The sequence below is a fragment of the Streptomyces sp. NPDC028711 genome, from assembly GCF_055565415.1.
Genome location: NZ_JBVHUJ010000001.1, coordinates 281562 through 396904, shown reverse-complemented (window position 1 = coordinate 396904; position 115343 = coordinate 281562). Strand labels below are relative to the sequence as shown.

Here is a 115343-nt window from a genome sequence, read left to right as displayed (position 1 = left end):
CGATCAGGCGGGCCGAGGCCGCCGGAACGACCACCCCGTGGATCAGCGCGGGGGAGACCGGAGCGGGTGCGGGGGAGACCGGGGTGACCCAGTGGGGGGCCATCCGAGCACCGTCGCCGCGCAGCTGCGCGAGGCTCAGCTCGGACTCGTGTCGCTCACGCGGAGCGGGGTACGTGGTCATGGGCGCACCGTATGCACCGCACCGCTCCGGAGAAAAGGCCTACTCTGGGGTAGTTTCCGCTGTTCGGCAGGGCGCGCCCCACCCGGTAGCGTGAACTGTCGCTCACCCGTAGCACCACGACCCTTCGTTCGAGCGCCTCGCGCGCCCCTATCGAATCCCGCAGGAGCACCCCGCCGTGCGTATCGCAGTCACCGGCTCCATCGCCACCGACCACCTCATGACCTTCCCCGGCCGGTTCGCCGACCAGCTCGTGGCCGACCAGCTCCACACGGTGTCCCTCTCCTTCCTCGTCGACAACCTCGACGTGCGTCGCGGCGGCGTCGGACCCAACATCTGCTTCGGCATGGGGCAGCTCGGCGGCCGCCCGGTCCTCGTGGGCGCGGCGGGCTACGACTTCGACGAGTACCGCGGCTGGCTCGACCGGCACGGCGTCGACACCGGCTCGGTGCGGATCTCCGAGGTCCTGCACACCGCCCGCTTCGTCTGCACGACCGACAAGGACCACAACCAGATCGGCTCCTTCTACACGGGTGCGATGAGCGAGGCCCGGCTGATCGAGCTCAAGGCCGTCGCCGACCGGGTGGGCGGGCTCGACCTGGTCCTCATCGGCGCCGACGACCCCGAGGCGATGCTCCGCCACACGGAGGAGTGCAAGACGCGGGGGATCCCCTTCGCCGCCGACTTCTCGCAGCAGATCGCCCGCATGGACGGCGAGGAGATCCGCACGCTCCTCGACGGGGCGACCTACCTCTTCTCCAACGAGTACGAGAAGGGCCTCATCGAGTCCAAGACGGGCTGGACCGACGCCGAGATCCTCTCCCGCGTCGGCCACCGCGTCACCACGCTCGGCTCGCGCGGGGTGCGCATCGAGCGCGTCGGCGAGACGCCGATCGAGGTCGGCTGCCCCGAGGAGAACGCCAAGGTCGACCCGACCGGCGTCGGCGACGCGTTCCGCGCGGGCTTCCTCACCGGGCTGACCTGGGGTGTCGGGCTCGAGCGGGCGGCGCAGGTCGGCTGCATGCTCGCGACGCTGGTCATCGAGACGCTGGGCACGCAGGAGTACACGCTGCGGCGCGCGAACTTCATGGAGCGCTTCACCAAGGCCTACGGCGAGCCCGCCGCGACAGAAGTCCACACCCACCTGTCCTGACACCCCCCTCAGCCGCCCCGCCGCCCGCTGCGGACACCCGCTCCACAGGGACGGCGCCCACCCTCACCGTGCCGCCGCCCCTCGTTGCGGGCACCCGCTCCACAGGGGCGGCGCCCCCCTCGTTGTGGACCTCCGCCGGCTGGGGCGCTGCCCCGCCCACCCGTTGTGGGCATCAGTTCCGCCGGGGCGCCGCCCACCCCCGTTGTGGGCATTCGTTCCGCTGGGGCGGAACGGGTGGGCACAACGGACGGCGCCCCTTGCCGGGCCCAGGCTTCCGGGCCTGTACCCGCACCCCGTTGTGCGGCGCGACTGGTGGTGCGGGTCCAGGCACAGGGGGCGGAGGCGCCCGCCAAGGGGCGCCGTCCCGTGTGCCCACCCGTCCCGCCCTGCGGGACGATTGCCCACACGGAGGGGGGCGAGGCGGTCGGCCCCTGGCGGGCGCGCACCGCCCCTGCGGGGGTGGGCGAGGCGCCGCCCGGCCGGGTGGGTACCGCCTCGGCAGGGCGATTGCCACACGGCGGTGGGCAGTGGTGGGCGCCGCCCACCGCGGGGCGCCGGCCGTGGGACGGGCCCGAGACGCGTCACGTCACGCGGCGCACCACGTACGCCGTCCCGCCCCCCACCGACTCCTCCTCCCCCACATACTCCTGCCCCCGCATCTCGCACCACGCCGGAATGTCCAGCCGCGCCGCCTCGTCGTCCGACAGGACCGTCACCGTCGCGCCCACCGGAACCTCTCCGAACACCTTCGCCAGTTCGATCACCGGGATCGGGCAGCGCTTGCCCAGCGCGTCCACGACGAGCGACCCGGCCGCGTCCACCGGGGCCGCCGACGCCGCCGGCGCGCCGAGCCGTTCCCGTACCGCCGCGACCACCCCCGGCAGGACGTCGAGGAAGCGGTCCACGTCCTCAGCCGCGGTGGCGGCCGGCAGGGACACCCGGACGTTCCCCTCGGTCAGCACCCCCATCGCGCGCAGCACATGGCTGGGCGTCAGCGTCGAACTCGTACACGACGAACCGGACGAAACGGAGAAACCTTCCCGGTCCAGCTCATGGAGGAGCGTCTCCCCGTCGACGTACAGACAGGAGAAGGTGACCAGGTGGGGGAGCCGGCGCACCGGATCGCCCACCACCTCCACGTCCGGCACGAGCTCCGGCACCCGCGCCCGGATCCGGTCCACCAGGCCCCGCAGTCGCGCCCCCTCGGCCACCGCCTCCGCCCGGACGGCCCGCAGCGAGGCCGCCGCCGCCACGATCGCCGGCAGGTTCTCGAAGCCGGGCGCCCGGCCCGACTCCCGCTCGTCCGAGGGCCCTTGCGGCGCGAACCGGACCCCCTTCCGTACGGCGAGCAGCCCCACCCCCGCCGGTCCGCCCCACTTGTGCGCGCTCGCCGCGAGGAGCGACCAGGCGCCGTCCACCGGCCCCCAGCCCAGCGACTGGGCGGCGTCCACGAGCAGCGGCACGCCCGCCGCCCGGCACGCCTCGGCGACCTCCGCCACCGGCTGCTCGGTCCCCACCTCGTGGTTGGCCGACTGGAGACACGCCAGGGCGGTCCCCGGGTCGAGGGCCGCCGCGAAGGCTGCCGCGTCGACCGCCCCGGACCGCCCCACCGGGACCTCGGTCACGGTGCCGCCCGCCGCCGCGTGCGTCTCGGCCGCGTGCAGGACGGAGGAGTGTTCGACCGCGGAGACCACGAGCCGGTCTCCGACACGCCGACGCGCCGCGAGGGCTCCGGAGATTCCCGCGTGAACCGCGCGCGTCCCCGAAGGAGTGAACACCAGCTCGTCGGGGCGGCAGCCCACGGCCTCCGCCGCGGCCTCCCGCGCCGCGTCGAGGAGCAGCCGTGCCCGCCTGCCCTCCCGGTACAGCCGGGCGGGATCGGCCCAACCCTCGTCCAGGGAGGCGAGCAGCGCCTGACGGGCGACGGGGTGCAGGGGGGCGGCGGACGCGGCGTCGAAGTACGGCATCCATCCACGGTAGGCCCTGCCCCCGACCCGCCCCTGCACCCTCACCACCCCGCCCCGCCCCACCCGCCCGGGGGCGTCTCCGCCGCAGCCGCCCCGGTCATCCCCGCCACCGCCCCGGGGGCGTCTCCACCGCGGCCGCCCCCGGGCATCCCCACCACCCGCCCCGCCCCCCGTGAACCCCCGTCAGAACCACCCCGCCGCACCCCGGCAGACCGCCGAACGGACCTGCCCGACCCCCCTGCGGAACCCCGGAGTCCACCCCTTCGTGAACTCGGACGGCGCGTTGGGCACCCTCCCCGCGCGACCCCAAATAGCGTCCAGTAGGGTTTGGTCCGCATAAACATCCAAACCCCTGCCCGCGGCACGGGGCGGCGACCGACCAGCGAGACGGACGGCCGTGGCCGACCAAGCGCGGGCCGAGACTCTCGGGAAGGCGCTACGTGAGTCCCAACGGCTCCGACCGCTCGTCGCGGCGCCCGATGCGGCGGAAGCTGCCGCAGGTGCTGACTGCGGGCCTGATCCTGGCGACAGCCACGGGCTGCTCGTACAACTGGGAAGACTTCCCCCGCCTTGGAATGCCCACCCCCGTCACGGAAGAGGCGCCTCGGATCCTCTCCCTGTGGCAGGGTTCGTGGGCGGCCGCTCTGATCACCGGAATCCTGGTGTGGGGCCTGATCCTCTGGGCCGTCATCTTCCACCGGCGCAGCCGGACCAAGGTCGAGGTACCTCCGCAGACCCGTTACAACATGCCCATCGAGGCGCTGTACACGGTCACCCCCCTCATCATCGTCTCGGTGCTCTTCTACTTCACCGCGCGCGACGAGTCGAAGCTCCTCGAGCTCACCCCGAAGCCGGCCCACACCATCAACGTGGTCGGCTATCAGTGGAGCTGGGCCTTCAACTACGTCGAGAACGTGCCCGGTGTGACGGGTGACGCCAAGACGGACAAGAACCTCTCCTCGATCCCGGACAAGTTCCTGGACGCGTTCCCGGAGAACGCCGGCGGCGTGTACGACGCCGGCATCCCCGGCGACCGCAACCCGCAGACCGGCAACCCGGGCCCGACCCTGTGGCTGCCGAAGGGCGAGAAGGTCCGGTTCGTCCTGACCTCGCGTGACGTCATCCACTCCTTCTGGGTGGTCCCCTTCCTCATGAAGCAGGACGTCATCCCGGGTCACACGAACTCCTTCGAGGTGACCCCGACGCAGGAAGGCACCTTCCTCGGCAAGTGCGCCGAGCTGTGCGGTGTCGACCACTCCCGGATGCTCTTCAACGTCAAGGTGGTCTCCCCGGAGCGCTACCAGCAGCACCTGAAGGAGCTGGCCGAGAAGGGGCAGACCGGCTACATCCCGTCTGGCATCGAGCAGACGGACCCGGCCAGGAATGCGGAGAAGAACCAACTGTGAGCATCCACAACGAAACCCAGGGTGCCGCCGCAGCTGAGGACTCGTACGAGAACGAGCTGCCCGTACGGCGCAAGCAGCCCGGCAATGTCGTGATCAAGTGGCTGACCACCACCGACCACAAGACGATCGGCACGCTCTACCTGGTCACGTCGTTCGTCTTCTTCTGCATCGGCGGACTCATGGCGCTCTTCATGCGCGCCGAGCTGGCCCGTCCGGGTACGCAGATCATGTCGAACGAGCAGTTCAACCAGGCGTTCACGATGCACGGCACGATTATGCTGCTGATGTTCGCGACGCCGCTGTTCGCCGGATTCGCGAACTGGATCATGCCGCTGCAGATCGGCGCGCCCGACGTGGCGTTCCCGCGGCTGAACATGTTCGCCTACTGGCTGTACCTGTTCGGCTCGATCATCGCGGTGGCCGGCTTCCTCACCCCGCAGGGTGCGGCCGACTTCGGCTGGTTCGCCTACTCCCCGCTGTCGGACGCCGTCCGCTCGCCGGGCGTCGGCGCCGACATGTGGATCATGGGTCTGGCCTTCTCCGGCTTCGGCACGATCCTCGGTTCGGTCAACTTCATCACCACGATCATCTGCATGCGCGCTCCGGGCATGACGATGTTCCGTATGCCGATCTTCACCTGGAACGTGCTGCTGACCGGTGTCCTGGTCCTGCTCGCCTTCCCGGTCCTGGCGGCCGCGCTGTTCGCCCTGGAGGCGGACCGCAAGTTCGGTGCGCACATCTTCGACTCGGCCAACGGTGGAGCGCTGCTCTGGCAGCACCTCTTCTGGTTCTTCGGCCATCCGGAGGTGTACATCATCGCGCTGCCGTTCTTCGGCATCGTCTCCGAGGTCATCCCGGTCTTCAGCCGCAAGCCGATGTTCGGCTACATCGGTCTGGTGGCCGCGACCATCGCGATCGCCGGTCTCTCCGTGACGGTGTGGGCGCACCACATGTACGTCACGGGCGGCGTGCTCCTACCGTTCTTCTCCTTCATGACGTTCCTCATCGCCGTACCGACAGGCGTGAAGTTCTTCAACTGGATCGGAACGATGTGGAAGGGCTCGTTGTCCTTCGAGACACCGATGCTCTGGACGATCGGCTTCCTGATCACCTTCACCTTCGGTGGCCTGACGGGCGTCATCCTGGCCTCGCCGCCGATGGACTTCCACGTCTCCGACTCGTACTTCGTCGTGGCGCACTTCCACTACGTCGTCTTCGGCACCGTGGTCTTCGCGATGTTCGCCGGCTTCCACTTCTGGTGGCCGAAGTTCACCGGCAAGATGCTCGACGAGCGCCTCGGCAAGATCACGTTCTGGACGCTGTTCATCGGCTTCCACGGCACCTTCCTGGTGCAGCACTGGCTCGGTGCCGAGGGCATGCCGCGTCGTTACGCGGACTACCTCGACGCCGACGGCTTCACCGCGCTGAACACGATCTCGACGATCTCCTCCTTCCTGCTCGGTCTGTCGATCCTGCCGTTCATGTACAACGTCTGGAAGACCGCCAAGTACGGCAAGAAGATCGAGGTCGACGACCCGTGGGGCTACGGCCGTTCGCTCGAGTGGGCGACGTCCTGCCCGCCGCCGCGGCACAACTTCCTCACCCTGCCGCGGATCCGTTCCGAATCCCCGGCGTTCGACCTGCACCACCCTGAGATCGCCGCTCTCGACCAGCTCGAGAACAAGCCGCACGAGGCCGAGGCCCTCACGGGCGCGAAGGAGGCCGGCAAGTGAAGATCCAGGGCAAGATGTTCATCTGGCTGAGCGTCTTCATCCTCGCCATGGCCGTCCTGTACGGCGTGTGGTCGAAGGAGCCGGTCGGTACGACGGCGCTGTTCCTCGCGTTCGGCCTGGCCATCATGATCGGCTACTACCTGGCCTTCACGGCCAAGCGTGTCGACGCCATGGCGCAGGACGACAAGGAGGCCGACGTAGCGGACGAGGCCGGTGAAGTGGGCTTCTTCGCCCCGCACAGCTGGCAGCCGCTCTCGCTCGGCATCGGCGGTGCGCTCGCCTTCCTGTCCATCGCGATGGGCTGGTGGATCCTGTACTTCTCCGCCCCGCTGATCCTGGTCGGCCTCTTCGGCTGGGTCTTCGAGTTCTACCGCGGCGAGAACCAGAACCAGTAGCGGTACCCCGCTCCGCACCGGAGCACACCGAGGGGCCCGGACACTTCGTCACCGAAGCGTCCGGGCCCCTCTTTTGCAGCACTCGGCGCGCTGCCGCACGAGATTCTTCTTACGGTGAGTCCATGAACGACACGCCGCGCATTCGGACTGTTCTGAGCTGCACTCTTCTGGCTGTCACCGTCACCGCGGCCGCGACGGCCTGTACCGGCACCGACGGCCACCCCCTGTCGGCGAGGGCGTACGACGCGGCGGACCAGCTCGCGGTCAGCGCCCCCGCCGACGGAGCCAAGGCGGATCCCGAGAAGCCCCTGGAGGTCACCGCCAAGGGCGAGGACGGCCGGATCACCGACGTCACGGCCACGGACGCCGCGGGGCGCCACCTGGCGGGCGAGCTCACCGCGGACGGCCGGCGCTGGCGCTCCACGGCCGCCCTGGCGGCCGGCACCCGCTACACGGTCCGGGTGGCCACGGAGGACGAGGACGGCGCCCCAGGGGCCCGTACGTACACGTTCGAGACGGCCCCCGCGAAACGGGCCCTCACGGCCACCTTCGGCCCGGAGGCGGGCACGTACGGCGTCGGACAGCCCATCACGGCCGATCTCAGCCTCCCCGTCAAGGACCGGAAGGCGCGCGCGGTCGTCGAACGGGCCCTCAAGGTCCGCTCCACCCCCTCCGTCGAGGGCTCCTGGTACTGGGTGGACGACAAGAAGCTGCACTTCCGCCCCAAGGAGTACTGGCCCGCGGGCGCGCTCGTGACGGTCACCGGCAACCTGGACGGCCTCAAGGTCGGCGACAAGCTCTACGGCGGCGCGTCCAAGCCGCTGAAGCTCACCATCGGCGACCGGATCGAGGCGATCGCGGACGCCGGGTCGCACTACATGACCGTGAAGCGCAACGGAGAAGTGATCAACACCATTCCGGTGACCACCGGCAAACCGGGCTTCTCCACCCGCAACGGCATCAAGGTGATCCTGGGCAAGGAGTACTACGTCCGGATGCGGGGCACCAGCGTCGGCATCGCCGAGGGCAGCTCCGAGTCGTACGACCTGCCCGTCTACTACGCGACCCGGGTCACCTGGAGCGGCGAGTACGTCCACGCCGCGCCCTGGTCCGTCGGCTCGCAGGGCGTGGCGAACGTCAGCCACGGCTGTGTCGGCATGTCGACGGGGAACGCGGCCTGGTTCTACGAGACCGTCCGCCCCGGCGACATCGTCAAGACCGTCAACAGCTACGGCGACACGATGGACCCCTTCGGCAACGGCTTCGGCGACTGGAACCTGCCCTGGACCAAGTGGCGCCAGGGCAGCGCCCTGGTGGAAGCCGCCGAGAACCCGGTGGCCCCCACCGAGAAGGCCCGCCTGCGACCCTCGATCTGATCAGCTCACGCGTCGATCGAGAGGCGCGAGCGGAGCAGGGCCGCCAGGGACGCCGCGAACTCGACCGGTTCCACCGGAAGGGTGACCGCGGCGTCCGCGCGGCTCCAGGTGGCCAGCCAGGCGTCCTGCGGGCGGCCGATGAGCAGCAGCACCGGCGGGCACCGGAAGACCTCGTCCTTGATCTGCCGGCAGACGCCCATGCCGCCCGCGGGCACCGCCTCGCCGTCCAGGACGCACACGTCCACGCCGCCCTCGTCCAGGCGCTTCAGCACCGCCGGAAGCGTCGCGCACTCCACGAACTCGACCGGGGGAACGTCGGACGCGGGCCTGCGCCCGGCCGCCAGCCGTACCTGCTCGCGGGTGTTCGCGTCGTCGCTGTAGACCAGGACCGTGGCACTCGACTGCATCGTTCCTCCGGCTGGGAAGGCGGGTGGGTCGTCGTCGACCGATGCGCGGATGCTACTCCGCTCCACACTCCGTCAACACCCGTTCAACACCTGTTCGAAGGGTGCCGGGAACCCCTCGCACTGGGCCGTTCGGCCCTGACACACCCCTCTGACACTCCGAACGGCACCCCCCGGAGTGAGGGCGGGATAAGCGACCGACATAATGTCGGTCGTGGCGACAGTAACGACAGTAGAAACAGGGCACGCGCACCCGTCGGTCAATCGACCGAACCTCACCAGCGTCGGAACCATCATCTGGTTGAGCTCCGAGCTGATGTTCTTCGCGGCCCTCTTCGCGATGTACTTCACCCTGCGATCGGTGACAGGTGCCGACTATTGGAAGGCCCAGGCGGAACACCTGGCCTTCCCGTTCTCGGCGACCAACACCACGATCCTGGTGCTCTCCTCCCTCACCTGCCAGCTCGGCGTATTCGCCGCCGAGCGGGGCGACGTGAAGAAGCTCAGGACGTGGTTCATCGTCACGTTCGTGATGGGTTCGATCTTCATCGGCGGCCAGGTCTTCGAGTACACCGAGCTGGTCAAGGACGCGGGCATGTCGCTCTCGTCCGGGCCCTACGGCTCCGTGTTCTACCTGACCACCGGCTTCCACGGCCTGCACGTGACGGGCGGACTCATCGCCTTCCTGCTGGTCCTGGGCCGGACGTACGCCGCCAAGAGGTTCACTCATGAGCAGGCAACCGCCGCCATCGTCGTGTCCTACTACTGGCACTTCGTCGATGTCGTCTGGATCGGCCTCTTCGCCACGATCTACATGATCAAGTAATCGGTCCCGCCGTCACGGCGGACCGAGACATCCAGCAAGCATCGACGCAGAAGATCCTGACACCGGGGTAATCCGTGAAAAAGCTCTCCGCACGACGACGCCATCCGCTGGCGGCGGTCGTCGTCCTACTTCTCGCGCTGGCGGCCACTGGGGGGCTGTACGCCGCGTTCGCGCCCGCGGGCACGGCGAAGGCCGATGAGACCGCCCAGTCCCTCGCCATCGAGGAGGGGAAGAAGCTCTACTCCGTCGGCTGCGCCAGCTGCCACGGAACCGGCGGTCAGGGCACCACTGACGGCCCCTCCCTCGTCGGCGTCGGCTCGGCCGCGGTCGACTTCCAGGTCGGCACGGGCCGTATGCCGGCCCAGCAGCCGGGCGCCCAGGTCCCGAAGAAGAAGGTCGTCTACTCGCAGGCTGAGATCGATCAGCTCGCGGCGTACGTCGCCTCTCTCGGTTCCGGCCCGATCACGCCGGCCGAGGGGCAGTACGACACCGCCGGCGCCAACATCGGCCGCGGTGGCGAACTGTTCCGCAACAACTGTGCCCAGTGCCACAACTTCACCGGTGAGGGTGGCGCGCTGACCTACGGCAAGTACGCCCCGAGCCTCGAAGGCGTGAGCCCGAAGCACCTCTACGAGGCCATGCAGACCGGCCCGCAGAACATGCCCTCCTTCCCGGACACGACCATGCCGGAGAAGGAGAAGAAGGACATCATCGCGTACGTCCAGGCCGTCAACAGCGACAAGGCCGACAACCCGGGCGGTCTCAAGCTCGGTGGTCTCGGTCCCGTCAGCGAGGGCCTGTTCGCCTGGATCTTCGGACTGGGCGCGCTGATCGCAGTTGCCATCTGGGTCGCGGCCCACACCGCTAAGGCCAAGAAGTCATGAGTAGCCAAGAGATTCCAGAAGAGACCCTGCCGGCAGGGCAGGACACCGCGCACGGCGCGGTGAAGGTCGCCGACGACCCGTTCGCCGACCCGGGCCTTCCGCCCCACAAGCCCCGCATCCAGGACATCGACGAGCGGGCCGCCCGTCGGTCCGAGCGCGCGGTCGCCTTCATGTTCACGCTGTCGATGCTGGCCACCGTCGGCTTCATCGCCTCGTACGTGATCTTCCCGGTCGACAAGATCGTGTACATCTGGCCCTTCGGCCGGGTGTCCGCGCTCAACTTCGCGCTCGGCTGGACCCTCGGCCTCGCCCTCTTCTTCATCGGCGCGGGCGCGGTCCACTGGGCCCGCACCCTGATGTCCGACGTGGAGGTCGCCGACGAGCGTCACCCGATCGAGGCGTCGCCGGAGACCAAGGCCAAGGTCATGTCGGACTTCGCGGCCGGTGCCGCCGAGTCGGGCATGGGCCGCCGCAAGCTCATCCGCAACACGATGTTCGGCGCGCTGTCGCTCGTACCGCTCTCCGGCCTCGTGCTGCTGCGTGACATGGGCCCGCTGCCCGAGAAGAAGCTCCGGACCACCATGTGGGCCAAGGGTCTTCAGCTCATCAACATGAACACGCACGAGCCGCTGCGCCCCGAGGACGTCGCCGTCGGTTCGCTGACCTTCGCGATGCCCGAGGGCCTCTCGGAGCACGACCACCACTTCCAGACCGAGATCGCCAAGGCCGCCCTGATGATCGTCCGGATCCAGCCGGAGGACATCAAGGACAAGCGCGAGCTCGAGTGGTCGCACGAGGGCATCGTCGCCTTCTCGAAGATCTGCACCCACGTGGGCTGCCCGATCTCCCTGTACGAGCAGCAGACGCACCACGTCCTCTGCCCGTGCCACCAGTCCACCTTCGACCTCTCCGACGGCGCCCGCGTCATCTTCGGCCCGGCCGGTCACGCCCTCCCGCAGCTGCGGATCGGCGTGAACGACAAGGGCTTCCTGGAGGCGCTCGGCGACTTCGACGAGCCCGTCGGTCCTGCCTTCTGGGAGCGCGGATGAGCACCGTGACCGATACATCGAAGAAGGCGCCCGCAGGTGAGCGGGTCGCCGACTGGGCCGACGGACGCCTGGGGATCTACTCGCTGGCCAAGGCCAACATGCGGAAGATCTTCCCGGACCACTGGTCCTTCATGCTGGGCGAGATCTGCCTCTACAGCTTCCTCATCATCATCCTGACGGGCGTCTATCTGACGATGTTCTTCCACCCGTCGATGAACGAGGTGGAGTACATGGGACCGTACGTCCCGCTCCAGGGACAGCTGATGTCCGAGGCGTTCAACTCGACCATGCACATCTCGTTCGAGGTGCGCGGTGGTCTGCTGATCCGGCAGATCCACCACTGGGCGGCGCTGATCTTCCTCGCCGGCATGTTCGTGCACATGATGCGCGTCTTCTTCACGGGCGCGTTCCGCAAGCCGCGTGAGATCAACTGGCTGTTCGGATTCCTGCTGTTCTTCCTGGGCATGTTCACCGGCTTCACCGGTTACTCGCTCCCGGACGACCTGCTCTCCGGCACCGGTGTCCGCTTCATGCAGGGCGCGATCCTGTCCGTGCCGGTCATCGGCACGTACCTGTCGATGTTCCTGTTCGGCGGCGAGTTCCCCGGCGGCGACTTCGTGGCCCGGTTCTACTCGGCCCACGTGCTGCTGCTGCCCGGCATCATGCTCGGTCTCGTGGTGGCCCACCTCATCCTGGTGTTCTTCCACAAGCACACGCAGTTCGCCGGCCCCGGCCGTACGAACAACAACGTCGTGGGCATGCCGCTGCTGCCGGTCTACATGGCCAAGGCCGGAGGCTTCTTCTTCCTGGTCTTCGGTGTCATCGCGGTCATCTCCGCGATCGCCTCGATCAACCCGATCTGGGCGCTCGGCCCGTACCGCCCGGACCAGGTGTCCACCGGCGCCCAGCCCGACTGGTACATGGGCTTCGCCGAGGGTCTGATCCGTGTCATGCCGGGCTGGGAGATCAACCTCTGGGGCCACACGCTGGTCCTCGGCGTGATGATCCCACTGGCGATCTTCCCGGCGGTCCTCGCGGCGATCGCGGTCTACCCGTTCATCGAGTCGTGGATCACCGGCGACAAGCGCGAGCACCACATCGCGCAGCGCCCGCGCAACGCTCCGACGCGCACCGCCTTCGGTGTCGCCTGGATCACCGCGTACATGATCATGCTCGTGGGTGGTGGAAACGACCTCTGGGCGACCCACTTCCACCTGTCGCTCAACTCGATCACCTGGTTCGTGCGGATCTTCTTCTTCGTCGGCCCGGTCATCGCGTTCATCGTGACCAAGCGGATCTGCCTCGGCCTCCAGCGCCGCGACAGGGACAAGGTGCTGCACGGCCGCGAGTCGGGCATCATCAAGCGCCTGCCGCACGGTGAGTTCGTCGAGGTCCACGAGCCGCTCAGCCAGGGCGAGATGCACCGCCTCACGGCGCACGAGCAGTACGCGGCCGCGGAGCTTCCGCCGGCCGTCGACGAGAACGGCGTGGAGCGCAAGATCGGGCGCATGGAGAAGCTCCGGATCAAGCTCAACAAGGGCTACTACGGCGACGACAGCCAGGTCGCCAAGCCCACGGTCGAGGAGTACAAGGAGATCCAGAGCGGCCACGGCCACCACTGATCACCTGAACTCCTGACGTTTCGAAGTTCGCCACGGCGAGGGCCCCGTCCATTCGATGGACGGGGCTCTTTGCCGTTCCCGGGGGTCGATAGGGTGGGTCCGTATCCGTCACGTGACGACCAGGAGCTGCCATGAGCGCTGTGACCCCCGCTGGAGGACCTACGTCGGCGGGCCGCTCCTGGCCCGTCGTCCTGGAAGGCCTGCTGACCGGCCGCGACCAGAGCGCCGAGGACACCGCCTGGGCGATGGACCGGATCCTGCGCGGCGAGGCCACCGACGCCCAGATCGCCGGCTTCGCGGTCGCCCTGCGTGCCAAGGGCGAGACCGTCGAGGAGATCTCCGGGCTCGTCCGCACCATGTACGAGCACGCCAACACGATCGAGGTGCCCGGCCCGTCCGTCGACATCGTCGGCACCGGCGGCGACGGCGCCAAGACCGTCAACATCTCCACTATGTCGGCGATCGTCGTGGCGGGCACCGGCGCCAAGGTCGTCAAGCACGGCAACCGGGCCGCCTCCTCCGCGTCCGGCGCCTCCGACGTCCTGGAGAAGCTCGGCGTCAATCTGGAGCTGACCCCGCGGCGGGTCGCCGAGGTCGCCGAGGAGGCCGGGATCACCTTCTGCTTCGCGGTGAAGTTCCACCCGGCGCTGCGTCATGTCGCCGCCGCCCGCAAGGAACTCGGCATCCGGACCACCTTCAACTTCCTCGGTCCGCTCACCAACCCGGCCCGGGTCAGGGCACAGGCCACCGGCGTCGCCGACGCCCGGATGGCTCCGATCATGGCCGGGGTGCTCGCCGAGCGGGGTTCCTCCGCGCTCGTCTTCCGCGGCGACGACGGGCTCGACGAGCTGACCACCACCGCCACCTCGCGGGTCTGGGTGGTCCGTGACGGCTCGGTGCGGGAGGAGGCCTTCGACCCCCGGGACGTCGGCATCGACCTCGTACCGGTGGAGGCGCTGCGCGGTGCGGACGCCTCGTACAACGCGGACGTCGCCCGCCGGCTCCTCGCCGGGGAGACCGGTCCGGTACGGGACGCGGTGCTGCTCAACTCGGCCGCGGCGCTGGTCGCGCTCGCGCCGGGGGAGGGCGGCCTCGTGGAGCAGATCCGCGCCGGCATCGAGAAGGCGGCGGAGGCGATCGACTCGGGTGAGGCCCGCCGGGCCCTCGAGCGCTGGATCACGGTCAGCAACGCGTAGCGCGTCCCCGTCGTACGACGACCCCGGTCCAGCATGCGGACCGGGGTCTCGCACATGCGCGATCATGTGGCAGGATGTTCGGCAGGTCATGAGTGACAGCTACGAAGCCCCGGCTTGCTGTCCGGCAACCCTCCGTCCGTGGCGGGGTGCCCCGGGTGAAGACCAGGCCGTGGACAGCAAGGTCCACGGCAAGCGCGGACCCCTCGATCACCAGGGGTCCTGGTCTCTCGAGGAGCGTTTTTCCGTGAGCAAGCGAATGCGTTAGGGCCTGCGGCCCCGTTTTCCCATCCTCCGCACGACCACCGTGTGTCGAGGCAACACCCGTGTGAGGCGCCCCACTTCGCGCTGCCCCGCGGGCCCTTCGCTGCCCATTCCTGCCGGGAGATACCGCCATGTCCGCGTACCCGAACGCCGCCGCCACCGCTGCCACCGCCGTCGACTCCGAGTCCGCCGAACCCCGCTGCGCCGCCCCGCTGCCCGTCCTCGGCCGGGACGTCACCGTCCCGCTCGTCACCGGCGGCGAGGTGACCTACGCGGCGCTCGACTACGCGGCCAGCGCGCCGGCCCTCCAGCGGGTCTGGGACGACGTCGCCGCGTACGCCCCCTACTACGGCAGCGTCCACCGCGGCGCCGGATACCTCTCCCAGCTCTCCACCGACCTCTTCGAGAACAGCCGCGCCACCGTCGCCGAGTTCCTCGACTGCCGCCCCGGCGACCAGGTCGTCTTCACCCGCTCCACCACCGACTCCCTCAACCTGCTTGCCGCCGCCGTCCCCGCCGACTGCGAGGTCTTCGTCTTCGAGACCGAGCACCACGCCTCGCTGCTGCCCTGGAAGGACGCCCGGGTCACCTACCTCAACGCGCCGCGCACCCCGGAGCAGGCCGTCGCGACCCTGGAGCGCGCCCTCGCCGACCGCGAGCCGTACGGCCCCTCGCTGGTCTGCGTCACCGGTGCCTCCAACGTCACCGGCGAGCTGTGGCCGGTGAAGGAGCTCGCCGCCGCCGCGCACGCGCACGGCGCCCGGATCGTGCTCGACGCCGCGCAGCTCGCGCCCCACCACCCCGTCTCCGTCCAGGACCTCGACGTCGACTGGATCGCCTTCTCCGGACACAAGCTGTACGCGCCCTTCGGCTCGGGCGTCCTCGCGGGCCGCGCCGACTGGCTCCAGGACGCCGAGCCCTACCTCGCCGGCGGCGGCGCCTCCCGCAAGGTGGCGCGTCGGGCCGACGGGGGCGTGGACGTCGAGTGGCACACCACCGCGGCCCGGCACGAGGCCGGTTCCCCGAACGTCATCGGCGTGTACTCCATCGCCTCCGCCTGCAAGGCGCTCACCGAGGCCGGCTTCGACTCCCTGGTCGCCCGCGAGCAGCACCTGATCTCCACGGTCCGTGAGGGCCTGGCCGAGGTGCCCGAGGTGCGCGTCCTCTCGCTCTTCGGCGACGATGCCCCCCGCGTCGGCGTCATCTCCTTCGTCGTCGACGGCTGGAACAGCTCCCACTTCGCCGCCGCGCTCTCCGCCGAGTACGGCATCGGCGTCCGCGACGGTCTCTTCTGCGCCCACCCGCTGGTCCGCACGCTGCTCGGCAGCGACCCCCAGACCCAGGGCGAGTGCGGCGCCCCCGAGGCCGCGCCCGGGGAGAGGTCCCTCAACGCCATCCGCGTGAGCTTCGGAGCCGGTACGCCCGACGAGCACGTGGAGCGGTTCGTCGGCGCCGTGAAGGAGCTCGTCCGGGACGGGGCGCAGTGGAAGTACCGCACCGAGGACGGCCGCTGCGTCCCCGACCGCGGCTGATCACTCACTCGTACGGGTGAAGGGGGCCTCCCGGTCGGGATGCCCCCTTCAGTCGTGCGGCGTCTTGGCCGTCCTGGGTGTCAGGACTCCAGACCGATGGCGAAGGCCGCCTCAAGATCGTGCTGGGAGTAGGTGCGGAAGGCGACGTGGGTGTCCGTGGCCTCGACCCCCGGGATCTTGCTGATGCTGCCGGGGATCACATCCGCCAGGTCGTCGTGGCGCGGCACCCGGACCATGGCGATCAGGTCGTACGTACCGGTCACCGAGAAGACCTCGCTGACGCTGTCGAGCGCGGCGATCGACTCGGCGATCTCGGGGATGCGGTCCACGCTGGTCTTGATGAGCACGATCGCGGTGATCACGGCTGGCTTTCTCCCTCGGTCGCCGCGGCTTGGGCTTTCACTCTATCCCCACCCCGGTAGCGCCCCCAGGCGAAGAGGAAGCCGACGGAGAAGCCCACCACATGGGCCAGGTAGGCGACGCCGGGACCGGCGCCCGCCGCCCGCGCGGCCAGCCACTGCAGCACGAACCAGAAGATCAGCACGATCCAGGCGGGGAAGCGCAGCGGCAGGAAGAAGAGGAAGGGGAAGAGGCTGGTGACCCGGGAGCGCGGGAAGAGGAAGAGGAAGGCCCCGAGCACCCCGGAGATCGCGCCGGACGCCCCGACGAGCGTCTGCTCGCTGCTCGCGTGCGCCGCCGCGTACCCGAGGAGCGCGAGGTAGCCGGTGCCCAGGTAGAAGAGGGCGAACCCGGCCCGGCCCATGCGTTCCTCGGCCATCGCCCCGAAGACGTAGAGGAAGAGCATGTTCCCCAGGAGGTGGAGCCAGCTGCCGTGGACGAAGAGCGCGGTCAGCGGGGTGAGCAGGGCGCGCGGCTCGCCGCTCATCAGCTCGTCGGGAACGACGCCCCAGCGGCGGAAGTAGACGCCCTGAGCCGCGAGGAGCCGGTCGCCCGTGCCGTACACCGGGTTCAGTCCCGAGACCGGACTGATCGCGAAGAGGAGGACGCACGCCGCGATCAGTCCGTACGTCACCGTGGGGCCGCTGCGGGCGCCGCGCCATGCCCCCCGGGCAGCGCGGACAGCGCGGACCGCTCCTCGCCGATCGATCATGGACAGATCATGGCGTACCGGGGCCGAAGTGGACAGAGTGCCTCGCCGTGCCCCCGCCGACCCGCGAGGCCGTAGGGTTACGGGCAGTACTACCCGCAGTTCGACGGCGCACCGCGGCTCCCGTACCTGGTACCTCGCAACAGGAAGAAGGACGGCACGATGACGACGGTTCCCCTGCCGACCGCCGAGACCCGCTGGCGCTGCACGCTCTGCGGCAATCTGACCCGCTTCGACGTGACCCGCTCCTCCAAGGTCGTCGAGTACGTCCATCTGGACCTCGCGGGGGATCCGACGGTCGAGGAGCGGCAGGTGGTCAGTGAGACCATCGAGTCGGTCCGCTGCCGCTGGTGCAACGCGGTGGACCAGATCGAACTGGTGGACAGGCCGGGCGCCGCTTCCTGAGGGACGGCGCGGACGACATAGGGGTGACGGATCGTGGAGCAGCCCGCGCACGGTGGAGAGCCGGCCGGCGCGGCAGGTGACGCTGCCGAGACGCTCGACCACCCACTGCCGGAAGGCGTACGGCGGCGGGTCGTCGCGCTGGTCGCCGACGCCTTCGGCGGGCTGACCGTCGCGGAGCTGCCCGCGCCCCTGAGGCAGTACGCCCGGTTCACCGCGAGCCGGCGGGCCAAGTTCGCCGGCAACGCGATGGCGGCGGCCCTGGAGAGCGATCCGCTGTTCCGGCAGCGGATCGGCGAGCGGTTCAAGCAGGGCCAGCCCGAACTTGCCGGAGCCGTCGAGACCGGCACCCCGCCCGCCGCCGCCGACCCCGTCGACGTGGCGGCGGCCGCCTATGTGCTGCGCCCGCCCGGCTGGGTCAAGCTGGTGGCCGCCGCGGGCGAGGAGGCCCTGCGCGTCGACGCCGAGCGGGCCGACGAAGCCGGGCGGCGCGAACTGGAGCGGCTGCGCGAGGAGCTCGCCGCCGCGCGGGACCGCTCCCGGGACGAGACCGAGCAGCTGCGGCGCGACCTGGAGACGGCCCGGAAGGAAGCGGAATCGCTCCACCGGAAGCTGCGCAGCGCCCAGAGCGACGTGAAGCGCGGCGAGGCCGCGCTGCGCCGTGTCCAGGGCGAGATCGACACCGCGCGGGCGGAGGCGGCGGCCCAGGTGTCCTCGGCCGAGAGCGAGAGCCGTCGGCTCAAGGCCCGGCTCGCCGAGGTCGAGGCGGCCCTCGAGGCGAGCCGCAGGTCCGCCCGCGAGGGACGCTCGGTGGAGGACATGCGGCTGCGGCTGCTGCTCGACACCGTCCTGGACGCGGCCCAGGGGCTCCGCCGCGAGCTGGCCCTTCCGCCCGTCTCGACGCACCCGGCGGACACCGTGGACGCGGTGGAGCCGGGGCGGATGTCCCCGAAGGACATCGCGGCGCGGGCGCTCTCCGAGACCGATCCGGCGCTGCTCGACCAGCTCCTCGCGTTGCCGCAGGCCCATCTGGTCGTCGACGGCTACAACGTCACCAAGACCGGTTATCCGACGATGCCGTTGGAGAAGCAGCGGCTGCGGCTGCTCGGCAGTCTCTCGGCCCTCGCCGCCCGCTCGGGCGCCGAGGTCACCTGTGTCTTCGACGGGGCGGAGCTGGCGGCCCCGGTGCTGCTCGCGCCGCCGCGCGGGGTGCGGGTGCTGTTCTCCAAGCCCGGTGTCACGGCGGACGAGCTGATCCGCCAGCTGGTCCGGGCGGAGCCGCCCGGCCGGCCGGTGGTGGTGGTCTCCACGGACCGCGAGGTGGCCGACGGGGTCGCGAAGGCGGGTGCGCGCCCGGTGGCGTCCGCCTTGTTGCTGAAGCGGCTTTCGCGGCTCTCGTAACGCATGGCAACTCCTGGGCGTTATGCCCGGATTCTGGATGGCGGACCGTCAAGTGGCCATCACTGCCCGTGCGATGCGTGTAAATAAAGTGGTGCCTGAGCGATATTTTTGCCAGTGGGATTTGAACTGATCACAACTTGGTCACTAGGGTCAGCCTTCGAACCTTCGCGCGGTTGATCACCCATCCGGGGTGACGGCGGAGGAACCGCCTGCCCTGACCGGTTGGGCGGCTCGAGGAAGAAGGAGCTCGCCTTCGTGGCGTCCCACCGTCGACCCAAGCAGCCGAGCCGTGCCCGCGTGACCGTACTCACCGCGGCCGCGGCAGCAGCCGTCGCCCTCTCCGCTCAGTCCGGAGCCCAGGCGGCCCCTGCCAAGCCCAAGATCGACGAGGTCAAGTCCAAGGTCGACAAGCTGAACCACGAGGCCGAAGAGGCCACGGAGCAGTACAACCTCGCGGACGAGCGCAAGGGCAAGCTGCAGAAGGAGATCGGTCAGCTCCAGGACCAGGTGGCCCGCGGTCAGGAGGAGCTCAACACCCTCCGCGACCAGATCGGTTCGGTCGCCACCGCCCAGTACCGCTCCGGCGGCATCGACCCGGCGCTCCAGCTCTTCCTCTCCGCCGACCCGGACACCTACCTCGACAGGGCGTCCGCGATCGACCAGTTGAGCGCCCAGCAGGCCGACGTGCTCACCTCGATCCAGGCCAAGCAGCGCACGCTCGCCCAGCAGCGGGCCGAGGCCACCACGAAGCTGGCCGACCTCGAGGACGTCCGCAAGACGCTCGGCGAGAAGAAGAAGAAGTTCCAGGGCAAGCTGGCCGAGGCCCGCAAGCTCCTCAACACCCTCACCGAGGCCGAGAAGGCCAGGCTGCAGGAGAAGGAGCAGCGCGCGAGCCGCGCCGCCGGCGAGCGGGTCGACCTCGGCAACGAGGCCCCCGCGAACGGCTACGGCGCGGCGGCGCTCGCCGCCGCCGCCACCCAGATCGGCAAGCCGTACGCCTCCGGCCAGGAGGGCCCCGGTTCGTACGACTGCTCCGGTCTGACCCAGTGGGCCTACGGCCAGGCCAACGTTCAGCTCACCCGCACCACCTACACCCAGCAGAACGACGGCGTGAAGATCGGCCGCAGCCAGCTCAAGCCGGGCGACCTGGTCTTCTTCAACGGCCTTTCGCACGTGGGTCTGTACGCGGGCAACAACACCGTTCTGCACGCCCCCTACTCGGGCGCCTACGTCCGCTACGAGTCCATGAACACCCTGGGCTCGTTCCAGTTCGGGGTCCGCGTCGGCGGCTGACGCCCCGCGACCCGCTGCGGTATGCCGCCCGAACGGGTGGTTCGCCGCGACGCGTACTGACCTGACGCCCCGCCGGTGACCTGTGTTCTCCGGCGGGGCGTCACTTTCTGTGCCCATCGGCTTCGTTGGACGCGGACTGATCAGCGGCTACTGTCTGCCGCGCCAGTCAGCGTCGAGCCGAACGGAGCGCGATTCGTGGCGTCCCACCGCCGACCCGCCAGGGTCACCGTCCTCACCGCAGCCGCCGCGGCCACCGCGGCGGCGTCCCTCGGGGCCGTCCCCGCGAGCGCCGACCCCGGGGCCGGAACCGAGGCCACCCGCGCCACGGTCGACCGCCTCTTCGAGGAGGCCGAGAAGGCCACCGAGGGCTACAACCGGGCGGACGAGAAGGCGGACGCACTGCGCCGGACGGTCTCCCAGGCCCAGGACGGCCTGGCCCGCGGCCAGGAGCGCATCAACCGCATGCGGGGCGCACTCGGCGCGGTCGCCGGGGCCCAGTACCGCTCCGGCGGCATCGACCCCGCCCTCGCCCTGCTGCTCTCCTCCGACCCGGACAGCTACCTCGACCGGGCCACCGCCCTCGACCGGGCCACCGCACGCCAGAGCGCCGCCCTCGGCGAGCTCCAGCGGGAGCAGCGCCGGCTGAACCAGAAGCGCTCAGAGGCCCGCTCGGCGCTGGCCGAGCTCGAGGAGAGCCGGGCCGAGGTCGCCCGCCACAAGCGCACCATCGAGCGCAAGCTCGCCGAGGCCCGCCGGGTGCTCGCGAGCCTCACCGCCGAGGAGCGCGCCGACTTCGACCGCGCCTCCAGGACCGGCGGACGCGACGCGGCGCCCGCCGAGGAGCCGCCGCCCATGGCCGACCCCGGTCCGGTCTCCTCACGGGCCTCCGCCGCGGTGACCGCGGCCCGCAGCGCCATCGGCAAGCCGTACGTGTGGGGCGCGACCGGCCCCTCGGCCTTCGACTGCTCGGGCCTGATGGTCTGGTCCTACCGGCAGGCCGGGATCAGCCTCCCGCGCACCTCCTCGGCGCAGCGGTACGCGGGGCGTCAGGTGCCGCTCGGCGAGGCGCAGCCCGGGGACCTCGTCACGTACCGCGGCGACGCCAGCCACGTCGGGATCTACGCGGGCAACGGGCAGGTCATCCACGCCCCCTACCCGGGCGCGCGGGTCCGCTACGACCCGGTGAACATGATGTCGCACGTGACGGTGACCCGGGTCTGAGCCCGTTCCCCGGGCCGCTCCCCTCCGGCGCCCCGTACGATCGGGGGCGTGGCAGGTCAGCGGAGGGGAGCGGCGCGCGGCGCGGCGGCATTCCTCCTCGCGGCCCTGCTTGCCCTCGGCGGCTGTGCGGCCCCCGAACCGGCCGGCCCGGCGGCCGGGGAGATCCAGGGCCTGCTCGACCGGCACGCCCGGGCGCTGCTCGACCGGGACGAGGCCGGCTACCTCGCCGCCCTCGACCCCGCGCTCGCGCCGGCCGCGCGCACCGAGTTCGACCGGCTCGCGAAGATCCCGCTGGGCGGTCTGACGTACCGGGTCACCGATCTCGACAGGACCGGCGAGGGCCGGGTCACCGTCGAGGCCGAGCTGGGGTACCGGATCAAGGGGTACGACTCGGGGCCCGCCACCACCGAGCGGATCCTCGACCTCGTCGAGCGGGACGGACGCTGGTACGTCACCGGCGACCGCGCCGCGGAGGGCGCCCCGCAGCAGCTGTGGCAGCAGGGCGACGTCGAGGCGGTGACCGGGCGGCGCAGCCTCGTCCTCGGCGTGGGGCAGAGCCGCGAGCGGCTGAGGGAGATCGCGGCGGCCGCGGACCGGGCGGTGCCGGCGGTCGGGGACGCCTGGCACGGGAACTGGGCGGGCCGGATCGTGGTCCTCGTGCCCGCGTCGGTCGAGGCGATGGGACGGCTCCTCGGCGGGCCGGCCGCCTCCTACCGGGGCATCGCCGCCGTCACGACCGGCGAGGTCGGCGGCGGGCCCCTGGCGCCCGCCGACCGGGTGATCGTGAACCCTGAGGCGTACGCGGTGCTCGGCGCGTTCGGCCGGCAGCTGGTCCTCACCCACGAGGCCACCCATGTGGCGACCCGGGCCCAGACCACGAGGGCCACCCCGGTCTGGCTCTCGGAGGGCTTCGCCGACTGGGTCGCCTACCGGGGCACCGGCCGCACCGCCGCCCAGGCCGCTCCCGAACTGCGCCGCGCGGTCCACGCGGGCGAGCTGCCCGCCCGGCTCCCGGAGGACGCCGACTTCACCTTCGGCGGCGACGCGGAGGCCATGGGGCGCGCCTACGAGGGCGGCTGGCTGGCCTGCGAGCTGATCGCGGACCGCTGGGGCGAGGAGAGGCTGGCGGCCTTCTACCGGGCGGTGGGCGCGCATCCGGGCCGCGAGGGCGCGGTGGAGAAGGCGCTCCAGGAGGTACTGGCCACCACCCCGGAGGAGTTCACGGCGGACTGGCGGGCGTATCTGGGGGAGCGGCTCGGCACCGCGGCACCGTAGGGGGTGTCTTGCCGATCAGGCCGGGCTCACGGCGTGATCGACAAGACACCCCCTAGAGCGCGGATCGGCCGCCGGGACAAGCCGAGGAATCGCCCGCATCGGCGTCATCCGTGGACAGCGACCTACCGTGACGTCTTCGCGCTGTCGATCCGGCTGAAGAGGGAGATCCCGTCCCGCGTCTCGACCCTGTGATAACCGGGAACATCCGGCGTGGCCGCTTCCATCGCCTTTCCGGCCGCGCACTCCGGATCGGTCATGTCGGTGGCGTCGTAGATCAGCCACTGGGGTGGCTCGCTCGGCGGGAAGGAGCGAGGGAAGAGACAGATCTCGCTGACGGTGGCCCGGTCCGCGAGTTGGGCGGCCAGGCGATTCGACGCGGCCACCGTCGCACCGTCGGGGATCTTCCCGAGCAGCTCGTCCGCTGTTCTGACATGGGCGGACTCGCTCCATGTGCGCGGGAGTACGAGCTCATGCAGGGGATGGGTGAAGAAAGTGACGCTCGTGGTCACCGCTCCGACGACACAGGCGGGCAGGATTCCTCGGCCGGGGACACGGCCCATGGCGACGGCGTGAATCGCGGCGGCGAAGGCGATGGGCATGAGGACCGCGCTGTAGTGGAAGTCCGTCCCCCAGTGGAAGGGGTTCGGCGAGGTGAAGCGCCAGGCGAGCGTCGGCAGTGCGACGAGCAGGATCGGGGAGCGAACGGCGAGGAATCCGGTGGGGGCCAGGATCATGAGGACCGTGAGCCACTTGACCGGCGGCCAGAACGCCTCGGCTGCCTGCATCAGCAGGCCCGTCTCCTCGGGGGTCGGGGCCGGCCAATAGGCGAACTTCCCGAGGGGATTGAAGTACGGAAGGATCACCAGCATCTCGAGCGCCGTCGCGGCGGCCCCGAAGACGAGGGTGGCGAGTCCCGCCGTCCGCGGCCCCTTCCAGGCCGCGTAGGCGCCGATCGCGGCGACCGTGAGACCGAGGTCCTCCTTGACCAGGACCAGGGGAAGCGACCACAGGAGGGCCGCGCGCCAGTTCTTTCGCCCGGCCGCGCAGAGGGAGAGCGACAGGAGCGGCACGGCGAAGGCGACTTCATGGAAGTCGAAGGAGATCAGTTTGGCGAGCCCCCAGGAGGCTCCGTACGAAATCCCGACCCAGTAGGCGAACTTCCGGCCCCTGACCTCGTAGGCCCACTTCATCAGCGGAGTTATGGAGAACGCGATGAGGATTGCCTGGCAGACGAGCAGCGTATAGCTGTACGGAAACGCCTTGTAGGCGGGCGCGAGCAGCGCGAGGATCGGATGGAAGTGATCCCCGAGCGTGTTGTAGTCGGGCCCCTTGAGGGGTGAATACGGCGCCGAGAGCTCGGAGTACGACCTCACGATCTGCGTGAAGATCCCCAGGTCGTATCCGGTCGAGAGATTGGCCGCATGACGCCGCGCCGACAGAAGCAGATACACCACGAAGAAGGCGCCGGCGACCAGATAGGGGGACTTCGAGAATGCTCCTGACGCGGTCCCCCGTGATTCCCCTGCGGTGCTTTCGGTACCTTCGGCAGCCGTGCGCCGCTGAAGCGTGTCGACCGTGAGGTTCTGAGTACTCATATCAGCAGGAAAACCTAACAGGGAGTCAAAGGTCCATCAGGGGAAGCAGGTGCTTGTCGCTGGAATCGGGACTAACCGGTCGGCACCTTCTCCCGCTCCGGCTGATCCGCCGGGGCGGGGATCCGCACCACGCCGGCCTCCGTCACCGTGTGCCGCCACAGGCTGCGACAGGCGGAGAAGGTGGCGGCCACGAGGAGCCCGTTGCGCAGGAACAGCACCGCGAGGCCCAGGGGATCGCTCTCCGTCACGTGGGAGAACCAGACGGGGAACTCGAACTGCGTCACCGCCGTCGCCCACAGCACCAGGTGGGCGGGGCGCCGCATGCTTGTCGACCGGTAGGCGACGCAGACCGCGGCGAGCCCGAACAGCCAGATCATGTACTGCGGCGAGATCACCCGACTCGTCACGGTGAAGAGCAGGACCGCCACGAACGCCGCGTCCGCCACCGTCGACGACGCGAAGCGCCGCGCCTTGAACCGCCACAGCGCCAGCCAGGCCAGGGCGGCGACCGTCAGACCCATCGAGCCGGCCGACACCCAGGAGACGTACGGGCCGATGAATTCCATCGAGCCGTAGTTCATCCGGGCCACTCCGTCCCAGCCGAAGTGCCGGGCCAGATGGAACACCGTCGCGCCCAGCGACTCGACTTCCGTGCCCCGCTCGCTCTGGTAGGAGAGGAAGGCCAGACCCCCCGGCATCCAGGCCGAGCACAGCAGCAGGACCGCGCCCGCCGAGCCCGCGGCCACCGGCCAGGAGCGCCAGGTCATCGACCCCCTGAGGGTGCCCGCGAGCAGCAGGGCCGGCCATACCTTGAGCACCGCGCCGAAACCGGCGAGCGCCCCGAGCGTCTTGGGACTGCGGGCGGCGGCAAGCAGGGCCGCCACGGCCACGGCCGTCACCATGATGTCGTAGCGGGCGTACGCGGTCGGGCCGAGCAGCGGCACCGCCGCGAGCCACAGCCAGGCGCCCCGCATCGACCGGCCCGGGCGGCGGCCCGTGCGCACGAGGAGTCCGAGGACGACGGCGTCGCAGAGGAACGCCAGGACGAAGAAGGCGGCCGAGTAGCCGAGGAACGGCAGCAGTCCGGGCGCGAGGATCGGGAGGGCGGCGGCCGGAGGGTACTGCCAGGTCACGTCGTTCTTGGGATACGTTCCGGCGCTCAGTACCTCGAACCAGCCCCGGTAGATCTCCTCCACCTCGAACGTCACGTCCGGGCCGGGGACCACCACGATCTTGAAGGCGCACAGCAGCAGGATGATCCGGGTGAGGCCCCAGAGCGTGAGCGGAAGCCGCAGATCCATGGAGAGGCTGTTCTTTCCCACCGCGCCCGTCATGACCGTCCTGGTTCCTGTCCTGTCGGCTCGCTCACGCGGAGGAGTGGTGGGTGCTGGGCGGTGGGTGCGCGCGCGGTACTGTCGGCCACGATGCACAAGACCCTGATCGTAACCAACGACTTCCCGCCGCGTCCCGGCGGAATCCAGGCCTTCCTGCACAACATGGCACTCCGTCTGGATCCCGACCGGATCGTCGTCTACGCCTCCACGTGGAAGCGCAGCCGCGAAGGGATCGACGCGACGGCCGCGTTCGACGCCGAACAGCCTTTCACGGTCGTCCGGGATCGCACCACCATGCTGCTCCCGACCCCTCGGGTCACCGCCCGGGCCACCGCGCTCCTCCGTGAGCACGGCTGCGAGTCCGTGTGGTTCGGCGCCGCGGCCCCCCTCGGCCTGATGGCCCCCGCGCTGCGCCGCGCGGGCGCCCGGCGGCTCGTCGCCACCACCCACGGCCATGAGGCGGGCTGGGCCCAACTGCCCGCCTCCCGGCAGCTGTTGCGGCGGATCGGCGAGGGTACGGACACGATCACCTACCTCGGCGAGTACACCCGCTCCCGGATCGCGGCGGCCCTCACGCCCGCCGCCGCCGGCCGGATGACGCAGCTCCCGCCCGGCGTCGACGAGAAGACCTTCCACCCCGGCTCGGGCGGCGCCGAGGTCCGCGCCCGCCTCGGGCTCAGCGACCGCCCCGTCGTGGTCTGCGTCTCCCGCCTCGTTCCGCGCAAGGGCCAGGACACCCTGATCCGCGCCCTGCCGCGGATCCTCCGCCGGGTCCCGGACGCGGTCCTCCTGATCGTCGGCGGCGGTCCGTACGAGAAGGACCTGCGCCGCCTCGCCGCCGAGACCGGCGTGGCCGGATCCGTACGCTTCACCGGCGCCGTCCCCTGGTCCGAGCTCCCCGCCCACTACGGGGCGGGCGACGTCTTCGCCATGCCCTGCCGCACCCGGCGCGGCGGCCTCGACGTCGAAGGCCTCGGCATCGTCTACCTGGAGGCCTCCGCCACCGGCCTCCCGGTCGTCGCCGGCGACTCCGGCGGCGCCCCCGACGCCGTCCTCGACGGCGAGACCGGCTGGGTCGTCCGCGGCGAGTCCCCCGAGGACACCGCCGACCGCGTCACCACCCTCCTCCTCGACCCCGAGCTCCGCGCCCGCATGGGCGAGCGGGGCCGCGCCTGGGTCGAGGAGAAATGGCGCTGGGACCTCCTCGCGGAGCGGCTGCGCGAGCTCCTCTGAAGGACGGTGTACGAAGGGGCCCGAGGCGATCCACTCGCCTCGGGCCCCTTCGTACACCGCTCACGGCTCACGCCGTGTAGATCGCCTCGATCTCGTCCGCGAAGTCCTTCGCCACCACGTTCCGCTTCAGCTTCAGGGACGGGGTGATGTGCCCCGCCTCCTCCGTGAACTGGGCGGGAAGAATCCGGAACTTGCGGACCGACTCGGCCTTGGAGACCGCGGCGTTGCCGTCGTCGATCGCCCGCTGGACCTCCGCCACGAGCTCCGCGTCGTCCCGCAGGGAGGCCGCCGTCGAACCCGCCGGCTTGCCGTGCTCGGCGGCCCAGCGGCCGAGGAACTCCTCGTCGATCGTGACCAGCGCGCCCACGAACGGACGCCCGTCGCCGACCACCATGCACTCCGCGACCAGGGCGTGCGCCCGGATCCGGTCCTCGATGACCGCCGGGGCGACGTTCTTGCCGCCCGCCGTCACCAGGATCTCCTTCTTCCGGCCGGTGATCGCGAGGTAGCCGTCCTCGTCGAGGGTGCCGATGTCCCCCGTGTGGAACCAGCCGTCCGCGAGCGCCTCGGCCGTCGCCGTCTCGTTGTTCCAGTACCGCGAGAAGATGTGCTCGCCGTGCAGCAGCACCTCGCCGTCGTCGGCGATCCGCACCACCGAACCCGGCAGCGGCTGACCGACCGTGCCGATCTTCTGCCGGTCCCAGGGGTTGAACGCGGTCGCCGCGCACGACTCCGTCAGGCCGTAGCCCTCCAGGACCGTGAAGCCGATGCCCCGGAAGAAGTGGCCGAGGCGCTCGCCCAGGGGCGCACCGCCCGAGATCGCGTACTCGCCGCGACCGCCGAGCACCGCCCGCAGCTTGGAGAAGACCAGCTTGTCGAAGATCTTGTGCTTCAGCCTGAGGCCGAAGGACGGGCCCTGCGGGGTGCCGATGGCCCTGCTGTACGCGATGGCCGTGTGGGCGGCCTTGTCGAAGATCTTACCCTTGCCGTCGGCCTGCGCCTTCGCCCGGGCCGAGTTGTAGACCTTCTCGAAGACCCGCGGCACACCCAGGATCAGCGTCGGCCGGAACGAGGCCAGCTCGTCGGTGAGGTTCTTGATGTCCGGGACGCAGCCCAGCCGGATCGGCGCCATCACGGACGCGACCTCGACGAGCCGCCCGAAGACGTGCGCGGCGGGCAGGAAGAGGAGCACCGAGCACTCGCCCGTACGGAAGAGGGGCTTCAGCCGCTCCACCACGTTGCCGCACTCGGCGAAGAAGGCCCGGTGGGTCAGGACACAGCCCTTGGGGCGGCCCGTCGTGCCCGAGGTGTAGACGATCGTCGCCGGGTCGTCCGCGTTCGCCGCCGACATGCGCTCGTCGAGCAGCTCGTCGGAGACGTCCGCGCCGGTGGCGGTGAGCCGCGCGACCGCGTCGTCCTCGATCTGCCACACGGCCTTCAGCTGCGGAAGGCCCGCCCGCACGGACTCCACCGACTCCTGGTGCGCCGCGCTCTCGACGAGCACCAGGGTGGCGCCCGAGTCGCCGAGGATCCACTGGATCTGCTCCGGCGAGCTCGTCTCGTACACGGGGACGGTCACGCCGCCCGCGCTCCAGATCGCGAAGTCGAGGAGCACCCACTCGTAGCGGGTGCGCGACAGCAGCGCGACCCGGTCGCCCGGCTCGACGCCGGCGGCGATCAGACCCTTGGCGACCCCGCGTACCTCGGCCAGGAACTCTCTGGCGGTCACGTCGGTCCACGTCCCGCCGGCCTTGCGGCCCATCACGGCGACGTCTGGGTGCTGGGAGGCGTTGCGGCGGATGAGATCCGTCAGGTTGCCGTCCGCGGGGACCTCGTACAGGGCCGGAAGGCTGAACTCGCGCAAGACTGCTGCTCCTCATCGGGCGCCGGCGCCACGGCTCTGTGTGATGCACCGGTGAAGTCCAAGAACTGGCGGGTGCTCAGTGGGGGTGAGCACGACTGGACTGCCCGGACGTTACCCATCAGTACATGGTTCCCGATAGGGGGTCCCGGCCAGATGTTCGGTGCGTCACACATGTATGGCGGTGCTCTGCGCACAGTAATCCACAGGTTTGCCGACTCGGAAGTAACCGCAGGTCGCACCCCCTAAGGTAGGCCCATGCGAGTCCATGTGGTCAGTGACGTGCACGGAAACGCCCGAGACCTCGCCAGGGCGGGGGAGGGCGCCGACGCCCTCGTGTGCCTGGGCGACCTCGTCCTCTTCCTCGACTACGCCGACCACAGCCGGGGGATCTTCCCCGACCTCTTCGGCGCCGAGAACGCCACCCGGCTCGTGGAGCTGCGCACCGCCCGCCGCTTCGACGAGGCCCGTGACCTGGGCCGCCGCCTCTGGGCCGAGCTCGACGTCGACCGGGAGACCGCGATCGAGGAGGCGGTCCGCCGCCAGTACGCCGAACTCTTCGCCGCCTTCCCCACCCCCACGTACGCCACCTACGGCAACGTCGACATCCCCCGGTTCTGGCCCGACTTCGCCGGCCCCGGGACGACCGTCCTCGACGGCGAGCGGGTCGAGCTCGGCGGTCTCGTGTTCGGCTTCGTCGGCGGTGGGCTTCGCACGGCCATGCGCACGCCGTACGAGATCTCCGACGAGGAGTACGCGGCGAAGGTCGAGGCCCTCGGCGACGTGGACGTCCTCTGCTCCCACATCCCGCCCGAGGTGCCGGAGCTGACGTACGACACCGTCGCCCGCCGCTTCGAGCGCGGCAGCCGGGCCCTGCTCGACGCGATCCGGCGGACCCGGCCCCGGTACGCGTTCTTCGGCCACGTCCACCAGCCGCTGGCCCGGCGGATGAGGGTCGCCTCCACCGAGTGCGTGAACGTCGGCCACTTCGCCTCCACGGGCAGGCCCTTCGCTCTGGAGTGGTGACGGGCGCCCAGTCGCGGCGCGATAGCCTGCCGTCGGCACGTCTGTGCCCCTTTGACTTCCGCCGGACGCACAGTGGAGGAGCCACCACGATGGCCGAACACACCAGCTCGAGCATCACGATCGAGGCGGCACCGGCCGACGTCATGGGCGTGATCGCCGACTTCGCCCGCTACCCCGAGTGGACGGGCGAGGTGAAGGAGGCCGAGGTCCTGGAGACCGACGCCTCCGGCCGCGCGGAGAAGGTCCGGCTCCTCCTCGACGCCGGTGCGATCAAGGACGACCACACCCTCGCGTACACCTGGACCGGCGCCGACGAGGTCAGCTGGACCCTGGTCAAGTCCCAGATGCTCCGCTCCCTCGACGGCTCGTACCGGCTCACCCCGCTGGGCGGGGACCGCACGGAGGTCACGTACCAGCTGACCGTGGACGTCAAGATCCCGATGCTCGGCATGATCAAGCGCAAGGCGGAGAAGGTCATCATCGACCGCGCCCTCGCCGGCCTGAAGAAGCGCGTCGAGTCGGGCCGGTAGCCCCTCCTGGCTGGTGGGCGGCCCGGGGCCGGTAACGTTCCGCGGCATGCGGATCATCCTTGTCACCGGGCTCGGCGGCGCCGGTCGTACCACCGTCGCCGCCGCCACCGCCCTCGCCGAGGCGCGGGCCGGACGGAGGGTCCTGCTCGTCTCCGAGGACGCCGACCCGCACCTGACCGGCGACGGACTGCGCGTCACCCGTCCCCAGCCGGCCGCCGACTTCCGCCGGGAGTTCCTCGCGCTCCAGGCCCGTTCCGCCACCGCCCTCGACCTCCTCGGCGCCGCCCCCTTCGAGGACGCCGAGCTCACCGAACTCCCCGGCAGCCGCCAGTTCGCCCTGCTCCGTTCCCTGCGCGACGCCGCCGAGGGCGACCACGAGCTCGCGGTCATGGACCTGCCGCCGCTCCCCGAGGCCCTCGCCGTCCTCGCCCTGCCCGAGCAGCTCCGCCGCTACCTGCGCCGCCTCCTGCCCCCGGAACGGCAGGCCGCCCGCGCCCTGCGCCCGATGCTCGCCCAGCTCGCCGGGGTCCCCATGCCCGCGCAGTGGCTGTACGAGACCACCGCGCGCTGGGAGACGGAGCTCGCCGCCGTCCAGGCCGTCGTCGAAGCCCCCACCACCAGCGTCCGGCTCGTCCTGGAGCCCGGTCCCGCCGCGAGCCGCGCCCTGCGCACCGCCCGGCTCGGCCTCGCCCTCCAGCGCCTCGCCCTCGACGCCGTCGTCGCCAACCGGCTGCTGCCCGCCGCCTCCGAGGACCCCTGGTTCGCGGGCCTCGCCACCCAACAGCACCGGCACCTGGCGGAGCTCCGTACCGCCACGGATGTCGACGAGCTGCCCCATCTCGGACGGGACCCGCGCGGGCCCGAGGACCTCGCGCTCCTGGCCCCCGCCCGGCCCGCCGCCGCCCCCGGCCCCGTACCGGAGTGGCCCGTGGAGGACCGCCGCGAGGAGGACGGTGTCCTCGTCTGGCACATCGCCCTCCCCGGGGCCGTCAAGGAGGAGCTGTCCCTCGTCCGCAGGGGTGACGAACTGCTCCTGACCGTCGGCGGCTTCCGCCGCCACCTGCCCCTGCCGGGCGCCCTGCGCCGCTGCACCGTCACCGGAGCCGGACTCGTCGAGGGGGACCTCCGGGTGCGGTTCACACCGGACCCCGGCCTCTGGCCCCGTACCCCCTGAGGGGGCGTGTACCGTCGAAGTACCAGCCACTGAGGAGTACGCCATGAGCGATTCGGACGCCTGGGCCAAGGCGTGCGCCGAGGACCTGGAGGCGGAGAAGGCCCGCCGCCGGGCCCAGCGCGGGGACGGGCCCGGCTCGCCCGCCGAGGAGTTCCGCAAGCTCTTCGAGGCCGTCGCGGACAAGGTCTCCGGCAGCCTCGGGACCCCCCTGCTCGGCGGCCAGGCGGCACAGACCGTGCAGCAGCTCGTCCATCAGGCGAAGGCCGTCGTCGAGCCCGTCATCGAGCGCAACCCGCAGGTCTTCGACCACCTCGCCGCCGCCGGGAACGAGCTGCTCGCCGCCTACCGCTCCGCCGTCGAGGGCCACGAGAGCCGCTGGACCCGCGAAGGCACGGTGACCCCCGACGACCCGCGCGACCCCCGCCGGGACGCGGACAGGCCACGCGACGAGGACCGCGGCGACGACCGCAAGGACGACGAAGGACCGGGAACCGGCCAGCACATCGACCTCGACTGATCGGTACGCCCGTCCCCCTCGGGTACGGTGGGCCCTAGCGGGGCTCGACCGAAAACTGAGGGACACATGGGACTCACCATCGGCGTCGACATCGGCGGCACGAAGATCGCGGCCGGCGTGGTCGACGAGGAGGGCAACATCCTCGACACGCACAAGGTGCCCACCCCGCCGACCCCCGAGGGCATCGTCGACGCGATCAGCGCGGCCGTGTCCGAGGCAGGCAAGGGCCACTCGATCGAGGCCGTCGGCATCGGCGCCGCGGGCTACGTCGACGACAAGCGTGCCACCGTCCTCTTCGCGCCGAACATCGACTGGCGGCACGAGCCGCTCAAGGACAAGGTCGAGCAGCGGGTCGGCCTGCCCGTCGTCGTCGAGAACGACGCCAACGCGGCCGCCTGGGGCGAGTACCGGTTCGGCGCGGGCCAGGGCCACGAGGACGTCATCTGCATCACCCTCGGCACCGGCCTCGGCGGCGGCATCATCATCGGCAACAAGCTGCGCCGCGGACGCTTCGGCGTCGCCGCCGAGTTCGGCCACATCCGGGTCGTCCCCGACGGTCTGCTGTGCGGCTGCGGCAGCCAGGGCTGCTGGGAGCAGTACGCCTCCGGGCGCGCCCTCGTCCGGTACGCCAGGCAGCGCGCCAACGCCACCCCGGAGCGCGCGGAGATCCTGCTCGGCCTCGGCGACGGCACCCCCGAGGGCATCGAGGGCAAGCACGTCAGCCAGGCCGCCCGCGCCGGCGACCCGGTGGCCGTCGACTCCTTCCGGGAGCTGGCCCGCTGGGCGGGTGCGGGTCTCGCCGACCTCGCCTCGCTCTTCGACCCCTCGGCGTTCATCGTCGGCGGCGGCGTCTCGGACGAGGGCGACCTCGTCCTCGACCCGATCCGCAAGTCGTTCAGGCGCTGGCTGATCGGCGGCCAGTGGCGTCCGCACGCCCAGGTCCTCGCGGCCCAGCTCGGCAACAAGGCCGGTCTGGTCGGCGCGGCGGACCTGGCCCGCCAGGGCTGAGCACCTCCTTCGCGCCTGAACCGGCGCCGCTCTCGCGGAGGTGGTTGATCGCCGTCGGGGCTGCTCCATCGATGGTTGCTGCCATCGCCGCTCCATAGTCGTACGGCACACGCCCGTCGCGTCCGCAAGGACGCGGCGGGCGTCTGTCGTACGTTACGTGGCATGGCGATCAGTGAGCTGCCCAACTCCCGGACCGAGGCGGACGGTTCGGCCGTCCTGCGGGTCCTCAGCTACAACGTCCGCTCGATGCGCGACGACGAGGACGCCCTCGCCCGGGTGATCCGCGCCTGCGCCCCCGACCTGGTCTTCGTCCAGGAGGCGCCGCGCTTCTTCCGCTGGCGCAAGCACGCCGCCCGGCTTGCCGCCAAGAGCGAACTCCTCGTCCTCAGCGGCGGCGCGACGGCCGCCGGACCGCTGCTGCTCTGCTCGCTGCGGGCCACCGTGGAACGCACCGAGGACGTGCTGCTGCCACTCACCCCCGGCCTCCACCGGCGCGGCCTCGCGACGGCCGTCGTCCGCTTCGCCGGTGCCAGGGTCGGCCTTGTCAGCTGCCATCTGAGCCTGCGGAAGGACGAGCGGTACGCCCAGGCCGGGATGGTCCTCGACCGGGTCGCCGCCCTGGGGACCCCGTACGCCCTCGTCGCGGGCGATCTCAACGAACGGCCCGACGGGCCGGCCTTCCGACGGCTGACGAAGGAGCTCCAGGACGGCTGGGAGGTCAGCCCCTGGGGCGGTGAGTACACCTCGACCCCCGGCGACCCGCACCAGCGGATCGACGCGATCCTGGCCACGCCGGGCGTCGAGTTCCTCGGCTGCGGGGTGCCCGGGGACCTCGACCCGGCGGATCTGCGGGCCGCCACCGATCACCTGCCGGTGCTCGCGGCGGTCCGCGTCCCCGCGTCGTAGGAGAAGGGCGGTCTACACGACCGCGCCGCGCCCCGGGTCGTCGTAGCCGTCGTCATCGTCGTCGTCGTGCTTCATGCGCCCCACCAGGGTGGCGAAGCCGCCCAGGAAGCCGCCGACGCAGATCGTGGTCAGCCACCACGTCATGTCCCAGCGGAGCAGGACGGCGAGGAGCATCAGTACCGGACCGCCGACCACCGCGAGCCAGGCGAACTTGGTCGTGGCGTCCGCCTCGGGCAGCGGGGGCGGCTCCGGCGGGACGAAGTGGCCCTCGTCCGAGCCGCCGGGGGCGTCCTCGGGGTCGGCGGGCGAGTAGTCCCGGGGGCCGGCGGGCCGCACTCCCGGGGCGAACACGACGGAGCTGCCGAGCGCGGGTCGCTCGGGACCGTCCCCGGACGCCCCGTCCTCCGGCTCCCTGCCTCCCGGCTTCCCGTCCTCCGGCTTCGGGCCCTCGGGCTTCGCGCGCTCCGCGGGCCGGGATCCCTCGGTCCGGAACTTCTCGGTCAGGGACTTCTCCGTCGGGGACGTCCCGGTCGGGGACTTCCGGGTCCCGGAGTCCTCCGCCGAGGCCTTCGGCCCCCCGGGACCGGGCGCGCCGGAGTCGGAGTCGGAGCCGCCGGGGGCGCCCTCGCCGCCGTCGTCCTCCTCGTCCTCCGGCTCCGGCAGCGAAAGGTTCTCGATGGTCCGGAACGGCTTCGCGCCCGGCGGGTCCGCGGGCTCCTCGCCGTACCCGGCGACGATCGCGGCCCAGGCCGCCTCCTCGTCGATGGGCTGCGGCTCCCGCTCGCCGCCGTCCTGCTGCTCAGCCACCGTTCCTGCTCCCCTTTCCGCCGACCAGACCCGGGGCGAGACGCTCGACGAAGGCCAGGCTCTCGTCGAAGATCCGCTCCGCGTCATGGTCCAACGTCGCCACGTGGTAGCTCTGTTCCAGCAGGACCTCCCGGACGTCCGTCGAGGAGATCCGGGAGAGGATCCGGGCCGAGTCGGCCGGCGGCACGACGTGGTCCTGGGGGCTGTGGAGCAGTACCACCGGCTGTGTGACCTGCGGAAGCTCCGCGTCCACGATCCGGAAGAACTGCCGCAGGGAGTGCGCCGCGTGCAGCGGCACCCGGTCGTACCCGATCTCGGTCACGCCCTCCTTGGCGATGTCGCTCGCGATGCCCTTGTTCGAGGGGACCAGGTGACGGACGACCGGGAGCGCGTGCGCCGCGAGGCCGTGCACCTTGTTCGCCGGGTTGACCAGGACGATGCCCTTCACGGTGTCCCCGTGCCGGGCGGCGAGCCGCAGGGTCAGCGCCCCGCCCATGGAGAGGCCGAAGACGAAGACGGTCTCGCACCGCTCCTGGAGCTCGCCCAGCGCCCGGTCCACCTCCGCGTACCAGTCGTGCCAGGTGGTGAGCTGCATGTCCTGCCAGCGCGTGCCGTGGCCGGGCAGCAGGGGCAGCGACACCGTCAGACCGCGCTCGGCGAGATACTCGGCCCACGGGCGCAGTGACTGCGGGGAACCGGTGAATCCGTGACAGAGAAGGACGCCGACCTCTCCGCCCTCGTGGCGGTACGGCTCGGCTCCGGGAAGGACCGGCACCGGGGTCTCCTGTTCGGTTGCGACTTCGGCGTCTTCGGGTGCGCCGGAGCGACGGAAAATGGGGAAGGACCTTCACGGTACGCGACCGGACCGACACCGACCAGGGCCGTAGCGGGGGCCGTACCCCGGTACGGGATAAAGTCGTCGCCACGGCACACGGAAGGCTTGGCGAGTTGATCTACGGCGCAATGAAGTTCTCCCTCGGAGGGTCCCTGAAGCTTGCCTTCCGGCCCTGGGTGGAGGGTCTGGAGAACGTTCCCGCCGAGGGGCCCGCGATCCTGGCGAGCAACCACCTGTCGTTCTCGGACTCCTTCTTCCTGCCCGCCGTCCTGGACCGCAAGGTCACCTTCATCGCCAAGGCGGAGTACTTCACCTCGCCGGGTGTGAAGGGCAAGCTCACGGCGGCCTTCTTCAAGGGCGTCGGACAGCTGCCGGTGGACCGTTCGGGTGCCCGCGGCGCGGGCGAGGCGGCCATCAAGGCCGGCATCGAGGTCATCGAGAAGGGCGGGCTCTTCGGGATCTACCCCGAGGGCACCCGTTCGCCCGACGGGCGGCTCTACCGGGGCAAGCCCGGCGGTCTCGCGCGGGTGGCCCTGGCCACCGGCGCACCCGTGATCCCGGTCGCCATGATCGACACCGAGAAGATCCAGCCGCCCGGCAAGGTCGTCCCGAAGCTGATGCGTCCGGGGATCCGGATCGGCAAGCCGCTGGACTTCACCCGCTACCAGGGCATGGAGGGGGATCGCTTCATCCTGCGTTCGGTGACCGACGAGGTCATGTACGAGATCATGAAGCTGTCCGGCCAGGAGTACGTCGACATCTACGCGACCGCCGCCAAGCGGCAGATCGCGGACGCGGAGAAGGCGGCCAAGGAGGCCGTCAAGGCCGAGATCGCCGCTCGGGAAGAGTCCGGCGCGTAGGCGTTCCGGCGCACAGGACGTCCGGAGCGTAGGCGTTCCGGCGCACAGGACTTCGGAGCGCGGGCGCTCCGGGCGCACAGGCGTTCCCGCGGGGGACGAACGGGGGTGGGGGAGATGGCCAAGCGCGAGCGTGTCGTGCGCATGTCGGTCGAGCAGCCGCTGTGGCGGGCGCTGACCGGCTACCGCGTCCTGACCATGGTCTACGCGGTCCTGATCTTCGCCTTCGGCCGGGAGTCGTACGAGCGGCCCTGGATCGGCGTCGCCTATCTCGCGGTGATGTGCGTCTGGACCCTCGCCACCCTGCCCAAGGTGGCGAACGCGGCCAGCTGCACCAGGCGGTTCCTCGGCGTCGACCTCACCGTCGCCCTCGTCGGCATCCTCCTCACCCCGCTCGCCGACGCCCACGCCCAGACGGTCGACGGCCCCACGCTGCCGTCGATATGGACCGCCGGTTCCGTCCTCGCGTACGCGATCAAGGGCGGCTGGCGCTGGGCCGGCGTCGCCTCCTCCCTCGTCGCCGTCGCCAACATCGTCGAACGCGGCCACCCCAGCAGGGACACCCTCCACAACGTCCTGCTCGTCTGGGTGGCCTCCATCGCCATCGGATACGTCGTCGAGGTCGCCCGAGCCTCCGAGCGCACCCTCGCCCGCGCCCTGGAGATCGAGGCGGCGACCCGGGAGCGTGAGCGGCTCGCCCGGGACATCCACGACAGCGTCCTCCAGGTCCTCGCGATGGTGCAGCGGCGCGGCACGGCCATCGGCGGCGAGGCCGCCGAGCTCGGGCGGATGGCCGGGGAGCAGGAGGTGGCCCTCCGGACCCTCGTCGCGGGCGGTCTGACCCGGCCCAGCCTGGTCTCCGAGGACGAGTCCGAGGGGGCGGTGGTCCGGGTCGTCGACGTGGACGACGAGGGCGACGACGACGCGCCCGTCGACCTGCGCCTCCTGCTCGCCCCGCGCGCCGGGGCCAGGGTGACCCTCTCCGATCCGGGAGCCCCGGTCCTGCTGCCGCCGCCCGCGGCGCGCGAGCTGGCCGCCGCCGTCGGCGCGGCCCTGGACAATGTGCGGGTGCACGCGGGCGAGGGCGCCCAGGCCTGGATCCTCGTCGAGGACTGGCCCGACGAGGTGATCGTCACCGTCAGGGACGACGGCCCCGGCATCCCGGAGGGCCGCCTCGCGCAGGCGGAGGGCGAGGGCCGGATGGGCGTCGCCCTCTCCATCCGGGGGAGACTGCGGGAGCTGGGCGGCACGGCCGAGCTGATCTCGGTCCCCGGCCAGGGCACGGAAGTCGAGTTGAAGGTTCCACGGGGGAAGGCAGGACGAGGAAGATGAGCGAGCAGCAGGCCGAGCGGCCGATCAGGGTGATGGTCGTCGACGACCATCCGATGTGGCGGGACGCGGTCGCCCGCGACCTGGCCGAGGCGGGTCTTGACGTGGTGGCCACCGCCGGGGACGGCGAGCAGGCGGTGCGCCGCGCCCGGGCGGTCACCCCGGACGTCCTCGTCCTCGACCTGAACCTGCCGGTGAAGCCGGGCGTCCAGGTGTGCAAGGAGCTCGTCGGCGGCCGGCCCGAGCTGCGGGTCCTCGTGCTCTCCGCGAGCGGCGAGCACGGCGACGTCCTGGAGGCGGTGAAGTCCGGCGCGACCGGCTACCTGCTGAAGTCGGCCAGTACGGAGGAGCTGATCGACGCCGTGCGGCGGACGGCGGTGGGCGACCCCGTCTTCACCCCCGGTCTCGCGGGGCTCGTCCTCGGCGAGTACCGCCGGCTCGCATCGGAGCCCGCCCCGGCGGCCGGCGGCGACGAGCCGAAGGCCCCGCAGCTGACCGAGCGGGAGACCGAGGTCCTGCGGCTCGTCGCCAAGGGCCTCAGCTACAAGCAGATCGCGGAGCGTCTGGTGATCTCGCACCGCACGGTGCAGAACCACGTACAGAACACCCTCGGCAAGCTCCAGCTGCACAACCGGGTGGAGCTCGTCCGGTACGCCATCGAGCGCGGCCTCGACGACGCCTGAGCCCGGGGGCCGGGCGGGCCGACGGCAGGGGTCGTATATTCGCGAGGAGCGCGGACATACGACCCATCCGCGGATATGCGGCCCATCACCGTCATGAGGGGACATCTCGTGGAAATCCTGGCATTCGGCGTGCAGGCGGACGAGAAGCCCCTGATCGAGAAGGCCTTCGCGGGGCACCACGACGTCCGCTGTCTGAACGTCTTCCTCACCGAGGACACCGCCCCCATCGCGGCCGGCTACGAGATCGTCTCCACCAGCGTCAACGCCGTCCTGGACCACCGGGTCCTCCAGACCCTCGCCGCCGGCGGCACCCAGATGATCGCCCAGCGCTCCACGGGCTTCAACAACATCGACCTGGAGGTCGCCGAGCGCCTCGGCCTCACCGTCGCCCGCGTCTCCTCCTACTCGCCCTACTCCGTGGCCGAGTTCGCCTGGACCCTCGCGATGGCCGTCAACCGCCGGATCGTCCGCGCCTCCAACCGGACCCGCGACTTCGACTTCCGCCTCGACGGACTGATGGGCCGTGACCTGCGGGGCCGTACCGTCGGCGTCCTCGGCACCGGCAGGATCGGCGAGGCCTTCACCCGGATCGCCCACGGCTTCGGCATGAACCTCCTCGGCTGGGACGTCGCCGAGAACCCCGCCTGCCTCGCACTCGGCATGAAGTACGTCGAGAAGGAGCGGCTGTTCGCCGAGGCCGACCTCATCAGCCTGCACGTGCCGCTGCTCCCGTCGACCCACCACCTCGTCGACGCGGCCGCCCTCAAGGCGATGAAGGACGACGCCGTTCTGGTGAACTCCAGCCGGGGCGGCCTCGTCGACACCGAGGCGCTCGTCGCCGAACTCCGGGCCGGCCGCTTCGCCGGCGTCGGCCTCGACGTGTACGAGGCGGAGGCCGGGCTCTTCTTCCTCGACAAGTCCCTGGAGGTCGTCGAGGACGACACCCTGGCCCGCCTGGTGACCTTCCCGAACGTGGTGGTCACCTCCCACCAGGCGTACTACACCGTGGACGCGGTCGGCCAGATCATCGACACCACGGTCCGGAACGTCCTCGACCACACCGCGGGACGGCGCAGCGAGAACGTCCTGGTCCCGAGGGTCTGATCAGACGAGTACGCCCGCGAGCAGGGAGGCGGTCAGCGCGGCCCCCTCCAGCGTCAGGACGGACTCCGGGTGGAACTGGACCCCCGCGAAGCCCGGGCCGCGCAGGGCGTGCACCTCGCCGGTCTCCGCGTCCCGGCTCACCTCGATCCGGTGCAGCGCCAGCTCCGTCGCCGTCCGGTCGTCGCAGCGGGCGGTGAAGCTGTTGTAGAAGCCGACCGTCCGCTCCTGCCCGAACAGGTCGATCCTCAGCTGGGCGCCCTGGAACGGGGTCCGCTTGCGGACGATCTCCAGGCCCAGCTCGGCGGCGATCAGCTCGTGCCCGAGGCAGACGCCGAGCAGCCCGTGCCGGTGGTCCCGGACCAGCTCCGCCGTGAGACCGCGGAGGAAGCGCATCTTCGGATCGGCGGCGTCCGAGGGGTTCCCGGGGCCGGGGCCCAGGACCACCGGCCCCTCGTGGGCGAGCGCGAGCTCCCGCAGCCCCGGCTCGTCGTAGCGGAGCACGGACACGTCGAGGCCCGAGGAACGCAGGACGTGCGCCAGCATCGCCGTGAAGGTGTCCTCGGCGTCGACGACCAGGGCGTGGCCCGACAGTTCGGCGGACCGGACCTGCATCCTCAGCCAGAACGGCGCGAGGTCGTTCCGCCGCGCGTCCAGGGCGGCCCGCACCCGGGGATCGTCGGCGAGGAGCGCGGAGGCCGGTGCGGGACCGGCGGCCGGCCTGCCCTCCCGTACCCCGAGGGCGGTGAGCACCCCGGCCGCCTTCGCGTGGGTCTCTGCGACCTCGCCCGCCGGGTCCGAGTGCCGGACGAGGGTCGCGCCGACGGGCACCCGGAGGTGTCCGTCGGCATCGATGTCCGCGGTACGGATGAGAATGGGCGAGTCGAGCGTCTGGGCGCCGCTCTCGTCGGTGCCGAGGAGGGCGAGCGCCCCCGCGTAGTAGCCGCGTCCCCCCACCTCATGACGCTCGATCACCCGGCAGGCGTTCTGCACCGGCGAGCCGGTCACGGTCGCCGCGAACATCGTCTCCCGCAGCACCTCCCGCACGTCCAGGGACGAGCGGCCCCGCAACTCGTACTCCGTGTGCGCGAGATGGGCCATCTCCTTCAGCCGGGGACCGATCACCACCCCGCCCCTGTCGCCGACCGTGCACATCATCTTGAGCTCCTCGTCGACCACCATGGAGAGCTCCTCGGTCTCCTTGCGGTCGGCGAGGAAGGAGAGGAGGCCCTCGGCCGTCGGGGCGGCCCCGGCCGGGTAGCGGTACGTGCCGCTGATCGGGTTCATCACGACCGTGCCCCCCGACATGCGGACGTGCACCTCGGGGCTGGCCCCGACGAGCGTCCGGTCGCCGGTGTGGACGACGAAGGTCCAGTACGCGCCCCGCTCGCCCGCGAGCAGCCGCCGGAACAGGGCGAGGGCGTCGGCGCGCCCGAAGCCCGGGATCTCGCCCGTGTACGTCCGCCGGATGACGAAGTTCGCGCCCTCGCCCGAACCGATCTCCTCGTCGATGACCCGCCGCACGATCCCGGCGTACTCCTCGTCGGAGACGTCGAACCCGCCGCCCTCGACGGCCACGTCATGCGCGGGAAGCTGCTCCAGGGCCTCCGCGAGCGGCAGCTCGTAGACCTCCTCGGCGACGAGCACGGAGAGCGGGGTGCCGTCGTCCCGCACGTCGAAGCCGCGCTCCCGGATCTGCCGGAAGGGGACGAGCGCGAGGGCCGGCAGCGGACCCACGGGCAGCTCCGCGAGGCGCTCGGCCTCGTGGACCCGGCCGATCAGCACCTCGACGGTGTCGTGGTCACGGCCGGGGGTGCGCCTGCGGAGCAGGGCGAAGGGCGGGCAGGAGGCGTCGAGGAGACGGGAGAGGTCCATGAGGTGCGTCGTTCCTTCCGGTGGAGTACGGAGAGGAACGGCCCGGGTACGAGAAAAGGCCGCCCCTCGGGCGGCCTTCGCGTGTGTCGTGTACGCGCAGTCAGTGGGCCGCCGGATGAGCGGTCCACCACCAGTTCTGGATCTGAGGCGCGAACATGCGAGCACTGTAACCCAGCCGGACACGGAAACGGGGCCCGTTCCGCACCGTGGACGGTACGGAACGGGCCCCGTGGCCGGGGAGCGCGACTCAGACGATGAGGTTGTAGCCGCTCCAGCCGCCGCCGACGCGGACGCGGGTGGCGTACGGGTTCGGGTAGGCGTTCGTGTTCTTGTAGAACCACAGGACGCCGTCGCCGTCCCGGGCGATCAGGTCCGGCTTGCCGTCGCGGTCGAGGTCGCTCGGGCCGACCATGACGTTGTAGACGCCCCAGCCGCCGCCGACCTTGGCACGGGTGGCGTACGGGTTGGGGGAGCCGCCCGTGTTCTTGTACATCCACAGGACGCCGGCGGTGTCGCGGGCCACCAGGTCCGGCTTGCCGTCACCCGTCATGTCGCCGGTGCTGATGAGCTCGTTGTATATGCTCCAGCCGCCGCCGACGCGGACGCGGGTCGCGAACGGGTTCGGGGAGGCGCCCGTGTTGGTGTACAGCCACAGCACGCCCGACGCGTCGCGCGCGATGAGGTCCGGCCGGCCGTCGGCGTTCATGTCCCGCGCGCCGAGGATCTTGTTGTAGATGTTCCAGCCGCTGCCGACCCGGAGGCGGCTCGCGAACGGCGCGGAGGGGTTGCCGCTGCCCTTGTAGTACCAGAGCACGCCCTCCTTGTCCCGGGCGACGGCGTCACCGGTGCCGTCGGCACGGAGCGCGGTCATCGGGGTGATGGCGTTGTAGACCCCCCACCCGGGCCCGACCCGGTAGCGGGTCAGGAACGGCGTGGTCCCGGAGCCGGTGCCCTGGTACTGCCAGAGGACACCGGAGGCGTCACGGGCGATGACGTTGTAGCGGTCGGTGGCGGTGACCGGGGTGGCGCCGGGCGCCTCGGCGATCTCGCTCTGCTTCACCCAGACGATCTTGTGGTGGTAGCGGATCGGCACGAACATCGTGTTGCCGATGACGTTCTTCTGCGCGGAGCCGAACCAGTCGTCGCCCTTCACCGCCGGGCCGGCCTTGGCGTACACCTGGCCGGCCGGGAGGGAGAACTTCGTCAGGTACGCGTTCTCGTTACCCGGAGCGGTCATACCGGCGGCGGTGTAGGCGGCGGTCTCCGGGAAGGAGCGGCCGAAGATCTTGGCCGAGGTCAGCCCCGACGCCACCTTCACGGTCGTGGCACCGGTCACCGGCGCGGTGTACTGACCGCCCGGGTTGTAGAACCAGGCCTTCTCACCGGCGTACCAGATCGCCGTCCAGTCGGTCCGCGCCTCGGCGACGACGTACGAGCCGCCGGCACGGACCTTGTTCCCGTAGTTGGAACCCTCGGTCCAGAGGGAGGTGAAGTACGGGTCCTTCAGCGTCGTCGCGCTCGTCGACGGCGAGGTGTACAGGTAACCGAAGTTGGACGGACGCGGCGGGACGGCGTTCCCGCCGGTGGTCAGCTTCGGCTGGTTCGCCGTGGTGAACGGCGGCACCACACGGACCACCTGGCCGGCCTTGAGCAGACCGCCCGCTCCCTGGTCGCCCTGCGGGGCGCCCATGAGGGACATGTAGTAGTTCCAGTCCCAGTACGGGCCCGCGTCCCAGTGCAGGTTCGCGACCTTGTCGTCCGTCTGGAGCGCCACCTCGTCGTGACCGATGATGTGCTCACGGTCGATCGGCACGTTGTACGTGTTGGCGAGGTACTTCACCAGCTCGGCGGAGGAACGGTACTGCTGCTCCGTGTACCAGCTGCCCTCCTTGATGGCGTAGCCCTCGTGCTCCACGCCGATGGAGTGCATGTTGTGGGTCCAGTTGCCCGCGTGCCACGCCAGGTTCTTGTTCTCGAGCATCTGGGTGACCAGGCCGTCGGAGGCCTTGATCAGGTAGTGGGCACTGGCCCCGCTCGTCGGGTCCGTGAGCACCCTGAGCGAGCCGTCGTAGCCGCCCTCGGTGTCGTGGATGACGATCTGGCGGATGTCGACGCCCTGGTTGGGGCGGTCACCCTGGGTGTAGTTCTTCTTGCCCGTGCTGGTCGGGACGACCAGCTTGGCGTTGCAGTTCAGGCCGACGGGGCACTCGGGGACCGAGGCGGCCGTCGTGCTCGCGAAGCTCGCCGCGAGCGGCACGTTCGACGGCTTGACCGGCTCGACCGAGGCGTCGGCCGGCAGGGCGACCTGCTCGCCGTCGAGGGTGAGCTCGCGCTCGCCGGTCTTGATCGACTCGAAGACGCGCTTCGCGAAGAGGTCGGCGCCCTTCCGGTCGGAGGACTGGCCGTAGCGCGCCACGGCCGGGTACCAGTCGCCCGGGTCCTCGGACAGCTCGGCGCCCGCCTGCTTCTGGTACTCCGCGAGCAGCGCCGCGCCGGCGCGGATGGAGGCGGCGGTGTCGTTCTGGACGGCCTCGGTGGAGCTGTCGATCAGCTCGGCGGCCTTGTCCAGGGTGTGGAGGCGGGGGTCGTCGGTGTCGACGATCGCCTTCTCCAGGATGCTGCGGACCTTCTCGCGGTCGAAGGTCTTCTCGATCTCCGGGCGGCCGGAGCCGTTGAAGTGATCGATCTGCTCGTCGGTGACTTCCTGCTCCACGTCATCGGCGTCGACCTTCGTCAGGCCCATGACGTTGTACGCGCCGGTCACGCTCGGCTCGCCGTCGTGCGACTCCCACCGCGTCTGGTTGTACGACACGGCCATCAGCACGCTCTGCGGCACATCGAACTCGCGCGCCGCGTTTGCGAACTGCGACTGCAGGGAAGTGTCCCCAGCAGCCTTGCCGTCGCCGGCCGCGCCGAGGAGGCCCGGCGAGGCCACCGCGATGGTGCCGATCGTGGCGGTCGCGACGACGGCGGCCGCCGCTCCGTACAAGAGTCGTTTCTTCTTGCGGTCCCTGCGGTGCCTCTGGGTCACGCCCACCCCTGTGGTTCGACTGTGTACTTGTGAAACGGGCCAGAGGGTAACACCACTCGAAGGCGTGAAGATCGCCGACGGACATTTCGGGCGCGCGTCTCAGCCATTGGGCAGGGGGACAGGACCGGACGAAGAACCCCGTAATGTGGTGCGTGTGACCGTGAACGCTGATTCCCACGCCGTCGCCAAGGCGACCTGGCGAGACCTGCCCGCGGCGCAGCAGCCCGAGTACCCCGATGCCGAGGCTCTGCGCGATGTGATCGCGGACCTCGAGTCGTATCCTCCGCTCGTCTTCGCCGGCGAGTGCGACCAGCTGCGCGCCCGGATGGGAGCCGTCGCCCGTGGCGAGGCGTTCCTGCTCCAGGGCGGCGACTGCGCCGAGGCCTTCGACGCCGTGTCCGCCGACCACATCAGGGCCAAGCTCAAGACGCTGCTCCAGATGAGCGCCGTCCTCACCTACGCGGCCTCCGTGCCCGTGGTGAAGGTCGGCCGCATCGCCGGCCAGTACTCGAAGCCCCGCTCCAAGGGGACCGAGACCCGTGACGGCGTGACCCTGCCGACCTACCGGGGCGACTCGGTCAACGGCTTCGCCTTCGACGAGAAGTCCCGCATCCCGGACCCCGAGCGCCTGAAGCGGATGTACAACGCCTCCGCCTCCACGCTCAACCTGGTGCGCGCCTTCACCACCGGTGGCTACGCCGACCTGCGCCAGGTGCACGCCTGGAACCAGGACTTCGTGAAGGCGTCCCCCTCCGGGCAGCGCTACGAGCAGCTGGCCCGCGAGATCGACAACGCGCTGAACTTCATGAAGGCCTGTGGCACCGACCCGGCCGAGTTCAAGGCCGTCGAGTTCTACGCCTCCCACGAGGCGCTGCTGCTCGACTACGAGGGCGCCCTGACCCGTACGGACTCACGCACCGGCAAGCTGTACGACACCTCCGGCCACATGGTCTGGATCGGTGAGCGCACCCGGCAGCTCGACCACGCGCACATCGAGTTCGCCTCGCGGATCGCCAACCCGATCGGCATCAAGCTCGGCCCGACCACCTCGGTGGACGAGGCGCTGACGTACATCGACCGTCTTGACCCCGACCGGGAGCCCGGCCGGCTGACCTTCATCGTCCGCATGGGCGCCGACAAGGTCCGCGACAAGCTGCCCGAGCTGGTCGAGAAGGTCACCGCCTCCGGCGCGGTCGTCGCCTGGGTCACCGACCCGATGCACGGCAACACCTTCGAGGCCGCCTCCGGCCACAAGACCCGCCGCTTCGACGACGTGCTCGACGAGGTCAAGGGCTTCTTCGAGGTCCACAAGGCGCTCGGCACGCACCCGGGCGGCATCCACGTCGAGCTCACCGGTGACGACGTCACCGAGTGCGTGGGCGGCGGCGACGAGATCTTCGTCGACGACCTGCACCAGCGCTACGAGACGGCCTGCGACCCGCGGCTCAACCGGAGCCAGTCGCTCGACCTGGCGTTCCTGGTGGCGGAGATGTACCGCGATCAGTAAGTAGATACCTACGACGATGGGGCGCGGATCCATGTGATCCGCGCCCCATCGTCGTTGCCGGGGCTTTTACGCTCCCGCCGCGCCGGGTAAGGTTAGGTTAGCCTTATCGATCACGGCGGGAGGTGAACCGCGTTGTACGTCTGCTCATGCTTCGGAGTCACGGAGAAGCAGGTCAAGCAGCATGCCGACGCGGGCGCCTGTACGCCTCGCCAGATCGCGTCGGCCTGCAAGGCCGGCACGGACTGCGGTTCCTGCGTCCGTCGCATCCAGGCCATCCTCGGGCGTGGCAACTGCCCCCGGCGTGAACTCGTGGACCAGGGGATGCCCGCCCTCGCGACGGAGCTCGTGGAGCCCGTCGTGCCCGTCGCGGAGCTCGGGGAAGCCACCCGTCTCAGGGAAGCCGCCTAGCCCGTGCCAGGCCGCTCAGCGCAGGGGGAGCCGCTCAGCTCGGCTGTTCGATGAGCGTCGAGATGTACAGCGCCTCACCCAGGGACTCGATCAGCTCCAGCTGCGTGTCCAGGTAGTCGATGTGGTGCTCCTCGTCCGCGAGGATCTCCTCGAAGAGGTTCGCCGAGGTGATGTCGCCCTTGGCGCGCATGACCTCGATGCCGCGCTTGAGGCGGTCGATCGCCTCCACCTCGACCTGGCGGTCCGCCTGGAACATCTCGGTGATGGTCTGGCCGACGCGCACATGGAAGAGCCGCTGGTAGTTGGGCAGACCGTCGAGCATCAGGATGCGCTCGGTGATCTTGTCCGCGTGCTTCATCTCATCGATGGACTCTTCGCGGGTGTACTTGGCGAGCTTCGTCCACCCCTTGTTGTCCTGGATGCGGTAGTGCAGCCAGTACTGGTTGATGGCCGTCAGCTCGCCGGTCAGCTGCTCGTTGAGGAACTCGAGGACCTCGGGGTCGCCCTGCATCGCAGAGGCTCCTTCCACGTTACGTGTCTACGCCGTCACTGGGCAGGATGGCCGCATCCTCGCACCCCGAATGGGGGTCGTCCAGTAAGTGCAGGCTTAGTCGGAGTTGCCCGAATCCGCTGGTGCGGGGTGGTCTCCTGGTCATGACCACCCCTCGCCGTCTGTCACCATGGATGACATGGGTCAGCCGGAGAGCGGAGTACACCGGGAAGCGGGGCAGCCGGATCGTTCGCCGGACCTTCCGCCGGGCCAGCGGCTCCAGCGCGGCTGGCCGGTCACCCACTACGGGCCCGTCCCCAAGTTCAAGCCGGACCGCTGGGAGTTCCGCGTCTTCGGGGCGACGGCCGACGGTGACAAGCGGTGCTGGAACCACGAGGAGTTCTCGGCCCTCCCGTTCTCCACGGTCGTGGCCGATCTGCACTGCGTCACGAAATTCAGCATGCTCGGGGCCGAATGGGGTGGCGTGCTGGCCCGCACGGTCCTCGACCTCGCCCCGCCCGCGCCCCAGGTCACCCATGTGATGGTCTGGGCCGAGTACGGCTACAGCGCCAACATGCGGCTCGCCGACTTCGCCGCGGACCGGACGATCTTCGCCACCCACAAGGACGGCGAACTGCTCACCGCCGAGCACGGCTTCCCGCTGCGCCTCGTCGTCCCCCACCTGTACGCGTGGAAGGGCCCCAAGTGGGTCCGCGGCGTGGAGTACATGGCCGCCGACCGCCGGGGCTTCTGGGAGGAGCGCGGCTACCACAACCTCGGCGACCCCTGGACGGAGCAGCGCTACTCGTACCAGGAGGAACCGGGAGACGGCCCGGAGCTGTAGCGCTCCGGACCGTCCGACGGCGTGGTGTCCCGGTGGCCGATCAGTGGTGGTACTGGTGGACCACGGCGTGGCCCTTGCCCCGGCCGATCATCCACTTGTTGATCGGCGTGGTGATCACGAACGCGGCGGCGAGCGCGATGGCGAGCACGATCCAGAAGAACGGCTCCGAGAGGTGCGCGTCCATGGCGCCGGGCCAGAGGGCGAGAACGCCGTTGTCGATGGTCTCCATGACCGCGATGGAGAGGGTGTCGGCGGCGAGCGCCACCTTGAACGCCGTCCTGAAGTCGACGCCGGCGGCCAGGATGCCGCGCAGGGTGAGCGCGTAGCCGAAGAAGAAGGCCAGGATGATCGCGAGGATCATCGTCTCCATGTTGCCCCAGCCGAGTGCGGTGCCGATGACCATGCCGAGCACCTCGCCGATGGCGCAGCCGGTGAGGCAGTGCAGCGTGGCCTTGGCGGCCATGGACCAGGAGACCTTGCCGGAGTGATCGCCGTGCCCGGCGTGGCCCGTGTGCTCCGCGTGGCTCGTGTGCTGCGCGTGGGCCGCGTGATTGATGTGCTCCACGTGGCCTGCATGACCTTCGTGGCCCGTGTGGTCGGTGTGTTCCGTGTGGCTACCGTGGTCGTGATGAGCGTGTGCGTCGTGCTGCATCGGGGTGCCCCCAAGGTCAGGTAGCGGTTCCTGCCGTCGCTGGGAACCGTATACCCCCTCAGGGTATTCCTCAACGGGAAATGACGCCCCTGAGCTTCTTCAGCAGCTCTACGTCCGCGACATGCCCCTCCTTGCCGCCCGGCGTCTCGATGACCAGCGGCACGCCCTCCGTCGCGGGGTGCAGGAGAAGGTTCCGGAAGCCGTCCTCACCGATGTGGCCCACGCCGATGTTCGCGTGCCGGTCCTTGCGCGCGCCCACGACGTCCTGGGAGTCGTTGGCGTGGATCAGCTTCAGCCGTCCCTCGCCCACCGTCTCCACCAGCTGGTCGAGGGTCTGCGTCGCCCCGTGCGGGCCGGTCAGATCGTGGCCGGCGGCGAAGATGTGGCAGGTGTCCAGGCAGATGCCGAGCTTCGGGTGGCGGTCGAGCGCGTCGAAGTACGGCCCGAAGTCCTCCGCACGCGAGCAGAGCGAGAAGCCCTGGCCCGCCGTCGACTCCAGAAGCAGATACGGATCGTCCTCGTGCGTCAGCTCGTCGAGCAGCGGCAGCAGCCTCTCCCGTACCTGCGCGAGGGCCACCGCACGCGGACGGCCCCCGGTCGCCGAACCGGTGTGGACCACGACCCCCTTCGCGCCGATCTCCCGGCCCCGCCGCAGCGAGTGCCGCATCGACTCCACCGACTTCTCGGCGGTGGCCTCGGTGTGGGAGCCGAAGTTGATCAGGTACGGGGCGTGGACCCACGCCGAGATCGACTCGGCCTCGCACTCCGCGCGGAACCGCTCGTCCTGGACGGGGTTTCCGGGCGGGGTCGCCCAACCGCGCGGATTGGCGACGAAGACCTGCACGGCCTCGGCGCCGAGCTCACGGGCGTAGCCGAGACCGGTGGTGGCGAGGCCACCGGCCACCGGGACATGTCCTCCGACGGGGTTGCGCATCAGTCTCTACAGTCCCTTGATCGTGATGGTGATGACGGAGCCCTCGGGCGCGGTCTCGCCGCCCTCCACGGACTGGCCGGTGACCTCGTCGCCCAGGTACGGGAAGGACTTCTTGACCTCCACCTCGAAGCCCGCGTCCTCCAGGGCCGTACGGGCGTCGTCGGTCGTCTCGCCGGTGACGTCCGGGACCTCGACCGGCTTCGGGCCCTTGGAGACGGTGAGGGTGACGGTGTCGCCCTCGGCGGCCCGGCTGCCCCCGGCGAGGGACTGCGCGGCGACGGCACCCGCGTCCTCGGGGGAGTGGATCCGCTCCGGGGCGACCCGCACGGTCAGGCCCTCCTCCCGGAGCAGGGCCGTGGCGTCGGCGACGGTCTCACCGGTGACGTCCGGTACGTCGATCGGCGCGCCCTTGCTGACCACCAGGGCGATCGCGGAGTCGGGGGCACGCTCGGTTCCGGGCTCGGGGTCGGAGCTGATCACCGAACCCTGGGCGACGGAGTCGCTGAACGCGGTGGTGGTCACCCCGGGCACCAGGCCCTCCTTCTCCAGGAGGCGCCTGGCCTCGGCGAGCGGCTTGTTCCTGAGGTTGGGCACCTTCACGATCTCCGGGCCCCGGGAGAGGGTCAGGGTGACCGTGGCGTTGCCCCGGAGGCGCTCGCCCGGCGCCGGGTCGACGGCCATGACGGTGCCGCGCTCGTACACGTCGCTGAACGCGCGCTTCGTCGTGCCGACCTCCAGGCCGGCGTCGGTGATCCGCTTCGTCGCCACCTTCTCGGTCTGGCCGAGGACGGCGGGGACACGGGTGAACTGGCCGGAATTGATGTACCAGACGCCGGCGCCGAGCCCGAGGGCGAGCAGGACGCCGAGGACGATCAGCAGGGGGCCGCGCGGGGGCCGTCGGCGGGCCGGGGGCGCGGGCGGCTCCGGCACGGGCAGCCGGTTCGTGTGCAGGACCGGCTGGGGGTCCGCCGCCTCGGCCGCCGCCGGTACGGGCCGGGCGATCACGCTGGTCCGGTCCTCCGTGGTGTCCCGGGCCTCGGACCGCGCCTGCGGGGGCACCGCGTCCAGCTGCTCCTCGCCGAGTCCGGCGCGGGCCTCCCGGAGGAGCGCGAGCAGGGCGACGGCGTCGTGCGGACGGACCTCGGGGTTACGGGCCGTGGCCGCCGCGACCAGCTCGTCAAGCTCCGGGGCGAGGCCCGGAACGGCGGCGGAGGGGGCGGGCACGTCCGTGCTGAGGTGCTGGTAGAGGACGTGGGCGGGAGTGTCGCCGCCGTGGGGCTTGCCGCCGGTCAGCATCTCGTACAGGACGACACCGCAGGCGTACACGTCGGAGCGGGTGTCGGCGGTGCCGTGCTCGATCTGCTCCGGCGCGAGGTACGAGACCGTGCCGAGGACCGAGCCGGTGGTGGCGGTCGCCGAGCCCACGGCCCGTACGAGACCGAAGTCGGCGACCTTGACCCGGCCGTCGTCCCCTATCAGGACGTTCTCCGGCTTCATGTCCCGGTGCACGAACCCGGCCCGGTGCGCGGCGCCGAGCGCGGCGAGGACCGGCTCCAGGATGTCGAGCGCGGCCCGGGGCGCGAGGGCGCCGCGCTCGCGCAGCACGTCACGGAGGGTGCAGCCGGCGACGTACTCCATCGCCAGATAGACGTACGGGCCCTCGGCGCCCTGGTCGAAGACCCCGACGACGTTCGGGTGGGCGAGCCGGGCGACGGACTTCGCCTCGCGGATGAAGCGCTCCACGAAGGCGGCGTCGGTTGCGAGGGCGGGGTGCATCACCTTGAGCGCGAGGACGCGGTCGAGGCGGGTGTCGACGGCCCGGTAGACCGTGGCCATCCCGCCGACGGCGATGCGCGCGTCGACGCGGTAGCGGCCGTCGAGCAGCCGCCCGACGAGGGGGTCCTGAAGGGTCGTGTCCACGGCGTCGAGTCTACGAGCCGGGGGTGGGGCGGAGGGGCGGGCGGGGGCGTACTGCAGCGCAGCTGTGACGAGCACCGCACGACGGCCTGTGCGGGCGGTCGTGCCGTGGGGGCGGTGCCCACCTGCCGGGGGCGGGGTGCCGCCTATCTCTGAGGGCAAGCGCCCGCGCGCCCACCCGGCCGGGGCGGCCGCGTCGCCCACCCCCGTGTGGGCAATCGTCCCGCTGGGGCGGGACGGGTGGGCACACGGGACGGCGCCCTCGGCGGGCGCCTCCGCCCCCTGCGCCTTGACCCGCACCAAGCAGTGCGCCGTACATCGGGTGCGGGTCCAGGCCCGGAAGCCTGGGCCCGGCAAGGGGCGCCGTTCCGTTGTGCCCACCCGTTCCGCCCCAGCGGAACGATTGCCCACAACGGGGTGGGCGGCGTCCCGGTGGAGCAGGTGTCCGCAACGGGGGTGGGCGGTGGTGTGGTGAGGGTGGGTGCCGGCCCAGTAGGAGGGGGCCGTAAGTGGGGGGGTCAGAAGGCTGGGCGTTCTGGGTCCAGGGTGGGGCGGCCTTCTGTTGGGGACGACGGTTCCGCGAAGTGGCGGCGGGGGATGCGGCCCGCTCGGTGCGCCAGGCGGCCCGCCTCCACCGCGTGCCGCATCGCCGAGGCCATCAGGACCGGCTCCTGGGCGCGGGTCACCGCCGACGCCAGCATCACCGCCGCGCACCCCAGCTCCATCGCGAGCGCCGCGTCGGACGCCGTGCCCGCGCCCGCGTCGAGGATGACCGGCACCCCCGCCCGTTCCGTGATCAGCTGGAAGTTGTGCGGGTTGCGGATGCCGAGCCCGGAGCCGATCGGCGAGCCGAGCGGCATGATCGCCGCACAGCCCACGTCCTCCAGCTTCCGCGCGAGGACCGGGTCGTCGTTGGTGTAGGGGAGGACGGTGAAGCCGTCGTCCACGAGCGTCTCGGCCGCCGCGAGGAGTTCCTCCCCGTCCGGCAGCAGGGTGCGCTCGTCCGCCACCACCTCCAGCTTGATCCAGTCCGTGCCGAGCGCCTCCCGGGCGAGCCGGGCCGTGAGGACCGCCTCGCCGGCCGTGAAGCAGCCCGCGGTGTTGGGCAGGACCCGGATGCCGAGCCGGTCCAGGACGGAGAGGACCGAGCCCTGGACGGTCGGGTCCAGGCGCCGCATGGCGACCGTCGTCAGTTCCGTACCGCTGGCGATCAGCGAGCGCTCCAGGACGTCGAGGCTGGGCGCCCCGCCGGTGCCCATGATGAGGCGCGAGGAGAACTCCGTACCGCCGAGGGTGAACACGTCGTCGGACATGGCGCTCAGCCTCCCTGGACCGCGGTGAGGATCTCCACCCGGTCGCCCTCGCCGAGCGGCGTCGCCGCCCATTCGCCGCGCGGCACGACCGTCTCGTTGAGGGCGGCGGCGACCCCGGAGCGGGCCGTGGTCAGGGTCGCGACGAGGGCGTCGAGGGTGAGGGGGCCGGAGAGCTCGCGCGCTTCTCCGTTCACGGACACGTTCATACGGGCTGCTCCTGGCGTACGGGAGGGGCGGGGGCGAAACGGCGGGGGGTGAAGGGACGGGCCTCGTCGGGGAGGCCGCCCGTGGTGAGCACCTCGGCCATGACGTCGCCGGTGACGGGGGTGAGCAGCACCCCGTTGCGGTAGTGGCCGGTGGCGAGGTGGAGGCCGGGCAGGGCGGTGGGGCCGAGCAGCGGCGCGTTGTCGGGGGAGGCGGGGCGGAGCCCGGCGAGGGTCTCGGTGAGCGGCAGCTCGGTGATCCCGGGGACGAGTTCGTGCGCGTCGCGCAGCAGCTCGTACACGCCGCCCGCCGTCACGGTGGTGTCCCAGCCCAGCTCCTCGCTGGTGGCGCCGACGACGAGTTCGCCGTTCTCGCGGGGCACCAGGTAGACGTGGCTGCCCCGGACGACGGCCCGGACGGTCCGGGAGAGGAAGGGGGCGTACGCGGCCGGCACCCGCAGCCGCAGCACCTGGCCCTTCACGGGGCGCACGGGAGGCAGCACCTCGTCCGGCACACCCGCGAGCCGTCCGCTGAGGCTTCCGGCGGCGAGGACGACCTGGTCGGCCGTCAGTTCCGTGCCGTCGGCGAGGACGGCACCGCGCGCCCGGTCCCGTACGACCGTCAGGCGCTGTGCGAGGGCGCGGTGGAAGACCACTCCGGCCCGTTCGCAGGCGACGAGCAGCGCGGCGGCCAGCCGGCGCGGGTCGACCTGGTGGTCGCCGTCCACCCGCAGCCCGCCCCGGACCCCCGGGGCGAGCATCGGTTCGAGGCGGCGGCACTCGCGGCCGCTGAGCCACTCGGAGGCGAGCCCGCAGCGGGTCTGCAGGGCGTGGAGTTCGCGCAGGTGGGCCCGGTCGTCGGCGTCGAGGGCGACGGCGAGGGTGCCGCAGGCGCGGTAGCCGACGTCGAGGCCGGTGGACTCCTCGAGTTCCGCGACGAACGCGGGATAGCGCGCGGCGGAGGCGAGGTTGAGCCCGAGCAGGGTCTCCTCGCCGTAGTGGAGTTCGGTGACGGCCGCCAGCATCCCGGCCGCGACCCGCGCGGCGCCGCCGCCGGGGTCCGGGTCGACGACGGCGGTGCGCAGCCCGCGCCGCGCGGCCCGCCAGGCCGTGACCAGACCGATGACGCCGCCCCCGATCACGAGGACGTCGGAGATGTCGGATGCCTCGGAGACATCGGAAGAACGCATGGGCGTCCAGCCCCTCCCTTCGCCGGCATGACCCGGATCAGGTTCGTACGGTCGGAGGCCGTCCCAGCCTCCCTCTCAGCCCGGTGCGTCCGGGCTCCCGCGAGTGCTTTACGCCCGCCAGACTAACCGCAGCGCCCTTCGGGGCCCAGGCCCCTCCCTCGGGCGCCGCCCCCGCCCTCCCTCTCGCGCCGCCCCCACCCTCCCTTCCTGACGGTTCGTCAGGATCGTAAGGTGGGCGGGTGAGCGAGCAGAAGCAGGCCCAGCAGCATGTCGTGATCGTCGGCGCCGGCATGGCGGGCGTCCAGACCGCCGTCGCCCTGCGCGAGCAGGGCTTCACCGGCCCCGTGACCCTCATCGGGGCCGAGCCCCACCAGCCCTACGACCGGCCCCCGCTCTCCAAGGCCATCCTTCTCGGCAAGGCCGAGGACTCCGCCTTCGACGTCGACTTCGAGGCCCTCGGCGTCGAGCTCCGCCTCGGCCTCGACGTCCTGGGGCTGCGCGCCGCCGACCACGAGATCGACACCGAGGCGGGATCCGTCGGCTACGACGTCCTGGTCCTCGCCACCGGCGCCCAGCCGGTCACCCTGCCCGGCGCCGAGGGCGTCCCGGGCGTCCACCTGCTCCGGACCCTCGACGACGCCGTACGCCTCGGGCCCGTCCTGGAGCGCCGCCACACCGTGGTGGTCGTCGGCGCCGGATGGATCGGCGCCGAGTTCGCCACCGCCGCGCGCGAGGCCGGCTGCGCCGTCACCGTCGTCGAGGCCGCCGACCGCCCCCTCGCGGGTGCCCTGCCCGCCGAGGTCACCGCCCCCATGGCCGAGTGGTACGGGGCCAACGGCGCGGAACTCCTCACCCACGCGCGCGTGGACACCGTCGAGCCCGGCCGGGTCCTCCTCGCCGACGGCCGCGAGCTCCCCGCCGACGCCGTCGTCGTCGGCATCGGCGCCCGGCCGGCCACCGGCTGGCTCGCTGGCTCCGGCATCGCGCTCGACCCGAGCGGCGCCGTCACCGCCGACGAGCGGCTGCGCACCTCCCTGCCCGATGTGTACGCCGTCGGCGACTGCGCCTCCTTCCCCTCCGCCCGCTACGGCGAGCGTCTCCTCGTCCACCACTGGGACAACGCGCTCCAGGGCCCCCGTACGGTCGCCGCGGCGATCACCGGGTCCGCCGACACGCCGTACGACCCCGTCCCGTACTTCTGGTCCGAGCAGTTCGGCCGCTTCGTCCAGTACGCCGGTCACCACGCGGACGCCGACGAGCTGCTGTGGCGCGGCGACCCGGCGGAGGAGGCCTGGTCCGTGCTCTGGCTGCGTGCAGGCGTGCCGGTGGCGCTCCTCGCCGTCGGACGCCCCCGCGACCTCGCCCAGGGCCGCAAGCTGATCGAGACGGCCACCCCCGTCGACCCCGCGCGCGCGTCCGACCCGTCCGTACCCCTGAAGGCGGCGGTCCGGTAGGGCCGTCCCCCTGGAGGAGGCGTCGCACGGGGCCCGACTACCGGGTGTCGGTCCGGGATGGCAGGCTTGTCCTGTGACCGAGATTGACGTAAAGATCGATGCGCTCGTCCCCGCCTGGCTCTACGTGCCCGACATCGCGGAGATGCTCGATGTCGAGGTGACGCGCGTGCGGCAGCTGATCAAGGAAGGCCAGCTCATCGCCGTGCGCCGTGGAGAGAACAACGCCCTGCAGATTCCCGCCGCCTTCATCCAGGGCGACAAGATCGTCAAGGGCCTCGTCGGGCTGCTGACCGTGCTGCGGGACGACGGCTTCACCGACGAGGAGATGCTGGAGTGGCTCTTCACTCCGGACGAGAGCCTGCCGGGCACGCCCGCGCAGGCGCTCAACGAGAACCGCGGCACGGAGGTGAAGCGCCGCGCCCAGGCGCTCGCCCTCTGAGGCCCGCACCTACCGAAGACACCATCAGCGGGTGTCGCGGCGGCCGTCCCCCCACGGGGGCGGCCGCCGCGGCGCCGGCGACACCGACCGGGGGGAACCCATCCATGCCCACGCCTCGTGAGCGGCTCGCCGACGCCCGGCTGTACCTGTGCACCGACGCCCGGAAGCGCCAGGGCGACCTGCCCGCCTTCCTCGACGCCGTGCTCTCCTCCGGCGTGGACGTCGTCCAGCTCCGCGACAAGGGCATGGAGGCCGGTGAGGAGCTGGAGCACCTCGCCGTCCTCGCCGACGCGGCCCGCCGCCACGGCACGCTCCTCGCGGTGAACGACCGGGCCGACGTCGCCCACGCCATCGGCTCCGACGTCCTCCACCTGGGGCAGGGCGACCTGCCCGTGCCCGCCGCCCGCGCGATCCTCGGCGAGGACGTCCTGATCGGCCGCTCCTGCCACGCCGAGACGGAGGCGGCCGCTGCCGCCGTCGAGCCGGGCGTGGACTACTTCTGCACCGGGCCCTGCTGGCCCACCCCCACCAAGCCCGGGCGGTACGCGCCGGGTCTCGGCCTCGTCCGGTACGCGGCGGGCCTGGCCCAGGACCGGCCCTGGTTCGCCATCGGCGGCATCGACGAGACCAACCTCGACGAGGTCCTGGACGCGGGCGCGCGCCGGATCGTCGTCGTCCGGGCGATCACGGAGGCCGACGACCCGGCCGCCGCGACTGCCGCCCTCGCCAAGCGGATCCGGGAGCGCGCGGGGGCGTAGGGGTCAGCCAAGGACCACCCGAGGCGCACCCCTGCCCGCACCTTGCGAGCCCCGAGACACACCCTTCCGGGCACCCCGAGGCACGCCCCGAGCCCCGCCCCGGGGTGTCCGAAAAGGTGTCCAGTACTCGGACGCCATGTACGCGGCTCCCGTACCGCGTCTAACCTGCCGGTATGGCCCTTGGTACCGCTTCCGTCCGCTCGGACCGCGCCCGCACGGTGCGCGAGATCCTCGCCTCCGGCGGCACGTCGTACTCCTTCGAGTTCTACGCGCCCCGGACCGAGAAGGGCGAGCAGAACCTCTGGAACGCCATGCGCCGGGTCGAGGCGGTCGGACCGAGCTTCGTCTCCGTGACGTACGGCGCCGGCGGCTCCACCCGCGGCGGCACCGTGAAGGCCACCCAGAAGATCGCCTCCGACACCACCCTCACCCCGGTCGCCCACCTCACCGCCGTCGACCACTCGGTCGCCGAGCTGCGCAACGTCCTCGGCCAGTACGCCGACGCGGGCATCCGCAACATGCTCGCGCTGCGCGGCGACCCGGCGGGCGACCCGCTGGGGGAGTGGATCGAGCACCCCGAGGGCGTGAGGTACGCCGCCGATCTCGTCCGGCTGATCAAGGAGTCGGGCGACTTCTGCGTGGGCGTCGCCGCGTTCCCGGAGATGCACCCCCGGTCCGCCGACTGGGACACGGACATCCGGCACTTCGTGGACAAGTGCCGCGCCGGCGCCGACTACGCGATCACCCAGATGTTCTTCGACCCGGAGAACTACCTGCGGCTCCGCGACAGCGTCGCGAAGGCGGGCTGCGAGACCCCGATCATCCCCGAGGTCATGCCCGTCGTGAACGTCAAGACGCTCGACCGGCTGCCCCAGCTGAGCAACGCGCACTTCCCCGCGGACGTGAAAGAACGCATCCTCGCCGTCAAGGACGATCCCGCCGCTGTACGCTCCATCGGTATCGAGTTCGCGACGGAGTTCTGCGCGCGGCTGCTCTCCGAGGGTGTCCCCGGACTGCACTTCATCACGCTGAACAGCTCCACCGCGACGCTCGAGATCTACGAGAATCTCGGACTGCACCAGCAGTCGTGACCGGTCGTACCCGCCCCGACCCGCGGCGGTGACCGTGGAGAGGGGCGGCGGGGCATGGGGTGGACGGTCCTCTACATCGCGTTCGGCGTGGTCGCACTGTGGCTGCTGGGGGAGGTGCTCCTCCAGTACAAGGCACGACTGCGCTGGCGGGTGCTCGCCTTCTGCGGCTTCCTCGGTGTGGTCCTCGGCGTACTGCTGCCCTCGGTGGCGGTGATCATCGCCGGGGCGGTCGCCTTCGCCGTCGGCCAGACCTATGTGACGCTCTCCTTCCGCCGCGGCTTCTCCACCGGCTGGGCGATCGGCGGCAGCCCGGGCGCGAGCCGGCGCCGCAGGGCCGCCGCTCCGGCGCAGGCCGGGCCGACCCTGGAGGTCACCGAGCTCTCCTACGACGGGCAGGAGGCCGCGTACGCCGGTCAGGAGGGCGCGTACACCGGCCAGGAGCCCGCGTACGCCGGTCAGGTGAGCGCCGGTGAGCAGAACGCGGCGGAGACCACCGCCGTCTACGAGCCCCTGCCGATGCCCGACGAGACCGGCCAGTACGGGGTCTACGACCGCGACCGGGACGCGGGCCACCACCCCGGCAACGGAACGCCCCAGGGCCCCGGCACCGGCTACGGGACGGGTTACGAGCCGCAGTACGACCCCTACGCGCCCGCGTACGACCAGCAGCAGCCGGCGTACGACTACGGCCAGGCCGCCGGGCAGCAGCAGTACGCCGCCTACTCCGACCCGTACATCGGTCCGGGCACGGACGGTCAGCAGTACGGCTCGTACTACGGCGATCCCTCCGCGCCCTCGTACACGTACGACACGCCGCCGGGCGGAGTCTGGGTCCCGCAGCAGCGCGACACCGACCAGCCCCCGCCCCAGCAGCCGCAGGCCCCGGGGCCGTACGGCTACGAGCAGCACCCGGACGACCAGCAGCAGTACCGGTACTGAGTGAGCGTGGGGCCGTCGGCGAGTCGCCGACGGCCCCACGCGCTCACTGCGAGCCGCGGAAGTCCGCGCCCTCCACGATGAACCCCGCCACCAGCGCGCCCGACATGCCCGCGTGGGCGAGCCCGCCGCCCGGGTGGGACCAGCCGCCCGCGAACCAGAGCCCCGGCAGCGGGGAGCGGTTGCCGGCCGGGAGCAGCAGACCGCGGGCCCCGGCGAGCGCTGGCCCGGGCACCTCCGCGACGCCGGTGTCACGCCGGACGTCCTCCGGGGTGCGGACGTGCTGCCACAGCAGCCGCTCCCGCAGCCCCGGGACCGCGTGCCCGGCCGCCTCGGCCATCCGCCCGGCGAACGGCTCCCACTCCCGCTCCCCGGACGTCCGGACGGTCGCCGTCACGGTCACCGACTCGTGGTCCGCGTCCGGACGCAGCGCCGGATCGTCCGGGCGCAGCACGGTCACCGTCGGCCGCTCGCCCTCGCCGTGCACGACGGTGCGATGGACCGCCCCCGACTCGCGGGGCCCGCACAGCGCCAGACAGACCGTCACCCGGCTCGTACCGGTCTCCTGATGGCGCGGCCACTCGCCGTCGTTCCACTCGACGGCCCGGTCCCGGCGGAGCGCGGGCACCGGCGCCCCGGAGACGACGTGATCGGCCTCGACCGTCTCCCCTCCGGCCAGCCGGACGCCCACCGCCCGGCCGTCCTTCTCCAGGACGGACTCCACGGGCGTGTCGAAGACGAACGCGACACGCCGCTGCAGACACCGCTCGTGGACCGCGTCCGCGAGGGCCCGCAGCCCCCCGCCCACGTACCAGCTGCCGAAGGTCTGCTCCATGTACGGCAGGACGGCGGCCGAGGCCGGGGCGGTCGCCGGGTCGAAGCCGTACGTCCACGCGTACGCGTCGAGCAGGGCGGCGAGCCGGGGATCGCGCAGCTCCCGCGCCCCGATCCCCGCGAGCGTCGTCGTCGGGCGCCGCAACAGGCCCGGCTTCAGGGCGGGGTACGGCTCACGGGCCAGCGGCGCGGGGTCAGCCGGCTGCGGCTCCTCAAGGAGCGGGCGGCGCGTCCGGTCCCAGGCCTCGCGGGCCCGGACGAGGAAGTCGCCCCAGCGCTCGCCCGCACCCGCCCCGAGCGCCGCGTCCAGGGCGGCGACCGTGCCGGCCCGTGAGGCGTTCGGCAGGTCCACACGGGTGCCGTCGGCGAAGACATGACGGCTCGCCGGGTCGACCTGCGTCAGCGTGACGCACTCCTCCAGGGGCTCCTTGCCGGTCTTCACGAACAGGTCCCGGTACACGGCCGGCAGATGCAGCAGCCCCGGGCCCGTATCGAAGGCGAAGCCGTCCCGCTCGAAGCGGCCGACCGCGCCCCCGTACGTCGCGCCCCGCTCGTACACCGTCACCCGGTGGCCCGCCACGGCCAGCCGGGCCGCCGCCGCCATGGCGCCGAGTCCCGCGCCGATCACCACAATCCGTGCCATGCCGGCGACTTTATCCGGCCCCTCCGACAGCACGGGAGGCCCGGTCGGGCGTCCGGGGCGCGTCGGTCAGAAGTGCTCCGACCCGTCGTCGGACGGCGGCCGTGCCCGGCTTCTCGCCGTCGCTCCGGCGAGCCGCTTCTCCTCGCGGCGCTCGGACCTCCGGCGCAGGAAGCGGCGGATCCGTTTCGCCAGGAAGACCAGTATCGCCAGGCCGAGGGCGAGCAGGACGGCCGCGATGACCGCCGCCGCCACCGGATGGAAGACGGCGAAGGTGATGATCGCCGCCACCCCGAGGTCCTCCGCCAGGCTCAGCGCGACATTGGAGAACGGCTCGGGCGACGAGTTGACCGCCATCCTCGTCCCCGCCTTGACGAAGTGGCTGAGCAGGGCCGTCGAACCGCCGACCGCGCCCGCCGCGAGCTCGGGCAGGGAGCCGTTCTGCCCGGCGAGCAGGGCGCCGACCACGGCCCCCGAGACCGGCCGGATCACCGTGTGGACGGAGTCCCATATCGAGTCGACGTACGGGATCTTGTCCGCCACCGCCTCGCACAGGAAGAGCACGCCGGCGACGACGAGGACATCGGTGCGCTGCAAGGACTCGGGCACCTCGTCGGTGAGCCCGGTCGCGCCGAAGACGCCGAACAGCAGGACCACCGCGTACGCGTTGATCCCGCTCGCCCAGCCGCTGGTGAACACCAGGGGGAGTACGGACACGCCCGCGATCGTAACCAGGACTGAGTACCCGTACCTAGAGGGCGAGATGAGTAGGTGTGCGGATGGGCCGGAGAGCGCCTGGAGGAGAGAGTGGTGACCACGGAAGGGGCGCGGCCCCGGGAACCGCCGACACGGGGCGGCGGAACCGGGGCCGCGCGCCTGCCGGCACGGGGGCACGGGGGTGTCACGGGGGTACGTGAAGAAGGCCGGTTCGGCGGGGCTCGGGGGATCGAGCCTCGTCGGACCGGCCTTCTCGTCGTGTGCTGGGCATCGCGCCCGCGTGCGTGGGGCTCGGAGCGGCGCGGAAGGAGGCCGTGCGGGCGTTACGGGGCCTCCACGCGCGCGCGTGGGTCAGCGGCCGCCCACCCGGCCGTGCAGCAGCCGGGAGAGCGCCGCGTGCACGTCGTCGAGCGAACGCTCGCTCTGGAAGGCCTGCCAGTCGAGGGCCGCCACGAGCACCATCCCGACCAGCGCCGCCGCCGTCAGCTGGACGTCGATCTCGTCGCTGAGCTCACCGGCCTGGACCCCCTCGCGCAGCACCCCCTCGACCACCGCGACGGCCTCCTGGCGGACGACGAGGAGCGTCGAGTTCCAGGCCCGGTTGGTGCGCCAGAGCTCCGCCACGTACAGCTGGGTGAAGGCGGGGTAGCGGTCGATGAAGACGAGCCCGGCGCGGATCATCCCGTCGAGCGCGTCGACCCTGCTCCCGCCGCGCTCGGCGGTCTCCTCGGCCGCCGTCCGCAGCGAGGCCGTGAGCAGCGACACGCCGTGGCGCAGCAGCTCCTCGAAGAGCTCGGTCTTGCTCTTGAAGTTGTAGTAGACCGTGCCCTTGGCCACGCCGGCCCGCTCGGCGATCTCGTCGACCGTCGTCGCGGAGAAGCCCTGCTCCGCGATGAGGGTGACGGCCGCCTCGTAGAGCTTCGCGCGCGTGGCCTGGCGTCGGGTGCTGCTGCTGTCCATGGGGTCGATTCTCACAGGTGTCGCGGAGGCAACCGGCCCCGTCTCACAGGGTCAGTTCGGGGTGGAGCCGGTCGAGCGTCCAGACCTGCCGCTTGCGGGCCGAGACGGCGGTCAGTGCCAGGGCGCCCACGGTGAACGCGGTCAGGACCGCGCAGGCCTGCCAGACGGGCCCGATCCCGCCGCCCGTGATCAGCCGGCGCAGCGCCTCGACCACGTAGGTCATCGGCAGGAAGGGGTGGACGGCGTTGAAGAAGCCCGGACTGGTCTGGACGGGGTACGTGCCGCCCGCCGAGGTCAGCTGGAGCATCAGGACCGCGAGGACCAGGATCCGGCCGGCCGCGCCGAAGCGGGCGTTGAGCCACTGGATGATCGCCGCGAAGCAGCAGGTCACCAGGGCGAGGAAGCCGACGGTGCCGGCCGCCCTCGCCATCTGGAGGCCGAGACCCCAGTGCAGGACCGACATGAGGGCCGCGACCTGGAGGATGCCGATCGCCGCGACCGGGAACCAGCCCGCGAGCGCGATCCGCCAGGCGGAGGCGCCGGCGGCGAGGGCGCGCCGGTTCATCGGCTGGATGATCATGTACGCGACCATCGCGCCGACCCAGAGGGAGAGCGGGATGAAGTACGGGGCGAAACCGGTGCCGTAGTTCGGCGCCTTGTGCAGGGCCTTGGAGGCCAGCTGGACGGGGTCCGCCATGACCTCCGTGCGCCGGTCGCGGTCCTGCTTGTCGTAGTCCGGGATCTGCTCGACGCCGTCGTGCAGCCCGCCGGCCAGCTCGCCGGAGCCGTCGGCCAGCTTGAACAGACCGCCGTCGAGGTCGCCCGCGCCCTTCTTGAGCTTGCCTACCCCGGTGTCGAGGCTGACGGAACCGGTCTTCGCCTCCGTGATGCCCGTGTGCAGCTTGTCGGCGCCCGCCGCGACCTTCTTCGCGCCCGCGTTGAGCTCGTTGATCTTCCGGATGGCGTCCTCGACGTCCTCGTCGAGGTGCGGGGCGCGGGCGGCCAGCTCGTCGGCCTCCTTCGTGAGCTTGGCGAGCCGCGCGTCCAGGACCTTCAGGTCGCCGGTGCTGCCCTTGGTCAGCTCGTGCACGTCGTCCGCGATCGTCGCCACGTCGCCGGCGGAGACCGAGGCCTTCTTGAGCCTCTCGCAGATCCGCGCGTCGGTCTCCGGCTTCAGCTCGCACTCCTCCCGGTGGATCGCGGCCAGCTCGTCGTCGGCCGTGTGGGCGGCGGTACGGAGCAGGGGGGCGCGCCTGACCAGGTCGGCGAGGTTGTTGCGGGCGGCGGTGGCGGAGTCGGAGACGAGACGGGCGGTGTCGCGGATCGACGTGCCGTTGTTCGCCAGGTAGGGGCGGACCTTGTCGGCCGTGCCGTTCACCTTGTCGGCGAGCGACTGGGTGCCGTTCGCGACCTCGCGGGAGCCGTTCTCCAGGTCCTTGGCGCCCTTGTCGAGCTTCTTCAGGCCCGCGGCCAGGTCGCCGCTGCCCGTCTTGGCGGTCGTGAGACCGTCCGCCAGGTCCTTGGAGCCCTTCTTCGCCCTGTCCACGCCCTGCTTGAGGTCGTCGGCGCCCTTGGCGGCCTTCGCCGTGGCGTCGTGGATGTCGGAGAAGGAGATGAAGATCTTGTCGAGGAACGACCGCGAGGACGTGGTGGAGGCCGCCGTGCGCACCTCGGAGAAGACCGTCCGGGAGATCTGGCCCACGATGTAGTTGTTGGCGTCGTTCGTCCGCACCCGCAGGGCGCCGGTCTCGGGGGAGTCCCCGGAGCTGGAGGCGATCCGCGAGCTGAAGTCGCCGGGCATGGTCAGGGACAGGTAGTACGTGCCGTCCTCCACGCCCTCGCGTGCCTCGGCGTCGCTCACCCGGTGCCAGGCGAAGGTGTTGCTCTCCAGGAGCCCCTCGGTGATGTCGTCGCCGGCGTTGATCCGCTTGCCGTCGGCGGTGGCACCCCGGTCCTCGTTGACGAGGGCCACGGGGATCTTGTCGAGCCTGCTGTACGGGTCCCAGAACGAGTACAGGTACAGGGCGCCGTACAGCAGCGGCAGCAGCAGGATCGCGACGAGCGCGGCGCGCGGCAGCTTCCCCCTGCCGAAGCGCTTCAGCTCAAGCGCGGCCAGTTTCGGCGAGCGCATCGGCCGCCCCCTCCTCGGTGGTGTGGTCGGCGGTGGTCTCGGTGGTCTCGACGCTGCCGCCGTTCTCGGCGTTCTTGACCGGCTCGGTGTTCTCGTCCGGCTCGGCGTCCGGCTCGGTGGCGTCCGGTTCGGTCTCCGCGGCCTTGGCGGCGGCGGGCTCCGGTTCGGTCTCCCCGGTGGGTGTCTCCGGCTTCGCCGCGTCCGTGAGCGTGGTGATCCGCAGGGCGTCCTCGGGGGCCTCGCTGCAGACGGCGAGGACGGTCGTCCCGGAAGCGGCCACCGCCCGCAGCAGCGCCCAGGCCTCGGCCCGGTCGGCGTCCGAGAGCTTCAGGTCCGTGTCGTCGACGGCGAGCAGCCGGGGGCGGCCGATCAGGGCCAGGGCGATCGTGAGCCGCAGCGCTTCGAGCCGCTCCAGGTCCCGTACGGAGGTCCGCTCGCCCTTCGGCAGGGCGGAGAGGTCGAGACCCGCGGCCGCCAGGGCCTCCTCGATCCGGGCCCGGGTCGCCGCCGCCCGTTCGGCCGGGCGCCGCAGGAGGGCCCGGACGGAGCCGTCGTAACGGCGCTGGAGCAGGGCCCGCTCGCCCAGGTGCTCGGCGACCGTGAAGGCGGGGTCCAGCTCGCTGACGCCGGGCACCTGCCCGAGAGCGCTGATCCGGCGGACCGCGGCCATCTTCCGCGGCAGGGGCAGGCCGCCCACCTCGGCGGTGCCCTCCTTGGCCTTCATCCGGCCGGTGAGCGCGAGCAGCAGACAGGTCCTGCCCGAGCCCGACGGCCCCTCGATCGCCACCAGCGAACCGGGCTCGGCCCGGAAGGAGACCTCCCGGAAGGCCCAGCCGCGCGGTCCCTTCAGTCCGAACCCGTCCGCGACGACGGCGGCGCCGTGCGGCCGCGCATCGGCTTGCGCCTCCATGGACCCACCCCCTGAACCCGTTTTTGCACTGACTGGTCAGTGCAAAAACTACCCGTGTCCAGGATTTCAGGCAAAGGGCCAGGTCAGGGGCGTTGTCAGTGGGGGCGGGCACGATGGACACATACGGCCACAGCGCCGTCACGCGACGACAGGAGGACTCGTCATGGCAAGCCCTTCCGCAGCAGCCGCGCCCCGCCGCCACGCCGGAGGCCGCACGGCCCCCGAGCGGTCCGGACCCGTCCCCGCCCAGTCGGGGCCCGGGCCCCTCGCCCAGCCCGGACCCGCCTCCGCGCCGTCGGGGCCCGCCTCCGCCTCCGCCTCCGTCTTGTCCGGACTCGCCTCCGACATCCACCCCGTCCCGCGCCGTGCCGCCGTCCCGGCCGCCGCCCTCGACCTCCTCGCCAAGGCCCGCACCGGCCTGGCCGAGGCCGCGGCCCTCGACCGCCCCCACGAGCGGTACGCCGTGGCCCACCTCGCCGCCCTCCGGGCCGCCGCCGCCGTGCTCGCTGCCCGTGCCAGGCCCGAGACCGGGCCCCGCCGCCGGCAGCGGATACGGAGCGCGTGGGAACTCCTCGCCGAGCTGGCGCCCGAGCTCACCGAATGGAGCGCCCTCTTCGCCTCGGGCGCCGAGCGCCGGGCCCGCGCCGAAGCGGGCATCACGAGCGCGGCGACCCGGCGCGAGGCCGACGACCTGATCCGGGACGCCTCCGCCTTCCTGCGTCTGGTCGAGCGACTGCTCGCCCTCCAGCCGGTCCCGCCCCGCAGACCGGGAACGGGCGAGGCCAGAGGGTGATCCGAAAGGCGGGACCTAGGCCATAGGGTGGGGAGCGTTCGTACCCGTCACCGAGGAGTCAACAGCCGTGCCGGACCCTTCCCCCGCCTTCGGTCGAGAGGCGTCGTCGCGCCCGTCGCGCGCCTCCCTGCGTACCGCCGTCGTCTGGGACGTCCTCAAAGAGGCCCTCGACCGCCGGGTCGAGGCCACCGGGAAGGACAGCCTCGACGTCCTCGACACGGGCGGCGGCTCGGGCAACTTCGCGGTGCCGGCCGCCCGCCTCGGCCATCGCGTCACCGTCGTGGACCCCAGCCCCAACGCGCTCTTCGCGCTGGAGCGCAGGGCCGCCGAGGCCGGCGTCGCCGACCTGGTGACCGGCGTCCAGGGCGACATCAGCGGCCTCTTCGACGTGGTCGGCCGCGAGGGCTATGACGCCGTGCTCTGCCACGGTGTCCTGGAGTACGTCGACGACCCCGCCGAGGGCGTACGGAACGCGGTCGCCGCGCTCCGGCCCGCCGGCAGCCTCAGCCTGCTCGCCGCCGGACTCGGCGGCGCCGTCCTCGCCCGCGCCCTCGCCGGGCACTTCACCGAGGCCCGGCACGCGCTCACCGACCCGGCGGGCCGCTGGGGCACGGGCGACCCCGTACCCCGGCGTTTCACCGCCGAACAGCTCACCGAGCTCGCGGAGGGCGCCGGACTCTCGGTCGGCGCCGTGCACGGCGTCCGGGTCTTCGCCGACCTCGTTCCCGGTGTCCTCGTCGACACCGAGCCCGGTGCGGCGGAGGCCCTGCTCAAGCTGGAAGCGGCCGCCGCGGAGCTGCCCTCCTTCCACGCGATCGCCACGCAGTTGCACGTGCTGGGCGAGAAGCGGGCCTGAGCGGGACGGCACCCGTTCGGCGGTGCGGGTGGCGGCACTCCATGGAGTACGCCACAGCCGGCCCCGTAATGGGCTCCGCCCCGTATGATCGGGGGACAGCATCCGGCATGACGGACGAGGGGCTGGGGAATCAACGCCTCAGCAACCGATCCGCATGGCGGCCCGGATTGGCTATTCGGCATTGAGGGCGGGTTTCACGGGGGCGATTCCCTGCCTATCCTGAAAGGGCCGCAAACCGGTCGCCCCCGCGACCGACGACTAGGAGGACTCCGTGCCGCTCTCGGAGCACGAGCAGCGAATGCTCGAGCAGATGGAGCGAGCGCTGTACGCCGAAGATCCCAAGTTCGCGACAGCGCTCGAGGGAAGCGGACTGCGTACGTACACCCGGCGACGGGTCTACCAGGCAGTCGCCGGCTTCCTGGTGGGTATCGCGCTCCTCATGGCCGGAATGGTCGCCCAGCAGATCTGGATCAGCGTGGTGGGGTTCCTCGTCATGCTGGGCTGCGCGGTCCTGGCGGTCACCGGATGGCGCAAGGCGCCGAAGCCGGGTGAGCAGCAGGCCACTGGGAGTGGGACGACGGCCGGTGGCCGTCAGACCCGGCAGCGACGCTCCATGATGAACCGGATCGAAGAGCGGTGGCAGCGCCGCCGCGACGAGCAGCAGGGCGGCGGCCACTGACGGCGGCCGAGCGGTAGCCCCGCGCCCCCAAGTGACCGAGCCCCGCAGAAACCTGCGGGGCTCGCTCGTGCGCGCGGCGCTCCGCTGCGACCTCAGCGGCTGAGGCGGCGCCCACCCGCGTTGTGGGCAATCGTTCCGCTGGGGCGGAACGGGTGGGCACAACGGACGGCGCCCCTTGCCGGGCCTAGGCGTCCGCGCCCGAACCCGCACCCGTTGTGCGGTGCACAGTCGGTGCGGGTCAAGGCACAGCGGGCGGAGGCGCCGCCAAGGGGCGCCGTCCCGTGTGCCCACCCGTCCCGCCCTGCGGGACGATTGCCCACACGGCGTGGGCGAGGCGCCGCCCCGGCGGACGAGCGCACACGGTGGTGGGCGAGGCGCCGCCCCGGGCGGGTGGGCACCGCCCCGGCGGGGCGAGTGCACACGGGGGTGGGCGTCGCCCCGCCCCGGGCGCCGTCGCCGGGCGGTGGACCGGCAGCGCGGGGCGGGGCGTCCGGTTTCAGTTGGTGTTCGGGGTCGTGCGGCGGAGGCGGGTCGTCGCTCGGGTCAGGAGCGTGTGGCGACGGAGTGACCAGTTCGTCGACGTCTCCGACCACCGCGCCGACGCCGCCCAGCGGAGGCGCGCCGCCGAGCGGGGGGCCAGGGTCGCCCTGAGCCGGGTGCCGCGGTCGGCCGAGGCGTGGAACCCCGCCTTGACCCGGGCCGCCTCGTCCGCGAGGCCCGTGACCGGCCGCGGGTGAGGCGCGTACAGCACCTCCTCCACCGCCCGCGCCACCCGGTGCACCGCGTCCGCCGCCTCGTCCCGCAGCTCGCCGAGGCGGACGATCCGCGCCGCCGACTTCCTCGGTGACAGCGACTCGTCGGGCTCGACCCCGTAGTCCCAGGCGGTGTCGTTGATCTCCCGCCAGACCGTGAGCGTCCGCGCCGCCGTCTCCTGGGCGCCACGGGCCCCGTCCGAGCCGAGCCGCCGGGCCCGTACCCGGGTCCGCCAGAGGAGCGGCAGGAAGGGCAGGGCGAGTACGACCAGGGCCCCCAGGGTCAGGAGGACCACCGTCAGGGGGTTCGGACCCGAGCCGCCTGACTCCGCGCCGGCCACCGCCGCGTCCGGACCGCAGTCACCGAGCCGCCGCATCTGCGGGGTGCAGCTCTCCGAGGCGCTCGGCGCGGCGGAGGGCTGCGCCGAGGCGCTCTGCTGGGGCTGCGCGGGACCGGTGGCCGTACCGGACGGCGTGTTGTCCCGGGTGTACACGGGGGTGGAGCCCCGCGAGGGGGTCGGCTCGAACCGCGTCCACCCCGCGCCCTCGAAGTACAGCTCAGGCCAGGCGTGGGCGTCCCGGATGCCGACCGAGACCGATCCGTCGGTCTGCGTCGTGCCCGGCATGAAGCCGACGGCGACGCGGGCCGGGATGCCGAGCGAGCGGGCCATCGCCGCCATGGAGAAGGAGAAGTGGACGCAGAAGCCCTGCTTGTCCTTGAGGAACCGGGAGATGGCCTGGACCCCGGTGCCGGACTCGACCTCGACGTCGTAGCGGAAGCCGCCGTCCCGGGCGAACCAGTCCTGGAGCTTCACCGCCTGCTCGTAGTCGCTGCGCGCGCCCTGGGTGATCCGCAGCGCGGTCGCCCTGACGTCGTCCGGGAGCGAGGTGGGGACCTTGGTGTACTCGCGGCGCAGCTTCTCCGGGGCGGGCCCGGACGCGGCCAGCTGCTCCGAGGTGGGCCGTACGTCCAGGCTGCTGACCTGGTAGCGGGCGCCCCGGGTGGTCTGCTTGTCGTCGCCGACGAGCATCCGGCCGGCGGGCTCGTACCGCCAGCGGCCTTCGATGTCGACGCGCCCGGCCGGGTACGGCATGGGCAGCCACTTCTGCTCGTAGCCGTCGGAGGCGACGAAGTTGCTGGTCACCTCGTCGATCTCGACGTCCTGCGAGAGCCCCTGCGGCCAGGGCAGCTGCCGGGGCACGTCCTCGATGGGGCGGACCGAGGACTTCCAGGAGGTGCCGTCGAACTGGTCGAGCGCGACGAGCCGCAGATACAGGCCGGAGGTGTCGCGGGCGTTGGTCCGGTAGCGCAGGACCTCCCGGTCCTCCTGCTGGCGCAGATTGTCCTGGAGGGAGACCAGCGGGTTCACGGCCGAGATGGTGCCGCCCTTGCCGGCGCCCCCGGTGCCCTCGCCGGCGCCGCCGCCGAGCAGCCCGCCGGTGAAGCCGGGCAGCGCGAGCGGAACCACCAGGGCGACGCCCATGGCCACGGCGCCGATCCTGCGGCCCGTGCGGGCCGGGGCGAAGGTGGGGCCGCCGCTTCCGACGGTCGTGCCGGGCCGGCCGGAGCGCTGGGCGCCGCCGAAGACCCGTCCCCACTGGGAGAGCCGGTCGCGGCCCTCCGCGAGGAGCAGCAGCAGATAGCCGGAGGCCGCGAGGAGGAACCAGAGCCAGCCCGCGCCGCCGCCGGAGAGCCCGGCGGCCACGGAGTACAGGGCGAGCAGCGGAAGACCGGCCGGGGCCGCCTTGCGGAAGCCGACCGCGAGGGTGTCCACGATCAGGCCGATCGCGACGACGCCGCCGACCAGCATGAGCCGGATGCCCTCGGTGTCCGGCGCGGGGATCGCGTACCGGCCGACGTCCTCGGCGCCCGCCCGGAACAGGTCGGCGGCGTGCGCGAAGGCCTGCGGGCCGGGGAGGAACCAGAGGATCGCCTGCTCGCGGGCGAAGATCACGGTCAGCGCGAGCAGCGCGACGGCGAACTGCGCGAGCAGGGTCAGCGGCCGGGCGAGGGGTGCCCGCCGGGCCAGCGCGCCCACTCCGCTGACCAGGGCGAGGACGAACGCCGCCGTGAAGATCCAGGTCGCCGGCTTCACGAGGGGGAGCAGTGCTCCGGCCCCCATCAGGGTGGCGCCCCAGGCGGCCAGGGTCAGCCGTGCGCGCCCGCTCATGACCATCCTCCGTAGGTGTCGGCGGCGGCGGACTCCGCGCGCACTCCGGCCGCCTCCTGCCACAGGTCGGCGAGGCGCGCCCCGGGCGGTACGGCAAGCGCCGTCCAGCCCGCCTCGCGCAGCTGCCGCACCCGCTCGTCGACGGCGCCGGCGACCGAGCCGCCGGTCAGCCAGGAGCCGGAGTCCAGGACGAAGGCGACGGCCGCGCCCGCGCGGCCGCGCATCCGGGCGGCGAGCGCCGCCTGTTCCTCGTCGAGGTCGCCGACGAAGGCGATGAGCAGTCCCTCGTCACCGCCGCCGCGCAGCGCGTCGGAGGCGCGGGAGAGTCCGCCGCCCTCGGAGTGGTCGACGACGGCGAGGGTGTCCATCATCAGTCCGGCCGACTCGGCCGAGTCCTGTGCCGAGCCGGCGAAGCCCTCGGCGCCCTCGCCGGGCACCGTGCTCCCGGTGTCGGTGACGAGCCGGACGGCGTAGCCGCGCTCCAGCATGTGCACCAGGGAGGAGGCGGCGCCCGAGACCGCCCACTCGAAGGCGGAGTCCGGGCCCGAGCCCTGGTAGGCGACCCGGCGGGTGTCGAGGAGGACGGTGCAGCGGGCCCGCTGCGGCTGCTCCTCGCGGCGGACCATCAGCTCGCCGTAGCGGGCGGTGGAGCGCCAGTGCACCCGGCGCAGGTCGTCGCCGTGGCGGTAGGCGCGCGGGATGATGTCGTCGTCGCCGGCGAGCGCAAGGGAGCGCTGCCGTCCGTCGCCGTACCCGGAGGCTTCGCCGACGAGCTTGACCGGCGGCAGGGCCTCGGTCCTCGGGACGACGGTGAGGGTGTCGTACGCGCTGAAGGAGCGGGTCAGCTCGCACATCCCGAAGGGGTCGTTGAGCCGCAGCTGGAGCGGGCCGAGCGGGAAGTGGCCGCGCAGGTCGGAGCGGACCCGGTAGGACACCTCGCGCCGCCCGCCCGCCTCGACCCGGTCGAGGACGAAGCGGGGGCGGGGCCCCAGCATGTACGGCACGTGGTCCTGGAGCATGAGCAGCCCGGTCGGCAGCTTGGACACGTTCTCCATCCGCAGCTGGACCCGGGCCTCGGTGCCGGCGGCCACCCGCTGGGGGGTGAGCCGGCGGGAGGCCGCGACCCGGTAGCGGGTCCGGTGCAGCACGAGGACGCAGATCAGCGGCAGCGTGGCGAGCAGGAGCCCGACGCGCAGCAGGTCGGCCTGGCCGAGGACGTACGCGCAGACGGCGGCGGCCACCCCGGCGGCGAGGAAGGAGCGGCCACGGGTGGTGAGACCGCCGAAGGCGGCCCGCAGACCGCCCCGGTCGTCCTCGTCGTCCCGCTGTCCGTCCGGCACGGCAGCGCCTCCCATCACAGCCGCCGGGCGCCGGGCTGCTGGCCGTAGATCGGTCCTGCGGGCGGGGCCGCGGCCGGGACGGGGGTGCGCTGCAGGATGTCCTGGACGACCTGCTCGGCGGTGCGGCGGTTCAGCTGTGCCTGCGCCGTCGGCAGCAGCCGGTGGGCGAGGACGGGCGCGGCGAGGGCCTGGAGGTCGTCGGGCAGCACGTACTCGCGGCCGCTGAGCGCGGCGGAGGCCTTGGCGGCCCGCAGCAGGTGGAGCGTGGCCCGCGGGGAGGCGCCGAGCCGCAGGTCGGCGTGGGTGCGGGTGGCGGAGACGATGTCGACCGCGTACCGGCGTACGGCGTCGGCGACGTGGACCGCGCGCACCGCCTCGATCAGCTTCAGGATGTCGTGGGCGTGCGCGACCGGCTGGAGGTCGTCGAGCGGGGAGACCGAGCCGTGCACGTCGAGCATCTGGAGCTCGGCCTCGGGGCTCGGGTAGCCGATGGAGACCCGGGCCATGAAGCGGTCGCGCTGGGCCTCGGGCAGCGGGTAGGTGCCCTCCATCTCGACCGGGTTCTGCGTGGCGACGACCATGAACGGGCTGGGCAGCTCGTAGGTCTGACCGTCGACGGTGACCTGGCGCTCCTCCATGGACTCGAGGAGCGCGGACTGGGTCTTCGGCGAGGCGCGGTTGATCTCGTCGCCGATCACGATCTGCGCGAAGATCGCGCCGGGCTTGAACTCGAAGTCACGCCGCTGCTGGTCGAAGATCGACACGCCGGTGACGTCCGAGGGCAGCAGGTCGGGCGTGAACTGGATACGGCGCACCGAGCAGTCGATGGACCGGGCCAGCGTCTTGGCCAGCATGGTCTTGCCGACGCCGGGGACATCCTCGATGAGGAGGTGTCCCTCGGCGAGCAGCACGGTCAGCGAAAGCCGTACGACCTCGGGCTTGCCCTCGATCACACTCTCCACCGACCTGCGGACACGCTCCACAGTGGTGGTCAGATCAGCGAGGCTCGCTCGATCGTCATAGGTCGTCACCCGGCCCTCCTCGGCCTTCCGGAACAGGGACACCTGCCCCCGGTGAATTCTTCGGGGGGTGTCACCCGAGCATTCTTGTTCGCGTGGCCGGGTCGTGTCACTCGCCGGTGGACAAGTGCGAGGGAAATGCCGGGGTTTGGGTGTTTACGCCTGGTCGGCGGGACCGGCCGCCGGCCCGTCCGACGGGTCGATCTCGCGCAGCAGACCCGTCGTCACGTCGAACACGAAGCCGCGGACGTCGTCGGTGTGCAGCAGGAAGGGGGAGGTCCGCACCCGCTGCATCGACTGCCGGACGTCCTGGTCCACGTCGCGGAAGGCCTCGACCGCCCAGGCCGGCCGCTGGCCGACCTCGTCCTCCAGCTCGTGCCGGAAGTCCTCGGTCAGCGACTCCAGACCGCACCCCGTGTGGTGCACCAGCATCACGCTGCGGGTGCCGAGGGCGCGCTGGCTGATGGTGAGCGACCGGATCACGTCGTCGGTGACGACACCGCCCGCGTTGCGGATGGTGTGGCAGTCGCCGAGTTCGAGGCCGAGGGCCGCGTGGAGGTCGAGACGGGCGTCCATGCAGGCGACGACGGCGACGCGCAGCACGGGACGCGCGTCCATTCCCGGGTCGGTGAAATCGGCGGCGTAGCGTGCGTTCGCCTCGACGAGACGGTCGGTGACCGTGCTGCTGGCGTGCATGACGTCGGCGGAGGGGTGCGCGGAGGTCGACATGAATCCGACGTTAATGGTCACAGGCCGCTCAGGCCCGCTGTGAGAGGGGACAAAGAACGCCATAGAGTCTTGTTGTGAGCTAACCCACAGGACCCGGCGGCGAGGCCCCGAAGGGATGCGCCGTCCGGAATGTCCGGCCCGCGCCCCGGCGCCGTGCGACGCGCCAGCCGGTTGATTGACCGGCGGGTCCCGTGGACTAAAGTGACGCGAAGTTCACGGAGACAACGAGCGATTTTCCGCGGTTTCTCCCCCGTGTGTGCGGCGGTACCTACGGCTCGGCCTCCTCCCGCTCGCCCGTACCTCCGCGCCGGATCTGAGAGGGCGCATTGAGCAACGACCGACACGTCCCGGTCATGCTCCAGCGGTGCCTGGACATGTTGGCCCCCGCCCTTGAGCGCCCCGGCGCGGTCGTCGTCGACTGCACCCTGGGCCTCGGCGGCCACAGCGAGGCACTCCTGAAGCGGTTCCCCGAGGCGCGGCTCGTCGCCCTCGACCGGGACAAGGAGGCCCTGCGTCTCTCCGGCGAACGGCTCGCCCCGTACGGGGAGCGCGCCATCCTCGTCCATGCCGTGTACGACGAGCTGCCCGAGGTCCTCGACCGGCTCGGCCTCCCCACGGTCGACGGCATCCTCTTCGACCTGGGCGTCTCCTCCATGCAGCTGGACGAGGCCGACCGCGGCTTCGCCTACGCCCAGGACGCCCCGCTCGACATGCGCATGGACCAGACGACCGGCATCAGCGCGGCCGAGGTCCTCAACACCTACCCGCCCGGCGAGCTCGTCCGCATCCTCCGGGCGTACGGCGAGGAGAAGCAGGCCAAGCGGATCGTCTCCGCGATCGTGCGCGAGCGCGAGAAGGAGCCGTTCAGCAACAGCGCCCGGCTCGTCGAGCTCATCCGCGACTCCCTGCCGCAGGCCGCCAAGCGGACCGGCGGCAACCCGGCGAAGCGCACCTTCCAGGCCCTGCGCATCGAGGTCAACGGCGAGCTGACCGTCCTCGAGCGGGCGATCCCGGCGGCCGTGAAGGTCCTCGGCGTCGGCGGCAGGATCGCTGTCCTCTCGTACCACTCGCTGGAGGACCGGCTGGTCAAGCAGGTCTTCGCGGCCGGCGCGGCGACCACCGCCCCGCCAGGACTGCCGGTCGTCCCGGAGAAGTACCAGCCCCGTCTGAAGCTGCTCACCCGGGGCGCCGAGCTGCCCACCGAGGAGGAGGTCGCCGAGAACCGGCGCGCCGCCCCGGCCCGGCTCAGGGGCGCCGAACGGATCCGGGAAGACGTCCAGTGAGTACGGCGAAGGGGCCGCTCAAAGGGCGGGCCGCGCGGCTCGGACGGCTCATGCCGTCGGGGCCGAGCTCGGCCGCCCGTACCCCCTTCGTCCTGCTTGTCGTGGTCCTGCTCGGCGGCGGCCTCATCAGCCTGCTCCTGCTGAACTCGGCCCTCAACCAGGGTTCGTTCCAGCTCAACGAGCTCAAGGACAGGACCACCGAGCTCACCGACGAGGAGCAGGCGCTCCAGCGGGACGTCGACGACTACGCGGCCCCGGACGCGCTCGAACGGCGGGCCCGCGAGCTCGGCATGGTCCCGGGCGGCAGCCCCGCCTTCCTCGGGCCTGACGGCAGGGTGCTCGGCGAGCCCTCGGTCGCGGTGGCGCCGAAGCCGAAGCCGAGCCCGACGCCCAGCGCGGAGCCGACGCCGCCCGCCACCACGGCCTCCCCGACGCCCCCGACGAACACCGGCACCCCCGGGGGTACGGCCACCACGCAGACCGGCACGTCGACGGACGCCCGTACCTCCGGCGCCACGGCGAACCCCGCCGCCGCGTACCCCGCCGACGCCGCCGCCGCGAGCACCGCCGGCGCTCTCCCCGCGAGCACGAGCACAGCTCGGGCCACGAACGCGAGCACAGCTCAGGCCACGAACACCGACGCCGACCCCACGAGCACAGCCCCCACCGGTCCCGGCCTCTCCGACACCGGCCAGGCATGGACAGAGCCCGCAGCCGCACCGACACAACCCTCCGGCAGGTGACCGAGCAGTGCCCCCCAAGGAGCCCCCGCGCCGCCGCGTCCCCGGCCCCGCGCGGCCCGCGCGTCCCCGGCCCGCCGCCGGAGCCCGCCCGTCCCGCCCCGCCCCGCGCCCGGCCGCGAAGCGGACCGCGCCGCGGCCCCCGGCCCGGCGGCCCCGCACCATCCGGCTCGGCAGCCCGCGGCCCCGGCTGCGTCTGGTCTCCCTCGGCCTGACCCTCGTCATGCTGGTCTTCGTGGTGCGGCTGCTCCAGGTCCAGGCCGTCGACGCCAGCGCGTACGCCGCGAAGGCCGACAAGTACCGCTTCCAGGAGTACACGCTCTCCGCCGAGCGGGGCGAGATCACCGACCGCAACGGCATCGCGCTCGCGGCCAGCGTCGACGCGTACGACATCACGGCCGACCCCAAGCTCTTCACCCCCGAGGAGTCGAAGGTCCGCGACGCGCCGGAGCAGGCCGCCGCCCTCCTCGCGCCGCTCCTCGGCAAGGAGCCCGCAGAGCTCGCCAAGAAGCTCCGCACCCCCAAGTCGCGCTACACCCTGCTCGCCCGCAAGCAGACCCCGCAGGTCTGGAACCAGATCAAGGACCTCAGGAAGGTCTACGGGCAGAAGGCCCAGGCCGCCGGCGGCAACGGCGTCAACCTTCTCGGCGGCATCCTCAGCGAGCCCAGCACCAAGCGCGTCTACCCGAACGGCGAACTCGCTGCCGGGATACTGGGATACGTCAACGCCGAGGGTCGCGGCGCCGGCGGCCTGGAGTCCATGCTCGACCCGGAACTCGCCGGAAAGGACGGCAAGATCCGCTTCACCCAGTCGGGCGGCCGTCAGGTGCCGACCGCGGGCTCCCAGGGCAACCCCGCCGTTCCCGGCTCCGACATCGAGCTGACCATCGACCGGGACATCCAGTGGGCCGCCCAGCAGGCCATCACCGAACAGGTGGCGAAGTCCAAGGCCGACCGGGGCTATGTGATCGTGCAGGACACCAGGACCGGCGAGGTCCTCGCCATGGCCAACGCCCCCGGCTTCGACCCCAACGACCTCTCCGCCGCCAACGCCGCCTCCATGGGCAACGCGGCCCTCCAGGACGCCTACGAGCCCGGCTCCACCAGCAAGGTCATGTCCATGGCCGCCGTCCTGGAGGAGGGCAAGGCGACCCCCGACACCCATGTCACCGTCCCCAACCGGCTCCACCGCGGCGACCGGCTCTTCAAGGACGACGTCGACCACGAGACCTGGTACCTGACCCTCAACGGCGTCCTCGCCAAGTCCAGCAACATCGGCACCATCCTCGCCACCGGCCAGCTCGGCGCCACCCAGGCCGAGTCCAACCGGGTCCTCCACACCTATCTGCGCAAGTTCGGCATCGGCAGCCCCACCGGCCTCGGCTACCCCGGCGAGACCGCCGGCATCCTCGCCAAGCCCCAGGACTGGTCCACCTCGCAGCAGTACACGATCCCCTTCGGCCAGGGCCTCTCCATCAACGCCATGCAGGCCGCCTCGGTGTACTCGACCATCGCCAACGGCGGCGTACGGGTCGAGCCGACCCTCGTCCGCGGCACCAAGGGCCCCGACGGGCGCTTCGCCCCCGCCCCCGCGCCCGAGGAGTCGCGGGTCGTCAGCGAGAAGACCGCCAAGACCCTCGCGCAGATGCTGGAGTCCGTCGTCGACGACAGGGGGGAGGGCACCGGCACCAGGGCCGCGATCCCCGGCTACCGCGTCGCCGGCAAGACCGGCACCGCCAACCGCGTCGACCCCGAACTCGGCCGCTACAAGGGCTACACCGCCTCCTTCGCCGGTTTCGCCCCCGCCGACGAGCCGCGGGTCACCGTCTACTGCGCCATCCAGAACCCCACCAAGGGCAGCTACTTCGGCGGCCAGATCTGCGGACCCATCTACAAGAAGGTCATGGAGTTCGCCCTGAAGACCCTCCACATCGCCCCCACGGGCAGCGACCCGGCCCGACTGCCGGTCTTCGCCCCCACCCCGTGACACTCCGGGAGCACCAGTGACAACGATCACCCCCGATTCCGGGAACCGGAAATCGAACTCCGGCGAGGCCCCGGGCCGTTTTGGCCCCTCGCAGGGTGCGCCCGGTACGCTCACCGCCGTGCCACACGCTGATCAGTACCGAACCTCCCCGCCCCGCCCGGAGCAGGGCCGCCCGACACCCCTGGGCGACCTGGCCGCGCGGCTCGGGGTCGACGCCCCGCAGGCCGCCGAGATCTCGGGCATCACCCATGACTCGCGGGCCGTGCGTCCCGGCGACGTGTACGCGGCCCTGCCCGGCGCCCGCGCCCACGGCGCCGACTTCGTCGCCCAGGCCGCCGGACTCGGCGCCGCCGCGATCCTCACCGACCCGGCGGGCGCCGAGCGCGCCGCCGCGACCGGACTGCCGGTCCTGGTCGTGGAGAACCCGCGCGGCCGGATGGGCGAACTCGCCGCCGAGATCTACGGGCGGCCCGGGGACGGCCTCCTCCAGATCGGCATCACCGGCACCTCCGGCAAGACCACCACCGCCTACCTCGTCGAGGGCGGACTGCGCGGCTCCGGACACAGCACCGGGCTCGTCGGCACCGTGGAGATGCGGATCGGCGACGAGCGCATCAAGTCGGAGCGGACCACCCCCGAGGCCACCGACCTCCAGGCGCTCTTCGCCGTCATGCGCGAGCGCGGCGTCGACGCGGTCGCCATGGAGGTCTCCAGCCACGCCCTCGTGCTCGGCCGGGTCGACGGCTGCGTCTTCGACGTCGCCGTCTTCAACAACCTGAGCCCGGAGCACATGGAGTTCCACTCCGACATGGACGACTACTACCGGGCGAAGGCCGGGCTCTTCACGCCCGAGCGCAGCCGCCTGGGCGTGGTCAACCTCGACGACGCGTACGGCCGCAGGCTCGTGACGGAGGCGACCGTCCCGGTCGTCACCTTCTCCGCCGAGGGCCGCGCCGACGCCGACTGGCGCGCCGAGGACCTCGTCCTCGGCTCCCACGACTCGACGTTCACCGCCGTCGGCCCCGGGGGCGAGCGGATCCCCGCCACCGCCCCGCTGCCCGGCCCGTTCAACGTCGCCAACACCCTCGCCGCCATCGCCACCCTCGCCGCCGCGGGCATCGACCCCAAGAGCGCCGCCGAGGGCGTCGCCGCCGTCCCCGGCGTACCGGGCCGTCTGGAGCGGGTCGACGCCGGTCAGCCGTACCTCGCCGTCGTCGACTACGCGCACAAGACGGACGCCGTCGAATCCGTCCTGCGCTCCCTGCGCGAGGTCACCGAGGGTCGGCTGCACGTGGTCATCGGCTGCGGCGGCGACCGGGACACCACCAAACGCGGCCCGATGGGCGCCGCCACGGCCCGGCTCGCCGACACCGCCGTCCTGACCTCCGACAACCCCCGCTCCGAGGACCCGCTCGTGATCCTCACCGCCATGCTCGCGGGCGCCGCCGGCGTACCGGAGGCCGAGCGGGGCGCCGTCCTGGTCGAACCCGACCGGGCGGCGGCCATCGCGGCCGCCGTCGCCCGCGCCCGGCCGGGGGACACCGTCCTGGTCGCCGGCAAGGGCCACGAGCAGGGCCAGGAGATCGCCGGAGTCGTCCGCCCCTTCGACGACCGCGAGGTCCTGCGCGCGGCGATCCTCGAACGAAACGCCCCGGCCGCCCCTCCGGGCGGCCGAGCCGAAGCCAGCCACCAGAACAGTCAGGGATGAAGCAGTGATCGCCCTCTCCCTCGCCGAGATCGCCGAAATCGTCGGCGGGCAGGCGCACGACATACCGGATCCGGCCGCCCGGATCACCGGGCCCGTCGTCATCGACTCCCGCGAGGTGCGGGCCGGCAGCCTCTTCGCGGCCTTCGCCGGTGAGCACGTCGACGGCCACGACTACGCGGAACGCGCCGTCGCCGCGGGCGCGGTGGCGGTGCTCGCCGCCCGCCCCGTCGGCGTCCCCGCCCTCGTCGTCGACGACGTCCAGACCGCGCTCGGGGCCCTCGCCCGCGCGGTCGTCGAACGGCTCGGCACCGATGTCGTCGCCCTCACCGGCTCGGCGGGCAAGACCTCGACCAAGGACCTGATCGCCCAGGTCCTCGACCGGCACGCACCCACCGTGTGGACGCCCGGCTCGCTCAACAACGAGATCGGCCTGCCGCTGACCGCGCTCCGCGCGAGCGACGAGACCCGGCACCTGGTCCTGGAGATGGGCGCCCGCGGCATCGGGCACATCCGCTACCTCACCGGCCTCACCCCGCCGCGCATCGGCCTCGTCCTCAACGTGGGCACCGCCCACATCGGCGAGTTCGGCGGCCGGGAGCAGATCGCCGTGGCCAAGGGCGAGCTCGTCGAGGCGCTGCCGCCGGCCGAGGAGGGCGGGGTGGCGGTCCTCAACGCCGACGACCCGCTCGTCCGCGCGATGGCGAGCCGCACCAAGGCCCGCGTGACCCTGTTCGGCGAAGCGGACGAAGCGGCCGTACGGGCCGAGAACGTCCACCTCACCGCGTCAGGACAGCCTTCTTTCCGGCTTCACACACCCACCGGGTGCAGCGACGTGACCTTGCGCCTGTACGGTGAGCACCACGTGTCGAACGCGCTCGCAGCGGCCGCCGTCGCGCACGAGCTGGGCATGCCTGTCGAAGAGATCGCCACCGCGCTCTCCGAGGCCGGCACCCTGTCGCGCTGGCGCATGGAGGTCACCGAGCGTCCGGACGGCGTGACGATCGTCAACGACGCCTACAACGCGAACCCCGAGTCCATGCGAGCCGCCCTGCGCGCGCTCGCGGCCATGGGCAGGGCCGCACAGGCCCGAGGGGCTCGTACGTGGGCGGTGCTCGGCAAGATGGCCGAGCTCGGTGACGCATCGCTCGTCGAGCACGACGCGGTCGGACGGCTCGCCGTCCGGCTCAACGTCAGCAAGCTCGTCGCGGTCGGGGACAGGGAAGCGTCCTGGCTGCAACTGGGCGCATATAACGAGGGTTCGTGGGGTGAGGAGTCGGTGCACGTGTCCGACGCGCAGGCGGCTGTCGACCTGTTGCGCAGTGAGCTGCGCCCGGGGGACGTCGTCCTTGTGAAGGCTTCCAGGTCGGTCGGCCTCGAACAGGTCGCCCTGGCTCTCCTCGACACCGAGGGCGAGGTCACCGGCCGATGAGGCAGATCCTCTTCGCGGGGGCCATCGGGCTCTTCCTGACCCTGATCGGCACGCCGCTGCTGATCAAGCTGCTCGCCCGCAAGGGATACGGGCAGTTCATCCGCGACGACGGCCCGCGCGGCCACGCCGGGAAGAAGGGCACGCCCACCATGGGCGGCATCTCCTTCATCCTGGCCACGCTCATCGCGTACGCCCTGGCCAAGGTCATCACCGGCGAACCCCTCTCGTACTCCGGGGTGCTCGTCCTCTTCCTGATGGCCGGCATGGGCCTGGTCGGCTTCCTCGACGACTACATCAAGATCGTCAAGCAGCGGTCGCTCGGCCTGCGGGCCAAGGCGAAGATGGCCGGCCAGCTGATCGTGGGCATCGCCTTCGCGGTGCTCGCGCTCCAGTTCCGCGACGCGCGCGGTCTCGCCCCGGCCTCCGAGAAGCTCTCCTTCATCACGGACTTCGGCTGGACCATCGGCCCGGTGCTCTTCGTGGTCTGGGCGCTCTTCATGATCCTGGCCATGTCCAACGGCGTGAACCTGACGGACGGTCTGGACGGCCTGGCCACCGGCGCCTCGGTGATGGTCTTCGGCGCGTACACCTTCATCGGGCTCTGGCAGTTCCAGGAGTCCTGTGCGAACGCCATGACCCTGACCAACCCCAACGCCTGCTTCGAGGTCCGCGACCCGCTCGACCTCGCGGTCGTCGCCTCCGCGCTGATGGGCTCCTGCTTCGGCTTCCTGTGGTGGAACACCTCACCCGCCAAGATCTTCATGGGTGACACCGGCTCGCTCGCCCTCGGCGGCGCCCTCGCCGGTCTCGCCATCTGCTCCCGTACGGAGCTTCTCCTCGCGCTGCTCGGTGGCCTGTTCGTGCTGATCACGATGTCCGTGGTCATCCAGGTCGGCTCCTTCAAGATGACCGGCAAGCGCGTCTTCCGGATGGCACCCCTCCAGCACCACTTCGAACTCAAGGGGTGGTCCGAGGTCCTTGTCGTCGTCCGGTTCTGGATCATCCAGGGCATGTGCGTGATCGTGGGCCTGGGCCTCTTCTACGCGGGATGGGCATCGGCGAAGTGACAGAACAGCTCGACTGGAACGGCAAGCACGTCACCGTCGCGGGGCTCGGGGTGTCCGGCATCCCGGCCGCCCGCGTCCTGCACGGGCTCGGCGCGCGCGTCACCGTCGTCAACGACGGCGACGACGAGCGCTCCCGGGCCCAGGCCGCCGCCCTGGAGGCGGAGGGGATCACGGTCCGCCTCGGCGACGGGGCGACCCTGCCGTCCGGCACCGAGCTGATCGTCACCACCCCCGGCTGGCGCCCCGACAAGCCGCTCTTCACAGCCGCCTCCGAGGCGGGCGTGGAGATCTGGGGCGACGTCGAACTCGCCTGGCGCCTCAGGGGCCCGGGAGCGGCCCCCTGGCTCGCGGTCACCGGCACCAACGGCAAGACCACGACCGTGCGGATGCTCGCCTCGATCCTGGAGGCGGCAGGTCTGCGGACCGCCGCCGTCGGCAACATCGGCGTCTCGCTCCTGGACGCCGTCCTCGGCGACGAGACGTACGACGTGCTCGCCGTCGAGCTGTCCAGCTACCAGCTCCACTGGGCGCCGTCCGTCCGCGCCCACTCGGCCGCCGTCCTCAACCTGGCCCCCGACCACCTCGACTGGCACGGCTCCATGGAGGCGTACGCCGCCGACAAGGGCCGGATCTACGAGGGCAACCAGGTCGCCTGCGTCTACAACGTCGCCGACAAGGCGACCGAGGACCTGGTCCGCGAGGCCGACGTCGAGGAGGGCTGCCGGGCCATCGGCTTCACCCTCGGCACCCCCGGCCCCTCCGAACTGGGTGTCGTCGAGGGCATCCTCGTCGACCGGGCCTTCGTGGAGAACCGGCAGAAGAACGCCCAGGAGCTCGCCGAGGTCGCCGACGTCCAGCCGCCGGCCCCGCACAACATCGCCAACGCGCTCGCCGCCGCCGCCCTCGCCCGCGCCTTCGGCGTCGACGCGAAGGCCGTACGGGACGGACTGAGGGCCTTCCGGCCCGACCCGCACCGCATCGAGCTGGTCGAGGAGGTCCAGGGAGTCACGTACGTCGACGACTCCAAGGCCACCAACACCCACGCCGCGGAAGCCTCGTTGGCCGCCTACGACCCGATCGTCTGGATCGCCGGCGGACTCGCCAAGGGCGCGACCTTCGACGAGCTCGTCCAGAAGTCGGCGAAGCGCCTGCGCGGGGCCGTCCTGATCGGCGCCGACCGTGCCCTGATCCGCGAAGCCCTGGCGCGACACGCCCCGGAGGTACCGGTGGTGGACCTCGACCGGACCGACACTGGGGCGATGTCCGAAGCGGTCCGCGAGGCGGCCCGGCTCGCCCGCCCGGGGGACACGGTGCTCCTCGCCCCGGCCTGCGCCTCGATGGACATGTTCACCAACTACAACAAGCGCGGCGAGGCCTTCGCGGACGCGGTCCGCGCCCTCGCCGCCACCGGGGACGCCTGACCCGCCCAGTGGGTCCGGCGGGACCGGGCACGACCGGAGGGGGCAGCGACCATGCCGAGCAAGATCGCAGGGACACGCCGGCCGTCCGCCGTACGCGGCGGAGGGCGGGCCCCCGCGACCCCGCGGCCCCGTGGCGGAGGAGGCCTACGAGGCCTGCACCAGCGGGCGCTGAAGGCCTGGGACCGGCCGCTGACGGCCTACTACGTGATCATCGGCGCGGGGATGCTCATCACCGCGCTCGGCCTCGTGATGGTCTACTCCGCCTCGATGATCACGGCACTCCGCTACGACCTGGTGCCCTCGTACTTCTTCCGGAAGCAGTTCCTCGCCGCCCTGCTCGGCACCGGACTCCTCCTGGTCGCCTCGCGCATGCCCGTGAAGCTGCACCGGGCCCTCGCCTATCCGATCCTGGTCGGCGCGGTCTTCCTGATGGCCCTCGTGCAGATCCCGGGGATAGGGCACAGCATCGGCGGCAACCAGAACTGGATCTCGCTGGGCGGCCCGTTCATGCTCCAGCCCAGCGAGTTCGGCAAGCTGGCGCTGATCCTGTGGGGGGCCGACCTGCTCGCCCGCAAACAGGACATGAAGCTGCTCACCCAGTGGAAGCACATGCTGGTGCCGCTGGTCCCCGGAGCCTTCATGCTCCTCGGGCTCATCATGCTCGGCGGCGACCTGGGCACCGCGATCATTCTCACGGCGATCCTGTTCGGCCTCCTGTGGACCGCCGGAGCGCCCACCCGGCTCTTCGTCGGGGTGCTCTCGGTGGCCGGCGCGATCGGGGTCCTGCTGATCAAGACGAGCGCGAACCGGATGAAGCGCTTCGACTGCATCGGTGCGACCGACCCCGGCGGCGAGGGCGCCCCCTGCCTCCAGGCCGCGCACGGAATCTATGCTCTGGCCTCGGGCGGATGGTTCGGTTCCGGACTCGGTGCGAGCGTCGAGAAGTGGGGCCAACTCCCCGAAGCGCACACCGACTTCATCTTCGCGGTCACCGGTGAGGAACTGGGTCTCGCGGGGACGCTGTCGGTACTCGCCCTGTTCGCGGCTCTAGGCTATGCGGGTATCCGCGTGGCCGGAGGCACGGAGGACCCCTTCGTGAGGTTCGCCGCGGGAGGTGTGACCACCTGGATCACGGCTCAGGCCGTGATCAACATCGGTGCGGTGCTCGGTCTGCTGCCGATCGCCGGGGTCCCGCTCCCGTTGTTCTCCTACGGTGGGTCGGCCCTGCTGCCGACCATGTTCGCCGTCGGGCTCCTCATCGCCTTCGCGCGACAGGAACCCGCCGCGAAAGCGGCCCTGGCCATGCGCCGCCCCGGTTGGGGCAAGCGGGCCGGGGTGAGATGGAAGTCGATGCGACGGCGCGTCAAGAAGCGCCCGTCCGGAGAGCGGTGAATTTCGGTGCATGTCGTACTCGCCGGCGGGGGGACCGCCGGCCACATCGAGCCGGCGCTGGCCCTCGCGGACGCCCTGCGCAGGCAGGACCCCAGCGTGGGGATCACGGCGCTCGGCACGGAGAAGGGTCTGGAGACCCGGCTCGTGCCCGAGCGGGGCTACGAGCTGGCCCTCATCCCCGCCGTACCGCTGCCCCGCAAGCCCACCCCCGAGCTGATCACCGTCCCCGGGCGGCTGCGCGGCACGATCAAGGCCGCCGAGCAGATCCTCGAACGCACCAAGGCGGACTGCGTGGTGGGCTTCGGCGGCTATGTGGCGCTGCCCGGCTACCTCGCCGCCAAGCGGCTCGGGGTGCCGATCGTGGTCCACGAGGCCAACGCCCGGCCCGGCCTCGCCAACAAGATCGGTTCGCGGTACGCGGCCGGGGTCGCCGTCGCCACCCCCGACAGCAAGCTCCGCAACGCCCGCTACATCGGCATCCCGCTGCGGCACACCATCGCGACCCTCGACCGGGCCCGGGTGCGCCCCGAGGCGCGCGCCGCCTTCGGGCTCGACCCGAACCTGCCGACGCTCCTGGTCTCCGGCGGCTCGCAGGGCGCCCGGCGGCTCAACGAGGTCGTCCAGCAGATCGCCCCGGTGCTCCAGCGCTCGGGCATCCAGATCCTGCACGCGGTCGGCCCCAAGAACGAAATGCCGCGCGTCGACAACATGCCCGGAATGCCGCCCTACGTGCCGGTACCGTACGTGGACCGGATGGATCTCGCGTACGCCGCCGCCGACATGATGCTCTGCCGCGCGGGCGCGATGACCGTCGCCGAGCTGTCCGCCGTCGGGCTGCCCGCCGCGTACGTCCCGCTGCCCATCGGCAACGGAGAACAGCGGCTCAACGCCCAGCCGGTGGTCAAGGCCGGCGGTGGACTGCTCGTCGACGACGCGGAGCTGACGCCGCAGTGGGTGCAGGGCAACGTCCTGCCCGTACTGGCCGATCCGCACCGGTTGTACGAGATGTCCCGCGCCGCCGCCGAGTTCGGCCGCCGGGACGCCGACGACCTGCTCGTCGGCATGGTGTACGAGGCGATCGCCGCCCGCCGACAGGCGTAGCGCGGCGGCTGAGGGCAGGAGACGCCAGGTGGCAGCCGGACCGACGACCGCCGAGAAGAGCGGCGCGAGCACGTCGAAGGGGTCGTCGGACGGTCCGTCCCGCAAGGGCACCCGGAACCGCAGGTTCCGGGTGCCGGGCACCCGGGCGCTCCTGATCGCCTTCGGCGTCCTCGTCCTCGTGGCCGGTGGCGTCTGGGCGCTCTACGGCTCGACCTGGTTCCGTGTGGAACGTGTGAAGACTTCCGGCGCCGGAGTCCTGACGGCGCGTGAGATCGAGGCCGTCGCCGCCGTTCCGATGGGAGCCCCGCTCGTCACCGTCGACACCGACGCCATCGAGGCCCGGCTCCGGCAGAAACTGCCGCGCATCGACACGGTGACCGTCGTACGGTCCTGGCCGCACGGAATCGGGCTGAAAGTGACGGAACGGAAGCCCGTTCTTCTCATCGAAAAGGGCGGAAAGTTCATCGAAGTGGACGCGACCGCTGTGCGGTTCGCCACCGTCGACACCGCCCCCCGCGGCGTCCCGCGGCTCGCCCTCGACAGCGCTTCCTCCCCGAGCCTGCGCCGCTTCGGCGCGGACCGGCTGCTCCGGGAGGCGGTCCGCGTCCGGGGTGAACTCCCGGCGGAAATCGCCCGGGACACTCGTGTCGTGCGCGTCACCTCGTACGACTCCGTCACTCTGGAGCTGACCAGGGGGCGCACCGTCTTCTGGGGCAGCGGCGAGCACGGCCCGGTCAAGGCGCGGGTGCTCACCGCGCTCCTGAAGGCCACTCCCAAAGCGGGGCACTTCGATGTAAGTGCCCCCACGGCGCCCGCCTCGTCCGGAAGTTGACGGGTATCACCCCTGGCCAGCACCCTGGTTGGCCAGCGCTACGGGTGATCACATAGGGTGAAAAGAAAAACGGGAGGTTCGGCGTGTTCGTTGAACGTGCGCCGCTTGTCGACTTAGTGTCTCGTTCGGAAGAGTCCAGCGAACAGAGACACTGGTAACCCTAAACTTCAACGTTAGGGTTTGGGTCGGCGTTTCGGACCGTCCCAATCGGCATCCGTCGGAGCGGCGCGACCAACCGCGCAGCGACGACACGTAACTCGAGGCGAGAGGCCTTCGACGTGGCAGCACCGCAGAACTACCTCGCAGTCATCAAGGTCATCGGTGTCGGCGGCGGTGGTGTCAATGCCATCAACCGAATGATCGAGGTCGGTCTCAAGGGCGTCGAGTTCATCGCGATCAACACCGACGCGCAAGCGCTGTTGATGAGCGACGCCGACGTCAAGCTCGACGTCGGCCGTGAACTCACCCGCGGCCTCGGGGCCGGGGCGAACCCGGCCGTCGGTCGCAAGGCGGCAGAGGACCACCGTGAGGAGATCGAGGAGGTCCTCAAGGGGGCCGACATGGTCTTCGTCACCGCCGGCGAAGGCGGCGGCACCGGCACCGGCGGCGCACCCGTCGTCGCCAACATCGCACGCTCGCTCGGCGCCCTGACGATCGGTGTGGTCACCCGGCCGTTCACCTTCGAAGGACGCCGTCGCGCCAACCAGGCGGAGGACGGCATCGCCGAACTCCGCGAAGAGGTCGACACCCTCATCGTCATCCCCAACGACCGGCTCCTGTCGATCTCGGACCGCCAGGTCTCCGTGCTCGACGCCTTCAAGTCGGCCGACCAGGTGCTGCTGAGCGGTGTCCAGGGCATCACCGACCTGATCACCACCCCGGGTCTGATCAACCTCGACTTCGCCGACGTCAAGTCGGTCATGTCCGAGGCCGGTTCCGCCCTGATGGGCATCGGTTCCGCCCGCGGCGACGACCGCGCGGTGGCGGCCGCGGAGATGGCGATCTCCTCGCCGCTCCTCGAGGCCTCCATCGACGGCGCCCGCGGCGTGCTGCTCTCCATCTCCGGCGGCAGCGACCTCGGTCTCTTCGAGATCAACGAGGCCGCGCAGCTGGTCAGCGAGGCGGCCCACCCCGAGGCCAACATCATCTTCGGCGCCGTCATCGACGACGCCCTCGGTGACGAGGTCCGGGTCACCGTCATCGCGGCCGGCTTCGACGGCGGCCAGCCGCCGGCCCGCCGGGAGAACATCATCGGCTCGGTCTCGGCCAAGCGCGAGGAGCCGGCCCCGGCCCCCCGCCACGTCGAGACCTCCCGCCCGCTGGGCGGACTCGGCACGGTCGCACCCCGCGAGGACCCGGCCCCGGCTCCGGTCGAGCCGGCCCCGGCCGTCAACGAGACCCCGCTGTCGCCCGCCCCGCCGGTCGTCCCGCCGGCCCGTCCGTACGACAGCCAGGCCGAAGAGCTGGACGTCCCGGACTTCCTGAAGTGATAGGACAGCGATTCGACGCGAACGGCGCGCACTTCGCCTTCACCGACAGGTGGGGCGGGGTGAGCGCCGTTCCGTACGAGGAGCTCAACCTGGGCGGCGCGGTGGGGGACGACCCCGAGGCCGTACGCACCAACCGGGCGCTCGCCGCCGGCGCCCTCGGGCTCGATCCGGCCCGTGTCGTCTGGATGAACCAGGTCCACGGCGCGGACGTCGCCGAGGTCGAAGGGCCGTGGGGCACCGACGGGATCCCGTCGGTGGACGCGCTCGTCACCTCCCGGGCGGGACTCGGCCTCGCGGTCCTCACCGCGGACTGCGTCCCGGTCCTGCTGGCGGATCCCGTCGCCCGGGTCGCCGCCGCCGCCCACGCCGGACGCCCCGGAATGGTGGCGGGAGTCGTTCCCGCCGCGGTCGCGTCCATGATCGAACTCGGCGCCGACCCGGCCCGTATCGTCGCCCGCACCGGCCCCGCCGTCTGCGGGCGCTGCTACGAGGTCCCGGAGGCCATGCGGGCCGAGGTCGCCGCGACCGAACCCGCCGCCTGGGCCGAGACGAGCTGGGGCACCCCGGCCGTCGACGTCACCGCCGGAGTGCACGCCCAGCTCGAACGGCTCGGCGTCGGGGACCGGCAGGCCAGTACGGTCTGCACCCGGGAATCCGGTGACCACTACTCGTACCGCCGCGATCGCACCACGGGGCGACTCGCGGGATATGTCTGGTTGGACTGAGAAGAGACATGACGGACCGCACGTCGGAACTCGCCGAGAACCTGGCCCGGGTGGAGGCGCGCATCGCCGCCGCCTGCGCCGCGGCCGGACGTCCGCGGGAAGAGGTGACGCTCATCGTGGTCACCAAGACCTACCCCGCGAGCGATGTGAGAATCCTCCACGGACTCGGCGTACGGCACGTCGCCGAGAACCGGGACCAGGACGCCGCCCCCAAGGCCGCCGCCTGTGCCGACCTTGATCTGACCTGGCACTTCGTGGGCCAGTTGCAGACCAACAAGGTCAGATCCGTGGTGGGTTATGCCGATGTGGTGCAGTCTGTCGACCGCTTGAAGCTCGTTTCCTCCCTCTCGGCCGCAGCGGAGAAGGAGGGCCGCGAACTCGGCTGTCTCCTCCAGGTCGCGCTCGACGCCGAGTCCGGCGAGCGGGGCGACCGCGGTGGTGTCGCGCCGGACGGGATCGAGGAGTTGGCGGCCGCGGTCGACGTCGCCCCCGGGCTGCGGCTCGACGGACTCATGACCGTCGCCCCGCTCGCCGGTCCGTACGCGGGCCGGCAACGCGCCGCCTTCGACCGGCTGATGGATTTGTCGACTGCCCTGCGCGCGACCCGTCCGGCTGCGAACATGGTGTCAGCAGGGATGAGTGCGGACCTCGAGGAGGCCGTCGCTGCCGGGGCGACACACGTACGCGTCGGTACGGCGGTACTCGGCGTCCGCCCGAAGCTCGGGTAACGTCGCGAAGCAAGTCGGACCACAGCAGAAAATATGGTCATTCCGCAGAACGGCGGGACGACCCGTGGATCGCGGGCACTTGGTGACGCTGCGAATTGGCCAGTAGGGCGATCCACCACAGAGCGGAGGACTCAGAGAATGGCCGGCGCGATGCGCAAGATGGCGGTCTACCTCGGCCTCGTGGAGGACGATGGGTACGACGGCCGGGGCTTCGACCCCGACGACGACTTCGAACCCGAGCTGGAGCCGGAGCCCGAGCGCGAACGGCGCCACTCCCCCCCGCGTCAGGTGGAGCGTGAGGAACCGGTACGAGTGGTGCAGCCCCCGGCTCCCCGGGAACCGCTCGCCCATTCTGTCCCGGTACTCGCCGAAAGCGGACGTCCGGCCCGAATTGCCCCCGTGGCATCCATCACACCCGAACGTCCGAGCATGGAGAAGAACGCACCGGTGATCATGCCCAAGGTCGTGTCCGAGCGGGAGCCCTACCGCATCACCACGCTGCACCCCCGGACCTACAACGAGGCCCGTACCATCGGGGAACACTTCCGTGAGGGCACCCCGGTGATCATGAATCTCACGGAGATGGACGACACGGATGCGAAGCGACTTGTCGACTTTGCCGCCGGACTCGTCTTCGGGCTCCATGGCAGCATTGAGCGCGTGACGCAGAAGGTGTTCCTGTTGTCGCCTGCTAACGTCGATGTCACGGCGGAGGACAAGGCCCGGATCGCAGAGGGCGGATTCTTCAACCAGAGCTGAGAACACAAGAACCGGACGGGCCGGTCGCGAAGCGGCCGGACGAGTAAGAGCACGTAAGTCAGGGGAGAGGGAAACGCGGGATGGGCGTCGCACTACAGGTGGTCTACATCGTGCTGATGTGCTTCCTCGTCCTCCTGATCGTCCGACTTGTCATGGACTACGTCTTCCAGTTCGCCCGTTCATGGCAACCCGGTAAGGCGATGGTGGTCGTCCTTGAGGCCACCTACACTGTCACCGATCCACCGCTCAAGCTTCTGCGGCGACTCATCCCGCCGCTGCGTCTCGGGGGCGTGGCACTCGACCTGTCCTTCTTCGTTCTGATGATCATCGTCTACATCCTGATCTCCATCGTGAGCAGCTTCGCGAGGTGAATGTGGACGATACGGTCTTGCCGACTGCCGACGACTACGTAGAGGTGAAGAAGAGATGCCGCTGACCCCCGAGGACGTGCGGAACAAGCAGTTCACGACCGTCCGCCTCCGAGAAGGCTATGACGAGGACGAGGTCGATGCCTTCCTCGACGAGGTCGAGGCCGAGCTGACCCGCCTGCTCCGCGAGAACGAGGACCTGCGCGCCAAGCTGGCCGCCGCGACGCGTGCCGCCGCGCAGAACCAGCAGCAGCAACAGCAGCAGCAGGGGATGCGCAAGCCCCCGGAGCAGCAGGATCGTCCCGTCGGTCCCGGCGCGCCCGTGCCCGCCGCCATATCCGGACCGCCGGTCCAGCAGCAGCCGCCGCAGATGGGCCCGCCGCAGCTGCCGTCCGGTGCCCCCCAGCTTCCCGCGGGTCCCATGCAGGGCGGTCCCATGCAGGGCGGCCCGATGCAGGGCGGCCCGATGGGTCCCGGCCCGATGCAGGGCGGCCCGATGGGTCACCCGCAGCAGCAGCAGATGCAGCAGATGCAGCAGCAGCAGATGCCGCCGCAGATGCAGCAGCAGCCCGCTCAGGGTCCCGGTGGCGACAGCGCCGCGCGTGTCCTCTCGCTGGCCCAGCAGACCGCCGACCAGGCGATCGCCGAGGCCCGCTCCGAGGCCAACAAGATCGTCGGCGAGGCGCGTTCGCGTGCCGAGGGCCTGGAGCGGGACGCCCGCGCCAAGGCGGACGCTCTTGAGCGGGACGCCCAGGAGAAGCACCGCGTCGCCATGGGCTCCCTGGAGTCCGCCCGCGCCACGCTGGAGCGCAAGGTCGAGGACCTGCGCGGCTTCGAGCGGGAGTACCGCACGCGCCTGAAGTCGTACCTGGAGTCGCAGCTGCGTCAGCTGGAGACCCAGGCCGACGACTCGCTGGCCCCGCCGCGGACCCCGGCGACGGCCTCGCTGCCGCCGGCCCCGTCGATGGCCTCGGCCGGTGCGAGCGCGCCGTCCTACGGCAACGGCACGATGGGCGGTGCGCCGTCCATGGGCGGCGCCCCCTCCTACGGCGGTCAGCAGCAGATGTCTCCGGCGATGACCCAGCCGATGGCTCCGGTCCGTCCGCAGGCACCGCAGCCGATGCAGCAGGCGCCGGCGCCGATGCGCGGGTTCCTGATCGACGAGGACGACAACTGACGGCGGGTGGTCGCGCGATGAGCGCGTAGCCGTCGGCAGGCTGAAGGGCCGGGCCCCGGGAAACCGGGGCCCGGCCCTTTGCCGTGGGCCCACGCGCCCGCGCGGGAGTACGGCGAGGGGCCCGGCCCTTCGCCGTGGGCACGGCCGCGTCGGGTGGGCGTCCCCCCGGCGAGGACGGGCGGGTACGCGAAGGGCCCGGCACCACCACGGGTGCCGGGCCCTTCGCCGTATCGCCTACGCCTTGCGGAGGCGGAACGTCAGGGACAGGCCCTCGTCCTCGAACGGGGTGCCGTACGTGTCGTCCGCTTCGCCCTGGGCGTGGTCCGTGGCCAGGACCTCGTCGGCGATGAGGGCCGCGTGGGCCGTGAGGGCCTCGACGGTCTCCGGGGACTCCGACGTCCAGCGCAGGGCGATGCGGTCGGCGACGTCCAGGCCGCTGTTCTTGCGGGCCTCCTGGATCAGCCGGATCGCGTCACGGGCCAGGCCCGCCTTGCGGAGCTCCGGGGTGATCTCCAGGTCGAGGGCGACCGTCGCGCCCGCGTCCGAGGCGACCGACCAGCCCTCGCGGGGGGTCTCCGTGATGATGACCTCCTCGGGAGTGACGGTGATCGTCTCGCCGTTCACCTCGAGGGTCGCCTCGCCCGCGCGCAGGGCCAGCGAGAGCGCCGCCGCGTCCGCCGCGGCCACCGCCTTCGCCACGTCCTGGACGCCCTTGCCGAAGCGCTTGCCCAGGGCGCGGAAGTTCGCCTTCGCCGTCGTGTCGACGAGCGAGCCGCCCACCTCGGACAGGGACGCCAGGGAGCTGACGTTCAGCTCCTCCGTGATCTGCGCCTGGAGTTCGGGGGAGAGGGCCGTGAAGCCCGTCGCCGCGACCAGTGCCCGGGAGAGCGGCTGGCGGGTCTTCACACCCGACTCCGCGCGCGTCGCCCGGCCCAGCTCCACCAGCCGCCGGACCAGGAGCATCTGCTCCGAGAGCGTCTTGTCGATCACGGCGGTGTCCGCCTCCGGCCAGGTGGCCAGGTGGACGGACTCCGGGGCCTCCGGCGTCACCGGCACCACCAGGTCCTGCCAGACCCGCTCGGTGATGAACGGGGTCAGGGGGGCCATCAGGCGCGTGACCGTCTCGATGACGTCGTGGAGGGTGCGGAGGGCCGCCTTGTCGCCCTGCCAGAAGCGGCGGCGCGAGCGGCGGACGTACCAGTTGGAGAGGTCGTCGACGAAGGCCGAGACGAGCTTGCCGGTGCGCTGGGTGTCGTACGACTCCAGCGCCTCGGTCGTCTCGGCGACCAGCGTGTTCAGCTCGGACAGGAGCCACCGGTCGAGGACCGTGCGGTCGGCGGGGGCCGGGTCCGCGGCCGACGGCGCCCAGCCGGAGGTGCGGGCGTACAGCGCCTGGAAGGCGACCGTGTTCCAGTACGTCAGGAGGGTCTTGCGGACGACCTCCTGGATCGTGCCGTGGCCGACGCGGCGCGCCGCCCACGGCGAGCCGCCGGCCGCCATGAACCAGCGGACGGCGTCGGCGCCGTGCTGGTCCATCAGCGGGATCGGCTGGAGGATGTTGCCCAGGTGCTTGGACATCTTGCGGCCGTCCTCGGCGAGGATGTGGCCCAGGCAGACCACGTTCTCGTAGGACGACTTGTCGAAGACCAGGGTGCCGACGGCCATGAGGGTGTAGAACCAGCCACGGGTCTGGTCGATGGCCTCGGAGATGAACTGCGCCGGGTACCGGGACTCGAACAGTTCCTTGTTCTCGTACGGGTAGCCGTACTGCGCGAACGGCATCGAGCCCGAGTCGTACCAGGCGTCGATGACCTCCGGCACGCGCGTCGCGGTCTTCGAGCAGCTCGGGCACGGGAAGGTCACCGCGTCGATGTACGGGCGGTGCGGGTCGAGCTCCGACTGGTCCGTGCCGGTCAGCTCGGTCAGCTCGGCGCGCGAGCCCACGCACGTCAGGTGGTCGTCCTCGCAGCGCCAGATCGGCAGCGGGGTGCCCCAGTAGCGGTTCCGGGAGAGCGCCCAGTCGACGTTGTTGGTGAGCCAGTCGCCGAAGCGGCCGTGCTTGACCGAGTCCGGGAACCAGTTCGTCCGCTCGTTCTCGGCGAGCATCCGGTCCTTGACCGCGGTCGTACGGATGTACCAGGACGGCTGCGCGTAGTACAGCAGGGCCGTGTGGCAGCGCCAGCAGTGCGGGTAGCTGTGCTCGTACGCGATGTGCTTGAAGAGCAGCCCGCGCGCCTCCAGGTCGGCGGTGAGCGCCTCGTCGGCCTTCTTGAAGAAGACGCCGCCGACCAGCGGCACGTCCTCCTCGAAGGTGCCGTCGGCGCGGACCGGGTTCACGACCGGCAGGCCGTACGCCTTACAGACCTTGAGGTCGTCCTCACCGAAGGCGGGGGACTGGTGGACCAGACCCGTGCCGTCCTCGGTCGTCACGTACTCGGCGTTGACGACGAAGTGCGCCGGGGCGTCGAAGGGGACGAGCTCGAAGGGGCGCTGGTAGGTCCAGCGCTCCATCTCGGCGCCCGTGAAGGACTCGCCGGTGGTGACCCAGCCCTCGCCGAGCGCCTTCTCGACCAGCGGCTGCGCGACGACGACCCGCTCGTCGCCGTCGGTGGCGACCACGTACGTGACCTCGGGGTGGGCGGCGACCGCCGTGTTGGACACCAGGGTCCACGGGGTCGTCGTCCAGACGAGGAGCGCCGCCTTCCCGGCCAGCGGGCCGGAGGTCAGCGGGAAGCGGACGTAGACGGACGGGTCGACGACCGTCTCGTAGCCCTGGGCCAGCTCGTGGTCGGAGAGGCCGGTGCCGCAGCGCGGGCACCAGGGGGCGACCCGGTGGTCCTGGACGAGGAGGTCCTTGTCGAAGATCTGCTTCAGGGACCACCACACCGACTCGATGTACGAGGGGTCCATGGTCCGGTACGCGTCGTCGAGGTCGACCCAGTAGCCCATGCGGGTCGTCAGCTCGGCGAAGGCGTCGGTGTGCCGGGTCACCGACTCGCGGCACTTGTCGTTGAACTCGGCGATGCCGTACGCCTCGATGTCCTTCTTGCCGGAGAAGCCGAGCTCCTTCTCGACGGCGAGCTCGACCGGCAGGCCGTGGCAGTCCCAGCCGGCCTTGCGGGCCACGTGGTAGCCGCGCATGGTCCGGAAGCGGGGGAACACGTCCTTGAAGACGCGGGCCTCGATGTGGTGCGCGCCGGGCATGCCGTTGGCGGTCGGCGGGCCCTCGTAGAACACCCACTCGGGGCGTCCCTCGGACTGTTCCAGGGTCTTGGCGAAGACCTTGCTCTCGTGCCAGAAATCGAGCACGTCGTGCTCCATCGCGGGCAGGTCGACCTGGGCGGGCACCTGGCGGTACTGCGGCGGTGTCATCGAGTTCCTCCGGCGGACTGTCGTCGTTCCGTCGGAGGGACGAGAGCGCTGCTCCCGCGGTACCACCCTCCTTGGCCCCGGGCAGGCACGCCCTGAGCCCCCTCATTGGGGTCGCGACGCCGGGTCTAGTCACCGCAGGAACCTGCGGCTTTCTTCCGACGGCTCCGGGGTGATGCTTCACATCGGGCTCGCCCCCGGGCTCTCACCGTCCCCGGGTCGCTCATGGCTGCGTACGACGCTACTCGTCCCCATCCAAGCCTTTCGCTGTGGCCAGTGTACGGGGCCGGGCGCGGGGTGGCAGACCGGTTTTCCCGTGACCCGAATGGCCATACGGGGCGGGCCGGACTTGGGGTGGGGCCATGTGGGGGAGGGCCGGGACGGATTACCCGGCGGGGAGCTGGGCACAACGGAGGCAGGCCCGCCCCGAGGGGCGCGGGGGTGGGTGGGAACGGCGGCGTGGCCCGTTGCCGCGGGCCTTGGGCCGATTTATCGTCCCAGCACGATTCGCGAGCAAGATCACAAAATGTGAAGGGGCCGCGACATGGTGGCGAAGAAGACCGCCGCGAAGAAGACCTCGACCGCCGGTTCCACCGGTCCGGCCGAGGGCGCCAAGGACGTGGCCGGGAAGAAGACGACGGTCGCGGAGCCGCCGACGGTCGCGAAGAAGACGCCCGCCGTGAACAGGACGGCCGTGAGGAAGACGACCGCCGCGAACAAGACGGCCGCGAAGAGGACGGCCGCGAAGAGGACGGTCGGGAAGAGGCCTGCCGGGGAGACGGCAGCCGAGGAGACGGCCGCCGGGGAGTCGGCAGGCACGGAGAGGCCCGCCGGGGAGACGGCAGCCGACGAGGAAGGTGCCGCGCCGTCCGGCGGCGAGGAGACGGCTGCCCCCAGGGCCGCCGCGAAGAGGACGCCCGCCAAGAAGGCCGCGGCGAAGAGGGCGGCCGCCACGAAGGCGCCCGCGAAGAAGCAGACAGGAGTCGGCACGGTGGCAGCGAAGAAGACCGCGGGTGGCGTCACGACCGCCGGGGACGAGACCGCGGTGCCCCCGGCCCGTACCGGCGAGCTCGCGGTGCGGCCGGGCGAGGACCCATGGACGCCGGCCGAGGTCACCGAGGCCCGCACCCTGCTCCAGTCGGAGGTCCTGAGACTGCGCAGCGAGCTCGCGCACTCCCAGGAGGAGCTCACCGGCCTCATGCGGGACTCCGGCGACGGCGCCGGGGACGACCAGGCCGACACCGGCACCAAGAACATCACCCGGGAACACGAGCTGGCTCTCGCCGCCAACGCGCGGGAGATGCTGGAACAGACCGAGCACGCCCTGGAACGGCTCGACGCCGGCACGTACGGCCTCTGCGAGGTGTGCGGGAAGCCGATCGGCAAGGCGCGGATGCAGGCCTTCCCGCGGGCCACGCTCTGCGTCGAGGACAAGCAGCGGCAGGAGCGGCGCGGCTGACGATCTCGGCTGCCGGTGTCGTACGCCTGTGCCGTACCCTCGGTGCACGGTCAGGCATCGAGGTCGAGGGACTCACTCACGTGGCAGAGGCGGAGCGCATCATCGGTACGCCGGATTCAGCAGGGGCCGACGACTCGGCCGCCTCCGACGGGACGGCGGCGGCCGACGGAGCGGCCACGTCCGACGGGTCGGCCGCTCCCGAGGAGCGGCCGAGGGGCAGGCGCAGGATCTTCGCGCTCTTCACGGTGGCCGTCCTCGCCTACCTGCTCGACCTGGGCAGCAAGATGCTGGTGGTCGCCAAGCTGGAGGGCCGTGAGCCGATCCGGGTGATCGGCGACGTGCTGCGCTTCGACGCCATCCGGAACCCGGGTGCCGCCTTCGGCATGGGCGAGGCCTTCACGATCATCTTCACCTGTATCGCCGCCGCCGTGATCGTCGTGATCATCCGGCTCGCGCGGAAGCTCTACAGCCTGCCCTGGGCGATCGCTCTCGGTCTGCTGCTCGGCGGCGCGCTCGGCAACCTCACGGACCGGATCTTCCGCTCTCCCGGCGTCTTCGAGGGCGCGGTCGTCGACTTCATCGCGCCCGCGCACTTCGCCGTCTTCAACCTCGCCGACTCGGCGATCGTCTGCGGCGGCATCCTCATCGTGATCCTGTCGTTCCGCGGTCTGGACCCCGACGGGACCGTCCACAAGGACTGACGCCGGACGGAGCACGTCCGGCACAAGGCATACTCGACGGGTGAGTACGAGTCCCGAGATCCGCACGCTGCCCGTTCCCGATGGCCTTGAGGGCGAGCGCGTCGACGCCGCCATCGCCCGTATGTTCGGGTTCTCCCGTACGAAGGCGGCCGAACTGGCCGCCGCAGGGAAGGTCCAGGTCGACGGCTCCGTCGTCGGCAAGTCCGAGCGGGTCAGCGGTGGTGCGTGGCTCGAGGTCGAGATGCCGGGCGCCGCGGCGCCCGTCCAGATCGTCGCCGAGCCCGTCGAGGGCATGGAGATCATCCATGACGACGACGACATCGTCGTGATCATGAAGCCGGTCGGCGTGGCCGCGCACCCCAGCCCCGGCTGGACCGGCACCACCGTCATCGGCGGCCTTGCCGCCGCCGGATACCGCATCTCCACCTCGGGCGCCGCCGAGCGCCAGGGCATCGTGCACCGCCTCGACGTCGGCACCTCCGGTCTGATGGTGGTCGCCAAGTCGGAGTACGCGTACACCTCGCTCAAGCGCCAGTTCAAGGAGCGCGTGGTCGACAAGCGCTACCACGCCCTGGTGCAGGGACACCCCGACCCGATGAGCGGCACCATCGACGCCCCCATCGGCCGGCACCCGAACCACGACTACAAGTGGGCGGTCACCGCCGAGGGCAAGCCCTCGGTGACGCACTACGACCTCATCGAGGCGTACCGTTCCGCCTCGCTGCTCGACATCAAGCTGGAGACGGGCCGCACCCACCAGATCCGGGTGCACATGTCCGCCCACCGCCACCCCTGCGTCGGCGACCTCACCTACGGCGCCGACCCGACGCTCGCCAAGCGGCTCGGCCTGACCCGGCAGTGGCTGCACGCCGTCCGTCTCGGCTTCGAGCACCCGGGCGACGGCGCCTGGGTCGAGTTCGCCAGCACCTACCCCGAGGACCTGCGGAAGGCCCTCGACCGGATCGCGTCGGAGAGCCAGTGAGCGCCGCGTACGGCGTCCGTGAGGCCCTGGGCGCCGAGGACCGGGAGGCCTGCTTCGCGGTTCGCCGCGAGGTCTTCGTCGAGGAGCAGGGCGTTCCGCAGGAGCTGGAGTACGACACGTACGACGCGACCGCGGTACATGTGCTCGCCGTGCGCGAGGACGGGCTGCCGCTCGGCACCGGGCGGCTGCTGTTCGGGGCGGACGCGGTCGGGAAGACCGGCGGCGACGCCTCGGTGGGCTCGCTCGGCCGTCTCGCGGTCGCCAAGGCGGCCCGCGGCCTCGGGGTCGGCGCGGCGCTCGTACGGGCCGTCGAGGACGCGGCGCGCGAGCGCGGTCTGACCGCCGTCGACCTGCACGCGCAGACGCACGCGCTGGGCTTCTACGGGCGGCTCGGCTACGAGGCGTACGGCCCCGAGTTCCCGGACGCGGGCATGCCGCACCGGGCCATGCGTAAGGTCCTTTAAGCGGGGGCTCTAGGGTCGGTGGCTGGGCGCCGTGGTTCTCTCGCGGGTGTCCAGTTGGGGCGATAAGGGTTGAAACGGGCATACGTGGCAGGGTGGGGCCGTGGATCAATTGGCCCTGCTGTTCCTGCTGCTGCTCGGCGCCCTGCTCACCGTCCCCCTCGGTGAGCGGCTGGGACTGCCCGCGCCCGTCCTGATGACCCTCATCGGGATCGTGCTGGCCTTCCTGCCCTTCGTACCGAACGTCGAGATCCCGCCGGAGCTCATCCTCCCGCTGGTGCTGCCGCCGCTCCTGTACGCCTCCGTGCAGCGCACCTCCTGGCGGCAGTTCGCGGCCAACAGGCGGCCCATCTTCCTGCTCGCGGTCGCCCTCGTCTTCGTCACCACGGCCGCCGTCGGCGCGGTCGCGCACTCGCTCGTGCCCGGCCTTCCGCTGGCCGCCGCGATCGCGCTCGGCGCCCTCGTCGCGCCGCCCGACCCGGTGGCCGCGACCGCCGTGGCCGGCTCGCTCGGGCTTCCGCGCCGCCTCGTGTCGATGCTGGAGGGCGAGGGGCTCTTCAACGACGTCACGGCCATCGTGCTCTACCACGTGGCGATCGCCGCCGTCGTCAGCGGCTCCTTCTCCTGGCCCGAGGCCGCCGGGCAGCTCGTCCTCTCCGCCGTGGTCGCCATGGTCCTCGGCCTGGCGCTCGGCTGGCTCTCCCACAAGCTCATCGGGCTCCTGGGGGACGCCACCCTCCAGACCGGCCTCACCCTCCTCGTGCCCTTCGTGAGCTATGTCCTCGCCGAGGAGCTGCACGGCTCCGGCGTCCTCGCCGTCCTGGTCACCGCGCTCTTCCTCGCCGAGCACGCGGCCGACGCCGACGACGTCATGGGGCGGCTCGCCGGGCAGACCTTCTGGCAGGTCGTGGACACCCTCGTCACCGGCATCGCCTTCGGTCTCATCGGTCTCGAACTCGTGCACGTCTTCGGGGTCGCCGAGGGGCACGGCCGGCAGATGCTCGGCTGGGGCGCCGTCGTGGTCGCGGTGGTCGTCGGCGTCCGGCTCCTCTGGCTGCTGCCCGCCACCTGGCTCGCGAAGCGGCTGCACACGCGCCGGGACGTCGACGAGGAGATCCCGACGAGCTGGCGGGAGACCATCGTCATGTGGTGGGCCGGGATGCGCGGGGTGGCCTCGGTGGCGCTCGCGCTCGCCATCCCGCTCCGTACCGACGACGGCTCGCCGTTCCCCGGCCGCGACGAGATCGTCTTCATCGCCTTCTGCGTGATCATCGCCACCCTCGTCTTCCAGGGGCTCACGCTGCCCTGGCTGGTCAGACGGCTCGGGGTGCGGGCCGACGCGGACGCCGAGCGTGCCCTCGAACGGGATCTCGCCCTCCGGGCGGCGAAGGCCGCCAAGCGGCGGCTCAAGGAGATCGAGGAGGTCGAGGAGCTGCCGGAGGACCTCCAGGAGCGCCTCCTGCGCGGGGCGTACGACATCGGGGCGCGGATCAGCCCCGACATGGTCGACGAGGAGCGGAAGGCCGCCTTCGTCGAGCGGACGAAGCGGTTGAAGGCCGTGCAGCGGATCCAGCGGGAGCTCATGTCGGCCGCGCGGCACGAGGTCCTCGCCGCGCGCAGCGAGCCGGGCGCCGACCCGGAGGTGGTGGACCGGGTGCTGCGGCAGCTGGACGTGCGCAGCCTGCGGTGAGGCCGGTGCCCCGGGGGCCGGATGGCAGGATGGGACGCATGGACATCATGCTCTTCCACTCGGCCTACGGGCTGACCCCTTCCGTCGAGGCCGCTGCCGAGCGGCTCCGCGCCGCCGGGCACCAGGTCTGGACCCCGGACCTCTACGGGGGCCGGACGGTCGGGACCGTGGAGGAGGGCGTGGAGCTCCGGGACGAGATCGGCAAGGACGAGCTGCTGAAGCGGGCGGTCCTCGCCGCCGCCCCCTACTCCGAGCGCGGACTGGTCTACATGGGCCTCTCCCTCGGGGCCTCGATCGCGCAGACCCTGGCGCTCGGGGACGAGAAGGCGCGCGGGCTGCTGCTGTTCCACGGCACCTCGGACCTCGCGGAGTCCGCGTCGGTGGACGAGCTGCCCGTACAGCTGCACGTGGCCGATCCCGACCCCTTCGAGACGCACGACTGGCTGTCCTCCTGGTACCTCCAGATGCGCAAGGCGGGGGCGGACGTGGAGATCTACCGTTACCCGGGCGCCGGTCACGTGTTCACGGACGCGGACCTGCCGGACTGGGACGAGGAGGCGGCCGAGCGGGCCTGGTCGGTGGCGCTGGCCTTCATCGAGGACCTGTAGGACCTGTCGAACGGGCGTGGCCCCCGGGGGAGTTCCCCCGGGGGCCACACCTCTGTCCGGCCGGATCAGGCGCGGTACGCGGTCCAGTACTCGTTCATACGGGTCACCTGGCCCGCGGTGAACTGGTACATGCAGGCGTCGTACGTGTAGTCCATGAAGTTGTGGATCGGGTCCACGCCGGCCTTGGAGGCGCAGGAGTCACGGCCGGTCGGGCACTCGTACGCCGGGCTCTTCTCGGCCGGGGTGTCGGTGACGTAGTCGCCGTTGCCGGTGCAGCCGCCCTGGAAGGTGTGGTAGAGGCCCATCCAGTGGCCGACCTCGTGGGTGGCGGTGTCGCCCTCGTTGTAGTTGGCCGCGGAGCCGCCCGGGAGCGACGTGTCGAGGACGACGACACCGTCCATGGACGGGTTCGACTGGTACGAGGACGGGAAGGTCGCCCAGCCGAGGAGGCCGCCGCTCAGGTTCGCGGTGTAGAAGTTCAGCGCGCCGGCGCCGCCCTGGCGGAGGGTCTGCTTCATCTGCTTCTCGGCGGTGGAGCCGGAGGCCAGGTTGTACCAGGAGGCGTTGTCCGTGTAGGTGGTTCCGGCAAGGGTGAACTGGAAGTTGGAGTTCACGTTGCCGGTGCCCTGGCCGGCGTACGCCGCGTTCAGGACCGCCATCTGGTTGTTGATCTGGGTGGCGGAGAGCTTGCCCGTCGTCCCGGAGTGGATGACGTGGAAGTAGACGGGGATGTTCACCACGGCGGCGGCGCCGGTCTCGGCGGAGGCGCTGAGGCGGCCCTCGGCGCGGGCCGCGGAGAACTTCTTCTTGAAGTCCTCGTCCATGAGCTTGGCCTGGGCGGCCGTGACCTCGTTGGGCTCGTGGGCGTGGCTCTCGGCTCCGCGCGCCTTGCGGGCGCCGGAGAGGGCGTCGTCGTGTTCGTCGACGCAGTCCTCGGCGGAGGCGCCGGCCAGGGTGGCGGTGGGGGCGCCAGTGGCCACCGGGGCGGACAGTGGGGCCAGGGCCAGGGTTCCGGCCATGACGGCAGTGCCGAGCATACGACGTGACATACGCGGCGATATACGGACAAGAGCACGCACGGTGACTCCTCGCGGGGGGTGGTGGTGAGGAACTTCCTCGCCACGGCGGGGAGATTACGCGTCCATGTCAGAGGCTGTTGAGGAGCGATCAGGCCCAATCACTCATGGAGCAATTCAGGGCATCGGGAAGAAAAACTTGTGCGGCTTCCGGAGTTTGAGACGTCGACGTAACAGTCGGGGTGACGGAGGCGGGTGGTGTGTCCGGATTCGATCTCCAAATCCGGCCACCCGCCGTAGCGACGTGATCTGCTGTTAACAGAAGCGATCATGGCTGAAAATCAACCATGAGTGTCCGTCAGGGGAACAACAGGGGAACCTCAGCGGACGGGCTGGTCCACCCGCTCGACCCGATGCGTCCCGCTGAGCGTCCGATAGGAGCGCGCCCAGGCGCTCGTCGCGGCCGGATCTGCCTTGTCGGAGACCGTGTAGTAGTCCATCTGCGAGCGCTCGGCGGTCACGTCGAGGACGCCGTAGCCGTGGTGGTCCATGTCCACCCACTTCACGTGCCGGTTGGCGGCCCTGATGGCCCCCGCGGCCACCACCGAGAGCGTCCCCGGGGCCACGTGCAGCAGGTCGTCGAGGTTGTCCGAGGTCACCGAGGTGACGACGAACTCGGTCGCCGCCGAGGCCGAGAACGGATATGTCGCCGCCTTCACCGGCACGTCGTTGGCCCAGGCCATGTGGATGTCACCGGTCAGGAAGACCGTGTTGCGGATGGCCCGCGAGGTCAGGTGCGCGAGCAGCTCCTTCCGGTCGTCCGTGTACCCGTCCCACTGGTCGACGTTGACCGCGAGCCCCTCTTTCGGCAGGCCCATCAGCTCGGCGAGCGGCTCGAGGAGGTGGGCGGGCAGGGCACCGAAGGCGACCGGCGAGATCATCACCGAGGTGCCGACCAGCTGCCAGGTCGCGTCCGAGCCCGCGAGACCCGACTTGAGCCAGTCGAGCTGGGCCCGGCCCGTGACGCTCCGCTCCGGGTCGTCGACGCCGCCGCTGCCCGTCTTCGCCGGGGCCGAGCGGAAGGAGCGCAGATCGAGCAGGTGCAGATCGGCCAGCCTGCCGAAGCGGAGACGGCGGAAGACGGTGCCCTCCGTGGAGGCGCGGACCGGCATCCACTCGAAGTACGCCTGCTTGGCGGCGGCCACCCGGGCCGCCCACTCGCCCTCGGCGCCGGGGGTGTGGTTCTCGGCCCCGCCCGTCCAGGCGTCGTTGGCGAACTCGTGGTCGTCCCATATGGCGATCACCGGGTGGGCCGCGTGCAGCGCCTGGAGGTCCGCGTCGGTCTTGTAGTGGCCGTGCCGGGCGCGGTAGTCGGCGAGCGAGACGATCTCGTGGCGCGGCTCGTGCCGCCGGACGGTGTACTTCTCCTCCGGGTAGGTGCCGCTGCCGTACTCGTAGAGGTAGTCGCCGAGATGGAGGACCGCGTCCAGGTCGGCGCGGGCGGCGAGGTGGCGGTACGCGGAGAAGTGGCCGGCCTCCCAGTTCGCGCAGGAGACCACACCGAACCGGACACCGGGCGCGGCGGCGTCGACGGCCGGTGCCGTACGGGTGCGGGCGGCGGGGGAGACGGCGGAGTCCGCGGTGAAGCGGAACCAGTAGGAGGTGGCCGGGCGCAGACCCCGGACGTCCGCCTTCACCGTGTGGTCGGACGCCGCGGTCGCCGTCGCCGTACCGGAGGCGACGATCCGGGCGAAGTCCCGGTCCTCGGCGAGCTCCCAGCCGACCTGGACGTCGGCGCCGAGGCCGGAGCCGGGTATGGCGTCGGGAGTGGGAGTGACGCGCGTCCAGAGCAGGACGCCGTCGGGCAGAGGGTCGCCGGAGGCGACGCCGTGGAGGAACGCGGTCGCCCCGGAGACCGCGTGAGCCGTGGAGGCCGCGCCCAGGAGGGCGGGCACCGCGGCGGTGGCGGCGGCGGCCTTGACGACCGTGCGCCGGCTGGGGGAAGAGGAAAGGTATCGACTGGTCACGGGCAGTCAGATTACTGTCGGGTAGCCCCGGAGGGCAGGCGATATCCGGAAGTTCGCCGGCCCGTCGCCCACCGGTCGCACCCCGGCCTCGGCCGGGTGTCCGTGGGGGTCGTTAACCTGACCCGGGATCAGAGCGCCTCTCCGGACCGGACTTTCCGAGGGGGCCGCTCGCACCGTCGCAGGGGGGAACCGGATGTCGCAGTCGAACGAGCCCTGGTACAGGCACCGCCCGCCGTCCTGGCCAGCCCCGGACAACCCGTACGCCCCCGGTGGCTACGGTCCGCCGCCGCCCCCTCCGCGTCGCCGCCGGTGGCCGCTGGTCGCCGCGGGCCTCGCGCTGCTACTGCTCGTCGGCACCGGCGGGTACGTCCTCGGTGAGCGCTCCGGAGCGGACCGCGCCAGGGCGGAGCGCGGAGCCCCGCCCACCACGACGGCACCGCCGACGGCGACCGCCCGCCCCACGCCGACGCCCTCCCGCATCCCGACCGGCGAGGAGATCGCGCGGAAGCGCCGGGCCGGCGAGGCGAGCGCCTGGATCGTCGACGACCGCACCGACCTGCCCCGCCGGTACGTCCCGACCGAGGACCTCTGGATCATCGGGGACACCGTCGTCCAGGCCGTCTACAAGAAGGTCGTCGCCCACCGGCTCGGCGACGGCGCCGAGCTGTGGAGCATCACCCTCCCGACCCCCGTCTGCGAGACGCCGGTCAACGCGACCCCCGACGGCAAGGTCGTCATCATCCTCCAGAACGTCGAGGCGTGGACCGGCGCCCGGTGTAACCAGCTCCGGATGATCGACCTGCGCACCGGCAAGCCGGGCTGGCACAAGGAGCTCACCGAGACGGGCGCGGGGGACGACACGATCATGGTGGACAGCGCGATCAGCGGCGGCACCGTCGCGTTCGTCCACAGCATGAAGGCCGCCGCGTACCGGGTCGCCGACGGCAGGAAGCTGTACGACATCCCCATGGAGAACCCCGGGAAGTGCCATCCCGGCAGGGTGGCGGGCGGCAGCCGGCTCCTGGTGCTCGCCGTCTGCGCGATCTCCCTGACGGAGACGTCGTACCACCAGGTCCGGGAGATCGACCCGGCCACGGGCAAGGTCCGGTGGCGCTTCCGGACGGAGCCGGGCCGGAGGGTCGGCCAGGTGCTCTCCGTCGACCCGGCCGTGATCACCACCGCGGGCCGGGAGACGCGGACCGACGACTGGCGGGTCGTCGTCCTCGGGCCCGACGGCCGGGCCCGCAGGACCATCGACCCCCGGGGGAACGGCTTCAAGCACTGCGGCGACTCGGTGGACACCTCCGGCGACGCCCAGGCCTGCCGGGAGGCCGTCGTCGGCGGGGGGCTCGTCGTCCTGGGCGGCACCGATCGCGTCGGCGCCTACGACCTCGGCACCGGGAAGCTGGTCTGGGGCGTGAAGTCGGATACGCCCTCGTACGGCTACTTCCCCCTGCGCGTCGGTCCGGGGAGGACCGGGTTCGTCTACGAGGTGAGCACGGGCGGAAAGCCCGGGCGGGTCTTCCGGGTCGGCCCGGGCGGCGTCGGCACGATCAAGGACGTGCTGAAGCTTCCCACGTCCACCGCGAGGGTCGAGTTCGGAGCGGGGGTCGTCGGGGAGAACGCCTACGTGGGCGACCGGCTCGTCCTCACCCCCAAGAACCTGAGCGGCGACGACGCCCAGCACGAGCCCCGCATGATCTCCTTCGCCCCCTGATCCGCCGGAGGGGAGCGGATCAGGGAGGAGGAAGGAGGCCGCTCGGGTCAGCCCTTGAGGGCCGCGTCGATCGCCGTGGTGAACTCGGCCGGCGTCATCGGCGCGTTGTCGCCACCCGCCACCGTCACCGGCTTGCCGTCCATCTTCAGGGTCGGCGTGCCGGTCACCCCGCTGTCGTCGAAGGCCTTCGACATCTTCATCGCCCAGGCGTCGAAGGTGCCCTCCTCGACGTTCTTCTTGAACGCGGCGTTGCCCTTGAGGGCCGGCACGGAGTCCGCCACCTCCAGGAGGTAGGAGTCCTTGGCGAACTTGTCGTCGTTCTCCTCCGGGTGGAACTTCGCCGAGTAGAGCGCCGCCTTGTACGTGACGAAGGCGTCGGGGCTCACGTCCAGGGCCGCGCCGAGCGCCGAGAGGGCGTTCTTCGAGCCCTCACCGGTGGCGGCGTCGTCGATGAAGGTGGCACCGATGTACCTGATCTTGTACTTGCCCGCCTCCACGTCCTTCTCGACCGTGGCGCCCACCGACTGCTCGAAGGTCGCGCAGACCGGGCAGCGCGAGTCCTCGTACAGCTCCAGGGTCTTCTTCGCGGACGCCTTGCCGATGACGACGGTCGTGCCGTTCGTGCCCGAGGTGTTCTTCGGGGCCGTCACGGTCGTGGCCTTCGCCGCCGTCTCCCACGCGGAGGGCTTGTTGGACTGCACCACGGCGTAGCCGATGCCGCCGGCAGCGGCCAGGACGGCCACGGCCGAGACACCGACGACGAGCTGCCGGCGCGCCCGCTCCTTCTTCGCCTGGCGCTCGCGCTCGACGCGCAGCCGCTCGCGGGCGGCTGCCTTGTTGGCCTGGGAGTTGCGTGCACTCATGATCGTGATCTCCGTGAGGTGTGGTCCGGCGGAGCCGGGAGCAAGGAAGAGGGGACTGCGTGCCTGGGGCCGTATCGCTCAGACGAGAGCGAAGGCCGGGTACGGCGGTCCCCGCCGCCCCACGGAGTGCGTGAGGAGCCGGGTACGGGAGGGCCGGGGCCGTCCCGAAGGTCGTCCGGCGCGCCGCGGCGCCGGACCGGTCGTACCGGAGAGGCCCGCCATGAGCAGCAGCGGCCGGCAGGCGAAGCCCGCCACCGCGCCGCACAGCCGGCCGAGCGCCCGCTCGCCGCCGCGCAGCCAGACCGCGGCCGAGAGGCCCACGCCCACATGGGCGAGGAGCAGCAGCCACGGCAGCGCCGGGTCGGGGGAGTCGAGCAGGGCGGCCGCTGTGCCGCTCTCGGGGGCCGCCACGCCCGGCAGCGGGGTGCCCACGGCGCCGCCGCAGAACACCTCAAGGCCCACCGTGCGCAGGGAACCGGCCACCGGGCCGCCGACGGCGCCGTAACAGACCGCCTGGCCGCTGGTGAAGAGCGTGTCCGCCGCCAGTTCGAGCGGGACGAGGAGCCCCGCGATCGGGCCGAGGCCGCGCTCCCGGCCGGCCAGCGCGTACGCCACGGCGAAGACGCCGACCGCGACCGGCACGACCGTGCCGAGCGGCAGCGGCACGCGCGAGAGCAGCACGTGGGACGCCACGGACAGCGTCACGACCAGTGCCGTGAAGAACGCCGCCCGCAGCGCCCTCAGCTGCGTCCCTGCCATGTCCATCGTCGTGGAGTGTGCCATGCCGGGCCGTAAGGGGTCGCTAAGGGCAACCTGTGCGAAGCCTCACGGGTCCCGTCCTCAGAGCCCGGGTATCCGGCCGTTGCGGAAGAGGTCCACGAAGATCTGGTGGTCGGCCCGGGCGCGAGCCCCGTACGCGTGCGCGAAGTCCACCAGGAGGTCCCCGAAGCCCTCCTCGTCGGCGGCGATGGCCGCGTCGATGGCCCGTTCCGTCGAGAACGGCACGAGCGAGTGGCCGCTGGAGTCGTCCGCCGCCGCGTGCATGGTCGCCGTCGCCCGGCCCAGGTCCGCCACGGTCGCGGCGATCTCGTCCAGGTCGTCGATGTCCGACCAGTCCAGGTCCACCGCGTACGGCGAGACCTCCGCGACCAGCTGTCCCGCTCCGTCGAGCTCCGTCCAGCCGAGCCACGGGTCGGCGTGCGCCTGGAGCGCCCGCTGCGAGATCACGGTCCGGTGACCCTCGTGCTGGAAGTACTCCCGTACCGCCGGGTCCGTCACATGACGGGAGACCGCCGGGGTCTGCGCCTGCTTGAGGTAGATCACGACGTCGTTCTCCAGGGCGTCGCTGTTGCCTTCGAGCAGGATGTTGTACGAGGGGAGGCCCGCCGAACCGATGCCGATCCCGCGCCGCCCGACCACGTCCTTGACCCGGTACGAGTCGGGGCGGGCCAGGCTGGACTCCGGCAGCGTCTCCAGATAGCCGTCGAACGCCGCCAGGACCTTGTAGCGGGTGGCCGCGTCCAGCTCGATCGCGCCGCCGCCCGCGGAGAAGCGCCGCTCGGAGTCCCGGATCTCGGTCATCGAGTCGAGCAGCGCGAAGCGGGTCAGGGAGCGCGCCTCGCGCAGGGCGCCGAGCAGGGCGCCGTCGGCGGTCTCCAGGGTGAAGGAGGAGAGCTCCGACGAGTAGGGGTCCTTGGCGCCGGTGGCGAGCGCGTGGATCCGCTCCCGGTAGGCGGCGGCGCAGATCCGCACCAGGTCGGTGATCTGGCCGTCGCCGAGCGCCTTCGCGTACCCGAGGAGCGCCAGGGAGGCGGCGAGCCGCTTGAGGTCCCAGGTGAAGGGGCCGACATAGGCCTCGTCGAAGTCGTTGACGTTGAAGATCAGCCGGCCGTTGGCGTTCATGTAGGTGCCGAAGTTCTCGGCGTGCAGATCGCCGTGGATCCAGACCCGGCCGGTGCGCTCGTCCAGGTAGGGGCCGGTGCCTATGCTCCCGGCGGACTCCCGCGCCAGGTCGGCGTAGAAGAGGCAGGCCGTGCCCCGGTAGAAGGCGAAGGCGGATCCGGCCATCTTGCGGAACTTGACGCGGAAGGCGGCCGGGTCGGCGGCGAGGAGCTCGCCGAAGGCGGTGTCGAAGACGGTGAGGATGTGCTCACCGCGCTCCACGGCGGTGGGCTGCGGGACCGACATTCGAGGTGCCTCCTGGGACCGGACGTACGGGAAGAATGTTCAGGGCAATGGGGACAGGTGTTCCCCGCCTCTCAACGCGCGACCCCGGCCGTGAGTGCCCCTCGGGTGTCAGTCGCCCGTCGTAGACTTCCACGGTCCCCCCAGCCACCCCTGTGACCGCTACGGAGACCTTCCGCCGTGACCAAGCCGCCCTTCACGCACCTCCACGTCCACACCCAGTACTCCCTGCTGGACGGTGCCGCGCGGCTCAAGGACATGTTCGACGCGTGCAACGAGATGGGCATGACCCATATCGCCATGTCCGACCACGGCAACCTGCACGGGGCGTACGACTTCTTCCACTCGGCGAAGAAGGCCGGGGTGACGCCGATCATCGGCATCGAGGCGTACGTCGCCCCCGAGTCCCGGCGCAACAAGCGGAAGATCCAGTGGGGCCAGCCGCACCAGAAGCGGGACGACGTCTCCGGTTCCGGTGGTTACACCCACAAGACGATCTGGGCGGCGAACAACACCGGACTGCACAACCTCTTCCGGCTCTCCTCCGACGCCTACGCCGAGGGCTGGCTGCAGAAGTGGCCCCGGATGGACAAGGAGACCATCTCGAAGTGGTCGGAGGGGCTCATCGCCTCCACCGGCTGCCCCTCCGGCGAGCTGCAGACCCGGCTCCGCCTCGGCCAGTTCGACGAGGCCCTCAAGTCGGCCTCCGAGTACCAGGACATCTTCGGCAAGGAGCGGTACTTCCTGGAGCTGATGGACCACGGCATCGAGATCGAGCGCCGGGTCCGCGACGGGCTCCTGGAGATCGGCAAGAAGCTCGGCATCCCGCCCCTGGTCACCAACGACTCGCACTACACGTACGCGCACGAGTCGACCGCGCACGACGCCCTGCTCTGCATCCAGACCGGCAAGAACCTCTCCGACCCGGACCGCTTCCGCTTCGACGGCACCGGCTACTACCTCAAGTCCACCGACGAGATGTACGCCATCGACTCCTCGGACGCCTGGCAGGAGGGCTGCCGCAACACGCTCCTGGTCGCCGAGCAGGTCAGCACCGACGGCATGTTCGTCGAGAAGAACCTCATGCCGAAGTTCGACATCCCCGAGGGGTACACCGAGGTCAGCTGGTTCCGCGAGGAGACCATGCGGGGCATGCACCGCCGGTTCCCGAACGGGATCCCCGAGGACCGCATGAAGCAGGTCGAGTACGAGATGGACACCATCATCTCGATGGGCTTCCCCGGCTACTTCCTCGTCGTCGCCGACTTCATCATGTGGGCGAAGAAGCAGGGCATCGCCGTCGGCCCCGGCCGAGGCTCCGCCGCCGGCTCGATCGTCGCGTACGCCATGGGCATCACCGACCTCGACCCGATCCCGCACGGCCTGATCTTCGAGCGCTTCCTCAACCCCGAGCGCATCTCGATGCCCGATGTCGACATCGACTTCGACGAGCGCCGGCGCGTCGAGGTGATCCGGTACGTGACGGAGAAGTACGGCTCCGACAAGGTCGCCATGATCGGCACGTACGGCAAGATCAAGGCGAAGAACGCGATCAAGGACTCCGCGCGCGTCCTCGGCTACCCGTACGCCATGGGCGACCGGCTCACCAAGGCCATGCCCGCCGACGTCCTCGGCAAGGGCATCGACCTCAACGGCATCACCGACCCCTCGCACCCCCGCTACAGCGAGGCCGGCGAGATCCGCGCGATGTACGAGAACGAGCCGGACGTCAAGAAGGTCATCGACACCGCCCGGGGCGTCGAGGGCCTGGTCCGCCAGATGGGCGTCCACGCGGCCGGCGTGATCATGTCCAGCGAGCCGATCGTCGACCACGCGCCGATCTGGGTGCGGCACACCGACGGCGTCACCATCACGCAGTGGGACTACCCCCAGTGCGAGTCGCTCGGCCTGCTCAAGATGGACTTCCTGGGCCTGCGCAACCTCACCATCATGGACGACGCCGTCAAGATGGTGAAGGCCAACAAGGGCATCGACCTCGACCTGCTCGCCCTGCCGCTGGACGACCCGGCCACCTTCGAGCTGCTCCAGCGCGGCGACACCCTCGGCGTCTTCCAGTTCGACGGCGGGCCCATGCGCTCGCTGCTCCGGCTGATGAAGCCCGACAACTTCGAAGACATCTCCGCCGTGTCCGCCCTGTACCGGCCTGGCCCGATGGGCATGAACTCCCACACGAACTACGCGCTGCGCAAGAACAAGCAGCAGGAGATCACCCCGATCCACCCCGAGCTGGAGAAGCCGCTCGAAGAGGTGCTCGCGGTCACCTACGGCCTGATCGTGTACCAGGAGCAGGTGCAGAAGGCCGCGCAGATCATCGCCGGCTACTCGCTCGGCGAGGCCGACATCCTCCGCCGCGTGATGGGCAAGAAGAAGCCCGAGGAGCTGGCGAAGAACTTCACCATCTTCCAGGCCGGAGCCAAGAAGAACGGCTACAGCGACGAGGCCATCAAGGCCCTCTGGGACGTCCTGGTCCCCTTCGCCGGCTACGCCTTCAACAAGGCCCACTCCGCCGCGTACGGCCTGGTCTCCTACTGGACCGCCTACCTCAAGGCCAATCACCCCGCCGAGTACATGGCGGGACTGCTCACCTCGGTCAAGGACGACAAGGACAAGTCCGCCGTCTACCTGAACGAGTGCCGACGCATGGGCATCAAGGTCCTGCCGCCCAACGTGAACGAGTCCGAGTCGAACTTCGCCGCCCAGGGCGACGACGTGATCCTCTTCGGTCTCTCCGCCGTCCGCAACGTCGGCACCAACGTCGTCGAGTCGATCATCAAGACGCGCAAGGCCAAGGGGAAGTACTCCTCCTTCCCGGACTTCCTCGACAAGGTCGAGGCCGTCGTCTGCAACAAGCGGACCATCGAGTCGCTGATCAAGGCCGGCGCCTTCGACGAGATGGGCCACACCCGCAAGGGCCTGGTCGCCCACCACGAACCGATGATCGACAACGTGGTGGCGGTCAAGCGCAAGGAGGCCGAGGGGCAGTTCGACCTCTTCGGCGGCATGGGCGACGAGACCGCCGACGAGCCCGGCTTCGGTCTCGACGTCGAGTTCTCCGACGTCGAGTGGGAGAAGTCGTACCTGCTCGCCCAGGAGCGCGAGATGCTCGGCCTGTACGTCTCCGACCACCCGCTCTTCGGTATCGAGCACGTCCTCTCCGACAAGACGGACGCGGCGATCTCCCAGCTCACCGGCGGCGAGCACTCCGACGGCGCGGTCGTCACCATCGGCGGCATCATCTCCGGCCTCCAGCGGAAGATGACCAAGCAGGGCAACGCCTGGGCGATCGCCACCGTCGAGGACCTGGCCGGCTCCATCGAGTGCATGTTCTTCCCGGCCACGTACCAGCTGGTCTCCACCCAGCTCGTCGAGGACACGGTCGTCTTCGTCAAGGGGCGGCTCGACAAGCGCGAGGACGTGCCCCGGCTGGTCGCGATGGAACTGATGGTCCCCGACCTGTCGAACGCCGGGACCAACGCGCCGGTGGTCCTCACCATCCCCACCGTCAAGGTCACCCCGCCGATGGTCACCCGCCTCGGCGAGATCCTCGGCCACCACAAGGGCAACACCGAGGTACGGATCAAGCTCCAGGGCCCCCGGAAGACGACCGTGCTCCGTCTCGACCGGCACCGGGTCCAGCCCGACCCCGCGCTCTTCGGCGACCTGAAGGTGCTGCTCGGCCCGTCCTGCCTGGCGGGTTAGACGCGGGGACCCCTGTGTGGTCGGCGAGGCGTCCTCCGGGGCGCCTCGTCGGCTTCTCCCCGGAAATCGGGCTGCGGGAGCGCTCCCAAGGTGGCAGGGTGCGGTGGATGACCTCAGAGCCGCACATCCGCCCGTACCGGCCGTCGGACCGCGCCGCCCTCGCCGACATCTGCGTCAGGACGGCACACGAGGGCGGGGACTCGTCGCACGTCCATCCCGACCCGGAGCTGATGCCGACGATCTTCGCCTACCCGTACGTGGAGCTGGAACCCGACTTCGCCTTCGTCCTCGACGACGGCGCAGGGAGCGCCGTCGGGTACGTGCTGGGCGCTCCGGACACGGCGGCCTTCGCCGGACGGTTCCGCTCCGAGTGGCTGCCCCGGGTGACGGGCCGGTACCCGGCCCTCACGGGAGCGGCCCGTACGCCGAGCGAGGAGATGATCGAGCTGCTGCACGCGCCGGAGCACATGGTCCGCGACGAACTGGCCGGTTTTCCGGCCCACCTGCACATCGACGTGCTGCCCGACTGGCAGGGGCGGGGGCACGGCCGCGCGCTGATCGCGACGCTCCTCGACGCGCTGCGGCGGCGCGGGGTCCCTGCCGTCCACCTCTGCATGGTCAGGGCGAACACCCCGGCGCGTGCCTTCTACGACCGGCTGGGGTTCCGGCTGCTCGCCGTGGACGAGGACGACTCCAGCCCGGTCTGGTACCTGGGCAGGCCGACGACGGCGGTGTGAGGGGCGCGATCGTACGGGTCCGCGCGGGTCCGCGCGCAAGGGGCGCGCCCGTGGTCACGGGCGCGCCCCTTTGCCGTCGGTCGCGTCAGTTGTGCCCGAAGCGCTTCTGACGGCCCTTGCGGGCGACGTCGCTCGGCAGGACCTGGGAGGCGCGCTGCGACGCCTCGGACTCCATCGCCGACTGCTGCGCCTGCTGGCTGCCGCGCTCGGCCGGCGACTGCTGCTTCTGGCTGCGGTTCTGATTGCGGTTCTTGGCCATGGTGATGCCTCCTCAAAGGGACCTAGGGGCCAGGGCCGCTGTCAGACTCACATACCGCACTAACCACCGCATGTTGGATCATTACGGAGCGTAAGGATCCGTCGAACGTGACATCCGCCACGCCGATGATCCAGTTCCGGCCGTCGAGCCCCCGCCCTTCGGGCAGACTCGAAGGAAATCCGAAGCAACTCCGATCCCGAGGTTCCCGAAAGAGGGTGGAACACGTGGACCGCTGCGTCGTCCTGGTGGACGCCGGCTACCTGCTGGGCGCCGCCGCCAGTCTCCTCGCCGGGGAACCGGCCCGCTCCAGGATCACCGTCGACCACGCCGGGCTCATCCAGCAGCTGCGCCAGCGCGCCGAGGCCGAGACCGCGCTGCCCCTGCTGCGGATCTACTGGTTCGACGGCGCGCCCGACCGGGTGCCCCAGCCCGAGCACCGCAGGCTGCGGGTGATGCCCCGGGTCACCGTCCGGCTCGGCGCGCTGACCCGGAGCGACGGACGCTGGGCGCAGAAGGGCGTCGACGCGGCCATGCACACCGAGCTGACCGAACTCGCCAGGAACAGGGCCTGCTCCGACATCGTGCTCGTCACCGGGGACGGCGACCTGCTGCCCGGCCTGATGTCCGCCAAGGAGCACGGCGTCGCCGTCCACCTCTGGGCCGTCCAGGCCGCCGACGGCGACTACAACCAGTCCGAGGACCTGGTCGCCGAGGCCGACGAACGCCGGGTCCTCGACCGGGCCTGGATCACCCGCGCCGTCCGCGCCAAGGACCTCACCGGCATCTGCTCGCCGCCGCCCGCCCCGCGCCCCGAGATCGCCGCCATCCTCTCCGCGCCGCTGCCCGAGGCGGCCCTCGCCGCCTCCGCGGGACGCGCCGCCGACGAGGCCGCCGCCACCCGGGCCGCCGGGGAGGTCTCCACCGCCGACGGCAACGGCCACGTCCACGGTGACGGCCGTACGCACCGGGGCGACGGCCACTCCCACGGCAACGGGCACGTCCGCGACGACGAGCACGGCGACGGTTCCGGCGCGGCCGCCCCCGCCCCCGGCAAGGTCGTCCCCACCCCCAAGGACCTGGCCGGACTGCGCGGTCCCGGCGCGGCCGCCGCCAACGGCGCCCCCGCGCCGCAGGGCGCGAGCGCGCTCCGCTGGTCCTCCGACCGGGGCTGGGTCGAACGCCCCGCCACCGCGCTCGGCGAACCGGCCGAGACCGCGTTCCTGCCCACCCTCGCCACCCTCACCAGCGCCGAGCAGCGCTGGGCGGACCGCGAGGAGGACATCACCACCGTCGGCGGAGACCCGTTCGAGGTCGGACAGGTGTTCGCCCGCCGGTGGATGGAACGGCTCCCCGAGCAGAGCCACGTCCAGAAGCTGTCCACTCTCTACCCCCGCATCCCCCACCGCATCGACGGCGAACTCCTCCGCTACGCCGCACGGTTCGGTCTGCTCGCCCACAAGGACGACCAGATCGACGAGCACGACCGGTACGCGATCCGGGCCGGATTCTGGCGCGAGATCGACGTCCGGGCCGCCGGCGAACACGCCCCCGCGCCCGGAGCGGGCCCGGCGACCCCGTAGGCTCTTCCCCCGTGAGTACGGTGTGCGCGGTGCGGGATCTGGTCAAGACGTACCCCGCCACGCGCGGCAGGCGCGGTGCGCCCGCGACACCCGAGGTGCGGGCCACCGACGGGATCAGCCTCGACGTGCGCGGCGGCGAGATCTTCGGCCTGCTCGGCCCCAACGGAGCCGGCAAGTCCACGCTCGTGCGCCAGCTCACCGGACTCATGCGCCCCGACTCCGGCACCGTACGGCTCCTCGGCCACGACCTCGTACGCCACCCCGAGCGGGCGTCCCGGCTCCTCGCCTACCTCGGTCAGGAGTCCACCGCCCTCGACGAGCTGACCGTCGCCCTCGCCGCCGAGACCACCGGACGGCTGCGCGGCCTCACCGCCCACGACGCCCGCGCCGAGCGCGACGCCGTCCTGGCGGAGCTCGGCCTCGGGGAACTCGCCTCCCGGCCCCTCAGGAAGCTCTCCGGCGGACAGCGGCGGCTCGCCTGCTTCGCCGCCGTGCTCGTCGGCCGGCGCCCCGTCCTCGTCCTCGACGAGCCCACCACCGGCATGGACCCCGTCGCCCGCCGCGCCGTCTGGGCGGCCGTCGACCGGCGGCGCGCCGAACACGGCACCACCGTGCTGCTCGTCACCCACAACGTCATCGAGGCCGAGACCGTCCTCGACCGGGTCGCCGTCCTGGAACACGGCAGGGTCATCGCCTGCGACACCCCCGCGGG

The 115343-nt window shown here is 71.5% G+C and carries 102 protein-coding genes and 2 riboswitches (2 of these 104 cut by a window edge); of the genes, 65 read left to right on the top strand and 37 right to left on the bottom strand.

Going from position 1 to position 115343, the window contains the following annotated elements:
- Positions 1-181: the 5' portion of a hypothetical protein gene (locus ACZ4VK_RS01795; protein WP_468347393.1), read on the bottom strand. Its footprint begins 26 nt before the window's first position; the window shows 181 of its 207 coding nt (coding positions 1-181); the start codon lies at positions 179-181; its stop codon lies off the left edge, out of view.
- A 175-nt stretch (positions 182-356) separates the two neighbouring features.
- Between ACZ4VK_RS01795 and ACZ4VK_RS01790 the strand changes: the two genes are divergently transcribed.
- The gene (locus ACZ4VK_RS01790) at positions 357-1331 is read left to right on the top strand and encodes a carbohydrate kinase family protein (RefSeq protein ID WP_468347391.1); all 975 of its coding nucleotides are present in this window, start codon (positions 357-359) and stop codon (positions 1329-1331) included.
- A gap of 581 nt (positions 1332-1912) precedes the next feature.
- Here ACZ4VK_RS01790 and ACZ4VK_RS01785 read toward each other — a convergent pair.
- Complete coding sequence (locus tag ACZ4VK_RS01785; RefSeq protein ID WP_468347389.1) at positions 1913-3298, bottom strand: aminotransferase class V-fold PLP-dependent enzyme; 1386 nt, start codon at positions 3296-3298, stop codon at positions 1913-1915.
- Positions 3299-3738: 440 nt separating this feature from the next.
- On the opposite strand from ACZ4VK_RS01785, the gene ctaC reads away from it, so the two are divergent.
- The 4 genes from ctaC to ACZ4VK_RS01765 all read left to right on the top strand — a co-directional run bounded on the left by ctaC (position 3739) and on the right by ACZ4VK_RS01765 (position 8208).
- Positions 3739-4704: an aa3-type cytochrome oxidase subunit II gene (ctaC, locus tag ACZ4VK_RS01780; RefSeq protein WP_468347387.1), complete on the top strand. Its 966-nt coding sequence runs from the start codon at positions 3739-3741 to the stop codon at positions 4702-4704.
- Complete coding sequence (gene ctaD / locus ACZ4VK_RS01775; protein WP_389683050.1) at positions 4701-6437, top strand: aa3-type cytochrome oxidase subunit I; 1737 nt, start codon at positions 4701-4703, stop codon at positions 6435-6437. The genes ctaC and ctaD overlap by 4 nt, the downstream gene beginning before the upstream one ends.
- Positions 6434-6832: a cytochrome c oxidase subunit 4 gene (locus ACZ4VK_RS01770; protein ID WP_389683049.1), complete on the top strand. Its 399-nt coding sequence runs from the start codon at positions 6434-6436 to the stop codon at positions 6830-6832. The genes ctaD and ACZ4VK_RS01770 overlap by 4 nt, the downstream gene beginning before the upstream one ends.
- A 122-nt stretch (positions 6833-6954) precedes the next feature.
- Entirely contained in the window at positions 6955-8208 is a 1254-nt protein-coding gene (locus ACZ4VK_RS01765; RefSeq protein ID WP_468347384.1) for a L,D-transpeptidase, read from the top strand.
- Between the two features lie 5 nt (positions 8209-8213).
- On the opposite strand, the gene ACZ4VK_RS01760 is transcribed toward ACZ4VK_RS01765, so the two are convergent.
- Positions 8214-8615, bottom strand: a complete 402-nt coding sequence (locus ACZ4VK_RS01760) for a DNA-binding transcriptional response regulator (protein ID WP_366441554.1) — start codon at positions 8613-8615, stop codon at positions 8214-8216.
- Between the two features lie 202 nt (positions 8616-8817).
- On the opposite strand from ACZ4VK_RS01760, the gene ctaE reads away from it, so the two are divergent.
- The 6 genes from ctaE (at position 8818) to ACZ4VK_RS01730 (ending at position 15982) form a co-directional block, all read left to right on the top strand.
- A complete protein-coding gene (gene ctaE, locus ACZ4VK_RS01755; protein WP_351214770.1) occupies positions 8818-9438 on the top strand; it encodes an aa3-type cytochrome oxidase subunit III in 621 nt (206 codons plus the stop codon).
- Between the two features lie 74 nt (positions 9439-9512).
- Positions 9513-10322 carry a cytochrome bc1 complex diheme cytochrome c subunit gene (gene qcrC / locus ACZ4VK_RS01750; protein ID WP_468347381.1) on the top strand — a complete coding sequence of 270 codons (810 nt, stop codon included), beginning with the start codon at positions 9513-9515 and terminating at the stop codon, positions 10320-10322.
- Positions 10319-11371, top strand: coding sequence for a cytochrome bc1 complex Rieske iron-sulfur subunit (gene qcrA, locus ACZ4VK_RS01745; protein ID WP_468347379.1), 1053 nt, complete (start codon positions 10319-10321; stop codon positions 11369-11371). The genes qcrC and qcrA overlap by 4 nt, the downstream gene beginning before the upstream one ends.
- Positions 11368-12993, top strand: a complete 1626-nt coding sequence (qcrB, locus tag ACZ4VK_RS01740; protein ID WP_468347378.1) for a cytochrome bc1 complex cytochrome b subunit — start codon at positions 11368-11370, stop codon at positions 12991-12993. The genes qcrA and qcrB overlap by 4 nt, the downstream gene beginning before the upstream one ends.
- 131 nt (positions 12994-13124) lie before the next feature.
- Entirely contained in the window at positions 13125-14189 is a 1065-nt protein-coding gene (gene trpD / locus ACZ4VK_RS01735) for an anthranilate phosphoribosyltransferase (RefSeq protein ID WP_468347376.1), read from the top strand.
- Between the two features lie 84 nt (positions 14190-14273).
- A riboswitch (SAM riboswitch) is annotated at positions 14274-14390 on the top strand.
- Positions 14391-14581: 191 nt separating this feature from the next.
- Positions 14582-15982, top strand: coding sequence for an aminotransferase class V-fold PLP-dependent enzyme (locus tag ACZ4VK_RS01730; protein WP_468347375.1), 1401 nt, complete (start codon positions 14582-14584; stop codon positions 15980-15982).
- An 80-nt stretch (positions 15983-16062) separates the two neighbouring features.
- On the opposite strand, the gene ACZ4VK_RS01725 is transcribed toward ACZ4VK_RS01730, so the two are convergent.
- Both ACZ4VK_RS01725 and ACZ4VK_RS01720 read right to left on the bottom strand, forming a co-directional pair.
- On the bottom strand, positions 16063-16344 hold the full coding sequence (locus ACZ4VK_RS01725; protein ID WP_030205672.1) for an Lrp/AsnC family transcriptional regulator: 282 nt from the start codon (positions 16342-16344) through the stop codon (positions 16063-16065).
- Positions 16341-17093 (bottom strand): rhomboid family intramembrane serine protease, encoded by a 753-nt coding sequence (locus ACZ4VK_RS01720; RefSeq protein ID WP_468347374.1) that lies wholly within the window; start codon positions 17091-17093, stop codon positions 16341-16343. The genes ACZ4VK_RS01725 and ACZ4VK_RS01720 overlap by 4 nt, the downstream gene beginning before the upstream one ends.
- 159 nt (positions 17094-17252) lie before the next feature.
- Here ACZ4VK_RS01720 and ACZ4VK_RS01715 point away from each other — a divergent pair, with 159 nt between their 5' ends.
- The 5 genes from ACZ4VK_RS01715 (at position 17253) to ACZ4VK_RS01695 (ending at position 22682) form a co-directional block, all read left to right on the top strand.
- Entirely contained in the window at positions 17253-17495 is a 243-nt protein-coding gene (locus ACZ4VK_RS01715; RefSeq protein ID WP_017238847.1) for a hypothetical protein, read from the top strand.
- Between the two features lie 33 nt (positions 17496-17528).
- On the top strand, positions 17529-18893 hold the full coding sequence (locus tag ACZ4VK_RS01710) for an NYN domain-containing protein (RefSeq protein WP_468347372.1): 1365 nt from the start codon (positions 17529-17531) through the stop codon (positions 18891-18893).
- 255 nt (positions 18894-19148) lie between these two features.
- The gene (locus ACZ4VK_RS01705) at positions 19149-20186 is read left to right on the top strand and encodes a C40 family peptidase (protein WP_468347370.1); all 1038 of its coding nucleotides are present in this window, start codon (positions 19149-19151) and stop codon (positions 20184-20186) included.
- A 195-nt stretch (positions 20187-20381) separates the two neighbouring features.
- Entirely contained in the window at positions 20382-21407 is a 1026-nt protein-coding gene (locus ACZ4VK_RS01700; protein ID WP_468347368.1) for a C40 family peptidase, read from the top strand.
- Between the two features lie 48 nt (positions 21408-21455).
- Positions 21456-22682 carry a hypothetical protein gene (locus ACZ4VK_RS01695; RefSeq protein WP_468347366.1) on the top strand — a complete coding sequence of 409 codons (1227 nt, stop codon included), beginning with the start codon at positions 21456-21458 and terminating at the stop codon, positions 22680-22682.
- A gap of 122 nt (positions 22683-22804) precedes the next feature.
- Here the strand turns inward: ACZ4VK_RS01695 and ACZ4VK_RS01690 are convergent, their stop codons facing one another.
- A complete protein-coding gene (locus ACZ4VK_RS01690; RefSeq protein WP_468347364.1) occupies positions 22805-24277 on the bottom strand; it encodes a DUF2079 domain-containing protein in 1473 nt (490 codons plus the stop codon).
- A 71-nt stretch (positions 24278-24348) separates the two neighbouring features.
- Positions 24349-25611, bottom strand: coding sequence for a glycosyltransferase 87 family protein (locus ACZ4VK_RS01685; protein ID WP_468347362.1), 1263 nt, complete (start codon positions 25609-25611; stop codon positions 24349-24351).
- A 90-nt stretch (positions 25612-25701) separates the two neighbouring features.
- Here ACZ4VK_RS01685 and ACZ4VK_RS01680 point away from each other — a divergent pair, with 90 nt between their 5' ends.
- Positions 25702-26844: a glycosyltransferase family 4 protein gene (locus tag ACZ4VK_RS01680; RefSeq protein WP_468347360.1), complete on the top strand. Its 1143-nt coding sequence runs from the start codon at positions 25702-25704 to the stop codon at positions 26842-26844.
- Between the two features lie 67 nt (positions 26845-26911).
- Here the strand turns inward: ACZ4VK_RS01680 and ACZ4VK_RS01675 are convergent, their stop codons facing one another.
- The gene (locus tag ACZ4VK_RS01675; RefSeq protein ID WP_468347358.1) at positions 26912-28708 is read right to left on the bottom strand and encodes an AMP-dependent synthetase/ligase; all 1797 of its coding nucleotides are present in this window, start codon (positions 28706-28708) and stop codon (positions 26912-26914) included.
- Positions 28709-28963: 255 nt separating this feature from the next.
- Between ACZ4VK_RS01675 and ACZ4VK_RS01670 the strand changes: the two genes are divergently transcribed.
- From ACZ4VK_RS01670 to ACZ4VK_RS01645, 6 genes are all read left to right on the top strand, one after another.
- Positions 28964-29731 (top strand): metallophosphoesterase family protein, encoded by a 768-nt coding sequence (locus ACZ4VK_RS01670; RefSeq protein WP_468347356.1) that lies wholly within the window; start codon positions 28964-28966, stop codon positions 29729-29731.
- An 89-nt stretch (positions 29732-29820) separates the two neighbouring features.
- On the top strand, positions 29821-30261 hold the full coding sequence (locus tag ACZ4VK_RS01665; protein ID WP_468347354.1) for an SRPBCC family protein: 441 nt from the start codon (positions 29821-29823) through the stop codon (positions 30259-30261).
- A gap of 46 nt (positions 30262-30307) precedes the next feature.
- Positions 30308-31435: an ArsA family ATPase gene (locus ACZ4VK_RS01660; protein ID WP_468347352.1), complete on the top strand. Its 1128-nt coding sequence runs from the start codon at positions 30308-30310 to the stop codon at positions 31433-31435.
- Between the two features lie 43 nt (positions 31436-31478).
- Positions 31479-31952: a DUF5304 domain-containing protein gene (locus ACZ4VK_RS01655; RefSeq protein ID WP_468347350.1), complete on the top strand. Its 474-nt coding sequence runs from the start codon at positions 31479-31481 to the stop codon at positions 31950-31952.
- A 66-nt stretch (positions 31953-32018) separates the two neighbouring features.
- Complete coding sequence (locus ACZ4VK_RS01650; RefSeq protein WP_468347348.1) at positions 32019-32960, top strand: ROK family glucokinase; 942 nt, start codon at positions 32019-32021, stop codon at positions 32958-32960.
- Between the two features lie 162 nt (positions 32961-33122).
- Positions 33123-33866, top strand: a complete 744-nt coding sequence (locus ACZ4VK_RS01645; protein WP_468347346.1) for an endonuclease/exonuclease/phosphatase family protein — start codon at positions 33123-33125, stop codon at positions 33864-33866.
- Positions 33867-33878: 12 nt separating this feature from the next.
- Here ACZ4VK_RS01645 and ACZ4VK_RS01640 read toward each other — a convergent pair whose 3' ends face one another.
- Together ACZ4VK_RS01640 and ACZ4VK_RS01635 are read right to left on the bottom strand one after the other, a co-directional pair.
- Positions 33879-34673: a hypothetical protein gene (locus tag ACZ4VK_RS01640; RefSeq protein ID WP_468347344.1), complete on the bottom strand. Its 795-nt coding sequence runs from the start codon at positions 34671-34673 to the stop codon at positions 33879-33881.
- Positions 34666-35448 (bottom strand): alpha/beta hydrolase, encoded by a 783-nt coding sequence (locus ACZ4VK_RS01635; protein ID WP_468347342.1) that lies wholly within the window; start codon positions 35446-35448, stop codon positions 34666-34668. The genes ACZ4VK_RS01640 and ACZ4VK_RS01635 overlap by 8 nt, the downstream gene beginning before the upstream one ends.
- 188 nt (positions 35449-35636) lie before the next feature.
- On the opposite strand from ACZ4VK_RS01635, the gene ACZ4VK_RS01630 reads away from it, so the two are divergent.
- From ACZ4VK_RS01630 to ACZ4VK_RS01615, 4 genes are all read left to right on the top strand, one after another.
- Positions 35637-36368 (top strand): lysophospholipid acyltransferase family protein, encoded by a 732-nt coding sequence (locus ACZ4VK_RS01630; RefSeq protein WP_030547417.1) that lies wholly within the window; start codon positions 35637-35639, stop codon positions 36366-36368.
- Between the two features lie 114 nt (positions 36369-36482).
- On the top strand, positions 36483-37697 hold the full coding sequence (gene macS / locus ACZ4VK_RS01625) for a MacS family sensor histidine kinase (RefSeq protein WP_468347340.1): 1215 nt from the start codon (positions 36483-36485) through the stop codon (positions 37695-37697).
- Positions 37694-38377, top strand: coding sequence for a response regulator (locus ACZ4VK_RS01620; protein ID WP_468347339.1), 684 nt, complete (start codon positions 37694-37696; stop codon positions 38375-38377). Before macS ends, ACZ4VK_RS01620 begins: the two co-directional genes overlap by 4 nt.
- A gap of 108 nt (positions 38378-38485) precedes the next feature.
- Entirely contained in the window at positions 38486-39481 is a 996-nt protein-coding gene (locus tag ACZ4VK_RS01615) for a 2-hydroxyacid dehydrogenase (RefSeq protein ID WP_468347337.1), read from the top strand.
- On the opposite strand, the gene ACZ4VK_RS01610 is transcribed toward ACZ4VK_RS01615, so the two are convergent.
- The 3 genes from ACZ4VK_RS01610 to ACZ4VK_RS01600 form a co-directional block, all read right to left on the bottom strand.
- Positions 39482-41353 (bottom strand): anthranilate synthase family protein, encoded by a 1872-nt coding sequence (locus ACZ4VK_RS01610; RefSeq protein ID WP_468347335.1) that lies wholly within the window; start codon positions 41351-41353, stop codon positions 39482-39484. It lies immediately after the preceding gene.
- Positions 41354-41453: 100 nt separating this feature from the next.
- Positions 41454-41510 carry a trp operon leader peptide gene (locus ACZ4VK_RS01605; protein ID WP_071892416.1) on the bottom strand — a complete coding sequence of 19 codons (57 nt, stop codon included), beginning with the start codon at positions 41508-41510 and terminating at the stop codon, positions 41454-41456.
- A gap of 90 nt (positions 41511-41600) precedes the next feature.
- On the bottom strand, positions 41601-44384 hold the full coding sequence (locus ACZ4VK_RS01600; RefSeq protein WP_468347333.1) for an N-acetylmuramoyl-L-alanine amidase: 2784 nt from the start codon (positions 44382-44384) through the stop codon (positions 41601-41603).
- A 154-nt stretch (positions 44385-44538) separates the two neighbouring features.
- On the opposite strand from ACZ4VK_RS01600, the gene ACZ4VK_RS01595 reads away from it, so the two are divergent.
- Complete coding sequence (locus tag ACZ4VK_RS01595) at positions 44539-45891, top strand: class II 3-deoxy-7-phosphoheptulonate synthase (protein ID WP_468347331.1); 1353 nt, start codon at positions 44539-44541, stop codon at positions 45889-45891.
- A 132-nt stretch (positions 45892-46023) separates the two neighbouring features.
- The gene (locus tag ACZ4VK_RS01590) at positions 46024-46299 is read left to right on the top strand and encodes a (2Fe-2S)-binding protein (RefSeq protein ID WP_468347329.1); all 276 of its coding nucleotides are present in this window, start codon (positions 46024-46026) and stop codon (positions 46297-46299) included.
- Positions 46300-46333: 34 nt separating this feature from the next.
- Here the strand turns inward: ACZ4VK_RS01590 and bfr are convergent, their stop codons facing one another.
- The gene (gene bfr / locus ACZ4VK_RS01585; RefSeq protein ID WP_024755581.1) at positions 46334-46810 is read right to left on the bottom strand and encodes a bacterioferritin; all 477 of its coding nucleotides are present in this window, start codon (positions 46808-46810) and stop codon (positions 46334-46336) included.
- Positions 46811-46988: 178 nt separating this feature from the next.
- On the opposite strand from bfr, the gene ACZ4VK_RS01580 reads away from it, so the two are divergent.
- A complete protein-coding gene (locus ACZ4VK_RS01580; protein ID WP_468347327.1) occupies positions 46989-47633 on the top strand; it encodes a sulfite oxidase-like oxidoreductase in 645 nt (214 codons plus the stop codon).
- Positions 47634-47673: 40 nt separating this feature from the next.
- On the opposite strand, the gene ACZ4VK_RS01575 is transcribed toward ACZ4VK_RS01580, so the two are convergent.
- The 6 genes from ACZ4VK_RS01575 to thiO all read right to left on the bottom strand — a co-directional run bounded on the left by ACZ4VK_RS01575 (position 47674) and on the right by thiO (position 53842).
- Entirely contained in the window at positions 47674-48285 is a 612-nt protein-coding gene (locus ACZ4VK_RS01575; RefSeq protein ID WP_468347326.1) for a DUF4396 domain-containing protein, read from the bottom strand.
- A 70-nt stretch (positions 48286-48355) separates the two neighbouring features.
- Positions 48356-49219, bottom strand: a complete 864-nt coding sequence (locus ACZ4VK_RS01570; RefSeq protein ID WP_468347324.1) for a deoxyribonuclease IV — start codon at positions 49217-49219, stop codon at positions 48356-48358.
- A 6-nt stretch (positions 49220-49225) separates the two neighbouring features.
- Positions 49226-51139, bottom strand: a complete 1914-nt coding sequence (gene pknB, locus ACZ4VK_RS01565) for a Stk1 family PASTA domain-containing Ser/Thr kinase (protein WP_468347322.1) — start codon at positions 51137-51139, stop codon at positions 49226-49228.
- Between the two features lie 515 nt (positions 51140-51654).
- The gene (locus ACZ4VK_RS01560) at positions 51655-52449 is read right to left on the bottom strand and encodes a thiazole synthase (RefSeq protein WP_468347320.1); all 795 of its coding nucleotides are present in this window, start codon (positions 52447-52449) and stop codon (positions 51655-51657) included.
- A 5-nt stretch (positions 52450-52454) separates the two neighbouring features.
- Positions 52455-52655 carry a sulfur carrier protein ThiS gene (thiS, locus tag ACZ4VK_RS01555; protein WP_389683012.1) on the bottom strand — a complete coding sequence of 67 codons (201 nt, stop codon included), beginning with the start codon at positions 52653-52655 and terminating at the stop codon, positions 52455-52457.
- Positions 52652-53842: a glycine oxidase ThiO gene (thiO, locus tag ACZ4VK_RS01550; protein ID WP_468347318.1), complete on the bottom strand. Its 1191-nt coding sequence runs from the start codon at positions 53840-53842 to the stop codon at positions 52652-52654. Before thiO ends, thiS begins: the two co-directional genes overlap by 4 nt.
- Positions 53840-53953: riboswitch (TPP riboswitch) on the bottom strand. (Overlaps the previous gene by 3 nt.)
- A gap of 179 nt (positions 53954-54132) precedes the next feature.
- Between thiO and ACZ4VK_RS01545 the strand changes: the two genes are divergently transcribed.
- The 5 genes from ACZ4VK_RS01545 (at position 54133) to ACZ4VK_RS01525 (ending at position 58523) form a co-directional block, all read left to right on the top strand.
- On the top strand, positions 54133-55296 hold the full coding sequence (locus ACZ4VK_RS01545) for an NAD(P)/FAD-dependent oxidoreductase (protein WP_468348790.1): 1164 nt from the start codon (positions 54133-54135) through the stop codon (positions 55294-55296).
- A 73-nt stretch (positions 55297-55369) separates the two neighbouring features.
- Entirely contained in the window at positions 55370-55735 is a 366-nt protein-coding gene (locus ACZ4VK_RS01540; protein ID WP_030219572.1) for an Rv2175c family DNA-binding protein, read from the top strand.
- A 104-nt stretch (positions 55736-55839) separates the two neighbouring features.
- On the top strand, positions 55840-56493 hold the full coding sequence (thiE, locus tag ACZ4VK_RS01535) for a thiamine phosphate synthase (RefSeq protein ID WP_468347315.1): 654 nt from the start codon (positions 55840-55842) through the stop codon (positions 56491-56493).
- A gap of 173 nt (positions 56494-56666) precedes the next feature.
- Positions 56667-57584, top strand: a complete 918-nt coding sequence (metF, locus tag ACZ4VK_RS01530) for a methylenetetrahydrofolate reductase [NAD(P)H] (protein WP_468347313.1) — start codon at positions 56667-56669, stop codon at positions 57582-57584.
- 54 nt (positions 57585-57638) lie between these two features.
- Entirely contained in the window at positions 57639-58523 is an 885-nt protein-coding gene (locus ACZ4VK_RS01525; RefSeq protein WP_468347311.1) for a hypothetical protein, read from the top strand.
- 43 nt (positions 58524-58566) lie between these two features.
- Here the strand turns inward: ACZ4VK_RS01525 and ACZ4VK_RS01520 are convergent, their stop codons facing one another.
- The 5 genes from ACZ4VK_RS01520 to ACZ4VK_RS01500 form a co-directional block, all read right to left on the bottom strand.
- Positions 58567-59997, bottom strand: a complete 1431-nt coding sequence (locus tag ACZ4VK_RS01520; protein WP_468347309.1) for a phytoene desaturase family protein — start codon at positions 59995-59997, stop codon at positions 58567-58569.
- A 66-nt stretch (positions 59998-60063) separates the two neighbouring features.
- On the bottom strand, positions 60064-60711 hold the full coding sequence (locus ACZ4VK_RS01515) for a DUF4126 domain-containing protein (protein ID WP_468347307.1): 648 nt from the start codon (positions 60709-60711) through the stop codon (positions 60064-60066).
- A gap of 351 nt (positions 60712-61062) precedes the next feature.
- On the bottom strand, positions 61063-61671 hold the full coding sequence (locus ACZ4VK_RS01510) for a TetR/AcrR family transcriptional regulator (protein WP_468347305.1): 609 nt from the start codon (positions 61669-61671) through the stop codon (positions 61063-61065).
- Between the two features lie 43 nt (positions 61672-61714).
- On the bottom strand, positions 61715-63802 hold the full coding sequence (locus ACZ4VK_RS01505) for a YhgE/Pip family protein (RefSeq protein WP_468347303.1): 2088 nt from the start codon (positions 63800-63802) through the stop codon (positions 61715-61717).
- Positions 63774-64712 (bottom strand): ATP-binding cassette domain-containing protein, encoded by a 939-nt coding sequence (locus ACZ4VK_RS01500; RefSeq protein ID WP_468347301.1) that lies wholly within the window; start codon positions 64710-64712, stop codon positions 63774-63776. Before ACZ4VK_RS01500 ends, ACZ4VK_RS01505 begins: the two co-directional genes overlap by 29 nt.
- A gap of 163 nt (positions 64713-64875) precedes the next feature.
- Between ACZ4VK_RS01500 and ACZ4VK_RS01495 the strand changes: the two genes are divergently transcribed.
- The 3 genes from ACZ4VK_RS01495 to ACZ4VK_RS01485 all read left to right on the top strand — a co-directional run bounded on the left by ACZ4VK_RS01495 (position 64876) and on the right by ACZ4VK_RS01485 (position 67040).
- Positions 64876-65505: an SAV_6107 family HEPN domain-containing protein gene (locus ACZ4VK_RS01495; protein ID WP_468347299.1), complete on the top strand. Its 630-nt coding sequence runs from the start codon at positions 64876-64878 to the stop codon at positions 65503-65505.
- A 67-nt stretch (positions 65506-65572) separates the two neighbouring features.
- Positions 65573-66361, top strand: a complete 789-nt coding sequence (locus tag ACZ4VK_RS01490) for a class I SAM-dependent methyltransferase (RefSeq protein WP_468347297.1) — start codon at positions 65573-65575, stop codon at positions 66359-66361.
- A 271-nt stretch (positions 66362-66632) separates the two neighbouring features.
- Positions 66633-67040: a DUF3040 domain-containing protein gene (locus tag ACZ4VK_RS01485; RefSeq protein WP_468347295.1), complete on the top strand. Its 408-nt coding sequence runs from the start codon at positions 66633-66635 to the stop codon at positions 67038-67040.
- A 496-nt stretch (positions 67041-67536) separates the two neighbouring features.
- Here the strand turns inward: ACZ4VK_RS01485 and ACZ4VK_RS01480 are convergent, their stop codons facing one another.
- The 4 genes from ACZ4VK_RS01480 to ACZ4VK_RS01465 all read right to left on the bottom strand — a co-directional run bounded on the left by ACZ4VK_RS01480 (position 67537) and on the right by ACZ4VK_RS01465 (position 73051).
- Positions 67537-69963 (bottom strand): transglutaminase TgpA family protein, encoded by a 2427-nt coding sequence (locus ACZ4VK_RS01480; RefSeq protein ID WP_468347294.1) that lies wholly within the window; start codon positions 69961-69963, stop codon positions 67537-67539.
- Entirely contained in the window at positions 69960-71318 is a 1359-nt protein-coding gene (locus ACZ4VK_RS01475) for a DUF58 domain-containing protein (protein WP_468347292.1), read from the bottom strand. The genes ACZ4VK_RS01480 and ACZ4VK_RS01475 overlap by 4 nt, the downstream gene beginning before the upstream one ends.
- Positions 71318-72334 carry an AAA family ATPase gene (locus tag ACZ4VK_RS01470; protein WP_468347290.1) on the bottom strand — a complete coding sequence of 339 codons (1017 nt, stop codon included), beginning with the start codon at positions 72332-72334 and terminating at the stop codon, positions 71318-71320. The genes ACZ4VK_RS01475 and ACZ4VK_RS01470 overlap by 1 nt, the downstream gene beginning before the upstream one ends.
- Positions 72335-72478: 144 nt before the next feature.
- Positions 72479-73051 (bottom strand): beta-class carbonic anhydrase, encoded by a 573-nt coding sequence (locus ACZ4VK_RS01465; RefSeq protein ID WP_468347288.1) that lies wholly within the window; start codon positions 73049-73051, stop codon positions 72479-72481.
- A gap of 326 nt (positions 73052-73377) precedes the next feature.
- Here ACZ4VK_RS01465 and rsmH point away from each other — a divergent pair, with 326 nt between their 5' ends.
- From rsmH to ACZ4VK_RS01385, 16 genes are all read left to right on the top strand, one after another.
- Positions 73378-74334 (top strand): 16S rRNA (cytosine(1402)-N(4))-methyltransferase RsmH, encoded by a 957-nt coding sequence (gene rsmH, locus ACZ4VK_RS01460; RefSeq protein WP_468347286.1) that lies wholly within the window; start codon positions 73378-73380, stop codon positions 74332-74334.
- Positions 74331-75077: a cell division protein FtsL gene (gene ftsL, locus ACZ4VK_RS01455; RefSeq protein ID WP_468347284.1), complete on the top strand. Its 747-nt coding sequence runs from the start codon at positions 74331-74333 to the stop codon at positions 75075-75077. The genes rsmH and ftsL overlap by 4 nt, the downstream gene beginning before the upstream one ends.
- A gap of 7 nt (positions 75078-75084) precedes the next feature.
- The gene (locus ACZ4VK_RS01450; RefSeq protein WP_468347282.1) at positions 75085-77061 is read left to right on the top strand and encodes a peptidoglycan D,D-transpeptidase FtsI family protein; all 1977 of its coding nucleotides are present in this window, start codon (positions 75085-75087) and stop codon (positions 77059-77061) included.
- 16 nt (positions 77062-77077) lie between these two features.
- A complete protein-coding gene (locus ACZ4VK_RS01445) occupies positions 77078-78769 on the top strand; it encodes a UDP-N-acetylmuramoyl-L-alanyl-D-glutamate--2,6-diaminopimelate ligase (RefSeq protein ID WP_468347280.1) in 1692 nt (563 codons plus the stop codon).
- Positions 78770-78773: 4 nt separating this feature from the next.
- A complete protein-coding gene (locus tag ACZ4VK_RS01440) occupies positions 78774-80198 on the top strand; it encodes a UDP-N-acetylmuramoyl-tripeptide--D-alanyl-D-alanine ligase (protein WP_468347279.1) in 1425 nt (474 codons plus the stop codon).
- Positions 80195-81265: a phospho-N-acetylmuramoyl-pentapeptide-transferase gene (gene mraY, locus ACZ4VK_RS01435; protein ID WP_468347277.1), complete on the top strand. Its 1071-nt coding sequence runs from the start codon at positions 80195-80197 to the stop codon at positions 81263-81265. Before ACZ4VK_RS01440 ends, mraY begins: the two co-directional genes overlap by 4 nt.
- On the top strand, positions 81247-82686 hold the full coding sequence (murD, locus tag ACZ4VK_RS01430) for a UDP-N-acetylmuramoyl-L-alanine--D-glutamate ligase (protein ID WP_468347275.1): 1440 nt from the start codon (positions 81247-81249) through the stop codon (positions 82684-82686). Before mraY ends, murD begins: the two co-directional genes overlap by 19 nt.
- 51 nt (positions 82687-82737) lie before the next feature.
- Positions 82738-84078, top strand: a complete 1341-nt coding sequence (gene ftsW / locus ACZ4VK_RS01425; RefSeq protein ID WP_468347273.1) for a putative lipid II flippase FtsW — start codon at positions 82738-82740, stop codon at positions 84076-84078.
- A gap of 6 nt (positions 84079-84084) precedes the next feature.
- Positions 84085-85179, top strand: coding sequence for an undecaprenyldiphospho-muramoylpentapeptide beta-N-acetylglucosaminyltransferase (murG, locus tag ACZ4VK_RS01420; protein ID WP_024757246.1), 1095 nt, complete (start codon positions 84085-84087; stop codon positions 85177-85179).
- Between the two features lie 28 nt (positions 85180-85207).
- Positions 85208-86011, top strand: a complete 804-nt coding sequence (locus tag ACZ4VK_RS01415) for a cell division protein FtsQ/DivIB (RefSeq protein WP_468347271.1) — start codon at positions 85208-85210, stop codon at positions 86009-86011.
- A 278-nt stretch (positions 86012-86289) separates the two neighbouring features.
- Positions 86290-87501: a cell division protein FtsZ gene (ftsZ, locus tag ACZ4VK_RS01410; protein ID WP_468347269.1), complete on the top strand. Its 1212-nt coding sequence runs from the start codon at positions 86290-86292 to the stop codon at positions 87499-87501.
- Positions 87498-88226, top strand: a complete 729-nt coding sequence (gene pgeF / locus ACZ4VK_RS01405; protein WP_468347267.1) for a peptidoglycan editing factor PgeF — start codon at positions 87498-87500, stop codon at positions 88224-88226. The genes ftsZ and pgeF overlap by 4 nt, the downstream gene beginning before the upstream one ends.
- Positions 88227-88234: 8 nt before the next feature.
- Positions 88235-88954, top strand: coding sequence for a YggS family pyridoxal phosphate-dependent enzyme (locus ACZ4VK_RS01400; protein ID WP_468347265.1), 720 nt, complete (start codon positions 88235-88237; stop codon positions 88952-88954).
- Positions 88955-89092: 138 nt separating this feature from the next.
- Positions 89093-89713 (top strand): cell division protein SepF, encoded by a 621-nt coding sequence (locus tag ACZ4VK_RS01395; protein ID WP_468347263.1) that lies wholly within the window; start codon positions 89093-89095, stop codon positions 89711-89713.
- An 80-nt stretch (positions 89714-89793) separates the two neighbouring features.
- Positions 89794-90084, top strand: coding sequence for a YggT family protein (locus ACZ4VK_RS01390; protein ID WP_017238790.1), 291 nt, complete (start codon positions 89794-89796; stop codon positions 90082-90084).
- Positions 90085-90139: 55 nt separating this feature from the next.
- Positions 90140-91258, top strand: a complete 1119-nt coding sequence (locus ACZ4VK_RS01385) for a DivIVA domain-containing protein (protein WP_468347262.1) — start codon at positions 90140-90142, stop codon at positions 91256-91258.
- 234 nt (positions 91259-91492) lie between these two features.
- On the opposite strand, the gene ileS is transcribed toward ACZ4VK_RS01385, so the two are convergent.
- Positions 91493-94630 carry an isoleucine--tRNA ligase gene (gene ileS, locus ACZ4VK_RS01380; protein ID WP_468347260.1) on the bottom strand — a complete coding sequence of 1046 codons (3138 nt, stop codon included), beginning with the start codon at positions 94628-94630 and terminating at the stop codon, positions 91493-91495.
- 516 nt (positions 94631-95146) lie between these two features.
- Positions 95147-95617: a hypothetical protein gene (locus ACZ4VK_RS01375; protein ID WP_468347258.1), complete on the bottom strand. Its 471-nt coding sequence runs from the start codon at positions 95615-95617 to the stop codon at positions 95147-95149.
- A 1-nt stretch (position 95618) separates the two neighbouring features.
- On the opposite strand from ACZ4VK_RS01375, the gene ACZ4VK_RS01370 reads away from it, so the two are divergent.
- The 6 genes from ACZ4VK_RS01370 to ACZ4VK_RS01345 all read left to right on the top strand — a co-directional run bounded on the left by ACZ4VK_RS01370 (position 95619) and on the right by ACZ4VK_RS01345 (position 100528).
- Positions 95619-96086, top strand: coding sequence for a TraR/DksA family transcriptional regulator (locus tag ACZ4VK_RS01370; RefSeq protein ID WP_468347256.1), 468 nt, complete (start codon positions 95619-95621; stop codon positions 96084-96086).
- Between the two features lie 80 nt (positions 96087-96166).
- Positions 96167-96787: a signal peptidase II gene (gene lspA, locus ACZ4VK_RS01365; protein ID WP_468347254.1), complete on the top strand. Its 621-nt coding sequence runs from the start codon at positions 96167-96169 to the stop codon at positions 96785-96787.
- 40 nt (positions 96788-96827) lie between these two features.
- The gene (locus tag ACZ4VK_RS01360; RefSeq protein WP_389682975.1) at positions 96828-97769 is read left to right on the top strand and encodes an RluA family pseudouridine synthase; all 942 of its coding nucleotides are present in this window, start codon (positions 96828-96830) and stop codon (positions 97767-97769) included.
- On the top strand, positions 97766-98233 hold the full coding sequence (locus ACZ4VK_RS01355; protein WP_468347252.1) for a GNAT family N-acetyltransferase: 468 nt from the start codon (positions 97766-97768) through the stop codon (positions 98231-98233). The genes ACZ4VK_RS01360 and ACZ4VK_RS01355 overlap by 4 nt, the downstream gene beginning before the upstream one ends.
- A gap of 100 nt (positions 98234-98333) precedes the next feature.
- On the top strand, positions 98334-99920 hold the full coding sequence (locus tag ACZ4VK_RS01350) for a Na+/H+ antiporter (RefSeq protein ID WP_468347251.1): 1587 nt from the start codon (positions 98334-98336) through the stop codon (positions 99918-99920).
- 29 nt (positions 99921-99949) lie between these two features.
- Positions 99950-100528 (top strand): dienelactone hydrolase family protein, encoded by a 579-nt coding sequence (locus ACZ4VK_RS01345; protein ID WP_468347249.1) that lies wholly within the window; start codon positions 99950-99952, stop codon positions 100526-100528.
- Between the two features lie 65 nt (positions 100529-100593).
- Here the strand turns inward: ACZ4VK_RS01345 and ACZ4VK_RS01340 are convergent, their stop codons facing one another.
- Both ACZ4VK_RS01340 and ACZ4VK_RS01335 read right to left on the bottom strand, forming a co-directional pair.
- Entirely contained in the window at positions 100594-101565 is a 972-nt protein-coding gene (locus ACZ4VK_RS01340) for a zinc metalloprotease (RefSeq protein WP_468347247.1), read from the bottom strand.
- Between the two features lie 359 nt (positions 101566-101924).
- Positions 101925-103571 carry an alkaline phosphatase D family protein gene (locus ACZ4VK_RS01335; protein ID WP_468347245.1) on the bottom strand — a complete coding sequence of 549 codons (1647 nt, stop codon included), beginning with the start codon at positions 103569-103571 and terminating at the stop codon, positions 101925-101927.
- A 193-nt stretch (positions 103572-103764) separates the two neighbouring features.
- On the opposite strand from ACZ4VK_RS01335, the gene ACZ4VK_RS01330 reads away from it, so the two are divergent.
- Entirely contained in the window at positions 103765-105288 is a 1524-nt protein-coding gene (locus tag ACZ4VK_RS01330) for an outer membrane protein assembly factor BamB family protein (RefSeq protein ID WP_468347243.1), read from the top strand.
- Between the two features lie 47 nt (positions 105289-105335).
- On the opposite strand, the gene ACZ4VK_RS01325 is transcribed toward ACZ4VK_RS01330, so the two are convergent.
- The 3 genes from ACZ4VK_RS01325 to ACZ4VK_RS01315 form a co-directional block, all read right to left on the bottom strand.
- Positions 105336-106151 carry a DsbA family protein gene (locus tag ACZ4VK_RS01325; protein WP_468347241.1) on the bottom strand — a complete coding sequence of 272 codons (816 nt, stop codon included), beginning with the start codon at positions 106149-106151 and terminating at the stop codon, positions 105336-105338.
- Positions 106152-106229: 78 nt separating this feature from the next.
- The gene (locus ACZ4VK_RS01320; RefSeq protein WP_468347240.1) at positions 106230-106916 is read right to left on the bottom strand and encodes a hypothetical protein; all 687 of its coding nucleotides are present in this window, start codon (positions 106914-106916) and stop codon (positions 106230-106232) included.
- Between the two features lie 75 nt (positions 106917-106991).
- Positions 106992-108338, bottom strand: a complete 1347-nt coding sequence (locus tag ACZ4VK_RS01315) for a DUF2252 domain-containing protein (protein ID WP_468347238.1) — start codon at positions 108336-108338, stop codon at positions 106992-106994.
- 177 nt (positions 108339-108515) lie between these two features.
- Here ACZ4VK_RS01315 and dnaE point away from each other — a divergent pair, with 177 nt between their 5' ends.
- Together dnaE and ACZ4VK_RS01305 are read left to right on the top strand one after the other, a co-directional pair.
- Entirely contained in the window at positions 108516-112055 is a 3540-nt protein-coding gene (gene dnaE / locus ACZ4VK_RS01310) for a DNA polymerase III subunit alpha (protein WP_468347236.1), read from the top strand.
- Positions 112056-112162: 107 nt separating this feature from the next.
- Positions 112163-112792: a GNAT family N-acetyltransferase gene (locus tag ACZ4VK_RS01305; protein ID WP_468347234.1), complete on the top strand. Its 630-nt coding sequence runs from the start codon at positions 112163-112165 to the stop codon at positions 112790-112792.
- A gap of 85 nt (positions 112793-112877) precedes the next feature.
- On the opposite strand, the gene ACZ4VK_RS01300 is transcribed toward ACZ4VK_RS01305, so the two are convergent.
- A complete protein-coding gene (locus ACZ4VK_RS01300) occupies positions 112878-113051 on the bottom strand; it encodes a hypothetical protein (protein WP_468347232.1) in 174 nt (57 codons plus the stop codon).
- Between the two features lie 215 nt (positions 113052-113266).
- Here ACZ4VK_RS01300 and ACZ4VK_RS01295 point away from each other — a divergent pair, with 215 nt between their 5' ends.
- Together ACZ4VK_RS01295 and ACZ4VK_RS01290 are read left to right on the top strand one after the other, a co-directional pair.
- The gene (locus ACZ4VK_RS01295; RefSeq protein ID WP_468347230.1) at positions 113267-114631 is read left to right on the top strand and encodes an NYN domain-containing protein; all 1365 of its coding nucleotides are present in this window, start codon (positions 113267-113269) and stop codon (positions 114629-114631) included.
- A gap of 20 nt (positions 114632-114651) precedes the next feature.
- Positions 114652-115343 carry the 5' portion of an ABC transporter ATP-binding protein gene (locus tag ACZ4VK_RS01290; RefSeq protein WP_468348788.1) on the top strand. 280 nt of this gene lie beyond the right edge of the window, so only the first 692 of its 972 coding nucleotides appear in the window; the start codon lies at positions 114652-114654; the stop codon falls past the right edge of the window.

Excerpts from the sequence above, each read along its gene's own strand:
- ACZ4VK_RS01785 (WP_468347389.1), bottom strand. The coding sequence starts at position 3,298 with ATGCCGTACTTCGACGCCGCGTCCGCCGCCCCCCTGCACCCCGTCGCC.
- ACZ4VK_RS01765 (WP_468347384.1), top strand. The coding sequence starts at position 6,955 with ATGAACGACACGCCGCGCATTCGGACTGTTCTGAGCTGCACTCTTCTG.
- ACZ4VK_RS01760 (WP_366441554.1), bottom strand. The coding sequence starts at position 8,615 with ATGCAGTCGAGTGCCACGGTCCTGGTCTACAGCGACGACGCGAACACC.
- ctaE (WP_351214770.1), top strand. The coding sequence starts at position 8,818 with ATGTCGGTCGTGGCGACAGTAACGACAGTAGAAACAGGGCACGCGCAC.
- qcrA (WP_468347379.1), top strand. The coding sequence starts at position 10,319 with ATGAGTAGCCAAGAGATTCCAGAAGAGACCCTGCCGGCAGGGCAGGAC.
- qcrB (WP_468347378.1), top strand. The coding sequence starts at position 11,368 with ATGAGCACCGTGACCGATACATCGAAGAAGGCGCCCGCAGGTGAGCGG.
- trpD (WP_468347376.1), top strand. The coding sequence starts at position 13,125 with ATGAGCGCTGTGACCCCCGCTGGAGGACCTACGTCGGCGGGCCGCTCC.
- ACZ4VK_RS01730 (WP_468347375.1), top strand. The coding sequence starts at position 14,582 with ATGTCCGCGTACCCGAACGCCGCCGCCACCGCTGCCACCGCCGTCGAC.
- ACZ4VK_RS01720 (WP_468347374.1), bottom strand. The coding sequence starts at position 17,093 with ATGATCGATCGGCGAGGAGCGGTCCGCGCTGTCCGCGCTGCCCGGGGG.
- ACZ4VK_RS01715 (WP_017238847.1), top strand. The coding sequence starts at position 17,253 with ATGACGACGGTTCCCCTGCCGACCGCCGAGACCCGCTGGCGCTGCACG.
- ACZ4VK_RS01690 (WP_468347364.1), bottom strand. The coding sequence starts at position 24,277 with ATGAGTACTCAGAACCTCACGGTCGACACGCTTCAGCGGCGCACGGCT.
- ACZ4VK_RS01685 (WP_468347362.1), bottom strand. The coding sequence starts at position 25,611 with ATGACGGGCGCGGTGGGAAAGAACAGCCTCTCCATGGATCTGCGGCTT.
- ACZ4VK_RS01680 (WP_468347360.1), top strand. The coding sequence starts at position 25,702 with ATGCACAAGACCCTGATCGTAACCAACGACTTCCCGCCGCGTCCCGGC.
- ACZ4VK_RS01670 (WP_468347356.1), top strand. The coding sequence starts at position 28,964 with ATGCGAGTCCATGTGGTCAGTGACGTGCACGGAAACGCCCGAGACCTC.
- ACZ4VK_RS01665 (WP_468347354.1), top strand. The coding sequence starts at position 29,821 with ATGGCCGAACACACCAGCTCGAGCATCACGATCGAGGCGGCACCGGCC.
- ACZ4VK_RS01660 (WP_468347352.1), top strand. The coding sequence starts at position 30,308 with ATGCGGATCATCCTTGTCACCGGGCTCGGCGGCGCCGGTCGTACCACC.
- ACZ4VK_RS01655 (WP_468347350.1), top strand. The coding sequence starts at position 31,479 with ATGAGCGATTCGGACGCCTGGGCCAAGGCGTGCGCCGAGGACCTGGAG.
- ACZ4VK_RS01650 (WP_468347348.1), top strand. The coding sequence starts at position 32,019 with ATGGGACTCACCATCGGCGTCGACATCGGCGGCACGAAGATCGCGGCC.
- ACZ4VK_RS01645 (WP_468347346.1), top strand. The coding sequence starts at position 33,123 with ATGGCGATCAGTGAGCTGCCCAACTCCCGGACCGAGGCGGACGGTTCG.
- ACZ4VK_RS01630 (WP_030547417.1), top strand. The coding sequence starts at position 35,637 with ATGAAGTTCTCCCTCGGAGGGTCCCTGAAGCTTGCCTTCCGGCCCTGG.
- macS (WP_468347340.1), top strand. The coding sequence starts at position 36,483 with ATGGCCAAGCGCGAGCGTGTCGTGCGCATGTCGGTCGAGCAGCCGCTG.
- ACZ4VK_RS01620 (WP_468347339.1), top strand. The coding sequence starts at position 37,694 with ATGAGCGAGCAGCAGGCCGAGCGGCCGATCAGGGTGATGGTCGTCGAC.
- ACZ4VK_RS01610 (WP_468347335.1), bottom strand. The coding sequence starts at position 41,353 with ATGGACCTCTCCCGTCTCCTCGACGCCTCCTGCCCGCCCTTCGCCCTG.
- bfr (WP_024755581.1), bottom strand. The coding sequence starts at position 46,810 with ATGCAGGGCGACCCCGAGGTCCTCGAGTTCCTCAACGAGCAGCTGACC.
- ACZ4VK_RS01580 (WP_468347327.1), top strand. The coding sequence starts at position 46,989 with ATGGGTCAGCCGGAGAGCGGAGTACACCGGGAAGCGGGGCAGCCGGAT.
- ACZ4VK_RS01575 (WP_468347326.1), bottom strand. The coding sequence starts at position 48,285 with ATGCAGCACGACGCACACGCTCATCACGACCACGGTAGCCACACGGAA.
- ACZ4VK_RS01570 (WP_468347324.1), bottom strand. The coding sequence starts at position 49,219 with ATGCGCAACCCCGTCGGAGGACATGTCCCGGTGGCCGGTGGCCTCGCC.
- ACZ4VK_RS01560 (WP_468347320.1), bottom strand. The coding sequence starts at position 52,449 with ATGTCCGACGACGTGTTCACCCTCGGCGGTACGGAGTTCTCCTCGCGC.
- thiS (WP_389683012.1), bottom strand. The coding sequence starts at position 52,655 with ATGAACGTGTCCGTGAACGGAGAAGCGCGCGAGCTCTCCGGCCCCCTC.
- thiO (WP_468347318.1), bottom strand. The coding sequence starts at position 53,842 with ATGCGTTCTTCCGATGTCTCCGAGGCATCCGACATCTCCGACGTCCTC.
- ACZ4VK_RS01545 (WP_468348790.1), top strand. The coding sequence starts at position 54,133 with ATGGCGGGCGTCCAGACCGCCGTCGCCCTGCGCGAGCAGGGCTTCACC.
- thiE (WP_468347315.1), top strand. The coding sequence starts at position 55,840 with ATGCCCACGCCTCGTGAGCGGCTCGCCGACGCCCGGCTGTACCTGTGC.
- metF (WP_468347313.1), top strand. The coding sequence starts at position 56,667 with ATGGCCCTTGGTACCGCTTCCGTCCGCTCGGACCGCGCCCGCACGGTG.
- ACZ4VK_RS01525 (WP_468347311.1), top strand. The coding sequence starts at position 57,639 with ATGGGGTGGACGGTCCTCTACATCGCGTTCGGCGTGGTCGCACTGTGG.
- ACZ4VK_RS01520 (WP_468347309.1), bottom strand. The coding sequence starts at position 59,997 with ATGGCACGGATTGTGGTGATCGGCGCGGGACTCGGCGCCATGGCGGCG.
- ACZ4VK_RS01510 (WP_468347305.1), bottom strand. The coding sequence starts at position 61,671 with ATGGACAGCAGCAGCACCCGACGCCAGGCCACGCGCGCGAAGCTCTAC.
- ACZ4VK_RS01505 (WP_468347303.1), bottom strand. The coding sequence starts at position 63,802 with ATGCGCTCGCCGAAACTGGCCGCGCTTGAGCTGAAGCGCTTCGGCAGG.
- ACZ4VK_RS01500 (WP_468347301.1), bottom strand. The coding sequence starts at position 64,712 with ATGGAGGCGCAAGCCGATGCGCGGCCGCACGGCGCCGCCGTCGTCGCG.
- ACZ4VK_RS01495 (WP_468347299.1), top strand. The coding sequence starts at position 64,876 with ATGGCAAGCCCTTCCGCAGCAGCCGCGCCCCGCCGCCACGCCGGAGGC.
- ACZ4VK_RS01480 (WP_468347294.1), bottom strand. The coding sequence starts at position 69,963 with ATGAGCGGGCGCGCACGGCTGACCCTGGCCGCCTGGGGCGCCACCCTG.
- ACZ4VK_RS01475 (WP_468347292.1), bottom strand. The coding sequence starts at position 71,318 with ATGGGAGGCGCTGCCGTGCCGGACGGACAGCGGGACGACGAGGACGAC.
- ACZ4VK_RS01465 (WP_468347288.1), bottom strand. The coding sequence starts at position 73,051 with ATGTCGACCTCCGCGCACCCCTCCGCCGACGTCATGCACGCCAGCAGC.
- mraY (WP_468347277.1), top strand. The coding sequence starts at position 80,195 with ATGAGGCAGATCCTCTTCGCGGGGGCCATCGGGCTCTTCCTGACCCTG.
- murD (WP_468347275.1), top strand. The coding sequence starts at position 81,247 with ATGGGCATCGGCGAAGTGACAGAACAGCTCGACTGGAACGGCAAGCAC.
- ftsW (WP_468347273.1), top strand. The coding sequence starts at position 82,738 with ATGCCGAGCAAGATCGCAGGGACACGCCGGCCGTCCGCCGTACGCGGC.
- ACZ4VK_RS01400 (WP_468347265.1), top strand. The coding sequence starts at position 88,235 with ATGACGGACCGCACGTCGGAACTCGCCGAGAACCTGGCCCGGGTGGAG.
- ACZ4VK_RS01395 (WP_468347263.1), top strand. The coding sequence starts at position 89,093 with ATGGCCGGCGCGATGCGCAAGATGGCGGTCTACCTCGGCCTCGTGGAG.
- ACZ4VK_RS01390 (WP_017238790.1), top strand. The coding sequence starts at position 89,794 with ATGGGCGTCGCACTACAGGTGGTCTACATCGTGCTGATGTGCTTCCTC.
- ACZ4VK_RS01385 (WP_468347262.1), top strand. The coding sequence starts at position 90,140 with ATGCCGCTGACCCCCGAGGACGTGCGGAACAAGCAGTTCACGACCGTC.
- ileS (WP_468347260.1), bottom strand. The coding sequence starts at position 94,630 with ATGACACCGCCGCAGTACCGCCAGGTGCCCGCCCAGGTCGACCTGCCC.
- ACZ4VK_RS01345 (WP_468347249.1), top strand. The coding sequence starts at position 99,950 with ATGGGACGCATGGACATCATGCTCTTCCACTCGGCCTACGGGCTGACC.
- ACZ4VK_RS01340 (WP_468347247.1), bottom strand. The coding sequence starts at position 101,565 with ATGCTCGGCACTGCCGTCATGGCCGGAACCCTGGCCCTGGCCCCACTG.
- ACZ4VK_RS01330 (WP_468347243.1), top strand. The coding sequence starts at position 103,765 with ATGTCGCAGTCGAACGAGCCCTGGTACAGGCACCGCCCGCCGTCCTGG.
- ACZ4VK_RS01325 (WP_468347241.1), bottom strand. The coding sequence starts at position 106,151 with ATGAGTGCACGCAACTCCCAGGCCAACAAGGCAGCCGCCCGCGAGCGG.
- ACZ4VK_RS01320 (WP_468347240.1), bottom strand. The coding sequence starts at position 106,916 with ATGGACATGGCAGGGACGCAGCTGAGGGCGCTGCGGGCGGCGTTCTTC.
- ACZ4VK_RS01315 (WP_468347238.1), bottom strand. The coding sequence starts at position 108,338 with ATGTCGGTCCCGCAGCCCACCGCCGTGGAGCGCGGTGAGCACATCCTC.
- ACZ4VK_RS01305 (WP_468347234.1), top strand. The coding sequence starts at position 112,163 with ATGACCTCAGAGCCGCACATCCGCCCGTACCGGCCGTCGGACCGCGCC.
- ACZ4VK_RS01300 (WP_468347232.1), bottom strand. The coding sequence starts at position 113,051 with ATGGCCAAGAACCGCAATCAGAACCGCAGCCAGAAGCAGCAGTCGCCG.